The organism is Pleomorphovibrio marinus, assembly GCF_003347495.1.
Taxonomy (GTDB): domain Bacteria; phylum Bacteroidota; class Bacteroidia; order Cytophagales; family Cyclobacteriaceae; genus Pleomorphovibrio; species Pleomorphovibrio marinus.
This window is the reverse complement of record NZ_QCXY01000006.1, coordinates 115344-230686: the sequence shown is the minus strand read 5'-3', so window position 1 is coordinate 230686 and position 115343 is coordinate 115344. Positions and strand designations below refer to the sequence as shown.

General features: G+C 42.2%; 97 protein-coding genes, 1 tRNA gene and 1 riboswitch (2 of these 99 cut by a window edge). Of the genes, 53 read left to right on the top strand and 45 right to left on the bottom strand.

The window, feature by feature from the left end; translation table 11 throughout:
• On the bottom strand, positions 1–971 hold the 5' portion of the coding sequence (locus DB520_RS16235; protein WP_114750776.1) for a tetratricopeptide repeat protein. Its footprint begins 562 nt before the window's first position; only the first 971 of its 1533 coding nucleotides appear in the window; its start codon is at positions 969–971; its stop codon lies off the left edge, out of view.
• 63 nt (positions 972–1034) lie between these two features.
• Here DB520_RS16235 and DB520_RS16230 point away from each other — a divergent pair, with 63 nt between their 5' ends.
• Positions 1035–1253, top strand: coding sequence for a PspC domain-containing protein (locus DB520_RS16230; RefSeq protein ID WP_114750775.1), 219 nt, complete (start codon positions 1035–1037; stop codon positions 1251–1253).
• Here DB520_RS16230 and DB520_RS16225 read toward each other — a convergent pair.
• Both DB520_RS16225 and DB520_RS16220 read right to left on the bottom strand, forming a co-directional pair.
• The gene (locus DB520_RS16225; protein ID WP_114750774.1) at positions 1250–2254 is read right to left on the bottom strand and encodes a glycosyltransferase family 2 protein; all 1005 of its coding nucleotides are present in this window, start codon (positions 2252–2254) and stop codon (positions 1250–1252) included. The two genes, DB520_RS16230 and DB520_RS16225, sit on opposite strands and share 4 nt — an antisense overlap.
• Positions 2254–2586 (bottom strand): YbaB/EbfC family nucleoid-associated protein, encoded by a 333-nt coding sequence (locus DB520_RS16220; protein WP_114750773.1) that lies wholly within the window; start codon positions 2584–2586, stop codon positions 2254–2256. Before DB520_RS16220 ends, DB520_RS16225 begins: the two co-directional genes overlap by 1 nt.
• A 212-nt stretch (positions 2587–2798) precedes the next feature.
• On the opposite strand from DB520_RS16220, the gene DB520_RS16215 reads away from it, so the two are divergent.
• Positions 2799–3095, top strand: a complete 297-nt coding sequence (locus DB520_RS16215; RefSeq protein WP_114750772.1) for a hypothetical protein — start codon at positions 2799–2801, stop codon at positions 3093–3095.
• Positions 3096–3131: 36 nt separating this feature from the next.
• Here the strand turns inward: DB520_RS16215 and hisS are convergent, their stop codons facing one another.
• Positions 3132–4508: a histidine--tRNA ligase gene (hisS, locus tag DB520_RS16210; RefSeq protein ID WP_114750891.1), complete on the bottom strand. Its 1377-nt coding sequence runs from the start codon at positions 4506–4508 to the stop codon at positions 3132–3134.
• A gap of 175 nt (positions 4509–4683) precedes the next feature.
• Here hisS and DB520_RS27065 point away from each other — a divergent pair, with 175 nt between their 5' ends.
• Positions 4684–4839, top strand: coding sequence for a hypothetical protein (locus DB520_RS27065; protein ID WP_198675365.1), 156 nt, complete (start codon positions 4684–4686; stop codon positions 4837–4839).
• 19 nt (positions 4840–4858) lie between these two features.
• Here DB520_RS27065 and DB520_RS16205 read toward each other — a convergent pair whose 3' ends face one another.
• On the bottom strand, positions 4859–5383 hold the full coding sequence (locus DB520_RS16205; protein WP_114750771.1) for a metallophosphoesterase family protein: 525 nt from the start codon (positions 5381–5383) through the stop codon (positions 4859–4861).
• A gap of 227 nt (positions 5384–5610) precedes the next feature.
• Between DB520_RS16205 and DB520_RS16200 the strand changes: the two genes are divergently transcribed.
• Positions 5611–6591, top strand: a complete 981-nt coding sequence (locus tag DB520_RS16200; protein ID WP_114750770.1) for a pyruvate dehydrogenase complex E1 component subunit beta — start codon at positions 5611–5613, stop codon at positions 6589–6591.
• 81 nt (positions 6592–6672) lie between these two features.
• Here the strand turns inward: DB520_RS16200 and DB520_RS16195 are convergent, their stop codons facing one another.
• Entirely contained in the window at positions 6673–9168 is a 2496-nt protein-coding gene (locus DB520_RS16195) for a TonB-dependent receptor domain-containing protein (protein ID WP_114750769.1), read from the bottom strand.
• 560 nt (positions 9169–9728) lie between these two features.
• Here DB520_RS16195 and DB520_RS16190 point away from each other — a divergent pair.
• From DB520_RS16190 to DB520_RS16180, 3 genes are all read left to right on the top strand, one after another.
• Positions 9729–10805 (top strand): sensor histidine kinase, encoded by a 1077-nt coding sequence (locus DB520_RS16190; RefSeq protein WP_114750768.1) that lies wholly within the window; start codon positions 9729–9731, stop codon positions 10803–10805.
• Positions 10802–11548 (top strand): LytR/AlgR family response regulator transcription factor, encoded by a 747-nt coding sequence (locus tag DB520_RS16185; protein ID WP_114750767.1) that lies wholly within the window; start codon positions 10802–10804, stop codon positions 11546–11548. The genes DB520_RS16190 and DB520_RS16185 overlap by 4 nt, the downstream gene beginning before the upstream one ends.
• A 182-nt stretch (positions 11549–11730) precedes the next feature.
• Positions 11731–12267 carry a hypothetical protein gene (locus DB520_RS16180; protein ID WP_114750766.1) on the top strand — a complete coding sequence of 179 codons (537 nt, stop codon included), beginning with the start codon at positions 11731–11733 and terminating at the stop codon, positions 12265–12267.
• A 74-nt stretch (positions 12268–12341) separates the two neighbouring features.
• Here DB520_RS16180 and ffh read toward each other — a convergent pair whose 3' ends face one another.
• A complete protein-coding gene (ffh, locus tag DB520_RS16175) occupies positions 12342–13682 on the bottom strand; it encodes a signal recognition particle protein (RefSeq protein WP_114750765.1) in 1341 nt (446 codons plus the stop codon).
• A gap of 459 nt (positions 13683–14141) precedes the next feature.
• Here ffh and DB520_RS16170 point away from each other — a divergent pair, with 459 nt between their 5' ends.
• The 7 genes from DB520_RS16170 to DB520_RS16140 all read left to right on the top strand — a co-directional run bounded on the left by DB520_RS16170 (position 14142) and on the right by DB520_RS16140 (position 26157).
• On the top strand, positions 14142–14627 hold the full coding sequence (locus DB520_RS16170; RefSeq protein WP_114750764.1) for a DUF6508 domain-containing protein: 486 nt from the start codon (positions 14142–14144) through the stop codon (positions 14625–14627).
• 400 nt (positions 14628–15027) lie between these two features.
• A complete protein-coding gene (locus tag DB520_RS16165) occupies positions 15028–19392 on the top strand; it encodes a T9SS type B sorting domain-containing protein (RefSeq protein ID WP_114750763.1) in 4365 nt (1454 codons plus the stop codon).
• Between the two features lie 14 nt (positions 19393–19406).
• On the top strand, positions 19407–20360 hold the full coding sequence (locus DB520_RS16160) for a PorP/SprF family type IX secretion system membrane protein (RefSeq protein WP_232835015.1): 954 nt from the start codon (positions 19407–19409) through the stop codon (positions 20358–20360).
• Between the two features lie 95 nt (positions 20361–20455).
• Positions 20456–22885 (top strand): hypothetical protein, encoded by a 2430-nt coding sequence (locus DB520_RS16155; protein ID WP_114750761.1) that lies wholly within the window; start codon positions 20456–20458, stop codon positions 22883–22885.
• Positions 22882–23586, top strand: coding sequence for a class I SAM-dependent methyltransferase (locus tag DB520_RS16150; protein ID WP_114750760.1), 705 nt, complete (start codon positions 22882–22884; stop codon positions 23584–23586). The genes DB520_RS16155 and DB520_RS16150 overlap by 4 nt, the downstream gene beginning before the upstream one ends.
• 14 nt (positions 23587–23600) lie before the next feature.
• Positions 23601–24623: a glycosyltransferase family 4 protein gene (locus tag DB520_RS16145; protein ID WP_114750759.1), complete on the top strand. Its 1023-nt coding sequence runs from the start codon at positions 23601–23603 to the stop codon at positions 24621–24623.
• A 43-nt stretch (positions 24624–24666) separates the two neighbouring features.
• Positions 24667–26157 (top strand): oligosaccharide flippase family protein, encoded by a 1491-nt coding sequence (locus DB520_RS16140; protein WP_114750758.1) that lies wholly within the window; start codon positions 24667–24669, stop codon positions 26155–26157.
• 19 nt (positions 26158–26176) lie between these two features.
• On the opposite strand, the gene DB520_RS16135 is transcribed toward DB520_RS16140, so the two are convergent.
• Both DB520_RS16135 and DB520_RS16130 read right to left on the bottom strand, forming a co-directional pair.
• Positions 26177–27463, bottom strand: coding sequence for a glycosyltransferase family 4 protein (locus DB520_RS16135; protein ID WP_114750757.1), 1287 nt, complete (start codon positions 27461–27463; stop codon positions 26177–26179).
• 51 nt (positions 27464–27514) lie between these two features.
• Positions 27515–28969 (bottom strand): NADP-dependent isocitrate dehydrogenase, encoded by a 1455-nt coding sequence (locus DB520_RS16130; RefSeq protein ID WP_114750756.1) that lies wholly within the window; start codon positions 28967–28969, stop codon positions 27515–27517.
• 343 nt (positions 28970–29312) lie between these two features.
• Here DB520_RS16130 and DB520_RS16120 point away from each other — a divergent pair, with 343 nt between their 5' ends.
• Complete coding sequence (locus DB520_RS16120; protein WP_114750754.1) at positions 29313–30098, top strand: enoyl-CoA hydratase/isomerase family protein; 786 nt, start codon at positions 29313–29315, stop codon at positions 30096–30098.
• A gap of 29 nt (positions 30099–30127) precedes the next feature.
• On the opposite strand, the gene DB520_RS16115 is transcribed toward DB520_RS16120, so the two are convergent.
• Both DB520_RS16115 and DB520_RS16110 read right to left on the bottom strand, forming a co-directional pair.
• Positions 30128–31081 (bottom strand): aldo/keto reductase, encoded by a 954-nt coding sequence (locus DB520_RS16115; RefSeq protein ID WP_114750753.1) that lies wholly within the window; start codon positions 31079–31081, stop codon positions 30128–30130.
• Positions 31082–31113: 32 nt separating this feature from the next.
• Entirely contained in the window at positions 31114–31947 is an 834-nt protein-coding gene (locus tag DB520_RS16110; RefSeq protein ID WP_114750889.1) for a 1,4-dihydroxy-2-naphthoyl-CoA synthase, read from the bottom strand.
• Positions 31948–32063: 116 nt separating this feature from the next.
• Here DB520_RS16110 and DB520_RS16105 point away from each other — a divergent pair, with 116 nt between their 5' ends.
• Complete coding sequence (locus DB520_RS16105; protein ID WP_114750752.1) at positions 32064–33146, top strand: AMP-binding protein; 1083 nt, start codon at positions 32064–32066, stop codon at positions 33144–33146.
• Between the two features lie 32 nt (positions 33147–33178).
• On the top strand, positions 33179–33562 hold the full coding sequence (locus DB520_RS16100) for a DUF2141 domain-containing protein (protein ID WP_232835014.1): 384 nt from the start codon (positions 33179–33181) through the stop codon (positions 33560–33562).
• Between the two features lie 7 nt (positions 33563–33569).
• On the opposite strand, the gene DB520_RS16095 is transcribed toward DB520_RS16100, so the two are convergent.
• Entirely contained in the window at positions 33570–34187 is a 618-nt protein-coding gene (locus tag DB520_RS16095) for a 2OG-Fe(II) oxygenase (RefSeq protein WP_114750888.1), read from the bottom strand.
• A 175-nt stretch (positions 34188–34362) separates the two neighbouring features.
• On the opposite strand from DB520_RS16095, the gene DB520_RS16090 reads away from it, so the two are divergent.
• On the top strand, positions 34363–35136 hold the full coding sequence (locus DB520_RS16090) for a hypothetical protein (protein WP_114750750.1): 774 nt from the start codon (positions 34363–34365) through the stop codon (positions 35134–35136).
• Positions 35137–35267: 131 nt separating this feature from the next.
• On the opposite strand, the gene DB520_RS16085 is transcribed toward DB520_RS16090, so the two are convergent.
• Both DB520_RS16085 and DB520_RS16080 read right to left on the bottom strand, forming a co-directional pair.
• Entirely contained in the window at positions 35268–36035 is a 768-nt protein-coding gene (locus DB520_RS16085) for a LexA family transcriptional regulator (RefSeq protein ID WP_114750749.1), read from the bottom strand.
• A 13-nt stretch (positions 36036–36048) separates the two neighbouring features.
• Positions 36049–36306 carry a hypothetical protein gene (locus DB520_RS16080; protein WP_114750748.1) on the bottom strand — a complete coding sequence of 86 codons (258 nt, stop codon included), beginning with the start codon at positions 36304–36306 and terminating at the stop codon, positions 36049–36051.
• A 289-nt stretch (positions 36307–36595) separates the two neighbouring features.
• Here DB520_RS16080 and DB520_RS16075 point away from each other — a divergent pair, with 289 nt between their 5' ends.
• Together DB520_RS16075 and DB520_RS16070 are read left to right on the top strand one after the other, a co-directional pair.
• Positions 36596–37768, top strand: coding sequence for a pyridoxal phosphate-dependent aminotransferase (locus DB520_RS16075; protein WP_198675364.1), 1173 nt, complete (start codon positions 36596–36598; stop codon positions 37766–37768).
• A 69-nt stretch (positions 37769–37837) separates the two neighbouring features.
• The gene (locus DB520_RS16070; protein WP_114750747.1) at positions 37838–38950 is read left to right on the top strand and encodes an AEC family transporter; all 1113 of its coding nucleotides are present in this window, start codon (positions 37838–37840) and stop codon (positions 38948–38950) included.
• Between the two features lie 266 nt (positions 38951–39216).
• On the opposite strand, the gene DB520_RS16065 is transcribed toward DB520_RS16070, so the two are convergent.
• From DB520_RS16065 to DB520_RS16025, 9 genes are all read right to left on the bottom strand, one after another.
• Complete coding sequence (locus DB520_RS16065; RefSeq protein WP_114750746.1) at positions 39217–40365, bottom strand: pyridoxal phosphate-dependent aminotransferase; 1149 nt, start codon at positions 40363–40365, stop codon at positions 39217–39219.
• Between the two features lie 155 nt (positions 40366–40520).
• Positions 40521–40964, bottom strand: coding sequence for a hypothetical protein (locus tag DB520_RS16060; protein WP_114750745.1), 444 nt, complete (start codon positions 40962–40964; stop codon positions 40521–40523).
• 68 nt (positions 40965–41032) lie between these two features.
• Complete coding sequence (locus tag DB520_RS16055; RefSeq protein ID WP_114750744.1) at positions 41033–42493, bottom strand: SusD/RagB family nutrient-binding outer membrane lipoprotein; 1461 nt, start codon at positions 42491–42493, stop codon at positions 41033–41035.
• Between the two features lie 22 nt (positions 42494–42515).
• Positions 42516–45671: a SusC/RagA family TonB-linked outer membrane protein gene (locus DB520_RS16050; protein WP_198675363.1), complete on the bottom strand. Its 3156-nt coding sequence runs from the start codon at positions 45669–45671 to the stop codon at positions 42516–42518.
• 593 nt (positions 45672–46264) lie between these two features.
• Positions 46265–46924 (bottom strand): Crp/Fnr family transcriptional regulator, encoded by a 660-nt coding sequence (locus DB520_RS16045; protein ID WP_114750743.1) that lies wholly within the window; start codon positions 46922–46924, stop codon positions 46265–46267.
• A gap of 2 nt (positions 46925–46926) precedes the next feature.
• Positions 46927–47322 carry a DoxX family protein gene (locus tag DB520_RS16040; protein WP_114750742.1) on the bottom strand — a complete coding sequence of 132 codons (396 nt, stop codon included), beginning with the start codon at positions 47320–47322 and terminating at the stop codon, positions 46927–46929.
• 273 nt (positions 47323–47595) lie between these two features.
• Positions 47596–48558 carry an L-histidine N(alpha)-methyltransferase gene (locus DB520_RS16035; protein ID WP_114750741.1) on the bottom strand — a complete coding sequence of 321 codons (963 nt, stop codon included), beginning with the start codon at positions 48556–48558 and terminating at the stop codon, positions 47596–47598.
• A 16-nt stretch (positions 48559–48574) separates the two neighbouring features.
• Positions 48575–49714: an ergothioneine biosynthesis protein EgtB gene (gene egtB, locus DB520_RS16030; RefSeq protein ID WP_114750740.1), complete on the bottom strand. Its 1140-nt coding sequence runs from the start codon at positions 49712–49714 to the stop codon at positions 48575–48577.
• A 38-nt stretch (positions 49715–49752) separates the two neighbouring features.
• Positions 49753–50694 carry a succinylglutamate desuccinylase/aspartoacylase family protein gene (locus DB520_RS16025; protein ID WP_114750739.1) on the bottom strand — a complete coding sequence of 314 codons (942 nt, stop codon included), beginning with the start codon at positions 50692–50694 and terminating at the stop codon, positions 49753–49755.
• Positions 50695–51038: 344 nt separating this feature from the next.
• On the opposite strand from DB520_RS16025, the gene murB reads away from it, so the two are divergent.
• On the top strand, positions 51039–52052 hold the full coding sequence (gene murB / locus DB520_RS16015) for a UDP-N-acetylmuramate dehydrogenase (RefSeq protein ID WP_114750737.1): 1014 nt from the start codon (positions 51039–51041) through the stop codon (positions 52050–52052).
• On the opposite strand, the gene DB520_RS16010 is transcribed toward murB, so the two are convergent.
• A complete protein-coding gene (locus DB520_RS16010) occupies positions 52049–52531 on the bottom strand; it encodes a deoxycytidylate deaminase (RefSeq protein WP_114750736.1) in 483 nt (160 codons plus the stop codon). The two genes, murB and DB520_RS16010, sit on opposite strands and share 4 nt — an antisense overlap.
• Positions 52532–52808: 277 nt before the next feature.
• Between DB520_RS16010 and DB520_RS16005 the strand changes: the two genes are divergently transcribed.
• The 4 genes from DB520_RS16005 to DB520_RS27060 all read left to right on the top strand — a co-directional run bounded on the left by DB520_RS16005 (position 52809) and on the right by DB520_RS27060 (position 54369).
• Positions 52809–53183: a response regulator gene (locus DB520_RS16005; protein ID WP_114750735.1), complete on the top strand. Its 375-nt coding sequence runs from the start codon at positions 52809–52811 to the stop codon at positions 53181–53183.
• A gap of 43 nt (positions 53184–53226) precedes the next feature.
• Complete coding sequence (locus DB520_RS16000) at positions 53227–53751, top strand: hypothetical protein (RefSeq protein ID WP_317047765.1); 525 nt, start codon at positions 53227–53229, stop codon at positions 53749–53751.
• A gap of 62 nt (positions 53752–53813) precedes the next feature.
• Positions 53814–54017, top strand: a complete 204-nt coding sequence (locus tag DB520_RS15995) for a hypothetical protein (RefSeq protein ID WP_114750734.1) — start codon at positions 53814–53816, stop codon at positions 54015–54017.
• Positions 54018–54216: 199 nt separating this feature from the next.
• On the top strand, positions 54217–54369 hold the full coding sequence (locus DB520_RS27060; RefSeq protein ID WP_198675362.1) for a hypothetical protein: 153 nt from the start codon (positions 54217–54219) through the stop codon (positions 54367–54369).
• A 50-nt stretch (positions 54370–54419) separates the two neighbouring features.
• Here DB520_RS27060 and DB520_RS15990 read toward each other — a convergent pair whose 3' ends face one another.
• Positions 54420–55925, bottom strand: a complete 1506-nt coding sequence (locus DB520_RS15990; RefSeq protein WP_114750882.1) for a peptide MFS transporter — start codon at positions 55923–55925, stop codon at positions 54420–54422.
• Between the two features lie 300 nt (positions 55926–56225).
• Here DB520_RS15990 and DB520_RS15985 point away from each other — a divergent pair, with 300 nt between their 5' ends.
• From DB520_RS15985 to DB520_RS15975, 3 genes are read left to right on the top strand one after another with little or no spacing between them, the layout of a single operon-like run.
• Positions 56226–56660 (top strand): peptidylprolyl isomerase, encoded by a 435-nt coding sequence (locus DB520_RS15985; RefSeq protein WP_114750733.1) that lies wholly within the window; start codon positions 56226–56228, stop codon positions 56658–56660.
• Between the two features lie 48 nt (positions 56661–56708).
• Positions 56709–58973, top strand: coding sequence for a response regulator (locus DB520_RS15980; RefSeq protein WP_157972119.1), 2265 nt, complete (start codon positions 56709–56711; stop codon positions 58971–58973).
• Positions 58960–59466 carry a DUF4442 domain-containing protein gene (locus DB520_RS15975; RefSeq protein ID WP_114750731.1) on the top strand — a complete coding sequence of 169 codons (507 nt, stop codon included), beginning with the start codon at positions 58960–58962 and terminating at the stop codon, positions 59464–59466. Before DB520_RS15980 ends, DB520_RS15975 begins: the two co-directional genes overlap by 14 nt.
• Positions 59467–59478: 12 nt before the next feature.
• Here DB520_RS15975 and trxA read toward each other — a convergent pair whose 3' ends face one another.
• Together trxA and DB520_RS15965 are read right to left on the bottom strand one after the other, a co-directional pair.
• Positions 59479–59799, bottom strand: a complete 321-nt coding sequence (trxA, locus tag DB520_RS15970) for a thioredoxin (RefSeq protein WP_114750730.1) — start codon at positions 59797–59799, stop codon at positions 59479–59481.
• Between the two features lie 56 nt (positions 59800–59855).
• Positions 59856–60374 carry a DinB family protein gene (locus DB520_RS15965; protein WP_114750729.1) on the bottom strand — a complete coding sequence of 173 codons (519 nt, stop codon included), beginning with the start codon at positions 60372–60374 and terminating at the stop codon, positions 59856–59858.
• Positions 60375–60764: 390 nt separating this feature from the next.
• Between DB520_RS15965 and DB520_RS15955 the strand changes: the two genes are divergently transcribed.
• Positions 60765–62816 (top strand): M3 family metallopeptidase, encoded by a 2052-nt coding sequence (locus tag DB520_RS15955; protein WP_114750727.1) that lies wholly within the window; start codon positions 60765–60767, stop codon positions 62814–62816.
• Positions 62817–63297: 481 nt separating this feature from the next.
• Here the strand turns inward: DB520_RS15955 and DB520_RS15950 are convergent, their stop codons facing one another.
• A complete protein-coding gene (locus tag DB520_RS15950) occupies positions 63298–64350 on the bottom strand; it encodes a cation diffusion facilitator family transporter (protein WP_114750726.1) in 1053 nt (350 codons plus the stop codon).
• A 164-nt stretch (positions 64351–64514) separates the two neighbouring features.
• On the opposite strand from DB520_RS15950, the gene DB520_RS15945 reads away from it, so the two are divergent.
• Together DB520_RS15945 and DB520_RS15940 are read left to right on the top strand one after the other, a co-directional pair.
• Positions 64515–65576: an AI-2E family transporter gene (locus DB520_RS15945; protein ID WP_114750725.1), complete on the top strand. Its 1062-nt coding sequence runs from the start codon at positions 64515–64517 to the stop codon at positions 65574–65576.
• 11 nt (positions 65577–65587) lie between these two features.
• Positions 65588–66511, top strand: coding sequence for a tetratricopeptide repeat protein (locus DB520_RS15940; protein ID WP_114750724.1), 924 nt, complete (start codon positions 65588–65590; stop codon positions 66509–66511).
• A 101-nt stretch (positions 66512–66612) separates the two neighbouring features.
• Here the strand turns inward: DB520_RS15940 and DB520_RS15935 are convergent, their stop codons facing one another.
• Genes DB520_RS15935 through DB520_RS15920 form a run of 4 tightly spaced genes read right to left on the bottom strand, consistent with a single transcriptional unit; the run spans position 66613 to position 73193 of the window.
• Positions 66613–70014 carry an efflux RND transporter permease subunit gene (locus DB520_RS15935; protein ID WP_114750723.1) on the bottom strand — a complete coding sequence of 1134 codons (3402 nt, stop codon included), beginning with the start codon at positions 70012–70014 and terminating at the stop codon, positions 66613–66615.
• Between the two features lie 13 nt (positions 70015–70027).
• On the bottom strand, positions 70028–71152 hold the full coding sequence (locus tag DB520_RS15930) for an efflux RND transporter periplasmic adaptor subunit (protein WP_114750722.1): 1125 nt from the start codon (positions 71150–71152) through the stop codon (positions 70028–70030).
• A gap of 20 nt (positions 71153–71172) precedes the next feature.
• The gene (locus DB520_RS15925) at positions 71173–72579 is read right to left on the bottom strand and encodes a TolC family protein (RefSeq protein ID WP_114750721.1); all 1407 of its coding nucleotides are present in this window, start codon (positions 72577–72579) and stop codon (positions 71173–71175) included.
• Positions 72580–72581: 2 nt separating this feature from the next.
• The gene (locus tag DB520_RS15920) at positions 72582–73193 is read right to left on the bottom strand and encodes a TetR/AcrR family transcriptional regulator (protein WP_114750720.1); all 612 of its coding nucleotides are present in this window, start codon (positions 73191–73193) and stop codon (positions 72582–72584) included.
• A gap of 441 nt (positions 73194–73634) precedes the next feature.
• Between DB520_RS15920 and purL the strand changes: the two genes are divergently transcribed.
• Positions 73635–77333, top strand: a complete 3699-nt coding sequence (purL, locus tag DB520_RS15915) for a phosphoribosylformylglycinamidine synthase (protein ID WP_114750881.1) — start codon at positions 73635–73637, stop codon at positions 77331–77333.
• A 60-nt stretch (positions 77334–77393) separates the two neighbouring features.
• Here the strand turns inward: purL and DB520_RS15910 are convergent, their stop codons facing one another.
• Positions 77394–80141 carry an outer membrane beta-barrel protein gene (locus DB520_RS15910; protein WP_114750719.1) on the bottom strand — a complete coding sequence of 916 codons (2748 nt, stop codon included), beginning with the start codon at positions 80139–80141 and terminating at the stop codon, positions 77394–77396.
• A gap of 341 nt (positions 80142–80482) precedes the next feature.
• Between DB520_RS15910 and DB520_RS15905 the strand changes: the two genes are divergently transcribed.
• Positions 80483–80555 (top strand) — tRNA-Gln (locus DB520_RS15905).
• Positions 80556–80779: 224 nt separating this feature from the next.
• Here DB520_RS15905 and DB520_RS15900 read toward each other — a convergent pair.
• From DB520_RS15900 to DB520_RS15875, 6 genes are all read right to left on the bottom strand, one after another.
• Entirely contained in the window at positions 80780–82297 is a 1518-nt protein-coding gene (locus DB520_RS15900; RefSeq protein WP_114750718.1) for a RagB/SusD family nutrient uptake outer membrane protein, read from the bottom strand.
• A gap of 18 nt (positions 82298–82315) precedes the next feature.
• Positions 82316–85624 carry a SusC/RagA family TonB-linked outer membrane protein gene (locus tag DB520_RS15895; protein ID WP_232835011.1) on the bottom strand — a complete coding sequence of 1103 codons (3309 nt, stop codon included), beginning with the start codon at positions 85622–85624 and terminating at the stop codon, positions 82316–82318.
• A gap of 157 nt (positions 85625–85781) precedes the next feature.
• Positions 85782–86729 carry a FecR family protein gene (locus DB520_RS15890; protein ID WP_114750716.1) on the bottom strand — a complete coding sequence of 316 codons (948 nt, stop codon included), beginning with the start codon at positions 86727–86729 and terminating at the stop codon, positions 85782–85784.
• A gap of 79 nt (positions 86730–86808) precedes the next feature.
• Positions 86809–87375: an RNA polymerase sigma factor gene (locus tag DB520_RS15885; protein ID WP_114750715.1), complete on the bottom strand. Its 567-nt coding sequence runs from the start codon at positions 87373–87375 to the stop codon at positions 86809–86811.
• Positions 87376–87450: 75 nt separating this feature from the next.
• Complete coding sequence (locus DB520_RS15880; protein ID WP_114750714.1) at positions 87451–89172, bottom strand: hypothetical protein; 1722 nt, start codon at positions 89170–89172, stop codon at positions 87451–87453.
• A 27-nt stretch (positions 89173–89199) separates the two neighbouring features.
• Entirely contained in the window at positions 89200–90726 is a 1527-nt protein-coding gene (locus tag DB520_RS15875; protein WP_114750713.1) for a sulfatase family protein, read from the bottom strand.
• A 254-nt stretch (positions 90727–90980) separates the two neighbouring features.
• Here DB520_RS15875 and DB520_RS15870 point away from each other — a divergent pair, with 254 nt between their 5' ends.
• From DB520_RS15870 to DB520_RS15850, 6 genes are all read left to right on the top strand, one after another.
• The gene (locus DB520_RS15870) at positions 90981–92153 is read left to right on the top strand and encodes a PQQ-dependent sugar dehydrogenase (protein WP_232835010.1); all 1173 of its coding nucleotides are present in this window, start codon (positions 90981–90983) and stop codon (positions 92151–92153) included.
• Positions 92154–92222: 69 nt separating this feature from the next.
• Positions 92223–92369 (top strand): hypothetical protein, encoded by a 147-nt coding sequence (locus DB520_RS26725; RefSeq protein WP_157972118.1) that lies wholly within the window; start codon positions 92223–92225, stop codon positions 92367–92369.
• A gap of 95 nt (positions 92370–92464) precedes the next feature.
• Complete coding sequence (locus DB520_RS15865) at positions 92465–93382, top strand: NAD-dependent epimerase/dehydratase family protein (protein WP_114750712.1); 918 nt, start codon at positions 92465–92467, stop codon at positions 93380–93382.
• Between the two features lie 101 nt (positions 93383–93483).
• A complete protein-coding gene (locus tag DB520_RS15860) occupies positions 93484–94329 on the top strand; it encodes an SDR family NAD(P)-dependent oxidoreductase (RefSeq protein ID WP_157972117.1) in 846 nt (281 codons plus the stop codon).
• Complete coding sequence (locus tag DB520_RS15855; RefSeq protein ID WP_114750710.1) at positions 94326–95309, top strand: NAD-dependent epimerase/dehydratase family protein; 984 nt, start codon at positions 94326–94328, stop codon at positions 95307–95309. The genes DB520_RS15860 and DB520_RS15855 overlap by 4 nt, the downstream gene beginning before the upstream one ends.
• Before the next feature lie 73 nt (positions 95310–95382).
• Positions 95383–98064 (top strand): alpha-L-rhamnosidase-related protein, encoded by a 2682-nt coding sequence (locus DB520_RS15850; protein WP_114750709.1) that lies wholly within the window; start codon positions 95383–95385, stop codon positions 98062–98064.
• Positions 98065–98165: 101 nt separating this feature from the next.
• On the opposite strand, the gene DB520_RS15845 is transcribed toward DB520_RS15850, so the two are convergent.
• The 5 genes from DB520_RS15845 to DB520_RS15825 all read right to left on the bottom strand — a co-directional run bounded on the left by DB520_RS15845 (position 98166) and on the right by DB520_RS15825 (position 103402).
• Complete coding sequence (locus DB520_RS15845; RefSeq protein ID WP_114750708.1) at positions 98166–98399, bottom strand: DinB family protein; 234 nt, start codon at positions 98397–98399, stop codon at positions 98166–98168.
• Positions 98400–98414: 15 nt separating this feature from the next.
• The gene (locus DB520_RS15840) at positions 98415–98720 is read right to left on the bottom strand and encodes a DinB family protein (RefSeq protein ID WP_114750707.1); all 306 of its coding nucleotides are present in this window, start codon (positions 98718–98720) and stop codon (positions 98415–98417) included.
• Positions 98721–98909: 189 nt separating this feature from the next.
• Entirely contained in the window at positions 98910–100403 is a 1494-nt protein-coding gene (locus DB520_RS15835; protein ID WP_114750706.1) for a PepSY-associated TM helix domain-containing protein, read from the bottom strand.
• Between the two features lie 13 nt (positions 100404–100416).
• Positions 100417–102741: a TonB-dependent receptor domain-containing protein gene (locus DB520_RS15830; protein WP_114750705.1), complete on the bottom strand. Its 2325-nt coding sequence runs from the start codon at positions 102739–102741 to the stop codon at positions 100417–100419.
• Positions 102742–103027: 286 nt separating this feature from the next.
• The gene (locus tag DB520_RS15825; protein ID WP_114750704.1) at positions 103028–103402 is read right to left on the bottom strand and encodes a hypothetical protein; all 375 of its coding nucleotides are present in this window, start codon (positions 103400–103402) and stop codon (positions 103028–103030) included.
• Between the two features lie 142 nt (positions 103403–103544).
• Positions 103545–103739: riboswitch (cobalamin riboswitch) on the top strand.
• A 171-nt stretch (positions 103740–103910) separates the two neighbouring features.
• Here DB520_RS15825 and metE point away from each other — a divergent pair.
• The 14 genes from metE (at position 103911) to DB520_RS15755 (ending at position 114975) form a co-directional block, all read left to right on the top strand.
• Positions 103911–106208 (top strand): 5-methyltetrahydropteroyltriglutamate--homocysteine S-methyltransferase, encoded by a 2298-nt coding sequence (gene metE / locus DB520_RS15820; protein WP_114750703.1) that lies wholly within the window; start codon positions 103911–103913, stop codon positions 106206–106208.
• Positions 106209–106460: 252 nt separating this feature from the next.
• The gene (locus DB520_RS15815; protein WP_157972116.1) at positions 106461–106877 is read left to right on the top strand and encodes a PAS domain-containing protein; all 417 of its coding nucleotides are present in this window, start codon (positions 106461–106463) and stop codon (positions 106875–106877) included.
• A gap of 693 nt (positions 106878–107570) precedes the next feature.
• Positions 107571–108314, top strand: coding sequence for a dihydrofolate reductase family protein (locus DB520_RS15810; protein WP_198675361.1), 744 nt, complete (start codon positions 107571–107573; stop codon positions 108312–108314).
• 67 nt (positions 108315–108381) lie between these two features.
• The gene (locus tag DB520_RS15805; protein WP_114750701.1) at positions 108382–108813 is read left to right on the top strand and encodes a VOC family protein; all 432 of its coding nucleotides are present in this window, start codon (positions 108382–108384) and stop codon (positions 108811–108813) included.
• A gap of 212 nt (positions 108814–109025) precedes the next feature.
• Positions 109026–109703, top strand: coding sequence for a DUF899 domain-containing protein (locus DB520_RS15800; RefSeq protein WP_114750700.1), 678 nt, complete (start codon positions 109026–109028; stop codon positions 109701–109703).
• A gap of 281 nt (positions 109704–109984) precedes the next feature.
• Positions 109985–110899 carry a VOC family protein gene (locus DB520_RS15795; protein ID WP_114750878.1) on the top strand — a complete coding sequence of 305 codons (915 nt, stop codon included), beginning with the start codon at positions 109985–109987 and terminating at the stop codon, positions 110897–110899.
• 4 nt (positions 110900–110903) lie between these two features.
• Positions 110904–111368, top strand: coding sequence for an SRPBCC family protein (locus DB520_RS15790; RefSeq protein WP_114750699.1), 465 nt, complete (start codon positions 110904–110906; stop codon positions 111366–111368).
• On the top strand, positions 111365–111931 hold the full coding sequence (locus DB520_RS15785) for a dihydrofolate reductase family protein (protein WP_114750698.1): 567 nt from the start codon (positions 111365–111367) through the stop codon (positions 111929–111931). The genes DB520_RS15790 and DB520_RS15785 overlap by 4 nt, the downstream gene beginning before the upstream one ends.
• Positions 111932–112120: 189 nt before the next feature.
• A complete protein-coding gene (locus tag DB520_RS15780; RefSeq protein ID WP_114750697.1) occupies positions 112121–112357 on the top strand; it encodes a DUF433 domain-containing protein in 237 nt (78 codons plus the stop codon).
• Between the two features lie 21 nt (positions 112358–112378).
• Entirely contained in the window at positions 112379–112771 is a 393-nt protein-coding gene (locus tag DB520_RS15775) for a DUF1801 domain-containing protein (protein WP_114750696.1), read from the top strand.
• A gap of 114 nt (positions 112772–112885) precedes the next feature.
• Positions 112886–113290: a VOC family protein gene (locus DB520_RS15770; RefSeq protein WP_114750877.1), complete on the top strand. Its 405-nt coding sequence runs from the start codon at positions 112886–112888 to the stop codon at positions 113288–113290.
• Position 113291: 1 nt separating this feature from the next.
• Positions 113292–113708 (top strand): SRPBCC family protein, encoded by a 417-nt coding sequence (locus DB520_RS15765; RefSeq protein WP_114750695.1) that lies wholly within the window; start codon positions 113292–113294, stop codon positions 113706–113708.
• An 11-nt stretch (positions 113709–113719) separates the two neighbouring features.
• Entirely contained in the window at positions 113720–114013 is a 294-nt protein-coding gene (locus tag DB520_RS15760; RefSeq protein WP_114750694.1) for an RNA polymerase alpha subunit C-terminal domain-containing protein, read from the top strand.
• A gap of 419 nt (positions 114014–114432) precedes the next feature.
• On the top strand, positions 114433–114975 hold the full coding sequence (locus DB520_RS15755) for an SRPBCC family protein (protein ID WP_114750693.1): 543 nt from the start codon (positions 114433–114435) through the stop codon (positions 114973–114975).
• A 51-nt stretch (positions 114976–115026) separates the two neighbouring features.
• Here DB520_RS15755 and DB520_RS15750 read toward each other — a convergent pair whose 3' ends face one another.
• Positions 115027–115343, bottom strand: the 3' portion of a protein-coding gene (locus DB520_RS15750) for a four helix bundle protein (protein ID WP_114750875.1). 52 nt of this gene lie beyond the right edge of the window; only the last 317 of its 369 coding nucleotides appear in the window; its start codon lies beyond the right edge, outside the window — the gene reads right to left on this strand; it ends in the stop codon at positions 115027–115029.

Sequence of the window (115343 nt, the reverse complement as noted above, 5' to 3'; positions counted from 1 at the left end):
CTTTCCGCAAGGTTCAGCAGGGTTACGCCATAGTTGTTCCAGGCAAAAACACTGGGGTAAGCCTTTACCAAACCTTCAAAAAGCCTGCTCCTTTCCTGTAGCCTTGGTTCTTCCATGGCCGCAAACGCCAATTCTGCCTCCGGCAAGGTTTGGGGAGAGGCATTATTGGTAAGGATGTGGTTGGCCATGACAGAAATTTCTTGGTCAGACATGCCCCTTTGCCCCACACCTACCCGAAATGTGGACACTCTCCCAAAGACCTCCCTGGCAATCTTGTCATATTGGGGAAGGGCTTTCAGCCTTTTTTCTTTGTAATAATAGTCTCCTTTGCCTTCCAGGATTTTCAAAAAGGCAGATTTCTCTTCAAAACTCACTCCTGAATACCTCATTATTGCATTTTTCAGCTCTTGCCATCCCCCATGATACATACCAAAAAGCTGGTTCTGGTCGTGGGGAACTTCAAGCCCCCATTTGGGAATACTGCCCTCCTCATAACTCTCCCCCAACATCGCTAGAGATTGCGTATTTATTATCCCGGTAGATACGGTGGCCTTCTTGGAAGATTTTCGGAACCTGCCATTCCTGTCGGTTGCTACCCCATATACCTTTAATTCCCCTTTTTCCATACCCTCTCTATAAGGCATACTCAGTGTCAATTTATCTTGGGGAGCCACCGCAGGGTTTTCATCTTCCCCTTTGAAGGTTAGGGTTTCATCAAATATGTATATCCTGTTGTTGGCATAATGGAATTCTGGAAAAAGGGTATATACCACATCCTTGGTAATAGCTTGCCTGGGCAGTAGGACCACAAGTTCAAAGTTCACTTCCTGGCCTTGCCTTTTTAATACAGGAGGATTGACGGATATTTTTTGATTTTCGGCTTTTTTTATAAATTGCCGAACGGAACAGGAAGAAAGTAAAAACAGTAAGAAGAAAATTTTACAAGTAGTAGATATATTTAAAACAATCATAGGTTTGGCACGTTATCTTCAATATTTGGTATTTTTTTTGAGAAGACTTCTACGATTATGACTATGGAAAAGATCAAACTATTCTTCCAAGAGAGCGCCTTCGGTGTATGCTCAAAATTAGGGGAAAAATTAAATTTCCCCATTGACAGCATCAGGTTGTTTTTCATTTATGCTTCATTTATAACTTTAGGTTCCCCCATTATCGTCTATGTTTCCCTGGCTATGATGATGAAAATCAGAAAATACGTAAGAAAGATGAATAATCCCGTTCTTTTTGATTAACGGGTTCCAGAGAATGTTTTTATTCCTTCCACGTAATATTTGTAAATTATCGAATGTACCGGGTTTTTTAGCACGGTGATATTTCTTTTTTTCGTTTTTGAAGTTGTTGGCAAGTTATTTTTCCGCAACAGAAAATGCAGATATGCCTTTACAATTGCCATGCCATGAGGGAGACCCTGTGTCAATGTCACGTGAAAGGCAGCTGCTGTATCCCACACTATTCTCATCAAAAAGACCTTTAGAAAATCCCAATTTGCAAGGTTCTTCCTCAACATATAAAGGCTATTCCTGAAATTAAGGTAGGTCTTATAAGGGTTGGATTTGTGTAAGGTACCTCCTCCAAGGTGATAAACCACGACAGTTGGAAAAGAAAAAATCTTTTTCCCTTCTTTTCGTAAACGAATGCAAAGGTCTATTTCTTCCATATGAGCAAAAAAGTGAGAGTCAAATCCTCCTGCACTATGAAAGTCCTCCGTCCTGACGCAGAAACATGCCCCACTTGCCCAATCCACCTCCACAGGATCATCATATTGCCCCAGGTCTTTTTCTAGGGTATGAAGAATCCTTCCCCGACAAAAAGGGTAACCCAGCAAATCCAAATAGCCTCCTGAGGCTCCGGCATAATCAAAAAACCCATCCTCATTGAGGGATAAAATCTTAGGTTGAGCTGCTGTAGCATTCCATGTCTCCATTTGAGAGACTAAGGAATGATCCCAGTATGGGGTCACAGCAATATCCGAATTTAACAGGATATAATATTCATATTTCCCTTTAACCAGTTCTAATCCAGACGTGTAACCTCCGCTATAACCAAGATTCCTCTCGAGCCGGATAATCTGCACCTTGGTGAAATTATCGCTAATGAACCTGATCGAACCATCCGTACTGTTATTGTCTATCAGCACTATTGGGTAATTGGAAAGGGTGTGAATGGAGGGGAAAAAGCGCTTCAGAATCTTTTCCCCGTTGTAATTTAAAATGACGATTGCCGCCTTCTCCATCAAAACATGTTTCCAAAATCCATTCCGGGGATATTGGGCATCATCCCCTCTGTAGCACTTTGCATTTTTTCCTTAATCTTTACATCTATACTTTCCAGGGCTTTGTTGGTTGCCGCGACAGTCAAATCCTTAAGCATTTCTTTGTCAGAAGGCGTAAGCAAGGAGTCATCCAATTCAATATCTACTACTCTCCTTTCACCATTCACAATCACTTTCACCATACCTGCTCCTGCCTCACCTTCAGCCTGTAAGTGAACCAATTGTTCTTGGGTGGCTTTAATTTTTGCCTGGGCTTCCTTGACCTTATTCATCATGGCCATTATATCCATCATATTAATTTTTGTTTTTGTTTTACAAATATAATTTTTTTTCCGGCGACCGCCTACACATATTTAAACGTTTAACATATGGAAATATCGCCGAATACAACATTTTATTTTTAATTAACAAAGAAAACGGTTAATATGAAACATATTCATCAAGTGTCCGTTATAAAAGTATTGTTATATGGATTACTGTACCAAAAAACCTAACTTAAAATGCTATGACTAACACCTTAGAAAAAGCCATTGTTAAAATCGAGAAAGAGAAAATCAATCAATTGACTTTTTCTAAACGAGAAGTATTGTTGGATGAGGAGGCTAGAATGTTAAGGGAACACGATCTCAATAGGGCTCAAGTACTTGGCAATCTATCTCAAGGTAAGGTATGGATAACTTTTGAATCGGCAGCTGGTGATTTATACCAAGTTTACACCACCATATGGGCTGTAGGGTCGGCCTTTATTACCCTAAAACGAGGTGTGGTTATCCCCATTAATGCCATTTTGAAAGTAGAGTAAAGACCTTTCTGCCAAATGCTCCCCATCCAGGAGCATTTATTTTTTGCCTAAAGCTAGAATAGATAAAATTTCCTCAATCTTCATTTTTTCCTGTTCCCCACTAGCCAAGGATTTAAGACTAAGAATTCCAGTTTTCATCTCCTCACTGCCCACTACTATCACATAGGGGACACCTTTTTTATCTGCATAGTTGAATTGCTTTTTTATCTTAGCTGATTCGGGATAAATTTCCGCAGACACACCCCTGTCTCTTAACTGCTGCACAACCCCCAACCCAAACTTTTGTTCCTCCAATCCAAAATGTGCAATCATCACCTGCACGGGTGGCTGATCGGTTTGGCCAAAAAGTCCCAGCTCCTCCATTACATCGTAAATCCTGTCAACCCCAAAAGAAAAACCCACTCCTGATACATCAGGCAAGCCAAACACCCCAGTCAAATTGTCATATCTGCCTCCACCACTTACGGCACCAATAGCCACATTATTCACCTTCACTTCAAATATTGCGCCTGTATAATAAGTAAGCCCTCTGGCAAGGTTGGGGTCAAGTTGCACGTTTTCATAGGAGCCCCCTAAAGCTGAAAGGAAATCAAAAACCAGGCGGAGTTCTTCCACCCCATTGGTACCAGCTACACTGCCACGGAGAAACTCCTCAAGATAGCCAAATGTTTCACGGGCATCCTTGAACTCCTTTTTCACCAAAGGCGACAAATCCTGAATTGAACTGTCCGTAAAGCCCCTTTGCTTAAGCTCTTCCCCTACTTTTTCCCAGCCTATTTTGTCCAACTTGTCTATAGCCACACACAACTCCTGTTCTTTTCCTGCCGCTCCTATGGTTTCGGCTATACCAGTAAGAATTTTCCTGTTGTTTATCTTTATGGTGTAATCCGAAATGCCCAATGCCTGAAATACACGCTTGATCATCTGTACGATTTCCGCCTCACAGAGCAGGCTGTCCGTTCCCACCACATCCGCATCGCACTGGTAAAACTCCCTATATCTCCCTCTTTGGGGCCTATCCGCTCTCCATACTGGCTGGATCTGGTACCTCTTGAAAGGAAAACTGAGTTCGTTTCGGTTCATGACCACATAGCGGGCAAAGGGCACTGTAAGGTCGTAACGTAGGCCTTTTTCTGCTATTTTGGTAAGCATGGCCTGAGCGCCTTCCTCAAAGTCTACGGTATGGGTTTTCTTTAAAAAATCTCCGGAGTTAAGTATTTTGAAAAGCAACTGATCGCCCTCCTCTCCGTATTTGCCGGTTAGGGTACTCAGGTTTTCCATTGCAGGGGTTTCCAAGGCTTGAAAACCATAGAGACGGAAGGTATCTTTAATGGTTTCTAAAATAAAGTTTCTCCTTCCCATTTCCACGGGTCCGAAATCCCTTGTTCCTTTGGGCAATGACGGTTTTAGCATACGGCAATCGTTTAGGATATTTGGCGCAAAGGTATAAAAAACATCCAAAATTTCCCGAGTTTCAACCAAGCGGTCCTCTCTACTTTCGCTAAATTTACCCAAAAAATAATGGACTTTTCCCTGAAAACCTTTACATTTGCACCTCATTTGAAAATAATACTAAAGCAATATAAAAATGGCTGTTACTACATTAAAGCGAAAGCTTAAAAGAAAAAGAAGGGGTCAAAACACCCGTGCCCTTAAGTTAAAGCAACTGAATGCCAAGCCTGTGATAAAAAACGTGGACGTGGAAGGTATTAAGGAAGAATTTGAAAAAGAAAAGAAGAAATAATCCTTTTCACAGGAATATTTTAAAGGGCCTTGGTTTTTTCCAAGGCTCTTCCTCTTTTACCCAATTCTACCACCCTGAGGTTCTCTATTTTTCCTCCCACAACCTCAAAAAGTAACATTGTCCTTGTTTGATGAAACCCTTGGTGCCCAATGGCACCGGGATTCATATATAAACATCCCAATTCTTTATCGAACATTACTTTACAAATATGCGAATGTCCACAGATAAAGGAGTCAGGGTTTTGTGCTTTTATCCATTGTTTTATCCCTTTCGCATACCTCCCTGGCCTCCCTCCTATATGGGTCATTAGCACTTTCAACCCCTCCACAACAAACTCGCAGGTTTCAGGGTATTTCATCTTTACCCCATTGTCATCAATGTTTCCAGATACTACCCTTAAGATCTTTCCATTTGGTAAGGAATTAATAATATCCGGTTGGCCTATATCCCCTGCATGCCATATCTCATCCACATTTTCCAGGATTTGGAGAATAGAGCTATCAACATGTCCATGAGAATCTGAAATAAGGGCTATTTTTCTCATATTTTTTTAGAAATATAGTTCAATAAAGAAAGGTACAGTCTTATTTACCAGTATTTTAGGTACTCCCATAATAGCAAGTAAAGGATTTATCCATCCTATTTCGTGAGATACAAAATGGGCATAAAACCTGCACAAATAAAAAAGAATATGGTAGCTAAAGCAAATGGGGGTTTGTTAATTGGGAGATTCCTTTCTATTTTTACGACAATAGAAAATTTTGCAAATAAATGAAAGAAATACAATTCAGAGACGCCATACGCGATGCCATGTCAGAAGAAATGAGAAGGGACGAAAATGTCTTTCTCATGGGAGAAGAGGTTGCCGAATATAATGGCGCCTATAAAGCCAGTCAGGGAATGCTCGACGAGTTCGGTCCTGACAGGGTGATTGATACCCCAATTTCTGAACTGGGCTTTGCAGGATTGGGTGTAGGTGCTGCCATGAACGGCCTACGTCCCATTATCGAGTTCATGACCTTTAATTTTTCTTTGGTGGCCATGGATCAGATAATCAATTCTGCTGCAAAAATGCGGGCCATGTCAGGTGGGCAATATGGAGTACCCATTGTCTTTAGGGGCCCTACCGGAAATGCGGGACAGCTCGGAGCCACCCATAGTTCTAATTTCGAAAACTGGTTTGCCAACACCCCCGGTCTTAAAGTGGTCGTTCCTTCCAACCCTTATGATGCCAAGGGATTATTAAAAGCCTCTATCAGGGATGATAATCCAGTGATTTTCATGGAGTCGGAATTAATGTATGGGGACAAAATGGAGGTTCCTGACAGTGAATACCTCTTGCCACTGGGAGTGGCTGACATCAAAAGAAAGGGCAAAGATGTAACTATTGTTTCCTTTGGCAAAATAATCAAGTCTGTGTATGAAGCCGCGGATGAATTGGCAAAAGACGATATCGATGTGGAAATAATTGATTTGCGTACCGTTAAACCGATCGATTATGATACTGTGATCCAATCGGTGAAAAAGACCAACCGTTGCGTAATTGTAGAGGAAGCAAATCCTGTAGCATCCATTGCGACAGATTTGGCTTTTATGATCCAAAAGAATGCCTTTGATTATTTAGATGCCCCTGTCTTGAGAGTTAACTCCATGGATATTCCACTAAGTTATTCGCCTGCCTACATTAAGGCAACCTTGCCAAATGCCAAGCGTACTGTTGAGGCCGTGAAGAAAGTTCTTTATGTAGATTAACAAAATATTCGATTTTATTTCCCAATAAAAAAAGCGACCTGTAAATGGGTCGCTTTTTTATATTGTTAGTAGGTGTTTCTCTTAATTCTCAATCATTGTCCCTCCACTTCCTTCTTTCAAATCCTCGTTTTTGATGGTTCGCTTTTTTCTTCTACTAGGCCCATCCACACTAATTTTTCCGAGTCTGTAAGAGAAGTTGATTTTAAAATTCATGTTTCTCAATCCTGTGATGCTTTGCTGCATTATTGTAGGCGTACTAAGTTCATTCCTGATTCTAAATTCAGTAGTGAAAAAGTTTTCTGCACCAAAACCTATTGTGCCACGCTTTTCGTTAAACTGCTTGTTAATGCTCAAACTGTAAATACCAAATCCTCCGGAGCTGCCTTGAAGTTCAACCCTTCTACCCCTGTAAAAGGAGAAGGCTTGGATCTGCCAATTTTTAGGTAGGGTATAGTTTCCGAATAATCGTCCACTGAGTACCCATCCCTCATTGGATGCAGCAAACAAAGGATCTTCAATTCCATTGTCTAGCTGTGCATAATAGGTGTCTACACTCCCGTTCAGCGAAAACTTCCCGGAAATGTTCACATTAGAGAAGACGCTAAACCCATAGGCCCTTTCCTGACCGATGTTTTCGAAGGTGGTAAAGATGATGTCGTCATCTTGGATAACCCGCAGTGGCTGTATAGATCCCGAAGTATTCCTGAAATAGGAGGTTAAATTCAAGGATGATCCTTTTATGTAAGTACTGTAAGAGAGCTCATAGTTGTCGGTCAACTCTGGATCCAGCATTGGGTTTCCTTGAGTAATCTGTAGTGGGTTAGCTGCCTGTATGTTTGGATTCAGAAAGGTCAATGATGGCCTTTGAACCCTTCTATTGTAGGCTCCCTTAATCATATTTCCATTTCCCAGTTTCCTTCCTAAGTTGACACTTGGTACAAAAACCCCATAATCGGGAATATCAGCAGGTAGTTCAGAGTTCCTAAAATCAGCCTGGATGGTAGTATATTCGTATCTTAATCCAGCTTTTAAGGTATAATGTTCCAAGAAACCCTGGGTAAAGGACAGGTACCCAGCAGTAATATTTTGGTCATAGTTAAACTCATTGGACAACGTGACATCCTCCTCCTCAATAAAAGGGGCATCAAGTCCCTCCGCAGTGAAGTAGGAAAATTCACTGACTGCTTTTCGTAATATGTTCTTGGCACCGTATTCCAGGATTTGGTTTTCTCCTTTGCCCAAAGGGGTTACATAATCCAACTGTAGGGTAAATTCTTCATTTATGCCTGGGTTCACATTCCGGATTCGGTTTACCACTTCGTCAAAACTTGCATCATAAAGGTTATTTGTAAAGTTATTCGTAAGGTTATTTCTGCTGTAAAGACCTGTTATTGCGACTTCTTTTTGAGGCTTCTCATAAGTCTTTGTGTAATTGAAATTGACATCTATGGTATTAGAAAGGTTGTCTACGGTAACGTCTCTCAGCACACTATTAAACAACATGTCCTCTATGTAAGTATCAGTTAGCAAACCATCTTGACGGTTCCGCATATTCCTTACTCCCACACTTACCGAAGCAGTAAGGAAATTATACTTGTCAATTTCGTAATCCCAACCGAAATTGTACCTTCCAAAAAGCATGTTATTGCGGGTATCTGCCTGTTGCATAATCCTAGTGGATCCACCTTCCGGATCAATCAAGGTCTGGTCGTTTTCAAAAGAGCCGAGGATGTTGTATCCTGCCCGGCCAAAGCCTCCCAGTGTCCAAGACATTTTATCTTTCTTGGCACTGGCGTTTAGTCCAATGTTACTCCCCCTCAAACCGGCACTGCTATTTAGGTTCAAAGAAAGACCTTGCAGTTTATTTTTCTTGGTTACAATATTGATAACTCCCCCGGTACCTTCTGCATCATATTTTGCGGATGGGGAAGTAATTACTTCTACAGATTTGATTTCCTCCGCCGGGATCTGCTTCAAGGCCTCGGCCAGGTTGTTTGCGACAATTGCAGATTGCCTGCCATCTATTAAGACAAGGATATTTCCGCTTCCTCGCATGGACACATTTCCATCGAGATCCACTGAAAGCATGGGAACCCTCCTTAAAACATCCGATGCATCCCCGCCGGCGGTGGTTTGGTCATACTCAGCATTATAAATGGTCCTATCTACCTTTTCCTCCACAAGTTGCCGTTGGCCTTGCACCGTAACTTCCTGCAAAGCCACAGACTCTTCTTCCATCCACACATTTCCTAAATCAAAAAAGTTAGCTGAGGGAGTGACCTCAATGGTAGCAGCTTCGGCCATTTCATATCCCATAAATGAGACTTTCAGCTTGTAAGTACCATCTTTAAACCCCTTGATGAAAAACACTCCGTCTTCATCGGCTACAGCTCCGGCAATGTTTTGCTCGGTACTCTCGTCCAACAAAATCACGGAAGCATAAGAAACTGGTAACTCCGTGTCTTGATTGATCACTTTGCCCTTGATGCCGTAACTCTGCTTGTCTTCTTGAGACCAAGCCGTATTCATGGCTAAAAATGTAAGGAAAATAAAATTTACAATTAATTTAAGTTTCATGATAGTGTGCATGACAGGTTAAAATTTCGATAAGGCAAATCAACCTAAATTACCTCTCTTATAAAAACGCATTAGACGATCTGGCAGAATTCATCGACAGAAACCAATTATCGCCTGGAATAAGAAGAAATTAGAGTTTGGTAGATACTTTCTGCCCATTCAAGGGTTCATAAGCTCTATCGGTATATTTCATAGTGGTTTAATTAAACTTTCCCATAAGTTTGTAATGTAAAAAATGCATCGATACCGGACAATTTATGGCTCTTGGGAGCAATTTATCGTTGGTTGAAAGTATTTAATTTCGAACCGTCACTACGATCCTGACAGCAGTCAGGGCATGACGAAGACGACACACCGAGGGATGATTATTGAACATGCGAGATTCCATGTGGCCGCTTAAAAGAAAATATAAACACATGAAATCGAGCCTGTCCTGACGGCAGTCAGGGCATGACGCGAGCGACACACGAGGGGATGATTATCGTTGCGAGATTCCCCCGAAACGAGTTCGGGGCAGGCAGGGGCAGGCTATATGACCGCTGAAAAGAAATTATAAACATATGAAAAGACCACATCTATTTGGTAGAAATCTCTCCATCATCCTACATCTGTTGGGTTGGGTTTTGGTTGTGGTTGTTTTTTTTCTGCTCAGTCCGTTGTCATGGAGAGTGGAGCTTCCATACCAGTTTTGGGTAAGACAATTGATCATCCTTGCCATAGTGGTAAGCGTATTCTATAGCAATATCTATTACCTGGTACCCCAATATTTATTTAAAGGAAAAGTATGGCTATTCCTTACTATCGTCTTTTTCGCAGGTATAGGTTTTTGGCTAATGGTCCAACAATATGATCAACTAGTACGCCTTCCGGAACAAATGCACAACGCATTTAGACCTGGGGAGCCCTATGTACCAAAACCACGTCATATTGGAAGCGATATCTATTTCTTCATGCTTTATTCTCTTAGTGTGGGGGTAGGCACCAGTATAGCCGCTGTACAGAAATGGCAGTTTGAGGACCTGGTGCGAAGACAACTCGAAGAGCAAAAAGTAAATTCGGAATTATCTTACTTAAAAGCGCAAATCAACCCACACTTTTTTTTCAATACGTTAAATAACATATATGCATTAACGAGTTTCGACGTAGAAAAAGCAAAAGCAGCTCTTCTAAAACTCTCCAGGATGATGCGTTACGTGCTGTATGAAACAGAAAGGGATAATACACTTTTGAGCAGCGAAGTCAATTTTATCAAGGACTATTTGGACCTCATGAGAATGCGGATTTCTGAAAAAGTGAAATTACACATTGAAATCCAGGAACAGTTTGAGGATGTAGTCATAGCCCCAATGATGCTTTTGCCATTTATAGAAAATGCTTTTAAACATGGAATCAGCGGAAAACACGAGAGTTTCATTGTGGTAAAACTAAAGGTACAAAAATCCAGGTTGACACTAGAAGTGAAAAACCGTATAACGGAAAAAGTCCAATCCAGCCCTGAATCCAGTCATAAAGGAATAGGCTTGGCCAATACAATCAGGCGACTGTCCCTGATTTATAGCCAGAATCACTCCCTAGCTATAGATGACCAAAACGATGCCAACGAATATAGGGTTTACCTAAGCATTGATTTAAAATGACCGAAAAGAAAGTAAAATGCATTGCAGTTGATGATGAACCCCTGGCACTTGGGCTAGTTTGCGGATTCATTAACCAAACCAATTTCTTAGAACTCGAGGCCAAATTTGAGAATGCCATCGATGCCCTTAGCTTTATGAATCAAAATAAGATAGACCTGGTGTTTTTAGATATTCAGATGCCTGATCTCTCAGGTATGGAGTTGGCTAGGATACTAGAAGGGAAAAAGGAATCCGAAAAACCGAAAATCATATTTACTACTGCCTACGACCAATTCGCCATTGAAGGGTACAAAGTGAGTGCCTTAGATTATTTGTTAAAACCCTTTGGCTATGAGGAGTTTCTTAAGGCATGTAGTAAAATCCTTCCACTTTTAGAGAATGAAAAAACAGAAGTAAAAGCTCAAGCCGAAAGCTCTGCACAGGAATATATTTTTATAAAAGTAGAATACCAGTTGGTAAAGGTGTTATTAAAAGACATTATATGTGTGGAGGGATACAAGGACTATGTAAAAGTTCACCTGGAAAGCAAAACGCACCCCCTTCTCTCACTTACTTCCCTAAAAAACATGGAAGAGCTCCTTCCTTCAGAAACATTCATGAGGGTTCACCGTTCCTTTATTATTTCCTTAGATCATATCCAATCCGTTACAAAAAACCAGGTGGATTTGGGCACACTTCAAATTACCGTGAGTGACCTATATAAAGAGAATTTTTTGAAATTTATGAATAAATGGATGAACTGAATCCCTTTTGTCATGGTTTTTGCTTTTATAAGTACATGCTGCTGAAAAAAAGGAACGTGATTGAACCCGAAAAACTTTTCAACTATATGTTTAATGGATGAAAATTGCGTTTCAAATTCGCAGCTTGTAAAATATAATTACTAAAAAAGTTTGAATTAACCAATTATTAAATTTCAATTGCCATGAAAAGGATTTGCTTAATACTAGTTTCAGTTGGTGTCCTACTTTCTTGTTCCTCTCCGAAGGAAGATCGGTATGTTTTCGAGGAAGAACGCATTTTGGACACTGAAACCGGTGATGAATATTACCTCAATAAAATGGATACCCTAACGGTAGTCAATATCGAAGGTGAAACCAGTGAGATCGTTGTGAGTGCAGCACCCTTTGCAGAGCATGACGAAATGGGTAAAATGATTGCTAAATATAAGGATTCCATTTCTGAGAGGAAAGAGCGCATGCTTGAAGATAAAAAAGAACGCCTCCGGAAGCAAAGAATAGAGCGTTATGCGGATTATGATGATGATGAGCTGTTAAAAAGGTTCAATGAGCTTCATGCAGAGAATGCCGAATTTGAGCAGCAAATGGATGTGATGAAGGAACTCGTGAGGAGAGAAATAGTGATAGATAAAGATGCTCCTGCGATGTTGGAGATAGAAGAAGCAGACCTAGATCTTGATATTGAATATGATCCCTCAGAAGAAGAGGCAGACGAACTTTAATACCAGTGAAAAATATAAGGTGAACCTAGCAATCAAGGTTCACCTTTTTTTTAATAGCCATCGCTATGAAAACATCATCTTCTACCCATATTTTTAGGGTTCATCGCGGCCATGGCCTTTTGAGCTCCCCCCATTTTGTTCATTTGTTTCATCAATTTTCTCATATCTCCAAATTGTTTCATGAGATTGTTGACTTCTTGGATAGTTCTTCCACTACCATTGGCTATCCTTTTCCTCCTGCTGCCATCGATCAAGGATGGGTTTTCTCTTTCTTGAGGGGTCATACTGCGAATGATAGCTTCTATGGGTTTAAAGGAATCATCATCGATGTCCATTCCCTTGATTGCCTTGCCCATCCCAGGGATCATGCCTAAAAGATCCTTGATGTCACCCATCTTTTTGATTTGCTCCATCTGGGACAAGAAATCGTCAAAATTAAACTGGTTTTTCCGGATTTTGGCATTAATTCGCTTGGCCTCATCTTCGTCAAAGGTCTGTTGTGCCTTCTCCACCAAAGAAACCACATCCCCCATTCCCAGTATCCTTTGGGCCATCCGCCCTGGGTAGAACAGATCGAGATTTTCCATCTTTTCTCCCGTGGAAATAAATTTAATCGGTTTATCCACTACATGCCTAATGGAAATGGCAGCACCGCCACGGCTGTCCCCATCCAGCTTTGTGAGTACTACTCCATCAAAGTTCAGCCTTTCATCAAAAGTTTTGGCAGTGTTTACCGCATCCTGGCCGGTCATGGCATCAACCACAAACAGGGTTTCGGAGGGATTAAGTTTTTCTTTTAACGCCGCAATTTCATTCATCATTACCTCGTCCACCGCAAGTCTACCTGCAGTATCCACAATGACCGTTTTCTTTCCTGTTTTTTTGGCATAAGAAATGGCATTTTGGGCAATTTCCATTGCGTTTTTATTTTCCGGCTCAGAGTACACCTCCACACCGATTTGCTCACCGAGCGTTTTAAGCTGTTCAATAGCTGCGGGCCGATAAATATCACAGGCTACCAGCAATACCTGCCTGCCCTGTTTCTTTAAGTAAGTGGCCAGTTTTCCAGAAAAAGTAGTCTTGCCCGAACCCTGAAGTCCAGATATCAACAAAACGGAAGGATCTCCCTTAAGGTTAATCTCCTCCTTCTCCCCTCCCATTAACTTTGTTAGCTCCTCTTGCGTGATCTTTACCAGGAGCTGACCTGGTGAAACGGCTATCAATACATCCCTACCCAGTGCCTCTTCCTTGATTCGGTCGGTAACGTCTTTGGCAACTTTATAGTTAACATCGGCATCGATGAGCGCCCTTCTTATTTCCTTAACTGTGGTGGCAACATTGATTTCTGTAATTTTCCCGGTTCCCTTCAAGGTTTTGAAGGCTCGGTCTAATTTATAACTTAAATTGTCAAACATGTAGCTTTTTTTTTACGGTACACAAAAATAAAACAAAATTGATGGATTCCAGAACCATCATGTAAAATTACAAATGAAAATTGCTTTTTTTATGTAGAAAAGCGGGCTCTTCACCGATTGAAACAATTTCTAGCATATTAAAATGATACAATAAATAATTAATACTCTGTAAGAATAACAATAGATGCTTTTCATCGGCAAAAATACCCCGATCACGGTATTTTTTTACTGGAAAAATAGTCGTTACTTAGTGGCGTTAAAAGAATTAAAGAAATAAACCAACAAATTAAGGTTTCTTTAAAAGGCAAAATAATAGCTTAAAGAATAAAGTTACCAACTAGTTTAAAACAAGAATGAGTAAAATTTCGTTGAGATAACAGAAATATAAAATATTTATTCTAGGTTTTACACTAAAAAATTAAATATTGAAGCCTTCCACAATATTAAATCACCATAATCATGGCACAAGAGCAAACCCCATTATTTATCCCTTTAGTAAGTTTTACTGACCATTGCAAAATTATTAGCAGAGGAAGTTTGAGGCCCATCTTTGATCTTATTCAAGAAATGGAATTAAAGTTCTACAAAGCAGAGCTGAATTTTGGCACAATAAACCTGAAAAACCTCTCTTTAGAAACTTTAGGTTTCAGAGGCATTCATGTGAGGCTTTTGGATTCTGTTCTGAAATTAAGGCTGGTGCCTCTATTTGATTGGCATTCTTGGTTACAGGAAGCAGAAAAATACTATAACCAACCACAAAACCTTTATGGATTGGATACGGTAACACTTGGAAAAATAATGACGGTACTGCTAAGGTCCCAAACCATTTATGACAGCAAATTTTTGGAGAATAAAATCAAGGATAAGTTCGTGCTTCATTTATTGAAGGCAATTGTACAATCCCTGCAAGCTGAAAAATTTTCAAATGATCAGTTTGCATCCTAACAACTAAGAAAAGCACAATTTGTGCAGGAGTAATATCCTGTTGTATAAAGGTCTCCTGCATAGCTTTTTTTAAAAAAAGCTATGCAGGAGACCTTTATTTTTTATAATAAACATGGATCAATCTCTTAGGATTTGGTTTCAAAGTTTAATTTTTCGTAAATAATATATCATTTTTCACGTTACAACATTACTGTTCCATTAATTTGAGTTAAATTTGTGTAAACAGCAAGATTATTGATTCAGAAGTTGTATTCTTGAATTGATCATAAGATTTTTTGTAAATTGTCCACGCAATTGGACAAACCCAAAACAAGGACGGGATTTGAAATTATCTTTAGATCATTAGATGGCACGTTGAAAGTAGTCCTACTAAAATAGATTTGTTCCTTGCCTTAAAAGTATGAAGTTGGTTAACAGTTTTTGGGGAATCGTGAGGGCATTTTCCTTGCTTAACTTTTTGGTGGTATTTTGTTCGACCTCCAACGCCCTCGGACAAAATGGAGTGACGCTAGAGTTTGATGTAATTCCAGCCAAATGTTCAGGTGATGGTGGAATTTCTGCCAGAGTAGTAGGGGATGATAATTTGGAAGACCTAAATTTCAGATTATATAGGCAGGCAAACCCAAATACGGTTTTTCAAGAAAATCAAGAAGGAGAATTTACAGGTTTAAGGGAGGAAAGATACAGGCTTATAGCAAGTTTTGTTGCCAATGGTGATTCCATTGAGCTAACAGAAAACATTCAAGTAACAAGTGATTTTACTGCATTAAGATTCTCATTGCAGGCCCAAAACGAATGTGAAGATAGTGATGGATCAATTGAAGCCATAGTTTCGGGTGGTTCACCACAATCATATGAGCTGGGTGGGCCAGTAAACAAACCCCCTCAGGCTTCCCCTCTTTTTGAGGAACTACCAGCTGGAAGGTATACGGTTTGGGTAACCGATTCTTGTGAAAATCGGCTTTCTCAAGAAATTGAAATCTTGCGCACCAGTATCGAGTTTCAACCCACCAATCGGGAATTCAAGGCGGAACTTCCAGAATGTGGTAGCATAACTGTAGGTCACAGGGTTAGGAACCTTGGCGCCCCCCTCAGCTTTCCTTTGCAAGCTAACTTCTCCATAACCTTTCCAGACGGAACTCAATCCGATGTAGAAGAGATTGTGGAGGAAGAAGATATGGAAGATGGGTATTTTTATGCTGATATCCCTTTTTTTCATGGACAAGCCTATGTCTATGATCTTAGCCTTACGGATGCTTGTGGGAATACCGATTCCCATGAAAATTTAACCATAGATAGAAGTTTAACCATATCCGACGATTTCAATTGGGGAGCTGGGTTTTGTGGAAACCGAAGGATTGCGATTCAGGTAAGAAATTTCCACTCTTCTTTTACGGTTAATTTCACCGAACACCCGGATGATTTTGATCCAGAGAGTGAGCAGGCAAATTACCCCGGTCCTTTTGACGATGAACTTTTGCTATTTGGGAGTGTGGAAAATCCCATTCCTGAGGGCACCTACCGTATTGAAGTAGAAGATGCCTGCGGAAACACAGATAATTTTTCCTTTAACCATTCTATTTCTATTACCGACCCATACTTCAATGAACTAAAAAGCTGTACTGAGGGCTTGAGTACATTGGAAATGATGAATTGGGATTACCAACTTTTGGAAGTGGAATTGTTGGAAGCACCTCCAGAGTACACCACTGACTTGCCTCAGGACCTTACTGGTTTTGTAAATCAAAATGACCTTAGAAGAATGTTTTTAACTGACCTTCCAGCAGGAGAGTACAGGTTTAGGGTGTTGACCAATTGTGGGGAAGAAAGATTTGGCGAATATACCGTGGAAGGAACCGAAATAGCCAAAAGCGTAGTCGAGGTGGAACAGAATTGTGGCACTTTTAACATTTTTTTGGATCACGAAGATAATTTTGAAGATAACCAAAATGTAAGATTCGGTTTACAGAAACTGGATCTAGAATCAGGCCAGTGGGTTCATCCAGCCACAGAGGCTGTTTATGAAGAGGGACAGGAAATAACGGCCAACAATTCCCTGCTCCTCAATAATATGGCCACTAATTACAATATTTCCCACACCGGAAAGTTCAGGGTTGTAAAATCCGCAAGGGTCTGGAAGAGTGGGGACACAATTCAGCAGGGCCAGAATAGCTCTACCCATTGTATCCAAACACTGAAGACTTTTGATTTTCAGGGTAGAACCATTTTGAGATCCGCTAATTTCTATCAATGTGATGAGGACAACTTTGAGTTATCTCTCTCCGCGGATGGTTATGATCCTCTCAACTTTCAAATTCGGCAAATCAATGGGGAAGAGGTACTTATTGATAATGGAGATAATCCCTTATTCTCAAACCTGTCTTTGGGCAGGTACAAATTCCGAATTGAAGACAGGTGCGGAAACATTCAAAATGCACACATCCTCATAGGAGGGGAAAATTTACCCAAGATAACTCCCGAAAACTTATGCCCTGGGGAGGCAGGTAGATTGTTTATTCCTTTTAAGGATTTCTTAAGTGTGGAATGGTACAGAGAAGGAGATCCTGCCAACATCCTAAGTGACAGTACAAGTCTCTGGTTTGATTCTTTCGACCCTACCATTCATAATGGTACTTACATTGCCCGACTAAGCCATACAAATGAAGAAAATTGTTTAGATGCGGAAGTGACTTTTACTATTTCTGAAGAATTAATAGATCCCAACCCTGGCACTGGCCAAACAGCAACAGTGTGTGAAGGTGAAATTGTCGATCTATTCGATTATTTGGATGGGGAATATAGCGATTTTGGTATATGGGAAGAAATAACTGAGAGTGATAGGTTGATTGGCAATTTTTGGGCGGGTGTAGATTTAACTAGTGGGACATACAGGTTTAGGTACTCCGTAAATGGCATGTGCAGCGGTGATCAATCTACCATAGTAACCCTTCAACTAAACAGTATTCCTCCAGCTCCGGAGGGACCCGAAAATCAGGAATTTTGTGAAAGTAATCAACCAACCCTGGAAGAAATAGAAATTGAAGGGGAGTCTGTGGAATGGTTTGAAAGTTTGGAGAGTGAGGAGCCATTGCCATACGACACGCCATTAGAAGATGAAAGAAGGTACTTTGCTACGCAAACCATAGACGGCTGTACCTCCGAGGATCGGCTAGAAGTAAAGGTAAAAGTATTTCCAGAAATTACCGAAAACAACATAGAAGGCGAGCAACAAGTTTATCAAATGGAAACGCCAGATAAAATCGTTGGATTAGAGCCTTTAGGTGGGGAGGGGCTATTATCCATTTCATGGGAGTATTCGGAGGATGGTCAAAACTGGGTATCCATTGAGGATGCAGTGGAAGTGGAATATCAACCGGAACCGTTAATGGAAAGCACTTACTTTAGAAGGGTTGTTACAGATGAAAAGTGTGAGGAGGAAATTAGTAATGAGGTACTCATAGAGGTGATTATAGCGCCTATCCTGGCAGAAGGGGACGAATATGGTCCTTTAAAAGGATATGAAACCAATTTACTACCTATTCTTGAGAACGACACCTTCAAAGGTTCTGCTATTGACTTTACTTCAGGAGAAATCTCTGGCTCTATTTTGGAAATAGCCGATGAGGATGGTGAAATGGTAAATTTAGATTGGCAAATTACCGATGAAGGAAACCTAGTAGTTCCTGAGGGAAGCCTACCAGGGCGATATGTTGTGAGTTATCAAATCTGCCAAGCTAACATTCCCGAGAATTGTAGTGAAGCAAGTGTTGAGGTTTGGGTGGGTATATTGGATCTGGACATAGAAAAATTGGTGGATAGAACCCAGGCAGTAGAAGGGGAAATCATCACCTATACCATTGAAATTACAAACACCAGCGATTTTGACCTGGAGGCAATCCAAATCGAAGACCTACTCCCTGAAAATGTAATGGTTTTACAAGCCATGCCGGCTTTCACGCAAAATAATTCCTGGGAATCAGGGATTTTACCAATTGGAGAAACACTCCATTTCGAAATAGACGCTCTTACATTGGCAGAGGGAAACATTATGAACCAAGTTCGGGTACGGATAGGCGATTTTGACCAAACGGTGGATAGCCCAGTTACCCAAGTCAGGGCAAAATCAGTGGATTTGGTGATAGACAAATCAACCAATGCCCAAGAAATTGTGGACGGAGATGAGTTTGTTTATACTCTTACCCTTACAAACAGGGGTTTGGACGAGGCCACTGGTGTTACAATAGTTGACGAGTTACCCACCGAAGTGGACCATGTGGAAAGCACAGTTAGCAATAACCCAGATGCATTGGTAATTAACTTTACTCAAAATGAAAACAGGTTGATCTGGGAAGTGGAGGAGTTTCCTGTAGGTAGTGAATTGACTATTACTATCACGGTTGTTGCGATGGAAGTTGGACCCGCAATAAATAGGGCCAATGTGGGCAGCGAGGAAACAGACGTCGATGAGAGCAACAATAGTGATTCCGTAACAGTGGACATTGCTCCTCTTTTTATTCCAAACGTGTTTAAACCGGATAATGATGGTAAAAATGAAACCTTCATTATCAGAGCCTCCCATAAGTTCTCAAAAATCAGTTTGCTGATCTTTAACAGGTGGGGAGACCCTGTATTTGAATCTGAAGACTACCAAAACGACTGGAACGCAGAAGGAGTAAATGGCGGCACCTATTATTACCTTATAAAAGGGGTAGATGCCCGAAATCAAGAAAGGAGATATAAAGGATGGGTACAGGTGCTAAAATAAGAATTCTGAAGGCAATGAAAACACGCATCTTGCTTGTTTCCATTTGCTGGGTAGGGTATAATGCAGAAGCACAACAAATGCCTCAGTATAGCCAGTATGTTTTTAACGCCCTTCATATCAACCCCGCTTATGCGGGATATAAGATAGACCCCTTTGTACAGGCTACCTATAGAAGCCAATTTGTGGATTTTCCCGGGTCTCCTGAAACATTCAGTGTTTCTGCGGACATGGCTTCAGAAAATGAAAGGATGGGATATGGGGCAATGCTTTTGTCTGACAGAATCGGAGCCACACGGACCCAAACTGCCATGGCCACGTATTCCTATAGAATACAACTAAAAGAAAGGGCGTTTTTGGGTTTTGGGCTAAGTGCTGGGGCCACTGAATATATGTTGGACGGCTCCATGTTTCAACCCGATGACCCAAGTGACGCTGGGATACCCACGGGTAGGATAAATATGTTTACTCCCAATTTAAATGCAGGCCTATTTTTTCACTCCGACTCTTGGTTTGCCGGATTAAGCGTATTTAATCTAGTGGGAAAAAGAAACCTGGAAAATGAAGATATTGCGCTTTCTGTACACAGGAACCATTATTTCTTTCAACTGGGGACTTTGATTCACATTTCTGAAATGAGTGCATTCAAACCCTCCATCTTGATAAGGGAGGATTTTAATAGTCCTACCAGCTTTGACATAAACGCTATGATGCTCTTTCATGACCGGGTTTGGGCAGGTGGTGCATTTAGATCCAATATAGGGAGTCCGAGGGGGGAGGAAGTAATTACTCCTCAAAACAGAACCGCTTTGGTTGGGTTATTGGATGTTTTTGTAACCGAAAACCTGAGATTTGGTTATGCGTATGATTTTAACTTAAGCCAGATTCACAATTTCAGAAACAACTCCCATGAGATATCCTTGGGGTATTATTTGGGAAACCGTACCAGCCCTTCCTCCAAGTGTTTTTAACGGTAATACACCAGTAAATGGAATCAATTATTAATAATGGGTAGAAATTTTTAATTTGCGAATTAAAATGATTTTCCGCCTTCAACAAACCCCACATGTCCATTGATTTTAAAAAAGACGTATTGCCCCATTTAATTGGGATTATATCTTTTTATATCATTACAGTTGCCTATTTCAGCCCCATAGTATTCGAAGGAAAAATGATGTTTCAAACGGACATTCTCCAATGGGAGGGTTCCGCAAAAGAAGTGCTGGAGCACAGGGATCAAACCGGAGATGAAACACTATGGACCAACCGGATGTTTGGTGGCATGCCTGCCTACCTGATTCATGCCCAAACGAAAGGAGACATTACCAATGCCATGATTAAGGTATTTACCCTTGGGCTTCCCCACCCCATTGGTTCGCTGTTTTTTGGCATGCTGGGCATGTATCTTTTGATGCTCTCCTTTAAGGTGAGACCCCTAGTAGGGATCATTGTCTCTTGGGCATTTGCCCTAAACACTTTTAATTTATTAAGCCTGGAAGCAGGGCATAATGCCAAAATATGGGCTGTATGCATCATACCACTTATGTTGGCCGGTATTCATTTGGCCTTTTCCAGAAGGTGGGTGCTTGGGGCAGCTCTTACCGCATTGGCAGTAATGCTGCAGTTAAAATTTAACCACCTGCAAATTACTTACTATACATTACTAATCATTTTGGTTTATGTTTTCGGTCAACTCACCGTGTTTTTCAAAAACAAGGCAATCCCAGAGTTTGCCAAGGTTTCAGGCATATTACTTTTGGCAGCACTACTCGGGGTTGGCGGTAATGCCGCCAGGTTAGCCACAGTTTTGGAATATGGGCAGTATAGCATCAGGGGGGAAAGAACATTAGAAAACAGCCAAGAACCTGGATCAGGTTTGGACAAGGATTATGCTTTTAATTGGTCCCAAGGTAAAATGGAGTCCTTTACGCTACTGATACCTTATTTTCATGGAGGAGCAAGCACAGAACAGCTTCCCAAAAATTCAACCACTGAGCAGGCATTAAGGTCCCAGGGGGTGGATGGTGCTCAAATCAACCAATTTATAAACAACGCAAATACCTACTGGGGTGATCAACCTATGACTGGTGGGCCTATTTATGGAAGTGCAATTGTTTTTTTCCTTATGGTCATAGGAATATTCTTTGCCCCTAGCCTCTACAAAAAGATATTTCTGGGAATAGTAGTGTTGACCCTGATGCTAGCGTGGGGAAAAAACCTTTCCTGGTTCAACTTCCTGCTTTTTGACATTTTGCCGGGTTTCAATAAATTCAGGGCTGTTTCTATGGCCTTAGGTGTCACCCTTTTCGCCATCCCAGTAGTCGGTGGCTTAGGTTTAGAAGGATTGCTACAGCGAATCGACCAGAAGGAAACCAAAAAGAAATTTTTCCTTAGCTTGGGTATTACGGTAGGGTTGATAATCCTGGCAATTGTGGCAGCAGGAATAATGGGATATAGAGGGAACGTTGACAGTAATTTTCCAGATTGGCTACAAGATGCCCTACAAGAGGACAGGAAAAAAATGCTGCGCTCGGATGCTGTCAGAAGTGTGGTTTTGATTGGTCTTTCGGCTGGTTTGATATTGACCGTTTTGCTTAAAAAACTGGATTATTTTTGGGCATGTCTGGGAATTGCATGTCTACTTCTCATTGATGTATGGGGAGTAAACAGAAGATACCTGGATGAGGACAGCTTCACCAAGGATCCAAGCCAACAATATTTTGCTCCCACCCCAGCAGACCAACGAATACAGGGTGACGACAGTTATTTCAGGGTATTGAACTTACAGAATCCTTTCAATGAAGCCCGTACAAGCTATAGGTTTAACAGTGTTGGGGGCTATCACGGAGCCAAATTACGTAGGTATCAGGATGTGATAGAAAGGAGCCTAAATCCCGAAATCGAATCTTTTATTAAAAAGGCACAAGATGGCGATTTAGATTTTGCCCAAACCCAGGTGCTTAATATGCTCAACACAAAATATATGTTGGCCGGAAGGGCAGAAAACGCAGTAATCGAAAACCCAAGAGCCAATGGAGCGGCCTGGTTTCCGCAAGCCATCGAAAGAGTAAATTCCAATGAGGAAGAAATCAGTAAGCTGAATGAAATAAATACCCTTGAAAGGGCCACCTTCCAAGGCAGTAATGAACTGTCCACTGGCGCTGGTAACATCTCTTTGAAAGCGTATTCCCCCAATCAATTACTTTACGAGGCTCAGGTAGAACAAAGTGGATTGGCCGTTTTTTCAGAAATTTATTATCCTGAGGGGTGGAAAGCCTTGATCAACGGGGAGGAAGTGCCCATCCATCGAGTCAATTACTTGCTGAGGGGACTGGTGCTGCCAGTAGGAAATGTACAAGTGGAAATGCGTTTCGAGCCGGCTAGCTACAACCTATGGGCACCAGTGATGGTGGTTGTTCAATATTTGGTGGTGATTACTTTATTTGCTGGATTATTTATCTTTGTAAGGAATTTAAAAAGTACTCCAGTATCATGACCAAGGACATTGCTCAATTTTATGATGAATTTGCGGATAAGCAAGTCAAAATAGGCGTGAATTCTAGGCATTATAGCATTTTGGATAAAGTGGTAAAAGCCGGGTTTACAAATGGCCATAATGTCTTGGAAATTGGATGCGGTATTGGAACAGTAAGCCAGTTGCTTGCAAGAAAAACGCCCAAAGGGGAGGTATTGGCAGTGGACATCAGTCCTGAAAGTATCGCCAAGGCTAAACAAATTTGGTCAAAGCAAAAAAACCTATCCTTTGAAATTTCGGACATGAAGGGTTTTAATAAACCTAACTGTGCCTTCGATTTTGTGGTTTTGCCTGATGTATTGGAACATATCCCAGAAGAAGAGCATATTGCTTTGTTTAAAACCATTCTGAAACATAGCCATGACCATACGGTGGTTTTCATTCATATTCCCTCTCCTCGGTTTTTAGAATGGATGATTAGGAATGAAGCAAATAAACTTCAAGTAATTGACCAACCTATAGATACGGGCAAATTGGTTTCACATCTTGCTACCTGTGGATTTTATTTAGACAAAATGGAAACCTACAGTATCTATTATAAAGAAAAGGACTACCAGTATTTTGTTTTTAGAAGAGAATCTGAAATCAAACAAGTCACTCATTTAAACAAATGGAAAATACTAGGTGAAAGAATTAAATTCAGGATGTCACATCGCCTTTAAGACCCTATTAAAAAATGATAGTATATATTTCCTCTATCAACACTGCTTTTGTAAGTAGGGACTTGGAGATGTTGAAAGGGGTGCATAAGACAGTTCACCTTACCTTTACAGATAAACCCTTTCTACTTCCATTTTTTTTCCTTATCCAATTTGCTCAACTCCTGTTTCTTCTTCCATTTACATCAAAATACCTTTGCTTTTTTTCCGGGTATCATACCCTTATACCTGTGGTATTGGGGAAAACTTTTGGGAAAAAAGTGATCATACAGTGTGGTGGGACAGACGCCATGCACCTCCCCCATATTAATTACGGAAATTACAGGAAAAAATGGCTAAAACTGGCTACCATATTTAGCTTCAAGCATTGTTCCCTAATAGTCCCTGTTTCGGAAGCTTTGGTAAAGTCCAATTATACGTATGACCCAGTTGCTCCTTCCTCTCAAGGATTGTTAAATTTAATCCCCAATTTAAAAACCGAAATTACCGTAATTCACAATGGTTTTGACTCAGGATTTTGGAAGGATGAGACCGAAAAGAAACCATTTACCTTTGTGACAGTAGCAACAGGAATTTCGAAAGAGAATAGGGCCTTAGTAAAAGGAATTGATTTATTGATTGCTTCTGCAAAAAAGTTTGAAGACTTTACCTTCATCATCATTGGGGACGGTAAATTCAAGGTTGACTTAGCAAATGTTGAGGTTAAACCTACACTTAACCAAGTGGAAATTAAAAGAATATTTCAGTATTCGCAATTCTATCTGCAATTATCCAGCTCAGAAGGTTTTCCCAATGCATTAGCCGAGGCAATGCTGTGTGGTTGTATACCTATCGGCACCAAGGTGGGCGAAATCCCCAATATAATCGCTGATACCGGGTTTATTGTCGAAAAAAAAGAAATTAACCTTTTAATTGAAATTTTCGAGGGATTGTCTGATAAAAATCTACAGGGATTACGAAAAAAAGCATCGAAAAGGATAAAAACCCTATTTAGTTATGAACATAGGAAGGATAAACTGCTAAGAATTTTGGCAGTATAATCAGCAAGTTACCCATCAGGAAAAAGCCCAGCAACGAAAAGAAATGATGAAGGCCGCAGCAAAGCAAAGTATTTACTCCACCGTATTCGCATATATAGGTGTTGCAGTGGGGTATGTTAACTTGTTGTGGCTCTTCCCTTATATCTTGCGAGCCGATCAAATTGGCACCTTAAAAACCATACAAGATATGGGATTGCTACTGGTACCATTCGCTCAACTAGGGTTAGGACATGGCATTACCAGGTATTTCCCGAAGTCCCGACCCAATCATTATTCATTCTTTTCCTTAGCGATCGTCCTGGCAATTATTGGCTTTAGCATAGTTTGCCTTCTGTTCATTGTTTTCCAAGATGTTATCGTGGGTGCATATAAAGAAAATGCACCAGAAATCATTGACTATCTTCTCATAGTCCTTTGCATCACATTCTTTGGCGTAATCCAATCCATATTTGAGGCCTTTTCAAGGTCATTTTTTAAAACAGCATTCCCTAACTTTCTCAGGGATGTATTGTTGCGCCTGGGTTTAGGGGGACTCGTTGTACTTTATTTCTATTCCATCATTCCCTTTCAATGGGTGATTGCAGGTATCGCAATCGTTTATGGGGTTTCATTGTTTTTTTTGGTCTATTACGCTGTTTGGTTTGAACATTTTAAGCTGGAATGGAATTGGAAATCCCTAACCCCTGCTTTTAAAAAACAATTCCTCACTTATAGTCTTATCACTTTACTGGGGACTGCAGGAGCCATTTTGATCATGAAAATCGACAGCCTAATGGTCAGTTCCATGATTGGACTGGAAGCCAATGCCATCTATACCATCGCCTTTTCCATTGCTGTTGTAATCGAAATGCCAAGAAGGGCAATTTCCCAGGTGGCCATGCCCATTATCTCCGAAAAATTTGCGGCAGGTGCTTTGGAAGAAATTAATCAGCTCTACAAGAAAATTGCCACCCACCAGACTTTTATCTGCCTCTTAATTTTCCTTCTAATCTGGGTGAACATTGACATACTTTACTATTTTGTCCCCAACAATGAAGTCTACCGGACCGGAAAATGGGTGGTTTTACTTATTGGTCTAGGGAAACTATCCGATGTAGTTTTTTCGGTGAATGGGGAGATAATCGTTTTTTCCAGATTTTATGTGTTCAATATTACCGCTACACTGGCCATGTGTGTGGCGGTGGTTTTGTTTAACCTATTGCTGATTCCATTTATGGACATTGAGGGAGCGGCATTGGCCTCCTTAATCGCCATGGCCATATATAACTTTCTGAAATATGCATACGTGAAATTCCGACTTGGTTTTGACCCCTTCACCTGGCCATTGCTCTGGGTGTTATTGATTGGGGTTTTATGTTGGGCGGTTAGCGCTTATGTCTTACCCAGCCCTAATAATGTTTGGCTAAAGCTGATCCTTAATTCAGGGGTTACCCTTGGGCTGTATTTGACAGGAAATTTCTGGTTGAATACTCTACCCGATCTTCAGAAAAGCCTCGTAGATAAAAAAAAAGAGTGGGGAAGAACAAAATCATAAACCCTCCCTAATGCGGTTTCTATTGGATACCATCCAATATGCCCGCTAAATTCCCTGTTAAGGTTTTTCTGTCGAAGGTATCCAGATTCTTCGGGTTTATGTGCAAAGGTTGGTTTTCCACCTTTTTCAGGAAGGCACACATACCATCCCTGTCTTGGTGGCTGAAGACCATTCCGGCACCGGCTTGGTGAAGGATATTAGCTGAATCACCCTCAGGATCTCCTAGGGCAATGATCTGCCTTTTGGTGGCCATGTACTCAAAAATCTTTCCCGGAATATTCCCTTTGGCATTTTTGGTGGACGTTAAAATCAAGAGAAGTAGATTGGCTTTGCCATAAAAGTCAAACACCTCCTGGTGACTTACATATCCGGCAAAAACTACGTGCTCACTCATCCACGAATCGCCCCTTACCCATTGCTGGATCGACTCACTTACCCTACCCACAAAGGTTAGTTTTACCTTCCCTTTGAAATTTCCAAAAGTAAGTTGCATAGCTTCCAAAAAGGGCTTTGGATCCCGAATGGCATCTACCACCCCTGAATACACGATATGCAGAGCCCCCCCATCGGGTTGTAAATCATCGAAGTTTTTCGGCTTATCTTCCCTGTCAAACCCATTATAAAGCAGGTGTATGTCCCTTTTGGCCAGGACTTGCATTTCCTTCTGAAAGGTTGGGGAAATTGTACATACTGCATCTGCTTTCAAAAACACTTTTCGCTCCAAAGTAGCATGCTTCCTTTTCGCCCATGGCATCATGGGCAAGGTATCCAAAAATTCCCAGGTACTCCAGGGGTCCCTGAAATCTGCAAGCCAGGGGATACCGAATTTTTCTTTTATCCCCATCCCTATTAAGTGCATGCTATGCGGGGGACCGGTAGTGATGACAGCTTGAAACTTGTTGTTTTCGACTATCTGGGCCAAATAAGCTAATGAGGGCTTCACCCAATATGCCCTTGGGTCAGGAATCATCATATTTGCCCTTATCCAAATGGCTATTTTGTCCAAAAAGCTCTTCTCGGACTTTTCAAGGATTAGAGCTGGATTTTGGGATTTATTTCTCTGGAATGTTCTGAGTAACTGGTATGGCTCCCATATTGGGAACTTGAGCACTTCTAGGTTTTTTGGCACCTCTTCTTCCAGACTAGGGTCCCTTAGGTCAAAATCCGGGTTTTCTGGAGTAAATATCACCGGATCATATCCGTAAAGAGGTAAGTATTTAGAAAATTTAAGCCACCGTTGTACACCTGAACCAGCACTGGGTGGCCAGTAATAGGTAATCACCAAAATGCGTTTCCCTGCTAACATATTTAAAATATCACCCACCACCTATTCAAAAAGTGGCGGGTGTAATTGTGTTTATTCACCTTGGGCAAGGGAAAAGCCTCTTTCGCCATCAAAGGTATATAGGTTTTCAATCTTTATGAAATCAAGTTGCAACGCCATCATCTGATGCAAAATACTGATAACCTGCTCATGGCTGATTTTGGATTCGTCGGCATTAAAAAACCGGATCCTCCAATGGTCGGAACAAAAAGTTTCTTTCATTCCTTCTGGATATACCTTCACGCCCCTATTTGTGATTAGCTGCATTTTAAGGCCGTCTGCATCCACTGATCGCAGTTTTTCCCCAATCACATTGGCATCCCTACCATTTTCCTTCCAATCGATAAATACATCCACCCCAATAAGCTCTTTTTTGAGGGGCTGTCTCTCAGACAACACTACTGATCCTGTACCGCCCCTTTTTTCTTTGGCAAATATTGCCGGCTTCATGGAATTGGGTTTATGCCCTAGCCTTTCTATCACGGCTTTGGCAAATTCCTGAGTACCCACTTTCTTTTTGGAAATGGATTCTTGGTAGATATCCCCGGTATGAAACCCATCTTCCAGGGTCTTCATCCATGCGTTACTGATTTTTTCGGCTATCTCTGGCTGGCCGATATGAACCAGCATCATAATAGCTCCATTCAACAAGCCCGACGGGTTTGCGATATCCATTCCAGCTATATCCGGTGCCGATCCGTGTATGGCTTCAAACATAGCTACATCCTCACCCACATTGGAGGATCCCCCCAGGCCAACGGAACCCGTGATTTGGGCAGCCACATCAGAAATGATGTCCCCATACAGGTTTAGGGTAACGATCACGTCAAACATTTCAGGCTTATCGGCGACCAGTGCCGTGCCTATGTCAATAATCTTATGGTCAGCCTCAATGTCGGGATATTCCCTTGCCACTTCAATAAATACCTTATGAAACAAACCGTCGGCAAGTTTCATGATATTGTCTTTGGTCATGCAAGTGACTTTTTTTCTGTTATATTTTTTTGCGTATTCAAAGGCATATCTGATGATTTTTTCACTACCTGGTCTTGAAATAAGCTTTAGGCACTGGTAAACTTCCTCGGTTTGCCTATGTTCAATCCCTGCATATAGATCTTCCTCATTTTCTCGGATAATGACCATATCCGTTTTGGGGAAATGTGTCTTTACGAAAGGAGAGTAGGCCTTGCAAGGCCTTACATTGGCATATAGCCCAAGAGTTTTTCTGGTAGTGACATTCAAACTCTTGAACCCCCCGCCCTGCGGAGTGGTGATGGGGGACTTCAAAAACACCTTCGTTTCCCTTAGGGAATCCCATGCCCTCGGTTCAATGCCTGAACTTATTCCCTTAAGATAAACCTGTTCCCCTATTTCTATTACATCCTTTTCGAGTTGAGCACCTGCTGCATCTAGGATGTCAAGAGTGGCCTTCATGATTTCGGGACCAATCCCATCCCCGTATGCAACTGTAATTTTGGTCTTTGACATACAAAATAAATTAGCTAAATACATTATAATTTAAGTACAAAAATAGAAATAAAAGAAAGACCAGTACCAAAACAACAGGATAATCTACCCCTTAATTTATATGGAAAGTTGAAAAGTTTTCCTTTTAACACATATCCATCCTTACACCTTGGTGTATCCCCAGTAATAATGCCTTAAGTTGGGGATAAATCCTAATGATAAAACACTTATTATTTATTTTGAAATACATTTTAAAGTGTATATTATTTAAATCAGCTATAATACCCAATAAGCTTTTTTGAAAGATTTTTTTGTGTTTGAATGCCGACCTAGTATATTTGAGACTTAACATTCAACATATCGGATGGCAGAACAAAAAAATATTCTTTCGCAAAACAGGGACGGGGTTTTATATCTCACCATTAGCAGAGAATCTAAGCTTAACGCATTGAATTACAATACTCTTGAAGAGTTAAACAATATCTTTAATGAAGTAAATGACAACAAGTCAATCAGAGGGGTAATCCTGACAGGAGCCGGAGAGAAAGCTTTCGTTGCAGGTGCAGATATTAATGAAATTGCGGAACTTAATGAGCTGAATGCCAGAAAATTTGCTGAATTCGGTCAGGAGGTGCTTCACAATGTGGAGTCCTGCCATAAACCTGTAATCGCCGTGGTAAACGGATATGCTTTAGGAGGGGGATGCGAATTGGCTATTGCCTGTCATATGCGTATCGCGACAGCAAATGCGAAATTTGGGCAACCTGAAGTAAATCTTGGGATTATTCCAGGCTACGGTGGAACCCAACGCTTAACCCAGCTCATTGGTCGTACTAAAGCTACCGAGATTTTAATGACCGGGGATATGTTGGACGCGGATGAGGCCTTGAAACTCGGGCTTTTAAATTATGTGGAGCCTACCAAGGACACGGCAATCGCAAAAGCAGAAGGCATCCTTCAGAAAATAATGAAAAAAGCCCCTCTTTCCATCGGAATGATTATCGACTGTGTAAACGCGGTATACACAAGTGGGGAAAACGGTTACCAAATTGAGGCCAACAGTTTCGCCAGATGTGTAAAGTCGGAAGATTACCGTGAAGGCACAAAGGCCTTTCTAGAAAAAAGAGATCCGGTATTTAAAGGGGAGTAAATCCCCTTTTTTTTATCATCAGCTCTTTATTAGGGCTTACTTGCCATATCCAGGGCCTGGAGATCCTCCGGCTCTAATTTTAATGTAAGTGCCTCTTCAAAGGCCCTTAGATGGGAGTACTTTGTCGCACTGGCAATAGGAGCACTTACCATAGGTTGATGCATCAACCAGGAAAGGGCGATGGCAGAATGGCAGACTTGGTGTTTCTCTGCCAGTTTATCCATAACCCTCAAAATTGCCCAACCCTTATCATTCATGTATTTTTTGGAAATGGCTTCTCCCCTTTGACTTTTGGTTTTATCCTCTGGAGTCCTGTATTTGCCACTCAAAAACCCCATGGCCAAGGAGTAATAGCAAATCACACCAAGGCCCTCTTCCTCGCAAATTTTTAATGTGCTTTTTTCATACCCATCCCTGTCATACAGGTTGTACTCCGGTTGAAAAACTTCATATTTTGGCAAATCAAGAGATTTGTGTGCTTTCAGAGAGGCAGAAAGCCTATCTTTGGAAAGATTACACGCTCCAATGGCCCGTATCTTTCCCGCATTTAGCAATTTGTCGTAGGCCCCTAATGTTTCCTCCACAGGCGTGAGGTCATCGTCCCAATGGGTCAGGTAAATGTCTATATAGTCAGTTTGAAGACGTCTCAGGCTTTCTTCGACTGCCTTTAAAATATAGGGTTCACTGAGGTCTTTTTTTCCCTGCCCCATATCCGAACCCACCTTGGTGATCAGGTTGATTTTTTCCCTATTGGAATTCTGCTTCATCCACTTCCCAATAATACTTTCGGATTCTCCTCCCCTATTGCCCTCCACCCATCGACTGTATACATCTGCGGTGTCAAGGGTATCAAGACCCATATCCAATAGTCTGTCCAACATATCAAAAGACTCCGTTTCGTTAAGCGTCCATCCAAAAACATTGCACCCAAAAATTATCGGAGAACTTTTCAAACTGAATTTTCCTAATTTTACTTCTTTCATTCTAGTTGTTGTTTTTTTAGTTGAGCAAACAACTATGGTATCCATTTGATGTTTTTAAAATTGGGCTTTCTTTTTTCCAAAAACGCATTTCTTCCCTCTTTTGCCTCCTCTGTCATATAAGCCAACCTTGTGGCCTCCCCTGCAAAAACCTGCTGCCCTACCATGCCATCATCTGTGAGGTTGAAGGCGAATTTCAGCATTTTTATCGAGGTAGGAGATTTTTCCAAAATTTCCTGAGCCCATTCGTAGGCTGTGGACTCTAACTCCGCATGGTCAACTACGGCATTTACCATTCCCATTTCATAGGCTTCCTGGGCAGAATAATTCCTCCCAAGAAAAAATATTTCCCTGGCTCGCTTTTGTCCCACCATTTTGGCCAAATAGGCTGAGCCATAGCCACCATCAAAACTGGTAACATCTGCATCTGTCTGCTTAAAAATGGCATGCTCCTTACTTGCCAAAGTAAGATCACAAACCACATGAAGGCTATGCCCCCCACCCACTGCCCATCCTGGCACTACTGCAATCACCACTTTGGGCATAAACCGAATCAGTCGCTGAACTTCCAATATATTCAACCTGTGCATTCCGTCCTCCCCTACATAGCCTTGATGGCCACGGGCCTTTTGATCCCCTCCGCTGCAAAAAGAGTAAACCCCATCCTTGGAGGAGGGGCCTTCAGCAGACAAGAGGACTACACCTATAGAAGTGTCTTCCCGTGCATCCAAAAAAGCCTCATAAAGCTCGATTGTTGTCTTTGGCCTAAAGGCATTTCTCACTTCAGGCCTATTAAAGGCTATCCTGGCAACTCCATTACACTTTTTATACGTAATGTCCTCAAAATTCTTTACAGTATTCCAATCCATCATCTTTTTATGGTTTTAACTGCAAGATAACAGTCAAGGATGATTTTTTGATGGTTTTATGTTATGGAATACCTGTTTAGGGCTAATATTGCAAATACCGAAACGTTTTACCATAAATGACGGGAAAAATCAAAACATTGGGAAACACCTATTCTTTTGAAGAGATCAAAAGAGGGGATTGGGATACCGAAGAATCGGCCTATCTGAAGGAGGCACTTTCTTTTTGCCAAGATTGGCTTTCTGGCCAGAACCTGTTTGAACTGCATACTTCCGGTTCCACAGGAGCCCCGAAACCTATACAGGTAGAGAGAGACAAAATGGAAAAAAGTGCCCAAATGACGGGGGAGTTTCTGAAATTGGAAAACCAGCCCAAGTTGTTGTGCTGTCTAAATACAGCCATGATTGCAGGTAAAATGATGTTGGTAAGAGGGATGGTTTGGGAGTCCGAATTACATATCGTGTCCCCTTCCTCCTTATTCCCCGCCCGGTTACCCCACACAGATTATGACTTAGTAGCCATGGTGCCGATGCAAGTGGAAAAAGCCCTGCGGTTTAAGGAAAGAGGCCGGGTATTGGGCAATACAAAAAACTTCCTTATTGGGGGTGCGCCCAGTTCTGAAAGGCTAAGGGAGGAACTGAGGAGTTGGTCTGGTAACTTTTTTCAGACCTTTGGCATGACCGAGACGGTTTCACATATAGCCCTTGCGGACCTAAAATCGAAGGGCCCCTTGATTTACAAGACCCTTCCTGGCGTGGATATTGATGCAGATGCCAGTGGCAGGCTTTATGTCAAATCACCCACAGGTATTCAATCTGGCTTTTTGACCAATGACATTGTTGAATTGACTGGAAAGAATGAATTTATATGGAAAGGAAGGTTTGATTTTGTAATCAATTCCGGGGGATATAAGATTTTTGTTGAGGAGCTCGAAAGAGAAATTGAACCGGTTTGGCAACAGTACCTTCCAGTAAATCGTTTCATTATTACTAAAGCAAGCGATGAATTGTTAGGAGAAAAAGTAATATTGATTTTCGAAGGCAAGCTATCAACCCAGGATTTATCCAAGTGCATGGCAGCACTTAAATCAAAGCTTCATCCTTACAAGTATCCGAAGGAGGTGCTTCAAGTGGATGAATTTTGCACTACTCCTTCTGGAAAAATCAATCGCGTAAAAACCACAGAAAAACTGAAATTATGATATTCGTCCAATTATGCCTTTATCTTTTAGCCATGTGTGCTCCATTAAACGGGGAATTGGAAATTGTAATTACCAATACCAAGGACAACCAGGGGGTGGTGCAAATTTTACTTTTCAAGGACAAGGAGGGTTTTCCAGATTCTCCTGAAAAAGCCTTTAAAAGTTTGAGCGTACCAGTAGAAAACAACCAGGCCCAAATCACTGTATCAGATCTTCCGGATGGGACTTACGCCATTTCCACTTTTCATGACCCTGATGCGGATGGTAAAATGAGAAAAGGGTTGTTTGGTATCCCTAAGGACAGGTATGGTTTTTCCAATAATGCAAGTGGGACTATGGGTCCTCCCTCCTTTGAAGACGCAGCGTTTGAAATCACTCAAGGCAAAAAAAATCAGATAAATATAAAATTGAAATAGGCCAAGTTTAATCGATATTTCTAAACCAACCCGTAATACTGATTCGCTCCTTCTTGGTGGTCATCACCTCGTGGGGGATTTCCCCGCTCAAAAAGCAAACTAACCTCCCTCCAACTGGATAAATATCCAATCCCTTTTCTATGCCATTCTCATCTGGAAAATAAATCCGTAGAGCACCCCCATCTTCTTCCTTCCACCCATGGTTTAAATACAGGATGACAGTTACCATCCTATAGGCCACGCTTTGAAATTGATCCAGGTGCCGCAAGTAAAAGGAGCCTGGAGGGTACATGGCAAAATGGCTTTCGAAAGAGCGAAGACCTAAAAAGCACCTTTGGTTGATCTTTTCTCTCAAAGCCTCCATTTTTTTCCAAAAGCTTTCCTGCATAGGGGACAATTCCCCCTCTTCCATCCAAAACACCTTATCACTTCTGATCTCTGGCTTGATTGCGAAGGAATCCCCCTTACCGATTCCCGCATGCCTGAACTGACCATGCCGCAAAATATCCTGTTGCTCTTTCAATAGGGAATCACGAAATTCCTCATTGATATAATCGTCCATGATTATCCAGCCTTTTTCATATAGCCCTTCAGCGATAATCTGGTTTTTTTTAGAAATATGCATAGCAAGTGGCATTAAAGTTCTCCGCAAATATAACACATTAACCAAATGGCCTAGAATTTGATCAATAATGCTATATGATTTGCCCAGTTGCCCCATAACCAAACCTTTTTGTAAATTAAATGAACTATTTTTGGACGAAACACCTAATTTTAAATTCATACCATTCTAATTCAGTATGCATATTAAGTCTGAGGATATTATTAGATTAGAAATAGAATTCCATAGTGGTGAAATCCCTGCCCCTTATTCCCATCAGTTTAAAATCAAATTGGTTTTTGGTAAAAACTTCATAAATACCCAATTCGACATCAATTATTTGGACAGGGAAGAGCTTTCTGAAGAAGAAATCCTAAATGAGGGCTTTAGCCTCAATGATGATTTTAGCTTTGTAGGGGAATTACCCAAAATCTGGGAACCCGTACTCAAAAACCTTTACTCCAACTCCAAATGGTCCCACCAGAAAATGTTGGATGACCAAGGGGGAATTAAGGTGCTGGCAAAGGACAAGCATGGAAAAATTGTCAGAAGCATAGCATTAAATCCTAAGGAGTGGCATTATTACAGTCAGGAGTTAATTCAGGCCATCTACGAAATTAGTAAAAAGGAAGCTCCTCTGCAGATAAGGTACAAGCAGGTAACCCACAATAAGACAATGCTATACGAGCTAACCTTCAAATTTGCAACCCGAAAGTTTGTGTTTTGCTGTAATGGTGCCGAACAAATTTTAGAATGGCAAGAAGCCAAAGACCTCCTTGCCTGCATATTCCTTCCCGATTATGACTACGGAACGGCCACCTCCAGCGAACCCACTAAGGAAGGTAATTATATCGATTGTGGGGATGGATTTTGGCATGAATTTGGAGAGGGATTAATTAACTTAGATGAAGGCTTTGATGCAAAAAAGAAAATTCAGGAGGAATTTGAAAGACTGAGCCAACTACTGCCATAAACCCCCTGTAAATACGCAGGGAATACAAAGGGGCAAGTCAAATTCCAACAAAAAACTCATAATGTAAATTTCATGAGCATTTATTAGGTTGATCAATTAATAAAAATGGCTGTCCCTTAGGATGGCCTTTTTTATTGGCATTTCCTGATTTCGTTTTTGACTTCCTGAATCATATCGGCTAAATCTTTGAGGGTAAGTTCCACATTTGAATGTTTTGAGTCAGGAAAGGATGTGCTGATATAGGCTTTGGCCTCCCATACTTCAAGTACCTCGGAGGCAGGTACCTCAAACGGTTTATAGAACTCGTTATCGGAAACCAAATATAGCTTCCCTTTTTCTTTCAAATAATTAAATGCCCTTTTGTAAACCACCCCCTCCGATTTTGTCACCAAAATATAGGTCATACCATTTTTTATTTCCAGCAATTGATCAAGGTAGGCCCCAATTATCACCGTACCTGGGCCAAGGGGAAGCATACTGTCCCCACTTAACTCAAAGGCCCTGTAGGTTTTCCCCGTAGGGAGTTGGGGAAGTTTAAACTGGGGCAACTTCTCAAAGTACTCCGCGTCAGCATACCCATTGAGATACCCCGCCGCCGCCTTTTGGGGTACCAGAGTAATTTGTTCTTCCCCATGCACATCCACTGCTACCGTAAGCACCTCAACAGGAAACCGTCCAAAACCTGAACGGCCCTCCTTGGCCAAATCTCTCTGGACCAGGTCATCGATGGAAACCTCAAAGGTCTTCGCAATAGTGGCCACTGCTTCCATTTTGGGCTTGGACCTGCCGTCTTCATAGGCAGAAATCATGGGACGGCGAACACCGAGCTTCTCTGATAGAGCTTCCTGCGTCAATCCTGCATTGCGCCTCAGCCATTTGAGGTTGTTAGAGAATGACATATCCAATTGGTTTTTATGCGGAATACAGAAAGAAGGTATGATCGTCCTTTAACCCTCGGGTAAAATTAAACCGGTAAAAATCCGCGCGAGTGGACTCATGAAATTCCAATCGCTGTCTGATTTCCATCAGGATTTCCTGCTCGGGCATGTTTTCGCAAAGAAGCAGGTATCCATATTTTTCCTTGATCCCCCGCTTCACAAAAAACTTGACTTGCAAATTCCCGGAGGGCAACAATTTTTTGGCATAAGTAATGGTTTGAACTGGCTGCATAAATAAAGAATTGATTTTGTTAATTTTATTTACATATGCAATATAGCAATGTTATTAAAAACAACAAAATAAGAAGTTAAATTTGTGTGTTCCAAAAACACCTTTATTATTAGTTTTTTAACTAAAACCTATTTTATCAGTTGAATTTAAAACCTATATCAATCATTTTTACACATATATCAAAAAAATTGGGTTATTTTTAATCTATTGTTTTGAAATAAATTTTATTTGATCATAATTTGAGCTAAATTTATATTCTAAATATTACCACTTTACGACACAACAAATCATGAAAAACATCAACAGAAGAGATTGGATCAAAACCAGCATGTTGGGAATAGGGAGTATTTCTTTATTGCCTGGTAACCTATTCGGAAAAGGAGAAGCTAAGGCTGCTTCTCAGCTTGGATGGAGTAAAGAAAGCATGCTTTGGGAAATCAACCCTCTATACAATGAGATTAAAATGAAAGCCAGGCTTTTGGCCAATGAAAACCCTTTTGGCCCTTCCCCTAAGGTACAAAAAGCCATTTCAGAATCCATAAGCTTAGGAAATAGGTATGGGCATGGAGATGCTGCCTATCTTATCAGCCTCTTGGCAGAAAAAGAAGGTGTAAAACCAGAAAACATCATGTTGGGGCCTGGCTCTACGGACATGTTGGAGAAAACTGCCATTGTATTATGCAAAGACGGTGGCAACGTGGTTTCAGCAGACCCCACCTACATGTCTTTAGTGAATACTGCCCAAGCCATAGGAGGGAATTGGAAGGCAGTGCCTTTGAAAAAAGACTATTCCCACGACCTTGAAGGCATGCAATCTGCCATAGATGGGGACACAAAGCTTGTTTACGTCTGTAACCCCAACAACCCTATGGGTTCTATTACAGAAGCAAGTAGCCTGAAAGAATATTGCAAAAAAGCAGCCACTAAGGTGCCTATATTTGTGGATGAAGCCTACTTGGAATTTATGGACAAACCAGAGGACAACTCAATGGTAGGTCTTATCAAAGAGGGTCATGACGTAATGGTAGCTAGGACTTTCTCCAAAATACATGGGATGGCAGGATTAAGAATAGGATACCTGGTAGCTACAGAAGAGCGAATAAAATCCATTACTAGCATGGTAAGGGGGACAATGGGGTTATGCGTGACTTCCCTCAAGGGAGCGATAGCCAGTGTGCAAGACCCTTCATTTTTGACCGATTGCAGAAAATGGAACAAGGAATCCAGGGAATTTACAAGCGAACAATTACATAGCATGGGATTTCAGGAAATTCCCTCCTATACCAGTTTCATGATCTTTCCCATTGAGCAAGAAGGCAAGGCTTTTGCCAAGAAAATGATGGATCAGGGAGTAGGAATCCGGGTATATTCTATCGCTGATTCCCCATGGTGTAGAGTAAGTATGGGTACCATGGACGAGATGAAGCTTTTTGTGGACGCCCTAAAAACAGCAACGGCATAATAACTACCCCGATTAGCAATAAACCCAAATACCTCTTTCTTATTAACCACTAACAACTTCTTATACATCATGAATATAGCTGTCCAAAAGACGCTTTCATTGCTATTGCTATTGGTAATTGGGTTTTTACTGAGGGGAAAGCTTAAGGATCCTGCACAGCAAAAAGGCCTTAAAACGCTTATCCTGACTGTGGCACTGCCCGCGATTATATTTGTGGCATTACTAAAAGCAGAGATCCAATTTGACTTGTTGGCACTTCCAATTTTGGCTATTGCCTTTAATGTCATCCTTTATTTCATCTTGAAATTCACCTTGCCAGTATTCGGGGTAGAAAAGGACACCCCTAGTTACAGAACCTACTTGTTGCTGTTTCCTTCCTTGGCACCTGGGCTTTCTTGTTTTCCGTTTCTCATTGAATATTTAGGGGATGATGCCTTGGCATGGGGTGCCTTGGCGGATATAGGGAATAAGATATTTGTGCTTGTTATAGCCTATCTGATTGCAATGCGCTGGTATTTCAAGATCAACACCCAAATAAAAACAGGAAATGGAGAAAAAATTAAGTCTTTGTTGCTTAGTCTTATCAATGAGCCAATCAATATTGTAATCTTAATTGCATTGGCCCTGATAAGTTTTGATCTTCACTTGGATAGTTTGCCAGGGTTTATGTCCTCGGCTATTTCTACGCTGAGTAACTTAATGACCCCATTGGTATTAATCTTTATCGGTATAGCAGTAGTTTTCAATTGGAAGCAAATTCGAAAAATCACTGGGTTACTCGTAATCCGGTCCGGTTTAACCTTCTTGTTAAGTGGTTTGATTTTAGTGTTTGCGCCACAGCTTTCCTATACAGCCATAATGGTGTTGGTGGTTTTTCCCCAAAGTGCCATAAGCTTTTGGCCCTTCGCTCACATGGCCTCTATCACTGGCCTCGAGCAGAAGCAGGAAAAAGTAAAGCAAAAAACCTTTGACATGGAATTGGCTGTAAACATTCTTGCCGTTTCCTTACCCTTCGCTACTCTTATCATGCTTACTGTGTTTTCCTTTGGGGAGCTTTTTGCCCAATCTAGCACGCTTTTCATAGTAGGATTTGGATTAATTGGGTTAGGGGTCATAAAACCTTTACTTAACTGGATAAATGAGAAATCATCCTATGAACCAGTTTATAAAGAAGAAAATTAAAACCACAATACATATAAATTGCTCACTTAATTAACCACTAACCAATGCATTCTGATTATTAAGGATGTAAAAAAGCAGCATTGAAATTCAATGCTGCTTTTTTTGGATAGATTAATAAATAGAAGTCAATAATAACGGAATCTTCCCAGAGTAGGATTATTGCTGCGAGATTCTCCCGAAACAAGTTAGGGGCAGGCTAAGCTAACAGGCCTGCGGTGCGGGGAAGGTTATGATGACCATTAAAAGACTATTTTAAACATACTAAATCAACCCTTATTAAGAGAACTTCCTGCCACCGACTTGAAGGCATCAGCAAACATTTCTAAGTCGTCAGATTTTCCCATGGAAACCCTACAGTAGTTTTGTCCTTCAATATTCCAGGTTTTTATAGCAACCTGCTTTTCCATCATTTTTTTGCGGAAAATATCCCCGTCCATTTGAATGGGAAAGAGAATAAAGTTGGTGTGGGAAGGAAAATAATCGTATCCAAGTTTATTCAGAAGGTCATAGACATACTTTTTGCCCTCATTGTTTTTCTTAACGGAATATTGGATAAAGGATTCGTCCATAAGGCTGGCAGCTGCTCCTGCCATGGAAGGTCCTGACAGTGTATTTCTAGGTCCCTCTTTCGCCATTTTTTCAATCACCTCCGGTTGTGCCACACAATAACCTACCCTTAGGCCCGCAAAAGCGTGAACCTTAGAAAAGGTCCTTGCGACAATAACATTCTTTCCATTTTTGATACATTCCGTAACGGTGGAGTTTGCAGGATCCTCCATATAATCCAGATATGCCTCATCCACGAATACCGGAACCTTATCGGACACAAGGTCACAAAATGATTTAATCTCATCTCCAGTCAATATCTTGCCGGTTGGGTTGTTGGGGTTTACCATGTAGAGTAGCGAAAGGTCTTTACTTACCTTGGCTTCCATAGCGTCCAACTGATGATCCATATCCTTGGTAAGAGGAACCCGTACCCAATCTGCCCCTCCAGTTTGGGCCATTCGAACCAGCGAGGTATAGGTGGGGTCGGCCGAAAGTATCTTGGCCTTTTCTCCGCCATATACCCTGGCTCCTGCCTGTAGTAATTCTGTGCTTCCTGCTCCCAAGAGGATGTGGTCGGTGCTCACACCTTCTTTTTCTGCAATGGCCTCCATCAATTTTTGTCGGTGATGTCTGGGATACAAATACCCATCATCAATGGCCGCCTTAATGGCCTTTTTTGCCGACCCCGCAGGTCCAAAGGGGTTCTCATTTGAGGACAACCTGGCATAGTAATCTTCCTTTCTGTTCTTCAATAAGGAATTGGAACCATGGCCGGTTTCCATTCCATTTGCATAGCCTAGCGTGAAAAGGCCAGCAGAGGCTGTCATACTGGCCTTCAGCCAGTTTCTTCTACTAAAATTCTTCATGTTTTTTTGGTTAGTAGTGGTTAAAGATTCAATTGAATAAGCAATATAAATAAAATGCCTTCAGGTACTGGTAAAGATTTGATCTATTGCACCTTATAGCTCATCAAACCCTTTTCCACTCACCCAAAGGCATTTTGTGAAGAAATGAGGAAAACTTATCTCACCCTTACATTATGATACATCCTAAAGGCAGTGTTGTTGTGTACCCCGGCAAACTCGAGTCTAATCTGGCTGCCGGATGATGGTGCCTCTACACCCAGCCCATTCCAGGTCTGTTGGAAAAGCACACTACCTGATCCATCAGTAGTGAGACTTCCCACCTCTTGAGTGCTATTAATAAACACCCTTACATTTAGACCGGATACAGGAATGGAGTCAATACCTACATTCTGGTCCAAAATACCTGATTTGTCCAGTTCGTAAAATCTTCCTACAACGGAAACATCTGAGCTGGCCTCAAACTCGGTGCCTTGTAGCAATACCAAAACGGGGGAAGCCACATTTGGCGTTGCCAGATCATCTGTAACTACGCATGCCGTAGAAACCAGAACCAAAAGGCTAAGAACCAGGTGTTCAAATTTTATGCATATATTTTTCATTTCAATTATTTTTAAGTCGAGAAATTTGATATTCGATCCGTTTTAATCTGCGTTAGATTTGCCAAGGACTACTCAGCCCACCATAGTTTTGACCTCATATTATCCTGACCACCGAGCATTTGAATCCCTGACTCCAAGTTGCTCATATTAAGAGAATACTCTGTAGGTGGATATTCGATACGAGTGGGAAGGACTCCTTCATTGACGAAAATTGCACTGGGATGGGGAGAAGGCATCACAGGAAACCCAGTCCTCCTATATTCGGTCCAGGCTTCTACGCCCTGTCCAAAAAGTGCAATCCATTTTTGAGTCATTATTGTCTCCTTGTCAATTGTTCCCAATCTGCTCATGTAGTCGGAAGGCATGCTTACCCCATTTTGATCAAAGGAAGCCGCAATGGCTTGCTCTAAATAGGCAGTGGCATCTCCTTGAATATCTCCATCAAAAGCAGCCTCAGCAAGCACAAAGAGCAGCTCCGAATAGGTCATCAAAATACTGGGAGCCTCAGCATCCAAAAACCTCGGACCTATGGTGGATGCCACGAAGGTAGCCGCTGCCTCGTCGGTCAACCCGTTGGGAAGCCCGGCGAAGGAACCATCGGATAAGGGAAGTGCATATGCTGAGATCCTGTCGTCATCCAGCTCAAGCAACTTATCTATCAAGGTGCTGCTGATATTCCAATCAGAACGGGTAGAAAACACATCAAACATCTTGTTCCTGCTTCCTATTAGGTTCGAATGGAACAACTGGGCAAAATCCTCGTTGCTGGTAAATATGGGATAAGTGGCGGGGTCACTCAGGATTTCCTGCATGATTGCCCTGCTTTCTGCCGGCTTTTTTGCAGCCTGCCGATTCGCAAGCTTTAGGCGAAGGGAATTGGCAAACTTTTTCCATCTTAATATGTCCCCTTCAAACATAATATCCCCGTTTACTACAGGACCTGAAACAGAAAGCCGCTCATTAGCAATTTTTAGCTCCTCAAGAACCCCTGCATAGATTACTTCCATCTCATCATATTTTGGAGAGTTTATCCTATCTTCAGCGGCTCCTTTCAATGCTTCAGTGTAGGGAATGGGTCCAAATACATCCGTCAAATAAGAAAATGTGAAGGACTTCATCGTCATAGCAATACCTTCATAATTCCTGTTGGGAAATTCTCCATCCGGACTTGACAATTCAATCATCCTCTCCAAATTTATCAAGGACCCATTATAAACATTGTCCCAAGTCCCTGAGGAAATTGTAAGCGGAACTTCGTAGGTATCTCCTTCAGCATTGATATAGATGTTTCTGGCCAAATGCTGAATCCAACACATGGCAGCATCTATATTCAATCGTTGAAACCTGGTACTGTGCCCCCAGTACCTGTCTACCGAAACCTGAATAGCATTAGGTAGCAACAAGGCAGGGGAAATCGTGGTGGGATTGTTGGGATCTGTGTTGATCTCTTCAAACTCCTCTGTACATGAACTGGCAAATACCGTCCATATCATTAAGAGGAAACAGGCGTATATACTTATCTTTTTCATTAGACTCTGATTTGGTAATAAGTTAGAAGGTTACATTCACGTTGAAGCCTATGCTTCTGAGGGTTGGCTGTTGACCATAAGCAAAGCCCTGGGCATTGCCGCCTTTCATATCAGCCTCTGGGTCCATATGAGGGTGGTTCCTGTGGAAAATAAGCAAGTTTCTTCCTACTAATGACACTCTGGCTCCCTGAACAAAAATATTAGATAATAGGGCAGGTGGTATGGAATACCCTAGGGTAAGTTCCCGAAGCCTTACAAAAGAGCCGTCGAAAATTCCGGCCTCGTGGTAAGTCCTTGGGTTTTGGGCGTTCCAGAAAGTAGCAGCAGGAATGATCACATCGTTAGGTGCATATACCGGACTTTCAGCAGTACCCACATTCATAACTCCTTCCCCAATTACTCCCTCTTCTCTACCAATGGCAGTCTCTTCGTACATGCCTGTTTTCCTGGCCAATCCTGTACCTACATCAAATAGGTCACCACCCATTCTTATATCAATCAATGAACTCAAAGTAAGACCTTTGAATGTGAAGGTATTGGAAAATCCACCAATCCAATCTGGTTGGATGTTGCCCAAAGCAAAGGTTCCTGGTTCTAATTGAGGTAACCCATTGCTGTAAATAATATCTCCTTCAGGGGATCTTTGGTATCTTCTTCCATATAGGGTTCCATAGGGTTGTCCTACTCTGGCTTCGGAGGTCAAACTGTTTTGGGAACCAAGCTGGTAGTTTTCTAATCCTTCGGCAAGCTCAACTACCATGTTTCTGTTTCGGGCAAAATTAAAAGATACATCCCAGCCCAAACCTGGTCCACTAGGCAGAATGGTACCTGTAATCATCGCTTCCACCCCCTGGTTGGTGATTTCTCCTGCATTCAGAATCTGAGAATCATAACCTGAGGCCCTGGAAATTGCAACTGCCAAAATCTGATTGGTGGTGGACTGGTGGTAGTAGGTGAAGTCCATTCCAATTCTTCCGTTTAGGAACCGTAAATCCAAACCTAACTCCTGCCCGGTGGTAATTTCCGGTTTCAAATCCATATTGGCCAGTTCGTTGGATTCGGCATAAGTAGGTACGGTACCTGCCCAAAGGCCCTGGGATATAAATACCTGATTGAGCATGTAAGGATCAGCATCGTTACCCACCTGAGCTAAACTGGCTCTCACTTTAGCAAAGGAAAGCACATTGCTCTGGATATTAAAGAGATCCGTCACCACTGCGCTCAGGGCTGCGGAGGGGTAAAAGAAGGAATTTGCTGTGATAGGCAAGGTACTGGACCAGTCATTTCTACCGGTAATGTCCAAGAAAATGGAATTGTTATACCCTATTGTGGCAGCTCCAAAGACACTGTTTACCACTTGGCGTCTAATCTCACTGGAAGGGTCAACTGGACTAGCGTAGTTGCCTAGGTTATACAAACCATCTACAGTCAATTCCCTGACATTAACAACGTTTTGCTTAAAGTTATTGGTCCTATTGATTCCTCCACCCTGTACATTAAAAGACCATCCATTGTCCAGTGTTTTATTGTAAGAAAGTATAAAATCACTATTGGTCTCCTGGCTGGTCATGGAATTCTCCGTAAAAGCACCTAAAATCCTCACAAAGTTTTTAGTCCTTTCCACTGAAGTGACATCTGTCCTCATATCCGACCAAAAATCCGTACCGGACCGCACCATTAGACTAAAATCGTCGGTAAACTGATACGTAGCTGCAATGTTACCCACTAACCTGTTCTTCTCATTTGAATTAGGGTACCTGTCCTGAAGAAAGTAGGGGTTGGTGAAGTATTCGTGCTGCCAGTTGGCATAGGGATAATCATCACCGGGGCGGAAAGTCTGTCTATGTGTTTCGTAATAGTCCTCCCAGTTTCTGAGCTTTTCGTAATCGGTATGCCGATGCGCCCATATAAAGTCGGAACTTCCGGTATACCTTCTGTTTTCGGAACCGGATTTCACGTATTCAGCACTTACAGTTACGTTAAGCTTGTCTGTGAAATTATACCCAGCATTTAGTTTGAAGTTATTTCTGTAAAAATCATTGTTGTACATGATACTGGTTTGGTCCAGCCTTCCCATGGATAACCTGAAATTTCCTGATTCGTTACTTCCGGAAACAGCGACGTTGTTGGTCATTGCCCGACCAGTTTCCCAGAAATCTTCCCAGTTATTTGGTTGAGGCAACAGTGGTTCCCTGCCTGGAGCTGAATACCAAAGTGGCACCATACGTCCATCCATGGGAGCACCCCAGCTTTCGTCCACACCGGCTGTTCCCCTTATGCCGTCGGCATCAAAACCATTTCTTCCATCCACATACCAAGTCCTATAACCTGCACCGCCCCCATAAATATTTTGAAAATTAGGTTTGACCAAAGGCCTGTCAAACGTCATGTTGGAATTGATTTCCACACCAATACCCTTTGTTCCAGAACCATCTTTGGTGGTAACCATAATAACACCGTTTGCAGCTCTTGATCCATATAGTGCTGCCGCAGTGGCTCCTTTTAGCACATTTATTTCCTTGATGTTATCGGGATTAATTTCGGACAACCCTCCACCATAACGTCTGTCATCGGTTTGCTCTATGGGCACTCCGTCCACTACTATCAAAGGCTGGTTGTTTCCAGCCACAGAGGAAGAGCCCCTGATAAGGATGTGGGAACCACTTCCCGGCATAGAATTCGGTGTGATTTGCACTCCGGCTATCCTTCCCGAAAGGTTGTCAGCTATGTTTGGTTGGCGGGCTTCAGATAATTGGCTACCGTCAACCGCCTGCGTGGAGTAGCCTAACGCCTTCTTTTCGCGTTCCATTCCAAAAGCGGTAACCACAACCTCTGAAAGGGCCATTTCATCAGAGGCCAACGAGACAGTTAGGTTACTTCTGTTATCCACCTTGACTTCCTTTTTATCATATCCGATAAAGGAAACCTCCAAAACATTTTCACCATCTTCCATGGCAACTGTAAATTCTCCGTCAACGTTTGTGGCGGAACCCCTGTTAGTACCTTTGATTAGGACTGTCGCACCCGGAATTGGCTGCTTGTTTTCATCAATCACTTTTCCGGTGATTGTTCTTTCTTGAGCTGCTAATGGGTTGTGAACCATTAAAGCAAGTACACCGAGTAGAATACCCATGCAAATACCAGGCATCCTACTACAAAGAGTAGATTTTTTGTTCATGTTGTTAGTGGTTAAAGTAAATCTTAATCGTTGGGGCTTGTGAACCGGGAGTCACCCCTATTTCCAAGGCCAGGTTATTTGGGCAGGAAATTTAGAAGAGATTTATTGCTATGGCGCCATTTTCTTTTTAAGCAACTTCTAAATTCAAGGGCAATATAGAACAAGATTAGGAAAACCTAAAGTTTACAAAAAAAAATTTCTTTAAGTCATAAAAAACTAACTATATAATTGGAATTACTAAAATTCAAAATTTTCACTTTAATTTTAAAATTTATATCAAAAAATAATTTAATCACCATAAATACATGAATTAATAATATTTTAAACGTAATGAAAAATTTCAAACTAAATTACACTTTTTGTAAAACATACTCTTAGTTTTTGCTATAATTTTTACATTTTACACATTTACTTAAAAAACTGGTTAATTTATACACCATATTTTAAATTTATATCATAATTAATAATCAACTAGGTTAAAAAAAAGAGTGGCTACTTTAGTATTTTCTAATTCAGAATATTATTCTGATTGATAATTAAACTCTAATTTGTCAATTTCAATCCGTTTTGGGCATTGGAGCATAAAAAAGAGCCTAAGGTTTCCCTGCAAGCTCCTCGAAGTCCTCCCGAATAAAAATCACATTCCTTCCCAATTCTATCCACTTTCTTTTTTCCAACTGCTTCAGCAATCTGGAAACCACCTCCCGTGAAGTTCCCAACTCCAGTGCGATTTCTTGATGCGTGGTATAAAGTTCTGTGGACTTGTACTGTCTCATTTTTTTTATAATGTAGTCCATCAATCGTTCGTCCATCTTTTTGAAGGCAACGGCATCAAGGGTAGACAGCAACTCCTGGAACCTATGCTGATAAGTTAGGTTGACAAATTCCTTCCATTGTTTATACTTTTCCAACCATATCTCATGAAACTGGATAGGAATAGCTAAAACCAAGGTTTTTTCTTCAGCAACTGCCCTTACTTCACTAGGCCTGGATGCAGTGCAACAGGTTAATGAAAGGGCACAGGTTTCTCCAGGATCCAAGTAGTAGAGGAAAAGTTCCTTGCCATCCTCTCCCTGCCTAAGGACCTTTATTGCTCCTTCAAGAACTATTGGCACCATTTTCACGTATTTGCCAGGTTCCATAATGCCTTTACCTCCCTCAAAATTTATCAACTGTCCTTCCTTTAACATAGCCGCCAAAAGGTTAGGATCGGATATAGTTGGCAACTTTTCTTTTAAATACTCAAAATCCATCGTTAGCCCTTGTTTATAATGTTATCTATAGCAAAGGAATTTGCTGGTAAAAATTGAATGACGCAAACAAATAGAAGCATGTGGATCATTTGAGAGGGAATGGAACTGTAATTTTCCGCAATGCAGGTTCCGAAAATCAAAACACCCATTAAGAACCCTCCCACAATAGCAGCATTTCTGGTGAACAGTCCCAAAAGCATGGCTATTCCTATAAGAAATTCCAAAAAAGGCAAGATGTAAAAGAATGGCGTGACAAGAAACTCCGGCAATATCGACCCTTCAAAGTCCTCCATCATACCTTCTTTCCAGGAGTTCAATTGGGGTAACCTCACAAGACCATGGCCAAACATGCTCATTCCGATCCCCACTCTAATAATTAAATAGGCAATTTTTTCCATTGGTTTAAATAGTTTAGTTAGCAAAACCTTAAAATACTGGCTCAAAACCCAATATACTAAGAATTCCCCACGATTTCCTTTGAAACCTCATCGTTCCCACAAATTCACTAAACTCCCAAATTCATTGTAGGCTTCTTGGAACATGGAGAGGCTGTTCTTAAAAATGGGCAACCTAAAATCTGCAAAAGTCCAAAATCCCATCTTCCCAAGTGACCAAAATACATTGCATCTTGAAAACTTTGCTTTGTTGCCAAGGTTTCAATAGTATATTTTCTATGGCTTTTGCCAAAGGACATCCGCAAAATAATTATCTTGGTCCCTAAAGATTCCAACTTGCGAAAAGTTGGCCTCAACAGATAGCTCTTTAATTTCCGAAAGGCTAAACTTTCGTGAAATCTCCGTAAAAATAGTTTCAGCCTCCTGGAAGGTAACCTCCAAATCTAAAGCCCCAATCCGCACTATTTGGAACTCCTTACTCACCAAATAACTTTTACAAAAACCTGATTCCGGATTATAGACGGGCCAATGTGTAAATTTCCCTAGATCAAAATCTGCATCCAGCTCCCGGTTTATTCTTCTTAAAAGGTTTAGGTTAAACTCCTTGGTGACCCCTGCACTATCATTATAGGCACTCAGGATTTTATTTGGATCCTTTTTCAGGTCAAACCCTGCCAAAAGCCAATCTCCTTTTACCATTGCACTTTGCATACTCGCCAACAGCCCAAGGGTCTGTTCCTGGTTGAAATTCCCAATGTTTGAACCAAGGTAAAGCATAAATGTGGGCCTGTCCTGTTTCCAAGATGGTGCCTTGAGCAATTCAAAATAGTTGCCTTCTAGCGGTTCCACTTTCAATCCAGGGTATTTATTTTCAATTTTTTCGCCTAATCCTCTTAAGACGTTGGATGAGATGTCATTGGGGAAATAGGTGAAATTCACCCCATTTTCATACAGGTAGCTAAGTAGAAGTTCGCTTTTCTTACCATCTCCGGCACCCCACTCCACCAAATTGAACCCATTGCTAGATTTCAGTGCCGGGGTTAAAATTGCTTTTCTGTTCGCATTCAGGATTTGGTATTCCTTCCTGGATAAATAATACTCCGGCAATTCCATAATCTGCTGAAACAACTTGTCTCCATTAGCATCATAGAAATACTGAGAGGAGAGCATTTTGGGGGTATGAAGGAGTCCTTGAGACACATCTTTTGCAAACTTGAGATCAAAAGTGTTTACTGTCATGATTAACCTGATTTTTTTAATTTTTAACCAACCTGATACCCGAAAACTGCCATTGCGCTTCTGCACCAAAAAAATTCCTGTAGGACTTCCTTGAATGATTTGGTGAGGTAGCCACTGAAGCCCCTCTCAGCACCATTTGGTTTACCATAAACTTACCATTATACTCCCCAATTGCTCCAGGAGCCTTTTGAAACCTAGGATAAGGCAAGTATGCGGACTGCGTCCATTCCCACCTACTCCCCCAATCCAAGAATTCAGCTGCCGCCTCCCATTCAAATTCCGTGGGCAACCTGTGGCCCGCCCACTCCGAATAGGCTGCCGCTTCATAAAAAGAAATATGGCAAACTGGAGAATCCGGATCCACTTTTTTCTTGCCATCCAAGGTGTATACAAAATATTCGCTGTCCTCTGACTGCCAGTAAAGGGGCAGGGAAATATTGTGTTGCTGCACCCAAGCCCATCCGTCAGAATGCCAAAGGCTGTTATTGCCATACCCTCCATCCTTAATAAAAGCTATATATTCAGCATTGGTAACTGGAACATTGGAGATAGCATAGGGTTCTAGGTGTACTTCATGAACCCCTAATTCGTTGTCGTAACAAAATCCGTCTCCCCGAAAACCAATTTCATAAATTCCGCCCTTTACATTAATCCATTGTTGTGGGGCGGAAGCAGGGTACTCACCAATATCCCGGATGCAGGGCAGAAGGGGATTATAGGAAAGGTTGTGTTTCAGGTCAGTCAGGAAAAGTTCTTGGTGCTGTTGCTCATGGTGAAGACCCAAGGTCAACAGGTCGTCCAGACTGGTGTCCGTATTATCCTTTAAAAATCCAGCCATAGCACGGTCTACATGTTGCCTATAATCCATTACCTCCTTTACCGTAGGCCGACTCATCAGTCCCCTTTGATTTCTAGGCACCCTTTCCCCTATTGCGTTGTAGTAACTGTTATACAGAAAGCTGTAAGACGGATGAAACAATTTATAGTTTGGGCAGTAGGGATGAAGAACAAAGGTTTCAAAAAACCAAGTAGTATGGGCCAGATGCCATTTAGCGGGACTTACAAATTCCCCAGCTTGAAGCCCATAGTCCTCAATCTGAAGGTTTTCGCACAAGGATACGGTAAAATTTCTTACATCAAGGTAATGATTTAGCATAAGATCTAGGTTGATTTTTAAAATTCACAATAATTGTGCTAGGGAATTTTCCCAATGTGGAACAGTGCGTCTCCGGAATTCACTACTGGGGAGTTGTTAAGACCTACTACATACCCATCCGAGGTATTTTTTACAGGGACTTTTACCTGTCCGTAGGGGTCAGAAATTTTCGCCAGCATTTGGCCTTTCCTCACCTGTTCGCCGATACTTACAGTAGGAATAAAAATCCCGGAAACCTTGGCCCTAATCCAAAAACTCTCTTTAAGCTTTAATGTTTTGGCTTCCTTTATGCTGTCTTCAATTACCCCGGCGTGCTTGAGGAGCCTCCTTATCCCCAAGATTCCTTCTTCTACGGATTGATTATCCAATCTCATGGATTCACCTCCTTCGAAAACCAAAATGGATTTTTTTGACTTAAACGCTTCCTTTCTAAACGACTTGTCAATCATGGAAGAATTTAGGGTAAATGGCGCCCCAAAGGCCTCTGCGAGCTGAACCCCCTTTTTGTCCTTATAGTCCACCCTGATCTGTGGATAATTGGTAAGCATCCTGCCCCCGGTATGAAAATCAACGCCAAAATCGATCTGGGGGATAATTTCTTTGGTCAAAATATGGGCGATTTGGGAAGCAAGGGACCCCCTGCTGCTGCCCGGGAAACTTCTGTTTAAATCCCTGCCATCGGGAAAAGTCCTTGAGTTGCTCAAAAAACCATAGGTATTTACCAAGGGCACCAAAATAAGGCTTCCTCTCACGGGACTCAAAATTTCCTCTTCCAAAAGTCTCTTGACCGTCACCACTCCGTTGATTTCATCACCATGCAAGCCCCCACTTATCAGAACTGTGGGGCCTTCCTCTTTGGCCCTCAGGATGAATACCGGCAAATCGATAAGGGTATGGGTTGGGAGCCTGGCGATGGCTATATCTATATTTATCGACTGTCCTGGCCTGACCCGGACACCATTGATTACCATTTCTTTCATCTATTTATAATTTCTTTTCAGTGGTCATATAGCCTGCCCCGGACTCGCTTCGGGGGAATCTCGCTTTGATAATCATCCCTCCGTGTGAGATTCTCCTCATGCTCGATTTCATGTGTTTTTATTTTCATTTCAATGGTAACTACTTGTCCCAGCCGGGTATCGGGGTCGGGATAGCTTGTCCCAGCCGGATAGCTATGGAGGGGGGCACCTTTCTGTATGACGATCCCGACTTGCTCGATTTCATTGGGAAAAATTTGAATAAATGTAAAACAGTTTATCAAAACCAGCCAAGAATTAAGAGAGAATCTTTACTTTTGATGAATTTTTTAAATTAATTTCAAACCATGAAAATAGTAAAGAATGTTTCCTTACAGCCTCACAACACTTTTGGAATAGCACGGCTTGCAAGTAATTTTGTCGCTGTCAAAGAGGAAGAAGAACTGCTAGAAGCACTTGACTTCGCAAAGGCGAATAAACTACCCATTTTTATTCTTGGGGGAGGAAGCAATATTTTAATTACCAAGGACATAGAGGGTTTGGTGATTAAAATAGCCATCAAGGGAATTAATAAGCTGGAGGAAAACCAAGACGAGATATTTGTCGAAGTGGGTGCAGGAGAGGTATGGCATGATTTTGTCCTCTATGCCATTTCCCAAGGCTGGGGAGGAGTAGAAAACCTCTCCCTCATCCCCGGCACGGTGGGCGCATCGCCCATGCAAAACATTGGTGCTTACGGAGTGGAGTTAAAAGAGGTTTTTCACCAATTGCATGCCATAGAAATTGAAACATTGGAACGGAAAACCTTTGACGGTAAGTCCTGCCAATTTGGGTATAGGGATAGTATTTTCAAGCAATGGGCAAAGGGAAGGTACATTATCACCTCGGTTACATTCAGGCTATGGAAAAATCCATCCTTTAATATTGAGTATGGTGCAATTAAAAAAACGCTGGAAGAAGAAGGGGTCCATCAACTTAATTTGGAGGCGATAAGCAAGGCCGTTATCAAAATACGACAAAGTAAGCTTCCCGATCCCAGGGAGGTTGGCAACGCCGGCAGCTTTTTTAAGAATCCAGTGATTCCCAATGAAAAATTTGAGCTTTTAAAAAAGGACTATCCGGATATTCCTGGATTTCCCCAGTCGGACGGGATTAAAATTCCCGCAGCTTGGCTTATTGAACAAGCTGGATGGAAAGGAAAAAGGTTCGGACAGGTAGGGGTACACCCCAAGCAGCCTTTGGTTTTGGTGAATTATGGAAACGCGGATGGAAGTGCAATCGAGACCCTAGGAAGGGAGATTTCAAAAGATATTACGGAAAAATTTGGGATCAACCTCCACCCAGAGGTCAATATTCTCTAAATCAGAGGGTCTTCAATTTCTATTTCTTTAGGATATTTTATCACTTCCACTCCGAATTTTCTCAAAAACTCCAATCCCTCATCGGCATCAAGGCCCTTATATTCTGCATAGGAAAACAAAAAAACAACTTTATCTATACCCATAGAATATATTATCCTTGCACAGGGCAGACATGGGGCCAAAGTCACATAAAGTGTGGAACCCTCCACAGTAGCCTTATTCTTAACTGCGTACAATATGGCATTTTGCTCCGCGTGAAGTGCCAGGGAACAACTGCCTTTACTGTCCCTGCTACAGCCAGTTTCCGGAAATTCCTCGTCACAGTTATGTGTACCGGATGGAGGCCCATTATAGCCAATTGAAATAATTCGTGTATCTTTTACAAGGACGGCACCAACATGTTTTTTTATGCAATGGGACCTTTTGGCCAGATTCACGGCCAATTCCATAAAAATATCATCAAAATCAGGTCTTATCATCCTCTCTCGTTCAAATAAAGTAAATACTCAGCAAAACCCATAAAATACTAATCTACCGTTATCGTACAAAATTTTTCATCTTCATCCCTACAGTTTTTTTGATCAAATATGGGATGAACCCTTATACAAACATAGTGAAAATCGCATTTTCGCCACTTTTCCTGAGATTAAATCTTCAAAACAGGAAAAAAATCAAGGTCCATAGTAATGAATTAAAACTATTGGGCTACTTTTGTAGTTAATAATATGCTTTTCAAAACCTTGTTTTTGTAATTTAATGATCAAGATAGTACTTATAGATGACGATCCCATTAGCACTTTTGTGACAGAAAAGTTGATTCACAAAAATCTCGACTTTCCCTGCGAGATTTTCACCTATGATAATGCCTCAGATGCCCTGAAGGATATATATAAAATCGACCCCAACTATTTGTTTCTCGACTTGAACATGCCCAATATGACAGGATGGGATTTTCTGGAGGAGTTTGACCCAAAGAATGAAACCCCTGAAATCTACATACTCAGTAGCTCGGTGGACGAGAGGGACATCAATAAAGCGAACGAATACCAGCATGTGAAAAAATACCTTTCCAAGCCACTTGTCAAGCAATACATTAAATCCATTTTCGAGAATAAGGAGAAGTTAAATTAATTTTTTGGTATTTGCCCTCCAGCCAAACCACTTTCCCGAAAATTTGTTATTCCTTGTAGGGAACGGTAAAAATTCAGAAAAAATGGCTAGAGCTTCAATTAAAGTTATTAAAGCATTAAGAAACACAATAAAAAATCTCAAATCAGGTGCTCCTTATCAATGGGGACACATGGGTACGTGCAACTGTGGCAATCTCGCACAAGAGGTTACTCGCTTTTCGAAATCAGAGATACATGCGTTTGCTATGCAAAGACACGGGGACTGGAATGAGCAATTAAATGATTATTGTCCTTCTAGCGGGCTTTCCGTGGATCTCATGATTGGTGAACTGGTAGGCGCAGGGTTTACTTTGGAAGATTTGATGCACCTGGAAAGGTTATCTGATCCCCAGGTGCTTAAAGCAATTTCGCCTGCAAAAAGAGGGCAACTCCACAAAAACAACAGGGAAGATGTGGTACTATACCTTGAAACTTGGGTGGGCATACTCGAAGAAACCTGGGCTAATAATCAACAAAAAGTAATTCAGGCAGAAAGTGCGAAAATAAATTGCCCTGCGATATTGGCTTAATTGGGTAAATTTCATTAATTGCAAAGAAAAACACCTAAATCTGGCAATTAAACGGTACCTGCATGGCTGATTTTGAAGATGATTTCGATGACATGGAAGAGGATGAGTTTGCGGACGAATTCTCGGAAGAGATCTTTGACGATGAAGAAGATCATGGACTTGAGGATGATTTGTTCACCGACTTTGATGATGAGGGAGATTTTGAGGACGAATTCGATGATTTTGACGATGACTATGATGAAGATGAGGATGAGGATTACGACTAGTTAGAGACTGTCGATTCCTTAAATTTAGGTATAGTACTTAGATAATTTAAAATCATTAAATAGGTTTTTCTAATTTACTGAAAGCATGATACAGGCAGGAGCGAAAGTAACTCCTGCTTTTTTTTTGACCTCCTTGCTAATAATTACTTCAATGCTTAAATTGCGCTCAAATTAAGGTCAGACGTAAAATTTATCAAATATGCTGTTAGAGATTTTCAATGCTCCCATTGCTACTGGTGCTCAGGTTTTTTTATTAATTGTATGTATTCTCGTAGGACTGGGTGCCGGTATTTCGGCCATGGACGTCAGGAACACACTCTTCAAAAAAGAAGACCCTGAGGAAAACTCTTAAAATAAGATAATCCATTATGCAAACCTGGGACATTTTTGGTTCCGGGTTTTTTATTTCACCCCTCCCATCAGTTTTTTTATCCTGTTACTCAGCAATAGCAGAAGAACACCTGCCCCGCAGGTGGTATAAACAATGACCATATATTGCTGTGGCATTTGCTGTAAGCTCTCGATACTTCCTCCGCTAGTCAGTCCTGCAATCCTTCCGGCTACAAGGTTGCCAAGAGCTATGGACAAGAACCAGATACCCATCATCTGCCCCATAAATTTCTTTGGAGCAAGTTTTGTAGTCAGGCTCAAACCCACTGGGCTCAAACTTAGCTCGCCAAAGGTATGGAACAAATACGTAAACACTAGCCAAGTAGGAGCTGCTAAATCTCCGGAAGAGGCAACTTTAGCGGCGAAAACCATCACCAAAAAGCCTATGCCCAGCAATAACAACCCAAAAGCAAATTTCAAAGGGGAGGATGGTTCCAGGTTTTTTCTTCCCAGCCACACCCACATGGCTCCAAAAAGGGGGGCGAAACTAATGATAAATAGGGAATTTATGGATTGAAAATACCCTGCGGGAATTTCCCAAGACAAAAATTCCCTGTTCGTGAATCTTTCAGCAAATAAGTTTAAGGAGGAGCCTGCCTGTTCAAATCCTGCCCAAAACATAGTAGAAAACAAAAATAAAATCGCAATAACTCCAACTCTTTTCTTTTCTACCTCCGATAACCCTCCGAGAAAGAACAAGTAAAGGAAATATACGATAGCCACTGCTAAAATCACCTGATTAGATACCGCGGCAAGCTCAGGGGCATTCAGCGTAATCAAGCCAGTAAAAGTAGCAATAAGTCCCAAAAATAAAACAGCTAGCACGGCAAGGGAAATATTCACCGTTTTCTTGTACCTTTTTTTTGCAGCATTATCCTCGGGTATTGGCACCTCCCCTACTCCTGTAAGCCATTTCTTGGTGAAATTATACTGAATAAGTCCAAATACCATTCCCAACCCTGCCAGTCCAAAGCCCAGGTGCCAATTGTACACCGCCAAAGTACTGCAGGCAATTGGGGCAATAAAGGCCCCTAAATTGATGCCCATGTAAAAAATTGAAAAACCCGCATCCCGCTTGCTGCTACCTTCGGGGTACAATTGCCCTACTATGGAACTGATATTTGGTTTGAGAAGACCTGTGCCGAATACAATCAACACAAGTCCCAAGTAAAAGCTGACCGTATCCACCACCCTCAAGCTATCTAGTCCTTTACCATGTCCTTCTTCCACAAAAAGGTCGAATACTCCCGGAAAAGCCATTGTAAAATGCCCTAAGGCTATGATAATACCTCCATACCAAACGGAGCGTTTTAACCCCATCAGCCTATCTGCCACCCAACCTCCTGGCAAGGCAAGCAAATAAACTCCCATGGTGTAAAGCCCGTAAATAGCTCCAGATGAGACATCATCCAACCCCATTCCACCGGAGGCGATAGGGGCTGTCATAAAAAGAATCAAAAGAGCCCTCATCCCATAATAACTGAACCTTTCCCACATTTCGGTAAAAAACAAAGTCATCAAACCCTTGGGATGACCTAACAGTTGAGGCCCATCGTAAAGGTCGGGGGCGTTGTGCTTGCCAAGCAAATTCTCTTCTCTCAAGGATTTACAGGTTTAGTGCAAAAAAGAGTTATAACCAATTGTACAATGTTACTATATTTTTTTGCCGAAAAAAACCTACCTTTTGGTTTTAATTATGCTGGGTAGAGTATAATAAGCATATTATATCCATTAAAAAATGAACCTTACCTTGGAATTGGCACCTTATATGTAAGAAATAATACAGTTTATTTTAAAATCAATAATATGACAACAGAAATGACAACAGGGGAAATTAAGACCGGAAAAGGAATAATGAAAGTTAGTTTTTATGACGATGATGCACCTGGTACGGTTAAGAATTTCATAAAACTTGCCAAAGAAGGTTTCTACGATGGGCTTAGCTTCCATAGAGTAATCCCCAACTTCATGATCCAAGGGGGATGTCCAAAAGGAAATGGGACTGGTGGGCCAGGATATCACATCGATTGTGAGTTGGATGGGGATTTGCAGCACCATGAAAAAGGAGTGCTTAGTATGGCTCATGCAGGAAGAAATACCGGGGGTTCGCAATTTTTTATCTGTCATAACAGGGACAACACAAAGCACTTGGATAGGAACCACACCTGCTTTGGGAAAGTAACTGAAGGACTAGAGGTAATCGACCAAATCCGAGCAGGAGATGTCATTGAAAAAATAATTATTCATGATTGACATTTTACCTTTTCACCTTTGCCTGATTCCACTTTGAAAAAGTCCAGTATGGAGCCTAATAAGTTAATATTTTCTTTGATTGAAAAACATTGGCCCAAAGACTCCTGGAAAAATGACGAGTCCGTAAGACTTTTTATCAAGGATCTTCTTCAGAGTTTTGGGATGCCGGACTTTGAGGACATTCCCGAATCAAGTTGGGATACCAGAATTAAAAAGGATGGTAATTGGGAGCAGGCACTTGAAAAGCTGGAAGAATTGGCAATTTCCCTTTATAAAAGCAATCCTACTAACCCACCCACCGAGAGCGAAAAAATAGACAAGGCACTTAAAACCATCAAAGATAAACTCTTTGGGCTTCAAAAGGAGGCTACGAAGAACAAGGTGGACAAACAAAGGCTGGAGCTCTTACTGAGTTTCGTGGAAAACAGTAACGAAGCCTTTCAGGTGAGTGATGAAAACGGGCAATTGATTTATATCAATAAGGAATCATCCCAACGTTTAGGCATTGCACAGGGGGCAAGCCATTTATACCATGTAAAGGATTTTGAGGAAATCTTCAGGGAAGAAGGGACTTGGGAACGTCACGTGGATGAATTGAAATCCATGGATAGAATGGTGATTGAGGGGGTTAACAAAAACCAAAAAACTGGCAAAACCTTTCCAGTGGAGGTTACGGTAAGGTATTTTAACATCAGGGGGGAGGGTTTTGTGATTGCTTCCTCCAGGGACGTGACAGAAAGAAAGCATTTCCAGGATGAAATCATACGGCAAAAAGAAAAAGCCGAAGGTGCCAACAAGGCAAAGTCCGAGTTTTTGGCAAATATGAGCCATGAAATACGGACTCCTATGAATGGGATCATAGGTTTTACGGACCTTCTTAGAAATACACACCTAGAGCCCATCCAAAAGGAATATGTCCAGACCATTCACCAATCCGCAGATTTATTGTTGGAAATCATCAACGACATCCTCGACTTTTCCAAAATTGAAGCTGGAAAATTGGAACTGGAAAATTCAAAGTCCCCATTAAAGGCCTTGGCATTGGATACCATTGAGTTGTTTCGATACCAGGCCAAAGAAAAAAAATTGGAGATCATTCTTGATGTTGATAAAGACTGTCCACGTTGGATTTGGACAGATGAAACCCGCATGCGGCAGGTTCTGATCAACCTATTAGGGAATGCTATAAAATTCACCCAAAAAGGTCACATAAAATTATCCATAAAAAGGGTGAAAGAATATAAAGAGAATAGTTCCTGTAGGATACATTTTGCGGTAGAGGACACGGGCATAGGCATCAGCAGCTCAAACCAAAAGCGAATCCTGGAGCCATTTTCCCAAGAAGATTCTTCCACCACCAGAAAATTCGGGGGGACGGGTCTGGGGCTGACCATTACCAATAAAATCCTGTCAAAGATGGACAGTGTACTCCAGGTAAATAGCGAAGTCGGAAAAGGCAGTGTATTCCATTTTGAATTTGACACTAAATGTAAAGGAAAACTAGAAATCGGTGTTCCTAAAAAAATGAATAAAGTCCTTGTAGTAGATGATTATGGCCCCAGTCTCAATCACCTGACTCTACTCCTGGAAAATCTTGGGCACCAAGTGGTAGGCTGCGATAACGAAGTGCTTGCTCTGCAACTACTGAAAAAGGATAGGGATTGGGACTTAATTCTCCTTGACCAAGAATTAAATTCCATTCCTGGTTTGGAAGTTTACGGAAAAATCAGAAAAGAGGGCATACTCTCCCCCATCTTGTTAATGGATTTATTCGATACAGTCTGGGAGGAACATAGCAGTAAAGATTCTCAACTCCTCTTTGCAAAAAAACCCTTGAGCTATTTAAATTTACCCAAGGCACTTTTAACCATCAAAACCCAAAAGGATCAAACCAATACCCAAGAGAGTTCTGTGGTAAAATTGTCGGATGCCCCTATTTCTGTTTTACTTGTGGAAGACAATATGGTCAATTTATATCTGGTAAAAACCTTGGTAGAACAAATATTGCCTGAGGCTAAGGTTCTAGAGGCTAAAACAGGTGAAGAAGCTGTTTCCCTATTCAAAAAAGAACTTCCATTACTTACCCTGATGGATATACAATTACCTGAAATGGATGGCTACCAAGCTACCCGACTTATTAGGGAATCTCAGCCAGAGGGGGATCACTTCATTATTGCACTCACTGCAAACGCCTTTTCCGGAGAAAGGGAAAAGTGTATCGCTGCAGGTATAAATGACTATATCCCAAAACCTATTTCTAAAGCAAACCTGAGGAATATTCTCAGCAAATGGCTGGACAATGAACGAAAATAAACCCATTCCCCTTTCCCCAAAACAGGTCGCATTCCAACAAGCTATGTGCTCTCCCCTTAAATTTCGCTGGTTTCTCTTATGGAAACTGCCTTCCGTCTTGTTTTGGGGCATTCGGATAGCCAAGTTGGATGAAAAGCAATGTGTGGTATCCTTACCTTTTACCTATAGGACTAAAAACCCATTTAAGTCCATATATTTTGCCGCCCTAGCTGGAGCCGCAGAATTAGCCAGCGGTGCTTTATGTTTACTCCACCTACAGGGAGAACAGCGCTTCAGCTCCTTGGTAACTGGAGTAGAAGGAGAGTTTTTTAAAAAGGCTAACCAACCTATTTTATTCACCTGTTTAAAAGGGGATACTATCAAGGAGGTAACTTCTTCCCTGAGTTCACCGGGATTTACAGCCAGTATTACACTACCAGTGGAAGGTACAAACCCTAATGGAGAAGTGGTGGCCAGATTCAACATTCACTGGTCTTTTAAAGTAAAGGAGTAGGTGTCTTCTTCTTTAGGAGACAAGGGTGGGCAAATGCGAATTAATGGCATTTAGGATCTGCTGGGCTGATAGTACACCAGATTGTCTCCAGACTTGATTACCCTTGTGAAAAAGGATTAAAGTAGGTACACCTTTTACTTGGAACGTCTTTGCCGCCAACTGGTTTTTGTCCACATCTACCTTGATTACCTTTACTTTTTCTTTTAATGCGAGGGACACCTCCTGCAGGATAGGCTGTAGTGCTTGGCAGGGACCACACCAAGTAGCATAAAAATCGACCAGTACAGGTTGTTTTCCATTTATCAGATCCCGGAATTTTGATGAATTTGCCATGTTTTTTTTTACAAAGATAATATACCTCTTAATTCCTCCATGTAATATTAATCACATTAGGATAAGCTCTTAAAGACTCCCATATGATGCTCTGCATGACCCACCACTATACAGCAAGCTGCCCTAACGGACATGGCATGTCCATCCACAACTCCGCTGTTCAGCATACTTTCTTTTGAAAGGGTCTCCATAAACTGACGCAGGGACCACCTATGGGTTTCAAAAGAGGTCAATATATGCCTTAGGGAAAGCCTGTCAAATTCCGCTATGTCCACATAATCATCTTGGTCAAATCCGGGAAGCTCAATTCCAGGCTCTCTTATGATGCACAAGGCCCTGAAATGCATTATTTTCTCCGTGTCCAGAATATGACCCAATGCTTGCTTAAAGCTCCATTTACCTGTGGCATAAGGACGAGAAGCCCTATCTTCCCCAAGGGAGCCAAAAAAGGCCAAATAAGTTTGTATTTGCTTTTCAAACAATTCTGGCACAATTTTGTCCTGAATCTTAGAAACATATCCCTGATAAAAGGGTTTGTATTCGCCTTTTGAAGGCATCCAATCATCTTTTTCCATTTCGATCGAGAATTAGTCTTATCAAGATACCAATATGAAATTTAAGAAACCAATTTGGAATCGAGCATGTGGAGAACCTCAAACGGAGGGATGAATATCAAAGCGAGATTCCATTTGACAATTGAAAAGACAATATATAAACATATGAAATCGAGCATGAGGAGAACCTCACACGGAGGGATGATTATCAAAGCGAGATTCCCCCGAAACAAGTTCGGGGCAGGCTATATGACCGCTGAAAAGAAATTATAAACATATGAAATCGAGCCTGTCCTGACGGAAGTCAGGGCATGACGAGCACGTCACACACTGGGATGATTATCGTTGCGAGATTCCCCCGAAGCGAGTCCGGGGCAGGCTATGTGACCATTAAGAAACAATTATAAACACATGAAATTAAAAAAAACAAACTCAAACCCTCTTTTGGAACCATATGGTACTCCATATGACACCCCTCCTTTTCACAAAATAAAACCTGAACATTTTCTTCCGGCCATTAAAACAGCCATTGAGGAGGCAAAAAGGGAAATCGCCAATATAAAAACAGAGCCCCACCCTGATTTTAATAACACCATTGAGGCTTTGGAAAGAAGTGGGGAAAGACTGTCCTTGGTTTCTAGCATCTTTTTCAACCTGAATGCCGCAGAAACCAATGACACCATCCAAGCACTGGCCAAGGAGATTTCACCTCTCCTTTCTTCCTACTCCAACGACATCATGTTGGATGAAGATCTTTTTGAAAAGATCCGGTCAGTGTATCATAAAAAGGAAAACCTGGAATTAGACGAAGAAGGCCGAACATTACTGGAAAAGACCTACAAAGCATTTGTGAGAAATGGTGCAAACCTGGGGATTGAGGACAAAGAAAAGCTACGGAAAATTGACAAACAACTTTCCAGTTTAGGGCTGGAATATGGGGAACATGTGTTGAAGGAAACTAACAGGTATGAACTGGTGATAGACAATGAGGAGGACCTCAAGGGGCTGCCTTCGTCTGCTATTGAAGCTGCAGTTCAAACTGCCACTGAAAAAGGGAAAGATGGGAAATGGGTATTTACCCTTGCATTCCCTAGCTATGTGCCTTTTATGACCTATGCTAAAAACAGGGAGCTGAGGAAGAAATTGTTTATTGCTTATCATACCAAAGCCTGCAAGGGGGATGAATTGGATAACAAGGAATTGATCAAAAAAATCTTACTGCTGAAAGATAAGAGAGCAAGGCTTCTGGGATACCCAAGATTTGCTGATTTTGTTTTAGAAGAAAGGATGGCGGGTTCAGGGGAGAATGTTTTGTCCTTTTTAAAGGACCTTTTGAAGAAATCCAAACCCAAAGCAATGGAGGAAATTCAAGAACTGGAGGCATTTGCCAAAGAGCTTGATGGAATTGACCGTCTTGAAAAATGGGACTTCAGCTACTATTCCGAAAAGTTAAAGAAGGCAAAATACGAGGTAGACGACGAATTATTGAAACCGTATTTTGAGCTTAACAATACGGTAAAGGGAGTATTTCTGACTGCAGAAAAGCTGTTTGGGATCATTTTTAAACCCAATAGGGATATCCCTGTTTACAATGAGGAGGTGACAGCCTATGAAGTTTTGGATAGGAATGGAAAGCATTTGGCAGTATTCTATGTAGATTTTTTCCCAAGGGAGGGCAAGAGAAATGGTGCATGGATGACCTCCTACAGAGGTCAGCGAAGGGAAAAAGGAACGGTGAAACGGCCTTTGGTTTCCATCGTCTGCAACTTCACAAAGCCAACTAAGACTAGTCCTTCCCTACTTACTTTCAACGAGGTTACTACCCTATTTCATGAATTTGGTCACGCATTACATGGTATGTTGGCCGAAGGCAAATACGAATCTTTATCCGGGACAAACGTTTATTGGGATTTCGTGGAGTTGCCCTCTCAAATCATGGAAAATTGGTGCTACGAAAAAGAATGCTTGGATTTGTTTGCCAGGCATTACGAGACAGGTGAACCAATCCCCTCTGAATTGGTGGACAAGCTAAAGAAAGCAGCAAATTTCCACCAGGGATACCAAACAGTTAGGCAAGTGAGCCTAGGGCTTTTGGACATGGCTTATTACACTGCTGACCCTAATGACATACAGGACATCTTTGTATTTGAAAAGTCGCAAATGAGTTCCACCGAACTGCTTCCAACAGTGGAAGGTACCTTAATGAGTACCTCCTTCGGGCATATTTTTCAAGGAGGGTATGCCGCAGGATACTACAGCTACAAATGGGCAGAGGTACTTGATGCAGATGCTTTCGAACTCTTTTTGGAGAAGGGAATATTTGATCCTTCCACTTCCGAATCTTTTAAAAAGAACATACTAGCAGCCGGTGGCAAGGCCCATCCAAAAGAACTTTACAGGAGGTTTAGGGGCAGGGAACCAAAGCCTGAGGCACTTTTAAAGCGTGCAGGGCTTACAAAATAGGATGTGTTATATTACAAAAAGGGGCCTAGGATCTAAGCCCCTTTTTAAAAATCTGTTTAAAAATGGTAAATCTATCGGTTGAAAAGATCCGGAAAAACGAAACCTATCTCCTACTACTTATCAAATAATAAGAAAACCGATTATCACCAGCCAAATAAGTGCTGATATCGCAATCAAGATGGTAAACTGTTTATCTTTCATAGCCCCAGAATTTTAGTACAACATTTATGAAATAAATATACAAATAAAACCTTTTTAAAACAATTTTTTACGTTATTAGTTACCCCTAAAATCTTTCAAATAAGAATTATATTCTTATTATGATTAGAAGATATGGAAATAAATCGGATTTTATTCAAACGTGTACCCTGCTCTTCATTCCCACAACAACCGTATAAACCATTAGGATAAAATTACGCACAATTTTTATGAAAAACAAATTTTTATATTCAAAAAACATTTTTAATGGTTCGATAAAAATTTATGGTTTTATTAAAGAAGTCAATTCATGATAGTGTTTTTGGTTTTTGGACATGTTCATGGCATCCCAAATTATTTTTTTTGATTTAGGATATTTCCTGACAGGACAGTCTTTGATTTGGCAGTAATGGCAGCAGGAATCCGGGATGCAGGGATCGGCATGCACAAATACTTCTACATACCCTGGAAGGTTGGCCTCGAGTACCTCTTCTACATCGTGGACTTCATCATGCACCTGCACCAAATCAAAATAATAAGGTAAGGTCAGGTGCAAATCAATATGGCTATCTCCTCCGTACTGCTGTACCCTCATATTATGGATGTCTATCCAATTGTCCTTCCGGCTTCTATTAAGGACTTTAACCGTTGTAGATATGGCCTCTGGATTGGTTTCATCCATGAGTCCCGCAACAGATCTTCTTACCAAGCCGTAACCGTTGTAGATAATGTAAACAGAAAAAAAGAAGGAAAAAACACTGTCAAGGAAATACAGATCAGTCAAGTAAATAATCAGAATTCCAAATATCAACACGAAACTGCTCACCGCATCAGTGGTGATATGTTTACCATCTGCTTCTAAAGTCAAACTGTTGAGTTTCTTGCCTTTTTTTTGAAGCAAGTGTCCTAAGGCGCCATTAACTATCCCCGAAAAGCCCACTAAGGCCATACCAAATGGCAACATGGATAGCGGTTGGGGGAAAATCAAACTGTAAATAGACTGATAAATAATGAAAATGCCCGCTATTATGATAAGAATACCCTCAATACCTGCACTGAAAAACTCGATCTTGCCGTGCCCATAGGGATGATTGGCGTCTTTAGGTTGACTACTCAAATAAATACTATAGAGTGCAAAGCAGGAAGCCACCACATTGACTATGCTTTCCATGGCGTCTGTCAAGATGGTATTTGACCTGGTCACATAGTAGGAGTAAAATTTGACCACAAGCAATACTACACTCACTACAATGGACAGGATAATCAGCCGCCTTTTTTCTTCGTTCACAAAAATTGGTTTATGTTTTGAATTCAAAAATAGCAAATTTTTGCCCATTTTAGAAATTGAAAAAAGCGATGAGGGACTACCAAGGTGGTATCCAACCCAATTGGCTAAGCAAAGGAAGATTGGCATAGAATTTTCAGGAAAATCACAAAATAAAAAAGTGAAATTAAAATGGTTATATTTAAGCTAAGAATAACAGATAAAACCTAACTTTTATGAGCAAAATCATTTTGCCGGGATACCTTAAAACCCTGGTAATCCTACTGTTGATTATCGTCATTATTTTTGTCCTGATTGTTGGTCGAAGTTTATTGATTCCTTTAATGCTAGGGGGGTACATCGCGATTCTGATGATACCACTCTGTAATTGGATGGAAAACCGAAAAGTGCCTAGGGTGCTGAGTGCCTTTTTTTCCCTGCTACTTTCCATCATCACCATAAGCGGTATTATTACCTTAATAGTCGTACAGGTAAGCAATTTTTCAAAAGATTTGGAGGATGTGTCAGAAAGGATGAATAACTACATCAGAGATGTGGACAAGTTCGCCACAGAGAAACTAGACACAGATTTGGGAATTAGCGACGGCATCAGTAAAAACCAACTATTTGAATTTATTGAATCTAACAGTGAATCTGTTTCGGATTTTGTGCTTAACACCCTAGGGTCATTGACTGGTGTAGTTTTAGTACCCGTTTTCATCTTTTTCATGTTGATTTACAGGGATCACTTAGAGGCCTTTGTGGCCAGGTTTTTTAAAGAACACAATGAGGAAGAAGTCAAGGATCAAATCCGCTCTCTGAGAAAGGTGGTTCAATTTTACATTATAGGGGTAATTAAGGTAATGGGTATTTTGGCTATACTCAACACAGCCGCACTCTGGATCATAGGAGTTAAACATGCGTTATTCTTTGGCATTTTGGCTGCTCTCTTCAATATCATTCCCTACCTAGGGCCTTTTCTTGGGGCTATTTTGCCCTTTATTTTCGCCTTCCTCACTATGGACGGTCTCATTTACCCATTTGCAGTGGTTATTTCCTTTACCATTATTCAAATGTTTGAAAGCAACTTCCTAACCCCAAAGATCGTGGGAAGCAACGTCAACCTGAACGCACTAATTACTTTTATGGCCTTACTGGTAGGTGGTGCTATTTGGGGTGTGGCCGGAATGATATTGATAATTCCAACCCTAGCCATATTAAAACGGATATTTGACCTATCAGAGAGCACCAAACCCTTTTCTTATTTGTTAGGTGAGGACGAAGATCAGAAAAAATAACTAATAGTTACATGAAAATTTTCCGGTTATTGGCAGTTTTGCTGATTTGCCTTATAGCCTGTGACAGTAAGGAGGACAAAAAAGGCAGGTTTCTTTTAAAGGGTAATGCAAAACTGGAGGAAGGAGATATAAAAGGTGCAATCCAATTTTATGAGGAAGCCATAAAATTGGATAGGGACTATGAGGATGCTTGGCTAAACAAAGGGGTAAGCCATCAAAAGCTCCGAAACCTTGAGCAGGCAATCAAGGATTTCACCCATGCACTTAGTATCCGGCCAGATTTTGCGGAAGCATTCTACCAAAGATCCCTTGCTCATTTGGATTTTGGAGAAAATTACAAAGCATTGAGCGATGCAGAAACCTTGATAGCATTGGAACCTGACAATCCCAAAGGATATTTTCTTAAAGGTCTTTCAAATACAGAATTGAAAAAATTTGACGCTGCCTTGGAAGCTTTTGATATAGCTTCAGGACATGACCCCGGCAATGCCGAGCCTTTCATCAACCGAGCCACCGTCCACTACTACATGGGAAATTGGAATAAAGCAAAGGATGACCTTCTAAAGGCCGAAAAATTAAATCCTGATGAACCCAATATTTATAATTTAAGATCACTAATATTTTTTGAGGAAGGTGCCTATGAATTGGCACTGAAAGAGGTTGACAAGGCAATTTCCTTTCAACCCCAACAGCCATATTACCACAATAACCGAGGGCTTTACAAACTCTATTTAGGGGACTTGGAAGCAGGTTTGAAAGATATCAACTACAGCCTGAAACAAAACAGCAGAAACCTACACGCCCTTCGCAACAAGGGTATATACCATTACTTGAAAGGGGAAGAGGATATGGCTAAAAAGTATTTGTTGGAAGTGGAAGAAAAAGAACCTGAAATGCCTCTGCTCAAGGAATTTCTAAAGCAGGATAGCGAATAAAGCTGGATACTATTCAAATTTTTCGGAAACAAAAAAACCTTCGGGACAAGATCCCGAAGGTTTGAACACTTAAAAAACCACCAACCTTTAATTAAATCTGGTTAACTATTCTTTCGAATAGCCATATTTAATTTGTCTGTCAATAAGTACATGACAGGCACTATTACTAACGTCAAAAAGGTAGCAAAGGTTAACCCAAATATTACAGTCCAAGCCATTGGGCCCCAAAAATCTGCGTTGTCCCCTCCTACATAAAATTGGGGGTCATAGGAGGACAATAAAGAGCTAAAGTTTATGTTCATACCTATGGCTAAAGGAATCAACCCAAGGACGGTAGTGATAGCGGTCAGCAATACAGGCCGCAGTCTTGTCTTTCCGCCTTGTATGATACTACTTAGCAATTCCCCATAGGGTAGGTATTCGCCTTCCTGAATACCCAACTCCTCCCGTTTCCGTTCTCTCACCAAGTTAGTATAGTCAATAAGTACAATGGCGTTGTTTACCACAACTCCAGCAAGGGAGATAATGCCAATTCCAGTCATAATGATCACAAAATCCATGTTGAATACCACAAGGCCTAAAAAGACGCCAATGGTACTAAACACCACAGATGCCATGATGATAAATGGAGTGGCAAAGGAGTTGAACTGGGCAACTATGATCAGAAATATCACTGAAACAGCGATCATTAAAGCCCTAGTCAAGAATTCCGCAGATGCTTCCTGCTGCTCTTGTTCCCCCGTAAACTTAAGGGTAATACCATCTGGAATTTCCATTCCTTGCACTAGGTTCCGGATTTGCTGGTTGATCTCTGTAGGATTATATCCATCCGTCACATTGGATGAAATGGTAATTACTCTGTTGAGGTCCTTCCTTTTGACCGAACCTAAGGTGGAACCATATTCTAAATCCGCCACAGCAGAGATCGGGACTTCGCGCTTATTTCCAAACTTATCCCTAAAATTAATTTTTTTGTTGATCAGCATGGACACGTCATAACGAAACTCATCCGCCAATCTCAACTGAATGGGGTAGTCGTCCTCCCCTTCTTTAAATTTCGAAACTTCCAATCCAAACAGTGCTGTCCTTAATTCATTAGCAATTGTCTGGGTAGAAAGCCCAAACCTTCTGGCACTTTCCCGGTTGATCTTCACCACCAATTCCGGGTTTCCTGTTTCAAGGTCTGATTTCAGCTCTTCGATACCGGCAATATTTGACCCATTTATCGAAGATCTCAACTCGTTTACCCAATCGATTAACTGTTCAAAATTCTCCCCGCTGGATTCGATATTGATAGGTTTGCCTACCGGTGGCCCTGCCGCTTGTTTAGTCAGGGTGATCTGCACGCCCGGGTAACCCTCAGCCATTTGCCTTATGTCCTCCATGACCCTGTTGGTATTGACCCCCTGTCTAAACTGGTATTCCAGAAATGCCAAGGTGATTTTTGCCTTGTGCGGGGTGGCAGCCTGGCTGGGCCCTTCCATTGGATCCCCAGTACCTTCTCCTATCTGAGTGATTACTGACTCCAAAATCTCTTCATAAGGTTCAAGTATTTGGTTAAGTTCTTCTTCAAACTCCAATACTTGACGGTTTGTGGCCTCTATATCTGTACCCATTGGCTTCTCGATAAAGATATTAACAAGAGCCGGCTCATTATCCGGAAAGAAAAGCACCTGAGGGGCTCTTATCACCAACAATGTCACCGATAACACCAATAAAACTAGGGTGCCCACAAAGAATAAAATGGGGTTTATGCCCCGTAATGCAACATGTAATGTGCGCTCATAAAAATGTTCCAATTTGTCCAAAAAAATATTTTGAAACCAGGCTATGGCTCTCCGCATGAAGAAAACATTGAATATTGTAAAGACCGAGGCCAGAATAAGTAGATTCCCTAATATGGGCCACCCCAAAATCAACAATATCACCGCCAGTGCAAATACGCCTATAGCTATTCGAACAGGCCTTTTCTTGGATTTGGGCTTTCCCACATCCTGAACCTTCATATACAATGAAGTAAGTACCGGATTTATGACTAATGCCACAAATAAGGAGGACGAAAGCACAATGATCAGCGTGATGGGTAGGTATTTCATGAACTCACCTACTATATCTTGCCAAAATGCCAAAGGTAAGAAAGCAGCCAATGTAGTGGCCGTAGAGGTAATGATCGGCCAAGCCACCTCTCCTACTCCTTCCTTTGCTGCACGGATTGGGGATTTTCCTTCCTGCATCAAGCGGTAGATATTTTCGACCACCACTATCCCATTATCCACCAACATGCCCAATGCAAGGATTAAAGAAAACAAGACCATGAGATTCAGGGTAATCCCCAAGGAATTGAGCACCAAAAACGAAATGAACATGGATAATGGTATGGCAATACCCACAAACAAGGCATTTCGAAAACCCAGGAAAAACATCAGCACCAACACCACGAAAATTACTCCTAGGATGATGCTGTTCTCCAAGTCGCTAACTTGGGCACGGGTGGTTTTGGACTGGTCATTGGTGATGGAAATTTCCAAATCGTCTGGAAAACGATTCGCCTTGGCATCGTCCAGAATCTTTTTGATTTCGTCAGAGGCATCCAGAAGGTTTTCGCCACTCCGCTTCGTTACGTTTACCGTAACCACTGGAAGCCCCTTGTTTCTGGCATAACTTTCCCTCTCTTTGAAGGTGTCCCTGACAACGGCAATATCTTTTAGATAGACGATTCTGTTTTCCTCTGTCTTAACTATGATTTCCTCTAATTCCTCAGGCCGTTCAAATTCCCCCGTGATCCTGAGTGACCTTCGAAAGTCCCCTGATCGCAGGTTCCCCCCCGAAATAGTGACATTTTCCGCACTTACTGCATCAGAAATATCACTGAAACTTACACCAAGTGCTTCCATTTTATGGATATCCGCATCAATCCTGATTTCCCTGTCCACTGTCCCCCTTAACTCTGCCTTGGAGATTTGGGGCAACTTCTCTATTTCATCCTCCAAGTATTCCCCATACCTTTTAAGTTCCACTTCGGAATAATTGCCGGAGAGGTTCACGTTCATAATGGGAAAGTCGGAGGTATTGATTTCTATCACATCCGGATCCCTGTCCAAGTCCGTTGGCAATTCGCTTTTGGACTTGTCCACAGCGTCCTTTACATCCTGTAGAGCCTTCGTTATTTCCACATTAGGGTTGAACTCTATCACGATAGAGGAAAAATCCTGAACCGATGTGGATTTAATATCCTTGATGTTATTAATGGACTTAAGCTCTTTCTCTATTGGCCTGGTTATCAGGTTTTCCATATCCACTGGCGAGTTGCCGGGATAGGAGGTGCCCACATAAATTGTAGGGATGACTACCTCTGGAAAACTTTCTTTGGGCATGGTTTGATAAGCGAAAATCCCCAGAAAGGCAATAATGAGCGTCAAAATCACCACGGAGGTCCTGTTGTTGATAGACAAGGAGGAGAGCCCAAATTCCCGAATGATTGATTTATTTTTGTCTTCTTGCATACTATTAAAGTTATTATTCTGCAATTTTCACCCTGAAATTATTACCCACTTCCCGGAATCCCCTGTCCACGAGCACCTCAGTGCCATCAAGGCCCTCTAGGATCTCTGTATTATCTCGCTGGGTCATTCCTCTTTTCACATATCTTTTTACGGAATTCTCATTCTCCACTACAAAGACATAATCCCCCTGATTATCCTGGAGGATAAGGTTATTGGAGACCATTACTGCATCTTCTTGTTCATAATCCTTAATCCTAAGGGTAGAAATCATATTAGGCTTAACCTTATCCACCCGTGGGAGAAACACCTCTACCTTAAAGGTCCTGTTGTTGGGATTAATGACGGCACCTACTGCGGTAACCTTGGTTTTAAACCTCTCATTCAGGGATGGGAACACTACCTCCACGGAATCCCCCTGACTTACAACGCCCACGTATCGTTCCGAAACATCAGCCTCCACATAAAGGTCACTCTCCCCTACAAAATTGACCATGGGGGAACCCGGTTGCACCAGTTCTCCCAGTCTTATCATCACTTCTTCCACAGTCCCATCAAATGGGGCCCTGATTACAGTCCTATCGAGCTGTGTTTCCATGGAAGCCAGGTTTTTTTCCAGGTTTTCTTTCCTGTTTTTTGCTTCCAAGTATTGGATCTCTGTACCTATTTCCTGTTCCCATAGCCTTTGTTGCTTCTCGAAAACGGTGTTTGCCAAGTCAAGCTGAGACTTGATCTCGTCCATGTTGCGTTGTATGGATTCGGCATCCACTATGGCCAACTCCTGCCCCCGTTTTACCCGCATACCTTCCACGGCCTTTACCTCCTGGATCCTACCCGTAACCTCGGCACTTATATTTACATTTTTTTTCGAGAGTACTGAGCCTGTCACCTCCACATAATGCGCAAAGTTGCCTACATCTGGTTTTGTCGTTGTTATTAACACTGCTTTCCTTTGCTCCCTGGCGAATTCGGGATCCTGAATGGCTATCTCTTTCGAAAGCTCCTCAATTTTAACCCTTAGTTCAGAATATTCCTTTTGGTACTTATCCAATTGGTTCTTCTTTTCGGCTAGCTCATCATTTTGGCAGGCAAATGACACTACCATGAGCCCAATAAGTAAAAGTGTAGTATATCTCTTCATTGTCGTAAGTATATTCACGCTTATTTTAAAATTCCTAATGCTTTCTCCAAGTCCACCTTGGCAATCAAGGCATCATATAAAGCAGAGTAATAATTGGTTTCGGCTTCTTTCAAATCGGCATCCGCCTCCACCACCTCAAAATTGGAACCCACCCCTTCTTGGTACTTGATGCGGGTCATTTCAAAAACCTCCTCGGCAAGTTGACGGTTCTCGTTTTGAACCTCCAAGGCCCTAAGGCTGTTCCTTAAGTCCTCTTTCGCTTGAATCTCCTCAAATCGGATGTTCTGCTTAGTGGCAAACATGGCATTTTCTAATTGCTTAATCTGCACTCTGTTCTGTTGTATCGCATAGCTCTTTCTCAGGCCATCAAAAATGGGGATATTCAGCCTAAAGCCAACAAAGGATGTGGAAAACCAACGGTCATGCACATATACATTCCGGAGTTCATCTGCACCAGTTACCCGTTGATAAGTACCGAATGCGTTCAGGGTAGGAATGTATTGTACCTGATTGTTTTTGAGGTCAAGGGTGGCCAATTCCAGGTTCTTTTCCATTTGATACACTTCAACCCTGGGGTCGGCATCCCTGGAAATCAAGTCTGTGAATGCCAACTCGTCTCCGGCAAACTCATTCAGGCGTTGCGAAAGAAAGATGTCCACCTCAAGCGGCAATCCCATATTCATTTTGAGTAGTTCCTTGCTTACCATAATCGAGGAGTTAACCCTGTCTATTTCTGTTTTCACATTGTTGAGCTGCACCCTAATTCTGGAAACATCCAATTTCTCCGCAAACCCCGCTTCCCTCATCGCCTCTGTTTCCTTGAGCAGTTGTTCCAGCCTTCGCTGGTTACCTTCTATCAACCCTCTTCGTTCCTCATTTACCAGCACCGTGAAATAGGCCTTCTTAATTTGCTCGATCACGTCCAGCTCCGCTTTCTCCTTGTCAAATTCCGTAAGGTCCTTTAAGGTTCTGGCAGCTTTCAGCCCTATGAAATAGGAACCATTAAATATCATCTGCTCCACTGTGGTATTTAGACTGGACTGATAAGGGACCGCAAATTCTAATACAGTTATATCGGAAGGAACATCAGAAGGAGGAGGAGCTCCCCCGTTTCCGTTACCATTTCCGTTACCGTTACCTCCAAAAAACCCACCAGCTTCAGCTGGCAAAATGATTAAAGGCGGCTGTATGTTTGCTGTAAATTCCAATACACTACTGATTTGGGGAAGTCCTTCTGACCGTCTTTCCCCCACTATGCCCCTGGAGGCTAGCACTTCCAACTGGGCGTTTTTGGCATCCACGTTGTTTTCTAAGGCAAACTGTATGCTTTCTTCCAGACTCATGCTCACACTTTCCTGAGCAAACCCCAATTGGGACGTAAGCACAAACAGTAGCGCAAAAAGAGATAAACTTTGGTTAAGTTTCATAATTATTCAGACTGGTGACTTATTTTTTCTTCGTAAATTTTTTTTCCTTTATCTGTCAATACCCCATATACAAAATGTTCGAAAATTTGTAACTGGGATTCTACGATGTTGAACTTGGATGGGTTAAATCGGGTGGGGTCAAACATCATGGAAAACTCCTCTATCCTGAGCTGAGCAATTATCTCTGAATTAATCTCAGGCCTGAAATAACCCAACTCCTTGCCCTTATCGAGGAGATCCACAATGCTCTTCCAAGCATATTCTTTTTTAAAATTCTCAAATTCCACATAGCATTTTGGGTAATATCTCTTGATCTCATTCAAAAGCATGGGATGCATATTGGAAAAACGTTCCCGAATAAACCTGGATATGGCTATCAATTGCTCTATCACCCCATCTGTGTCATTTTCCAAGGTTTCCAGATGGCATGCATCGTTGGAAAGTGCCTGGGTAAAAGTTTCGAATACCAATTCATCCTTATCTTTAAAGGTCTGGTAAATGGTTTTTTTTGATACTCCCGCCTCCCTTGCTAACTCATCCATGGTGACGGATTTAACGCCGTACCCTAGAAAAAGCAACTTTGCTGTGGCAATTATTTTCTCTCGTGTTTCCAATAGCTCTTCTTCAATAAATATCAGACCAAAAAACTATAGAAACTATTACAAAGTTCAAAGTTTCCAAAGTTTCTGAAGTAGACCCTACCAGCCTGTAAAAACAGAATAACACTAATTTAATTTATTATATTTTCTTCTACTTTATATTAAACACAAATTATCATTTATTATATTTATTTTATATTAAATTACATTTTTTAAATTTCAAAAAAATTCACTTTTTCAAAGTCTAATTTTAATCAAGTATCTTTGTCGCCCGGGTAGTAATGGGTAAAAAATGTTCAGTATCGTTCACAACCTTTCTACTCTGACTCTTAATCGGACACTTGATTTCTCCTGATTTTATCAATGTGGCCAAATTGTAATTGTCAAGACCAAAATTTTGTCACCATTGTTTACCTTTGCCTTTCCTTATCACATGATTAAAATCAAAGTATGTCCATGATTGTCTTTTTCCAGGTAAATCCCGAGCAAGTTTATGCTGTATCCGCTACCAGTTCATTTTCAGAAATTGAAATAAATCAACTTTCATGGCTATTTGGTGAAGCCAGACCATTGGACTCCAACATTTTGGAAGGGCCATTTGTGGGCCCTAGAAAAGAAATGATCACCCCATGGTCCACCAATGCGGTTGAAATCACACAAAATATGGGCATAAAGGGTATCCTTCGAATAGAGGCATATCGGAAAAAAGGAAAGGACACTGAATTTGACCCCATGTTACAATCCGTTTACAAGGAACTCAACACGGAACTCTTTGACATTCATGTGACCCCGAAAGCAGTACGGGAAATTCAGGATATTGGTGCATACAGCGAAAAAGAAGGGCTGGCTTTAAGCCAAGAAGAGGTGGTTTACCTGGAAGAAGTGAGTAAAAAACTGGGTAGGCCCCTTACGGATTCGGAAGTTTTCGGATTCAGCCAGGTAAATTCCGAACACTGCAGGCATAAGATTTTTAACGGCACATTTATAATAGACGGAAAGAAAAAGGAAGCTACCTTATTCCAACTGATAAAAAAAACGAGCCAAGCTAACCCGAACAGGATAGTCTCGGCTTATAAGGATAATGTGGCTTTTGTGAAAGGTCCCATGGCCCAGCAATTTTCTCCCCAGCGCCAGGACATCCCGGATTTTTTCAGGTATGAGGACATCCCCACCGTGCTTTCCCTAAAGGCCGAAACCCATAACTTCCCCACTACCGTAGAACCCTTCAATGGGGCGGCGACAGGATCAGGTGGTGAAATACGTGACAGACTGGCCGGGGGAACAGCGTCAATACCTTTGGCAGGTACAGCCGTTTATATGACCTCCTACCCTAGAAGTGAAAAAGGGAGAACATGGGAAAAAAACCTACCTGAAAGGGGCTGGCTTTATCAAACCCCTATGGACATACTCATTAAAGCCTCCAATGGAGCCAGTGATTTTGGCAACAAGTTTGGCCAACCCCTTATCTGCGGAAGCGTACTTACCTTTGAGCACGAGGAAGAAGGCAAGTCTCATGCCTATGACAAAGTGATCATGCTAGCGGGAGGAATTGGTTTCACCCGTGCTCCCTATGCACAAAAAAAGATTCCAAAAAAAGGGGACAGTATTGTTGTGATGGGTGGAGACAATTATCGCATAGGCATGGGGGGCGGAGCTGTTTCTTCTGTAAATACTGGAGAATTTAGTAACCTGATAGAGCTGAATGCCATTCAACGCTCCAATCCCGAAATGCAGAAACGGGTAGCAAATGTGATAAGGGCCATGGCCGAACATCCTGATAACCCCATTATCTCCATACATGATCACGGGGCTGGGGGGCATTTAAACTGCCTTTCCGAATTGGTAGAAGAAACCGGTGGCCATATTGCAGTGGAAAAGCTCCCCGTGGGAGACCCTACTCTCTCTGCGAAGGAAATCATCGGCAATGAATCCCAGGAAAGGATGGGCCTGGTCATTGACAAAGCAAACCTATCTACCTTAAAGTCCATCGCAGAAAGAGAAAGAGCCCCATTTTATGAGGTAGGAAAAACTACCGGGGACATGCGTTTCACTTTTGAGAACTGCAATACCGGAGAAAAGCCTATGGATTGGGAGTTGGCCCACATGTTTGGCTCCTCTCCAAAGACCATCCTAGAGGACACCCTACAATCTCACCAATTCCCAACCTTATCCTATGACCCCTCTCTTTGGCAGGAATACCTCAGCGAAGTCCTGCAAATTGAAGCGGTTGCCTGCAAGGATTGGCTTACCAACAAAGTGGACAGATCAGTGACAGGGAGAGTAGCCACTCAGCAAACCACTGGAGCTATTCAGTTACCGCTCAATAACGTGGCCGTAATGGCACTGGACTACACGGGGAAAAAAGGAATAGCAACTTCGATTGGTCACGCACCTGTGGCAGCACTGGTGGACTCCGCCGCCGGTTCACGGTTGGCCATTGCAGAAGCCCTTACCAATTTGGTATGGACACCCATTGCAGAGGGCTTGCAGGGGGTATCCCTTAGTGCTAACTGGATGTGGCCGGCCAAAAATCCCGGAGAAAACAGCAGGCTTTACCAGGCCGTAGAAGCATGTAGTGAATTTGCCCTGGCCCTAGGTATTAACATACCTACTGGGAAAGACAGTCTTTCCATGACCCAAAAATACCCTAACGGAAAGACAGTCTACTCACCTGGTACGGTAATCATATCCACAATAGGAGAATGTGAGGACATCCGAAAAACAGTCACCACCGACTTGAAGAGTGAAAAGGAAACCCAATTGCTTTATTTGGACTTTTCAGGTCAACCTCTTGCACTAGGAGGTAGCTCATTTGCTCAAATCTTAAACCAAGTGGGTGAAAAAACGCCTGATTTAACGAACCCCGAATACTTTGCAAAGGCCTTTCAAGTTGTACAGGAATTAGTGAAAGAGGAGTTGGTATTAGCGGGTCATGATATTTCGGCAGGAGGTTTAATCACAGCACTATTGGAAATGTGTTTTCCCAATCCCCAAATCAGCCTAAACTTGACCCATAACCCAAATAGTGATGACCCAATCCCCTATCTTTTTGCAGAAAACCCAGGAGTATTGCTACAGGTTAGGGTTACTGAACCCATAGAAGAATTGCTTAAAAAGTCAAGAATCAAATACCAAATCCTTGGCGAAATACTTGTTCAACCTAATTCAGCCCAACATAATGGAAAGATATCCTGGCCTTGGCTTAAAACGGATCTGGATATAACCTCTTACCGAAAAAAATGGTTTACCTCTAGTTACCTGCTTGACCGGAAGCAGAGCGGAGTAGAACTTGCAAAAACAAGATTTGAACAGTTTGAAAACCAAACCCTAAAATTTGACTTTGGAAGGGATTGGAAAGGTACCTTTGAATCCTTGGGTATAAGGAAAGAAAATAGGGAAAAAGCGAAAGTAAACGCTGCGATTATACGTGAAAAAGGAGTAAACGGCGATAGGGAAATGGCCTATGCTTTATATATGGCCGGGTTTGAGGTGAAAGATGTTCACATGACCGATTTAATTACAGGTAGGGAATCCCTAGAAGACGTTCAAATGATTGTCTTTGTGGGTGGATTCTCCAATTCCGATGTTTTAGGGTCTGCCAAGGGATGGGCAGGTGCCTTTTTATATAATGAAAAAGCAAAGAAAGCCTTGGACAATTTTTACGCCAGGCCGGATACACTTAGTCTTGGGGTGTGTAATGGGTGTCAATTAATGGTGGAGCTGGGCTTGATATATCCCGAGCATGAAAAACAACCCAAAATGCAGCACAATGAAAGCCAAAAGTTCGAGTCTAATTTTGTTAACGTGGATATACCCCCTACCAACTCAGTGATGCTTGGGTCATTGGCTGGAAAAAGATTAGGGGTATGGGTGGCACATGGAGAGGGTAAATTTGAGCTACCTCTTGGAAAAGAAGATTATCAACTAGCCATGACCTATAGTTATAGTCAATATCCTGGCAACCCAAATGGTTCCCGTTTCAACGCCGCTGGGATCAGCTCTGCAGATGGTAGACACTTGGCCATGATGCCCCACATTGAGCGGTCCCTATTTCCTTGGAATTGGCCACATTACCCCGCTGAATGGAAAAAGGAGGACATTTCCCCTTGGGTTGAGGCCTTTGTAAATGCTCGAAAATGGGCAGAGGCCCAATAGAAAAAATAAAACCTGCCCAGAAGGCAGGTTTATTTTTTTAGTATGCTTCAATCAATTTTTTTACATAGCCATATGATAGCCCCCAAACCTCCGGAGGTTGTAGGTAAGGGTCAACATGAAATATTGGCGTAACACCTGGGTGCGAACATCCTCGACAAATACATCCGTTACATTCCTATCGATAGAGGTGTTTTGATTCAACAAGTCAAAAACCGTTAATTTAATTTCGGTTTTTTTGTTGGGGGGAATCCTGTAACCTACATCTAGGTTAAACAAGAGTATGGATTGATCAAAATCCTCTCCTAGACCTCGGTAAATTTGATGGTTGACATTACTTCCCAAGAATCCACCCCCGAGGAAGTTCCAAAACAGATCCAGTCTGGTGTTCTGGGTATAAAAGTTGTTCTCCAGTTCCCTTTGTAAACTGCTGCTCACCATGCTATACTCCCCTCTTGTGGTAAGGTTAAAATCCACCCTTTCACTGATATTACTGCTTAGCACAAAACCTTGGGAAATCCCTGTATTCCTGTTGAAGTTGCTTTGACTATTTATTATTCCGGGTCGGTTGTTCATCCTAATACCCGTATTGATATTTAAGTTACTTTTCATAAACCGGAGAGGGAAACCATAACTGCTGTAGGCCCTAAAAAACCAATAATTGTCCAAGTTGACCGGTCTACTGAATTGACCTCCCTGGGGCAGCAAAACTTCTCCCTGTATCAAAGTATCCCTGGATGCAACAAAGGTTTCATTTCCGATAAAATCGGGTCTAATATGTGTGTAAACAAAAAACATAAAGGACTTATTGGTTTCTGGGTTTATTCTTCTGTACCTGGCCATCATTCTATGGCTGTATTCCTGCACCAAATCAGGATTCCCATTGGAAATCTGCATAGGGTTAGCATTGCTGATCACATCCTGTAATTGCCTGATAGTAGGGGCTGTGGTTCTGGTGTTGTAATCCAGGCGCAAGGTGCTCAAGTCATTAACCTGGTAGTTCATCACCACCCTAGGCAACAGGTTGGTAAAGGTACGCTGGGTATTTTCAAAGCCAGGGAAAATCCGGTCACTATCAATATTCGCAGATTGCATATAGAGGTTAGAGAAAATCGATAGCTTTTTGGTCCTGTAACTATATCCCAAGCCTGCCCTTTGGGTCATATAACTGTTTTCAAATTGGTTGGACAAGGCACTGTCCAAATTCACTATGCCAGTCTCCTGTTCCTGTACCAACACTTCTTGATCGGTATCCGACAAATTGTTGGACAATTGATAGGTGACTCTTAATCGGGATTTTTCACCTATAGGTTCGAAGAAATTGACTCTTGCGTTATAATAAAAACTGCTGTATAGGTTTTCTCTGAATTGAATAAGGCTATCCAACTGCTCTGTCTGAAGGTTTTGGTTTACTGCCACCAAATCAGACGTGCTTTCGCTATCGTAAGTACTTGTATAGACATGGGTAGAAATGGCCCTTCCGGGTTTGTTAAACTTATACCGATAGGTCAAGGAATTTCCAAAGTTCATGGATTGCCTATTATGCTCAGTAACATTATCGTTTCTACTTATTGGCGTTTCCGCATCAAATAGGTTCAGGGCATTTCTGGTTCTCACCGAGGAGCGGTGATCCATACCAAATCTAGGCCTAATGATTAAGGCGTGTTTTTCATTGATGTTATAATCGATGCGGAAGTTCATCCGGTGACTTTGTGTGCTGCTCTGGTCCAATTGATCCTCATTGTACAATTGAAGACTGTCATTTGGGAGGACATATTCCCTGGAGGAACTTCTCTGCATTACATTTTCACGATCATTAAATAGGTAGCTTCCAGTTAGCTTTAGTTTTTCACCCAAGTACTCATCAGAGAAATTAACCCCAACGGCATTCGTATTGGTTATTCCCGGCAGGTTGCCCACTGTAAGCTCATTCCCTCCCCTCCTACTATCGTCTCCTTCTATGTTTCCCAGCTCATCGGAACCGAAATTCTGCTGGTTAATGTTGTTGCTCAGCGCCAAAATAGATAGACGTTGGGCTTCTTTAAAAAGATTTAGATTACCCCCGGCGATATAATTATTGTCGGTACCGTATCCCCCATAAAACTTCCCAAACTGACCCGACCTTTTATCTTCCTTGGTTATGATATTGATGGTTTTTATAGTTTCCCCATCATCATAGCCGGTTAGTTGAGCCTCGTCACTACGTCTGTCCAAAAACTCAATTCTATCCACCACTTCCGCAGGTAGGTTTTTTAAAGCAGCAGCAGGGTTGTCTCCAAAGAATGGACGACCATCGACCAATACTTCCATTACCTGTTCCCCCTGTACTTCCACTACACCGTTTTGAATGACCACTCCTGGCATTTTCCTGACCAACTCATCCGCATCCGCCTCTGGGCGTGTGCGAAAAGCGGCAGCATTAAAAGCCACTGTATCTCCCCTCACTTCTCCCCTTAAAGCATCTGCCTGAATTTCGAAAGCCTCCAATTCCTGCCCTTCACTTATCAGCAAGAAAGTCCCCAGATTATTGTCCTCTGGGCTGCTTCTTTTTTCGCTGATGGAAGAATAACCTATATAGCTGACTTCTACGATAAACGATTTTTCGGAAGGTTTTTTAATCTGAAAGGATCCATCAAAGTCCGTAAAGGTAGAACTCAATGTTTCCCCTTCTTCATTTTTCAAAAAAACATAAGCGCCGTATAGCTCTTCTTTGGTTTGTTCATCTAAAACTTTACCCTTCAAATTCTCTTGTGCCCATATGCAAAAAGTGTACAGAAATAATAATGGAAAAATGAAATAAAACTTCATCATGAAATAAATTTTAGGTATGAATCAATGAATTTTGTGCAAGATGCCAAAGCAAAAGAACACTCCATATGTGAAATTATACCAAAGTGAAATTATGGTGTTATATGGTAATTTTTTTTTATGGGCACTTTGATGAAAACTAATTTTCCCAAACTTTCGCTATTAATTAAAAAAATGATAGAATAATTAACCGTAAAGGCATAAAATCACAATAACTATCAAAATATTTTTTTGAATTGAAAATTAACCATTTGTGGAAGGATAAGTAATTAGTTCATCAAAGGATTTGCATTAAAAAAAAAGGCTTCCTACCTTTGTCCCACCTTAGAGATAAGGGGAAAAATTGACCCATGGTGTAACTGGCAACACGTCTGATTTTGGTTCAGAAGAGTCTAGGTTCGAGCCCTAGTGGGTCAACAAAAAAACCACTCCGTTAGAGTGGTTTTTCTTTTTTAAGGAAAAAGCATAAACGCCCAAAAATTTCTCGAAAAAGTTCATTTGCCATTCCTGGAAAATGTGAACTTGGGCATTTATGCGTTGATCAAGCTGTTATACAGTCATATAAGCGAAATTCCTGCCAAAATTACCATATCCCCTTTGATTATAAAAAAAGGGGCCTCTAGCCCCTTTTTTCTATTTAATTAATATCCCGGATTTTGGGGAAGTAAATTTGGATTCACATCTATCTCGATTCTGGGGATAGGCATCAAATAATCCCTAGAAGGATCAAAGCTGGAGTGTGGCTCCAAGGCATCTGGACCGTGAAATACCTGTTCTCCCAAACGTCTCCTTTTAATATCATACCATCTTTTGAATTCGAAAGCCAGCTCAAGCCTTCTTTCTTCTAATACCAAATCGATAAAATCATCCTTGCTCATCCCCCCTTGAACGTCTTCGGGGAAAGACCTCATCACCCCTCCGGCATTCCTTGCTCTGGTCCTGATTTGGTTGACATAGCCAATTGCCTCAGCTGTGGGGCCATTATTTACCTCAGCAGCCGCTTCAGCCGCCATCAACAAAACTTCAGCAAAACGCATCGCTGGATAATTGTGGTCGGAATACCTTCCGTCAGCATTTGCATTGCCCGGGAACCTTATATACTTTGCGATATGAGGTCTTTGCGTGTTGTCAAAAACGGTGTAAGGCTGCATTACTCCATCTACCAAAGTAGAGTCCGCAAAACTTACCTGTTTTCTATAATCCCTTTCATCCCAAGTGTTAAAAACTGCCAATGAAGGTACAATCACACTCCAGCCCAACTCATCTCCTCCTCGAACGCCAGTCATAGGTGCCATCAAGTCATCATTTGCACCTCCACCACCAGCCTGCTGGCCTAGAAATTCTACTGCAAAAACATGCTCGCGCATATTATTCGCCAGTTCAGCCCTAAACAAATCCTGAAAATCAGCCTCCAGAACATACCCAAACCTCCCTTGGTTATCAATCACCCATTTTGATTCCTCATAGGCTCTATTGAAGTCCTCCAAAGTGAGGAAGACAGAGGCTAAATAAGCAGCAGCAGTCCCCTTGGTAGGCCTTGAACGGACATCGGAGGGTTGCTGGTCTGGCAAATGTTGTTTGGCAAATTCCAAATCAGCTACGATGCTTTGATAAATTTGGTCAGCAGGCGTACGAGAGATTTCCTTTACCAGTTCAGGATTGGTAATGAAGAAGTCTATAAAAGGCAAATCCCCAAACATCCTTACCAAATGATAATAGCTAAATGCTCTTACAAACCTGGCTTCAGCGGTAAGCCTGTTAAATGATTCCTGTGGTAAGTCCAGGCTCTCCGCTCCGGAAATGGCAGCGTTGGCCGCACTGATGATTTGGTACCAGTAGGGCCAAAAGGAATTCACCATGCCGTTGTTGTCATCCATGTTGAAGTCATTGACTTGTTGCCTTTCCGCGGGGGTTCCCCTATCTCCTATGTCGCACATGTCGCTGCGAAGCATTAGGGCACTTACAAATTGTCTTCCATAAATCCTTTCAGAAGCCAACCATCCGTAAGCCCCAAAAATGGCAATTTCAACATCCCTTTCGGAACTAAACAAACTTTCTGGAGCAAGCAAACCAATCGGGCGCTCCTCCAAATCGGTACATCCGAATATCAGTCCCAAAGTCAGAACTGCAACTATACTGTTTTTTATTATCTGCTTCATGATCTTCTTACTTAACTGTTAAAAACCTACATTTAAGCCGAACGTATAATTCTTGGCATTGGGATAACTTCCGTAGTCTAGGCCAAGGTTTCGGTTACCATTCGTACCTCCTCCAGTGTTGTAGTTCACCTCAGGATCATATCCCGGATAGCTTGTGAAAGTCAGAATATTCTGGGCACTCACATATACTCTCAGTCTACTTACTCCTAAACGTTCGATGAGGGGCTGCGGTAAATTATAGCCCAGTGCAAGGTTTTTGAGCCTTGTAAAGGTGCCGTCGTAAATCCATCTGGTGGAAACCCTTCTGGTCCTGCCATTTGCCGCCTTAGGGACGTCGGTATTCGTGTTGGTAGGTGTCCATCTATTCAATGCATTGGTGGTGGCATTGTTGATGCCAGATAAAAGGTCCAACTCCATCAGCGTATAGCTCAGGATATCGTTTCCGTACGAACCCTGGAAGAAAATATTAAGGTCAAAGTTCTTCCACCTAAAGTCATTGTTCCATCCCCAAATAAAATCTGGATGAGGGTTCCCAATGATAGCCCTGTCATCAGCGTTCAAAACGCCATCACCATTAATATCCCTGAATTTTTCTCCACCAAGGGTTTGCTCAAAGCCACCTCCGGGAATAAAGTCATCCCCTTCTTGGTAAACTCCATCATAGGTCCAGCCAAAGAAGCTTCCCACCGGAAACCCTTCGCTTAGCAGCTGTGTGGCTCCCAAACCTACCATATGACCAGGACCGGAACCGTATTGTATATCCGTTCCTTCTGGCAAAGTAAGTATGCTGTTCACATTCCTGGAAATATTGATATCCATATCCCACTGAAACGCACCTACCAGGTTCCGGGAGCCTAGGGTAAGTTCTACCCCTTTGTTTTCTACTTGGCCGATGTTCTGCAATTGGTTAGTATATCCCGAATACCGAGGCAGGGGAACTGAAAACAACAAGTCAGAGGTCACCATCCTGTAATATTCGGCAGAAAGGGTGATCCTGTCATCATAGAATCCTATATCCGTACCTATGTTAAGTTGTGCGGTGGTTTCCCAGGTGAGGTTGTCATTCGCTACTGTAGTCGGCCTTACCGCATTTACAGGAACCCCATTCTGGATGGTGAAGACAGGTGAAAAACGCGCTAAAGTTTGAAATGGGGAAATTGCCTGATTACCGGTGATACCATAGCTACCTCTCCACTTCCAGAAACTGATCAAATCGGAAGTTTCCAAGAACCTTTCGTTTTTCATATTCCAAGCAACAGCACCGGAAGGGAAAAATGCCCACTTGTTGTTTCTACTAAAGGTAGAAGAGCCATCATAACGCGCATTGAAAGTAACCAAAAACCTATCCATAAAAGAATAATTCGCCCTACCATAAAAGGAACTAATCACCCAATCGCTTATTCCGGAATTTGGGGTTTGCCAAACTGCAGCCGATCCTAGGTTCCAATAGGAAAAGGCATCGGTAATGAAGTTTTGGCCCCTTGCTCCCCAGTTTTCGTTTACGGAGGATTGGTAGGAATATCCCCCCATGGCTGATACGGTATGGTTTTCGCCAATATTCTTAGTATAGGTCAGGTAATTTTCATTCAAAAGAAGTGTGCTTCTCGAAGCATTTATCCTAGCATCCCCTCCTACGTTTCTTCCCTCGGTTACAGTAGTAGGAGAAAACATTCCTGTTCTACCTGAATTAGTAGTAGCACCAAAGGTGGTCCTGAATTTCAAATTATCCGCTAGGTCATACTCAGCAAATAAGTTTCCTTGAAACCTGTCATTTTGACTTTGATTTTCCAAGGATGTAGCCACTGCATAGGGATTGTCATGGGGATCATTTAACCTAGCAACGGTAAACCTGCCATCGGGTCTTCGAATGGGTTGGTCAGGCTCAAATTTAAAAGCAGAAGATACCACACCAGGAGTAAGTCCTCCAGAACCTTCTTGTGTCCTTACCCCATCGCTCTCACTTCTTTGAGCAAAAATATTCAACCCGAACTTCAATTTATCCGTGGCCTGTACATCCAGGTTACTGGTAATGGAAAATCGGGTGAAGTTGGAATTGACGATAACCCCTTTTTGGTCAAAATAAGCACCGGAAACATAATAATTCACCCCATCATTCCCGCCGGAAACAGACAATTGGTAGTTTTGTATTGCACCTGGCCGGAAGATCTGATCCTGCCAATCTGTGTTGGATCCCAAGGGCTCAATATTTGGTCTTGCTTCCCTGATGTAGTCAATAAACTGGTCAGCGTCCAAAAGATCCAGTCTATTAATTTCATTTTGCATGGAATAGGAAGAATTGAATTCGATTCTTGCCTTTCCTTTGGCTCCCCTTCTGGTGGTAACCATTATAACGCCATTAGCTCCCCTGGATCCATATATGGCAGTTGCAGAGGCATCCTTCAATACTTCTATTGATTCAATGTCCTCTGGAGGAGGCATGGCGGCACCAATGAAACCATCCACTACAAAAATCGGGTCGCTGCTGGCATTGATGGAAGTCCCACCCCTAATCCTAACTTTATAATCAGCACCAGGGGCACCATTGTTGGCCTGAATTTGAACACCTGCAGCTCTTCCTTGTAATGCCTGTACTGCATTGATCGCAGGGAAAGCAGTTAATTGTTCGGATTTTACTGAGGATATGGCTCCGGTAAGGTCACTTCGCTTTTGAGTACCATACCCTATTACCACCACTTCTTCAAGGGAGGATTGGTCTTCTCTCAAAATAATACTTAATTCCGTCTGGTTACCCACTGCAACACGTTGGGATTGGTAACCAATAAAAGACACCACCAATACAGCTCCTTCCTCCACATTTAGGGTAAAATAACCGTCGATATCAGTGGCCGTTCCAGTATTGGTGCCGTCAATTACCACCGTGGCACCTGGTACCGGCTCCCCATTTTCTTCCACTACTCTTCCTCTTACCTCTATCCTGTCCTCCATGGATACATTCTCGTCTATGTTGGCATGGATGGTAGAGGCTTGAGGGGATTTTTTTGGGTTAGGAGTAACATAAATGTTGTTATTCATCCTCCTGAATGCCAAGCTTGTAGCCTCAGACAGATATTCCAAGACTTCCTTTAGGTTGCCTTCAGAAAAGGAAAATGTGAACAAACGGTCCTGCTGATACAGTTTCTGGTTATAAGTGAAACTAAAACCAGTTTCTGTTTCTATGTGGTCAAAAACCTCTTTGATGGTTTTTGACTCCACTTTAATACTTACCTTGACATCCTCCAAGTTTTGGCTATTGGATGGTAATGCGAAGATCATCTGCATCGCCACCAACTGAATAATCAAGGCGTAAAAAAGCCTCTTTGATGCCATGATCAATAGTTTTAGTAAATGAATTTTCATAATTTTAAGTGCTTTAAAATTCTTTGAGTACGTTAATTGAAATGAATTTTGAGCAGGGCTTGGTACTGTTGGAGCAGTGGCCAAGCCCCCTTTTTTCGATTATTTAATGCTTCATAGGCGTTTTGGGTTATTTACAGTCTTTTATTGTTATTTTTATGGTTTTATTATTGTTTTCCAATAAGTAGTTGAAATCCAAGATATGTTCCATCCCCTTTAGAATCGTCTCTATACGTTCTGCCTCATAGGTGCCGGTAATTAGGCAGCTTTTGCTTTTGGGGGTTGCTAAGAGTTTTATGTCAACTCCATACGCCCTCTCCAGTATATGAAAAACATTCTCAATGGGCTCATCCTCAAACACTAACTTCCTGTTCATCCAACCTAAATAAAATTCGGGATTCACTTCTTGAATGGTTAGCCCCTCCCCTGCTATGACGGCCTGCTGCCCACTTTCCAGTTCCACTCCATGGAAATGGTGAGGGGATTGGACCCTTACTTTGCCTGAGGCTACCGTCACCTCGGTTTTACCGTTACTATGAATGTTGAAACTTGTGCCCAGGACAGTAATTTCATTGTTTCCGGAATAAACCGTAAAAGGTCTTTTGGGATCTGGCTTTATGTCAAAAAATGCCTCTCCCTCCAAATAAACTTGCCTGTGATCGGGGCCGAATGACTCTGGAAACCTCAACGTGCTTTTTTCATTGATGCGGATGATACTCCCATCCGTTAGGGCTACCGTAGAGCGCATGGAAGCCGACGTGGACTTTTCCACCCAAGCAATTTCTGCTTCAGGTTGGCTCATGAATGTAAGAAGCCCAAATACCACCATACCCAGCAAGGCTAGTGAGGCCGCATACTTCATGAGCATGGTAAATGGCCTAGGCTTGGCGGAGGACACCCTGGCTTTTTGTAGTCTTTTTAGGACTTTTGCTCTAGCACTTTCAGATTCGTCCGTGCTTGGAGAGTTACCTCGAATAGCCAATTCGTCCAGTAAGGAGTCGAATTTTTCTTTTTCGGTAGCGGATAGTTTACCCGAAAAGTACTTCTTTGCTAATTGTGTTAAGTGCTTTTTAACCATTTCCTTTTTGGCCGATATAAAAGGAAGTACCCAAATAAAAGGGGGTCAGCTATTACCTTTGAAAAAAAAAGTGATTTTTTTACTTCAAAAGTAAAAATAACACCACAAATTCTATGGACTGTCTTAGGTGAAAAAGTGCCTTCTTGATGTGGTTTTCTACCGTAAACACTGAAAGGCCAGTCTTTTGCGCAATTTCTTTATTGCTCAAATATTTAAATCTACTCAGCTCAAATACTGCCCTGCACTTTGTAGGTAATTTAAGAATGGCACTTTCTAAAAGGCCCTTTGTTTCTTTCTCGTCTAGGTATTCTTCTGTAGAAGAAACGGAAAAAAAGTCCTCTACAAGTTTCAATTGTTCCCTATTCCACTTGTTTTTCCTAATTTCCTTGGCGATTTGGTTTCGTGCAGCACCAAAAAAATAGGCCGAAAGCATTTGAATCTGAACCTTATTTCTGTTTTTCCAAAGGTCGAAAAATATATTTTGAACCAGGTCTTCTGCAATTTCTTTGTCTTGCATCACCTTGTAGACAAACCTAAAAATTTGATCAAAATACCTTAGGTAAATTTCTTCAAATGCCTTGGCATCATCCCTGTCTTTTAAACTAGTTAAAAGTTGCTGGTCATTATGGGTCTTATAAATATTCAATTAGATTACTAGATTATCATATGCTATTTAGGTGGATTTTAAAACATTTCCAAACCTTTAAAAAAAATTCGAAGCTTATTTTAATTGGATTTTTTGATGGAAAGGTGTAAAACCCGTTAAAAACACAGTAGGAGCATTCATTTTTGGCAAAGCACCTCTTATGGCGACCCAGGTATGCTCCTGCCTGCCAGGCCCAAAAAGTATTTTTTCACCCTCTCTTTCATAGATTCCTTCTTCACCAGACAGGAAATAGGTTTCTGGCAAATCTTGATAAGGTTGCACCCCCTTCAATTCTCCTCCTTCCCTAAATATCAACTCCAAGGCTACCGGTACATGATCTGTACCCGCTATATCAATTTCCATTTCAAACCCACCAGTAATTTCTTTAATCCTCACATTGGTATGTAACTTCTGAACTTCCGACGTTTTGCGATCAGTTCTTGGCATTTTGGACCAATCCCCGTCACCAGAAACCTCCCCCTTCTCAAAAGGCTGGTAGTAAGGCCCCTCCAATTCGCTGCTCAGCACATATACACCATCCTTTTCTTCAAAACTATCCGCCTTAAACTGCCCCTTCCCAAAAAAGGCACTTGCCAGCCTCACCCCTTGCAACACTGTCTTCCTTTTGTGAAAGGTGAAAAATACCGGGTTGTCCAAAAGAATGCTGCCATCATAATTTCCTCTTCTGATGCGAACTAATCCAGAATGCAAAAATTTGCGCACATAGTTGGTCGGGAGGGGTTTGCTTGGCGGCAACTCCTCCCAAAGTGAGGTGTCTTCCAGGAAGTAATACAAAAACCCAGATGCCTTTTCAAAAACGGAGTTTTCAATAAGCTTACAGGCCGCAGCAAAGTGGCCATTCCTATCCCTAAGTGCCATATAACGGTATGGGTAATAGTACCGCTCCAAAGTAGCAACTATAGAATTATCCTGCCTACCGGAGGCCTCCGTGACAATCTCCCCATTCGGATGGAGGTAATAAAATGTCATTTCCAGGTTCTTTCGCACATATTCCAGAAGATTAAATTTTTCAAACCCTCTTGCAGTGGAAATAAGAACCCTGTCGCTCAAGGAACTGTAGATGTAACTGCTTTTTTCTTCATATTGCCCATCAGGATCCATGTCAATGCCTTCTGCCAGCCACTGCTCCGCTCTTTCTAAGTACCTTTGGTTTCTGTTCCATTGATACAACTCAGCCAATGCACCACATACCACCCATCTGTGGTTGGGGGTGTGAATGCCTCCAATCACTAATGCCTCGCCCGCATTATTAAAAAACCGATATAAAGGCTCCTCCAAAGACTGTTTGTCGGGTAGATCGGAATGCAAAAACACCCTGTAAATGGGCATCAACCATTTGACTATAAAAGCAGTATCAGGAGTGGAGTGGAAGTTAGTCGTAACCAGGTCAATGGTACCATCCTCGTGTTGTACTTTTACTAAAAAATTAGCACTTGCCGATAATTTTTCCAGTAATTCAGGATCCTTATAATAGTCACTGCTCTTTGCAAGCAGTGCGCACAATCCTGTTTTTAGGAAAGCAGTAACCGAATGGGCAGTAGCCATCTGGTAACTATCCTGAATCCCTCCGAATTGATGGTGGGAGGGCTCATCGATAAATTGATCCAAAAGCCTGCTTACATTGCTATCATTTACCTTTATCAGTTCCAATAACCACTCTGGCATTTCTTCCTGGTTTGGCAATGCCAAAAAATTCAACCATTCCGGTTGAACTGGAATTAAGGGGGATAACATGGCAAGCTTTCCTGTTTTTTGGAAAAATTTCCTTCTCTTCATTTGTCTCTCAATTTACCGATGACCAATTTACTCTTCAAAAGCCCACTTGACCTGTTCCCATGGCACCTCTCCATCATTACTTTGTACTGGCCCAGCATTGCTCCTACCCTCTCTTATCAATTGGACTATCTCTGTTTTTAATTCCTCCACTCTTTCAGGTTGCATTTCCAACCTGTTTTCCTTTTCTCCCGGATCAGAAGCCAAGTCGAATAGCTGGTAAGGAGGTAGCCCTTCCAGTCCCTGATTGGTCATGGGCTCACTCCATCCCCCGGATCCAGGCCACAGAATCAACTTCCATTTATCCCTTCGAATGGCAAACCTCCCCTCTATGGAATGGTGTATGATAGATTCTCTTCTCTCGTAACCCCTTCCTCCACGAATTACATCCAAAAAACTAAAGCTATCCTCTCCCACATTCACAGGCAGTGTGCTATCCATCAATTCTGCCACTGTAGCCATCAAATCCGTGGTGCAAACCAAACGGTCAGAAACCCTAGGGGTTGCTACAACTTCCGGCCAGTGTACCAGAAATGGTACTCTATGCCCACCTTCATAGATATCGGCTTTATGCCCCCTGTATATGTGACTTGGGTGATGCCCTACTCTTTCCAACTCCGGAAAACTAGCCCTGGGTGAACAGCCATTATCGCTAACAAAAATCAGTAGGGTGTTTTCCAGTTTACCAATTGCCTTCAATGCCTGGACCACTTGGCCCACCACATCATCCACCTGCAGCATGAAATCCCCATATAAATTGGTGTTACTTTGGCCCATAAATTCCGTAGTGGGCAATATTGGAGTATGAGGGGCTGGCAATGCGAAATATAAAAAGAAGGGGGAGTCACTAGCTCCATGTTCATGGATAAAATCTATGGCCTTTGTGGTGAGGTGAGGTAATACCTTAACATGATCAAAATCAGCTCCGGTCTCCCCTTCCCTCCAGAAGCCTTTTTCATCCATATTTCTCGTTATCCTGTTTGGCGCAGCAGTGACGGTGTCATTTTGAACATAGACGTAGGGGGGCATATCCAAGGAACCGCTAAACCCATAAGAAAAATCAAAACCGGCACTTCTTGGGCCATTTTTTATAGGTTGGCCATAATCAATTTCAAATACATTTCCCAGATTATCCAAACCCTGAGTTTCATCGGAAAACCCCCAATCCCACCCCAGGTGCCACTTACCCAAAAATGCAGTATGGTACCCGTGAGACTGAAGGAAATGTGCCACCGTCAACCTTTCAGGCTCAATCAAGGGTTTTGAATAGCCACTCAAAACCCCCTTTTTCAACCTAGACCTCCAATTGTACCTTCCTGTAAGAATTCCATAACGAGTAGGAGTGCACACCGAGGAACTGGTATGGGCATCGGTAAACATAATCCCATTTTGGGCCATCCAGTCTATGTATTTGGTATCGATTTTGGAGTCTGGGTTGTAGGCAGAGACATCCCCTATTCCCAGGTCATCAGCTAGGATATAAACAATGTTTGGTTTGGTCTGGGCAAAGGTAGGACTTAGGACAAGGTAAAGGGTATAGCAAAGAAGAAGTCGCATAGTTGAGTTTGGGTTTAGCCTTGAAATATACGGTTTTCAAAAGAGGATTGCCATAGAAAAAAGGTTAAAACAGGAAATAGTCTTAGAGATTAGCATATGTTTGTATGGAAAATCAGGTAGCACCAACAAAAACAGCTATTTATTAGTTTAGGCCTTAAAACGTTCCCATGAAATGCCCATGAGAAAGTATTCTCACGCAGGGGGATGATTATCTAGGGCATTCCGTCTGTCCACTGAAAAACAATTATAAACACATGAAAATTTTCTTCACTATTTTTATGCTTTGTATAGCCTTTTCCTCCATTGCTCAAGAGGAGGATACAATGGCAACCCCAATTTTAGGGGAAGTACCACAAAAAGTCCAAGATATCTATAGACCGATGGTGGATGAGGTACAGGTGGAAGTTTGGGTGGATAGCCTTACCATTCCTTGGAGCTTGAGATTTCTGCCTAATGGGGATGCCCTAGTAGCCCAGCGGCCGGGAAGTATCATGAGGATTCCGAAAGATACTAACCAGCCTAAACTTTTTCTCGATGTGCCTGGTGTGGTACATGAGGTCGATGCTGGTCTTATGGGTATGGACCTTCACCCCGATTTTGAAAACAACGGATGGATTTATATCATGCACGCCTATAGAAATGAGCAGGACGAGTTGCTTAGTAAAGTAGTGCGCCTAAGCCACAAAACCAATACGGCAGAAGTTGATAAGGTGATTTTAGACAATATTCCTGCATATGCTATTCACTTGGGGGGAAGGATTGCCTTTGGGCCGGATGGGATGCTTTACATCGGCACAGGAGATATGTCCCAGCCCTTTGTGGCGCAGGATTTGGACCACCTAGCCTCCAAAATATTGAGGATTACCCCAGAGGGGGAAATTCCAGAAGACAATCCTTTTGAGAACTCCCCTGTTTATTCCTATGGCCATAGAGTGGTTCAGGGATTTGCCTGGGATCCACAAACCGGTACTTTTTTCAACTCCGAACATGGTCCTTCCGGGGCAAAAGTGGAAGGGGATGTAAGGTACAGAGATGAAATCAACAAAGTGAAGAAGGGTGGAAATCATGGATGGCCGATAGTGGTGGGTGCCCCGGGGATACCTGAATACCAAGACCCACTAGTGATGTGGAACCAAGCCGCAGTGCCCCCTGCGGGAATGACCTTTTACAAAGGAGACCTTTTCGTGGCCTCCCTTGGGGGACAGGCCTTAATCAGGATTGTCTTGGATAGGGAGAATGAAGACTACTCGGTCAGCAGGATGGAGCGCTGGTTTTCCTATGCCCCTTCCCAAGGTATTTATGGTAGAATGAGGGATGTGGTCCAAGGCCCGGATGGACATCTCTACGTGACCACCAGTAACACAGACGGAAGGGCACCGATGAGGATCCATGACGATAAGATTCTGAGGATTAAGTTTAAGGAATGAAGCCGGTTTTTTGGAGTAGTTACGGGTTTTGATAACTCCTAACATTACCATTTTCCGTTTTTTAAACGCATGGCTCATTTATACTTCAGAAATCAAAAATTGAAGGTAAAGGAAAAGAGTATACTAAGTAATTACGGCCTTAAACCAGGGGTCAGGTCTGCCCTTCATGTTTTCGCTAAAGGCCAATATGAAGTAGGGACAGATTGGAAAAAGTAGATGAGGAGTTGTAGAAACCCCATTGCGATTCCTGAATGCGAGCAGCCATCTTCTTTTTATATATCGCAAATGTTGATTAAATTCACCCAAAAAAAATGGAGACCCACACCATCTTAGGCGCCAACGGAAATATTGGCATTCATTTGGCCAAGATTTTGCCTTCCTCATCACGGCAAATTCGTCTTTCTAGCCGTAACCCTCAAAAAATCAATTCTGAAGACAAGCTGGTTCCGGCCGATTTATTAAAGGCAGAAGAGGTAAATGACGCCATCTTAGGAACCCATGTTGCCTACTTAGTGGCGGGTCTTCCATATGCCACAAAAACCTGGAAATCCCAGTGGCCAATAGTCATGAAAAACGTGATTGACGCCTGCGCCGCCCACCATGCCAAGTTGGTATTTTTTGACAACATGTATGCCTATGATCACAACTATGTAGGGGATCTCCATGAAGATACCCCCATGGCGCCTAGTTCTGAAAAAGGCAAGGTAAGGGCGGAAATAGCCCAAATGCTAATGGAGGCAGTAGAAAAAGGGAAGATCCAGGCCATGATCGTCCGCGCGGCGGGATTCTATGGGCCCAAAGCAACACAAAGCTTCCTCAATATCTCCGTAATTGAAAGAATGAAGGTCGGTAAAAAAGCCCAATGGCTCTATGAAAAAGACAAGCGGCAGTCTTTTACCTATATTCCGGATGCTGCTAAGGCCACAGCCTTCCTCGCCCAGCAAGCCGATGCATGGGATCAAATATGGCACCTTCCCACAGACGGCACCTTCCCCACCGTGCAGGAAATCGTAAACTTTTTAAGCAAAGAACTTAATACATCAAACAAAGTACAAGTCCTTTCCCCATTGATGATCCAGCTATTGGGAGCTTTTATCCCGGTCCTGCGTGAAGTGAAGGAACTTAGCTACCAGATGGATCGCGATTTTTGTTTTCATTCTGAGAAATTGCAAAAGAAGTATGGACTTGCGCCTACGCCCATTAACTCCGGGCTACTTGAATGCCTTTAACACACTCTCCTAAAAAATAAAAAGGTGGCAGGGTAATTGTTGTTTTTAGGTCAACCTTTTTTGCTACCATTCTGGTAGATCTTTTGTCCCAAAAAATTACCATGGAGTTTAATAATGTTGCATCTAAAATTGCATTAATCACAGGAGCCAGCAAAGGGCTAGGTAGGGCATTAGCCATCCTTTGTGCCAAAAAAGGATATGACCTTTTTTTGGTGTCCTTGCCTAATTCGAACCTACCTTATTTGGCCGAACAAATAAGGCTACACTACAAGGTCAAAGCAACGGCAATTGAAATGGACCTGACCGATGAGGAGGAAGTGTATCACTTAGCCCATACTGTAAATCAGACAGGTCCCCTTCACGTCTTAATCAATAATGCAGGTGCAGGTGGTACAGTTCCTTATGACAAATCACCGTTGGACTATCTAGAAAATTTGATAAAACTAAACGTAAGGACTGCGGCAGTACTTACGCGGTTAGTGATGCCCGCACTCAAAAAAGCTAGGACAAGTTATGTGTTGAACGTCTCCAGCATGGCCGCATTCTCTCCGATCGGTTATAAGACAGTTTACCCTGCCAGCAAAGCTTTCCTACTATCGCTTACCATGGGGCTAAGGGAAGAATTCAAATCCACCAACATCCATTTTTCCACCGCCCACCCCGGGCCAATGCTAACAACATCGAGTAGTTGTAAACGTATCATTAAGCAAGGTGCCAAAGCCAGGTTTTGTTTACTTAACACTTCAGAAATTGCAAAGATTAGCCTTGAAAGCATGTTTAGGGGTAAAGCGGTGATTATCCCAGGTTTTGGAAACAAGGTGTGGTTTTGGTTTATGAAGTTATTTCCTAAAAAATTCGTAAAATCCGCTATGACCCAAAGCGTGAAAAATGAATTGAAAGAGAATCGAATACAAGAATCAGCAAAAAGTTCCACCACCACGGCATGAGGGTATTAGTAACAGGGGCCGCTGGCCTATTGGGAAGGCACATCGTAAGCGTATTATTGGAAAAAGGGCATTTTCCTGTCGCCTTAGTAAGAGAGACCACTAATTTGGAAACATTGGAGGGGTTGCCCATTACTTTCGCTTATGGCACCTTAGAGGATAAAGAAAGTTTGGCATTGGCCTTAAATGATTGCGAAGCGGTCATCCACGCAGCTTCCATCCATAGTCATCCAAGTAATGATTATGCTGTTTTTGATCAAATCAATATAATAGGAACGGAAAACCTGGTAGAATTAAGCCTAAAATACGGGATTAAAAAGTTTATCTACGTGGGTACGGCAGGTACCATCGCTCCCGGATCAAAGGATAATCCCGGGGTGGAACTGGATGATTTTGATTCCTTTCATTTAGGCTCCTCCTATGTGAACAGCAAATTTATTGCAGAGCAATATATCTTGGAACAAGTGGAATATCAGGAACTTGATGCCCTGATCATCAGCCCTACTTTTATGATAGGCCCCTACGACAGCAAACCCAGTTCTGGTAGAATGATTCATTTCTGGGCAAGGAGCAATATTGTTGCAGTACCTCCGGGAGGTAAAAACTTTGTGGATGTGAAAGATGTGGCCGAAGTGTGTGTGAAGGCATTGCATTCACCCCTTAAAGGGGAAAAGCTGTTGGTGACGGGTGAAAACCTTACCTATCAGGAATTCTTCGAAATACTGAACGACCTTACCAGCATTAAAAAACGTCTTGTCCCCATTCCTAAAATCATTTTTTATGCTGCCGCTGGCATCACCCAGTTTTTTAAGGGGAAGAAGGCAGAGTTTAACCTCACCAACGCCAAACTTTTAGGGAGAGACAATTATTATGAAGGGCAAAGGGCATTAGAGGTGTTTGATTACCAAAGAAGCCCTGTGAAAGAGGCAGCAAAGCAGGCCTTGGATTGGTTTATCGAAAATAATAAACTAAAGGTCAAGTAGATAGTACCGCTCGAGTTTGAAAAACCTGTGAATCATTGATAAAAGAGGCATTTCTCAATAAATTGCCCCTAATATGGCTAAAAATCAGACCAATAAGCTAAGCAGAAGGGGTTTTTTGGGATGGATCTCATCTGCTGGGGTAGTTTCACTGATCCCTCATGCCGCGGCCCATTCTTCCCTAATATCTACACACCCACAGAAATCAGGGAAAGCGATTTCCCCCAAGCCTTTTTCCTTTCCCAAAAGACGGGAATTAAACCTAGATCCAGCGAGATGGATCTGGTATCCTGCAGAACGGATTTTGCCCAATTCATTTTTTCACTTTCGAAGAGAAATAAAGATAAAAAAGGCCGTCAGAGCTGCCAAAGGCTGGATTTTGGGAGAAAGCAGGTACCTGTTCATGTTAAATGGGATACGTATCCAGTTTGGCCCTGCGCCATCCGACCCCAGGTTTTCTGAGGCCGATCCTTTGGACTTAAGCGCAGGGCTGCAAGAAGGGGAAAACGTTTTGGCAGCCACCGTAGTCTATTTTGGCTTTGGAGACGGGGCATGGCCCACGGGCAAAGCGGGTTTTATTTTTAAACTGGACATTGAATACCAAGATGGTGATATGGAACATGTGGTGAGCGATGGGAATTGGTCTGTACAATATGCCAGGAGTTGGCCTGCGGGAAAATACAAAAGATGGTATTTGAGATCACTGCAGGAAGTCTTTGACAACCGGCATTATCCCCATGGGTGGAACAAACCCGGTTTTAAGGAAGACAATACCTGGCAAAAGGCAGCCCTTTTTTCCAAAGAAGGAAATAGTACTGCCCTAAGTTCGTCGATCTCGGATTATCTGTATGACAGTGGCGGAGACATACAGACCCAACTGCGAAAACGAAGCGTGCCCCTTTTGCAGGAAAAAACCATGGATTCCTTTTCCATAAAAGAAGCTCATTATGTCGACTGGAAAGTCCCTGTTGAGGAGTATTTTGATTTTAAAACTGCCAATGCCTTTCAAGCAGGGGAAGTCCTCATGGAATTCAAACCAAAAAATGGTAGATGGACGTTTGCTCCTCCCAAAGGTGAGGGTCAAGGACTTGTAATCTCCTTTGAGCTCAATGAACAGGCCATTGGCTGGCCTTATTTCACCATAGAAGCCGAGGAAGGCACAAATATAGAAGTAATGGTTCAGCAAAGCCACCGATTACTTAAGGAGGGTGGGCCTCCCCTTATCAACAACAATTTCCATTCTTGGACGCGGTTTATCTGTAAAGAGGGGGAAAACAAACTAATAACCTTTGATTACGAGAGTGTAAAGTGGATTCAATTGCACATACACCATACCAATAAACCTATTAGCATAACTAGTATTGTTCTGAAAAGGAGGGTATATGATTTTCCCTACCAACCCCAAGTGGAAAGCTCTCATGAGGGGCTCAACACCTTGCTTAAAGCCTGTGTAAACACCGTTTGGAACAATAGCCACGAAACCATTGTGGATTGTGTGGGCAGGGAAAGACAGCAATACAGTGGGGATATCGGACACATGCTTCATGCCTTGCACACAGGGTTTGGTGAAAGCAGGCTGCCCTTTCGGTTTGTGGACACGTTTAGTCAGGGGCTGACCTTGGGGGATTTCTTTATGGACAGTTGGCCTGCCTATGACCGCCTCAACAGAATGGCACAAAGACAACTGGGTCTGACACCCTGGGGAGTTTTACTAGACCATAGCGTGGGATTTTGCTTTGATTGCTGGCATCATTATCTATATACGGGGAAAAAGGAGGATTTTGAGGAGATTTTTCCGAGGTTGCTGAGGTTTTATGGGTTGATCAAAAGGTCACTTGAAGGAAATTCACTCCTTCCGGTGGAAAATCTGGGAATGAACGCCGTATGGATGGATACCGATAGCTACAAATCCGATAGGGATAAACAATGCGCCTATAATCTGTATGTGGCCAGCATGCTAAAACAGGCTTTGGCACCTTTGGCAGAAGCTTTTGGAGAGACAAACCTACAAAAAGAAATGCTAGCAATTTCCGAAGATTTGGCCAAAAGAGTGGAAAGCCAGTTCTATTCTCCAGAGGAAAAACTTCTTATCATCAATTTGCCTTGGGCAACGAAAGACGGCGAAAAAAGAACCTGTGAGAGATCCTTGGCCCACTGGGTTTTGGGCGGGTTTGCTCCTGATTCCACTTTGGAAAGTATAAAAAAGGAATTGGCCAGCAAGCCTGAAAGATTGGGAAGGTGCTATCCGGCTAATGTGATTTGGCTATACTGGACATGGGCCGCTTTAGGAGACACACAGGAGATCATGGATGATTTCGGGTTTCGATGGTTGGAGATGCTCTCGGTGAAGGAAAACAACACCATTCAGGAAAGTTGGAAAGCAGAAAAGGATACCCAAAGCCAATTGAGCCACTCCGGGATAGCGCCGTTCTTTGCCAGCTATATGTGTTTTGCCGGTATCACCATGCTCAACCCCGGGGGCAGCCTGGTACAAATTAAGCCTCAGTTGGCTTCGTTGGAGAGTTTGCGATTGACCTACCACACTTCAAAAGGCACCTTGAGATTTGAGGCTTCCGGAAAACTTGGGAACAGGAGGCTAAAGTTATCCCTTCCACATGGAGTGAATGTAAACCTCGTTGTGCCAACAAATGAGCAGCTTCCGAAGGGGATAGAAAAAATCACCAAAGGTCAGAACGGTTGGGACACCTATAGATTAGAGGAAGGAAAGGATTGGGAAATTGGGTTGAAACATGTTTAGTAAGATTTGAGAAATCGGATGATGGATTTACATTGGATTTTAAAAAATTCACTGAAGGGTAAAATTTCACACAATTATCCTACTACTCAAGCCCTCTTTATTTACCAGCCCAAATACCCTTTTGGCGCCACACCATTCATCCTCATATACACCAGGCTATACCCTCTATGGTGGATACTGTGGTTTTCCACAATGTCAAATAGCCTCCAGACAGGCATCTCCTCTCCTCCAAAATCTATGGTTTCCTCCATTTCTTCATTGGACTTTGATTCCAATACCTCTTCCAGAAAATCATACATTCTGTGGACTTCATGGATGGTTCCTTCCTTATCCAACTCTATTTGTTGATCCTATCCCTTGTAAGGGCTCTCCATACCCAGCCTCCCAGCCACCTGATCACAGGAAAATATGGCGCTATGGAGATAATGCTGCGAAAAACTCATGAATTCAGGGCTTGGCCTGAACCTGTACAGGCTGTCCGGCATTTGCTCCAAGATGGCAAGCGTATATGATTTGGATTTCTCCAAGGTCTCCAGGTTGGATTGAACATGGTCAAAGGTATTGGCTGATTGCCCTTCATCTTCCCTGATAGTATTAGTCGTATCACAGGCTGTAAAAAGGAAAATCAATAGGCATAGGTTTAGGAATGATTTCATCGTTTATTTTATTTTACTTCTTTGGTTGAATTAAGGGGTGTGTTTAGCCAAGATGGAAAATACATAAAAGAATAAGCCCTCAAGTTATAAATTTTTTTATGGGTCTTCAAAAAACCATGTCGGTTAAAAGAGGATAGGCAGTGAACACACTGCCTATCCCTATCCTTAATGAAAAACTCTGATATGATCTTACTTTTTCAGGAAAAGCATAAACCCAAACAAACTCACCACTAGAACCCCAAGTGCCGAAACCATCATTACTAGATCCCTGATGGTCTTACCGGCCCAATCCATAAAGAAAAACTTATGCAGTACCGCAAATGTAAACCCCCTGGCCCTATCCGGGTTGGCAATGCTTGCGGCAAGTCTGGAGGTACCAGTTTCTATATAGTGTGCATGTTGGTCACTATCGCCAAATTCAATTTTCTGTACGGGTAATCTTTTAAAGATAAACCCGTATTCGTGATTAAATTCCCTTTGTTCCTCCACCGAATTTAAGGATGGCTCACTAAGCTTTTGTCCCATCTTTTCCGCAAAAATACCGCTTAGGTAGATGGCATACTGTTCGTCCCCATTTTTCAATTGACTTCCATCGGAGGCATTGAAATATTCCCAAGTAGGGGGCTGACCTTTACCCTTAGATATTCTAAGCTGATAATAGTGCTGACCCTCCATTTTGACGATCCCAAAGTTGAGTATGGAAGAAGATGGAAAAAGTAATTCCTCTAAGGAAGTGTTAATCGCAGAGGTCTGAAGCAAGGGCTCATACGCCATAGAGGGAAGTACATTAGGGGTGTACTTTGAGGTGGCTTGATATGCCCCGCTGAATGCAAAAGTCAGCGTTACCAAAGCTGTGGCTAAGCCAATCTGCCTATGGTATTTTCTTAAAAGTCCTTTTTTGTTTCCTGAAGATGGTTTTTTAAACCTGTTCCACATAAAACCATAAATGACCAACCCGCTAATGGAAGAGGCAGCAATGATTCCCAATAGCAAAATCATGACCGTGGTTCTCCACCAAAGGTTGGAAATCCCCTCCAGCCAGGACCAATTGTGGAATGTACTAAAAAACCACAGGAAAGCCTTTCTGGAGCTGGTATTGAAAGTGCCTAACTTGTCCGAAGCGGTGTCCACATAAATCGTCATACGATCGCTTCGTTCAACATCCAGTCTCCATACCGGCAGCAGCCTGTTCACATATTTGTAGACATTATCAAATTCCTCTTGAACCACTGCCGATAGCATGGGGCTTTCATGATCGTCCATAAATTTCCTGGCCAGGTACTCGGAATATTGCCTATCAGCGTCGGGAAGGGCTTCTCCTGTCTCGGTGTTCACATATACCCAATTATCGTCCCTCGTTTTAATCTGATAAAAGGTCTGATCCTCCCAATTGACTGCCCTTATGGATTTAAATTCACTTGCCCCTATCGATTCTAGTGCCTCCTTGGGCTGAACCATCAGACTTTCCGGCACTATGGGATTGGGAATAAGAAAGGTGTTGGCAATCTCTGGTTTAAAGAAATGCGCCATAAAGGGGTGCATAAGCCCTGAAAGTGTCCAGGATATTACCGGCAGAATGGTAATGAGGCCGATGATGCTATGCCAATTATAAAGGCCTTTGATTTTACGATTTCTTTTTCCCCTTGTTTTGTGTTGGGGGGAGTTTACAGTTGTTGTTTCCATGATAATTTCTAGGTTACAGGTGGTATTTTAAGTGCAGTCCGGCATAATAATTCCTTCCCCAGTTCAGGTTTAGATAGGGAATTTGGCCTGCCAATGGGCCGCTGGCAATAGGGTTGGGGTTTAATGCGGGACTGTCGGAGTACAGTTGATCCAGCAAATTATTCACACCCACAAACACATTTGCCTCAAACTTGGCATTCAGGTATCCTCTCCAACCTGCCTTGGAAGACACAAAGGTGAAAGCATCATTAAATACAGTGTTGGCATTGTCTATGGGCAGGCGATCCACCCATTCCAAATTGGCAAAAAGATACAGCCCGTTTCTGGCACCGACTTCAAGGTTGCTGAAAATCCTGGAAGGGGCGTTGCCCGGTACCCTATTTCCGGCAAGGTCAGTTTCTACCACTTCTCCACCTTGGGCTATGCTTTCCCTAAAATCCACAAAGACGGTTTCTTGCAGCGTAACCCCAAGTGTAGGCATAATGGTGGCAATAAACCGGTTAGGATTCTTTATCAAGTCTGATTTGAAATAAGCCTCCACACCGGTGTAGCTGGTTTCCCCTGCATTTTCCCGAATGGCGAATCCTATCTCAGGAGTCCTTGTGAGAATTTCATCGGTGAGGTTCATCCTGTAGATATTGACATCATATTCCAGCCAACCCTTTAAGGCCTTTCCCCTACTACCGATTTCAAAATTAATTGCCGTTTCTTCCCTTAAGTCCAAATTGACAGTGCCATCCGGGCGGTTGATGTCCCCGATGGCCGGAGGGGTAAACCCTGCTGATATATTACCATGTATGGCAATGTTTTTCTGAGGGCGATAATTAAAGGCCAGCCTGGGAGCCACGAAGGGGTCAAAACTCCTGAGTTGGCGCTCTGCACCGGGTAAGGTAAGTTCCAAATTCCCGAACTCATAAAAATTCACGCTCATGCCACCTGTAAGGAGTAGCTTTTCGGACATTTCTATTTCAGCTTGGCCGAAAATGATGCCATTATTCACCACGGCTTCCCTGTCCCCGGTGACGGCCGCAGTAGGCCTGCCTTCCTCTATTCCATAAAAATTGGTCTTAACCACACCTGTGAGGTATTCTCCTCCCAGGGTAAGAAAAGCCTTTATATCTAAGAGGTTGGTTTCATGGATAAAGCGTGTTCTCCCTCCCACATTCTGGTTCCATTGATAGATATATAGAAAATTGATCGGATGGTCGAGATCAGAGAAGGACATGGTCAAGGAGCTGATATTTTTCCACTTGTTGTTGATTTCCCACTCATTGCTAATTCCCATCCGGGTGAAAGTGGCAATCCTTCCCGTATTTTGAAGCACCGACACAGGCAATGCCTGCCTGGGATCCTCCTCGACCTGCTCTCTGGTGAGGGTACCTGCTGCCCTGGAATCATACTTGTTGCGGTTGAAAAAGAAAGTCGTGGTGTTGTTGTCCCCATTGGTAAAAGTGCCAAGAAATGTGGCAAAGTCCCGCTGCTCCTGGGAGTGCTCCCTAAACCCGTCAGTGGACTGCGTACCGACGGCGGCCATAATATTTACCTTGTCATCACTCAAACGGTAGGTACTTCCGTATCGCAAGGAATTAAAGGAGCCTAACAGTGAGAAGCCTTCCACACTATGTTCCCCATAGGGAGCTGATTGGGTTTTGATGTTCAATACCCCTCCCACAGAGGCCCCATAAATACTGCTGCCTGGCCCTTTGATGACTTCCACTGTTCCTATAGAAAAGGGGTCTATGTCTTCCCAAGCATTGGTGCCATCTGCATTGGTGAGCATAAGGTCGTTCAGGTAGATTTTGATCCTCCCAGTCTGGCCAGGCCCTCGCGCTCCCTGCCCTCTTATAGAGATGGTGGAAGGTCTTAAGACATTGGCACCCCGTACCTGAACCCCCGGAATGTGGTTCAGCATTTGGGCCAAATCCGTTTTATCCGCCCGGTCAAAGTCCCTGGGGCCTGCGATGGCGATAGCTCCTGTGGATTCCAGTAGGGATCTATTTTGCTCAAAGCCCACCACAGTCACCTCCGCCAAATCCACTGAGGTAGGATTCAGTATTACCTGTCCCGAGCTAGGGAAATTGGCAATAGAAACCAATCGTGTTTGAAAACCCACAAAGCTGAATTCAAGGTTTCTATCCTCCTCATCCGTATGAAGGCTGAAATTTCCATCCCTATCGGAAACGGTACCCGCTTTACCCCCTTTCACAAGGATACTTACCCCTGGAATTGGTTCTTGAAGTTCCGCATCTATTACTTTTCCTTTTATAAGATTTTGTGCATGCAAAGAGCCCAACATGGCGAGGGACGCAATGAGAGTCACTATTATTTTGATTTTCATTTTTATCTGAGTTAGTAATTGAGTATTTATGCTTTTACAGCGATGAACCTATGATTCTTCGCCTAAATTGAATAAACTCAGATTTTAGGAGGCTTGTCAATGACCGAATAGACCATGCTGTTCATGATGATCATCCATGCCATACAAACCGTACATAGTGCACGTAGCATACTCATAGCACCCATCGTATTGATGGGGTTTGATAAGTTGAAAATTTAGGTAAACCGTGAAAACTTCCAGCACAGGAAGCCCTATGGCAAAACAAAAAGAAGGTCTGTAAGGGTTTTTAAACCTGGGGAGGCTTTTCCAAAGTGTCAGAAAAGTAGTTGGGGGCAAACTCTTTGTATCCGGTTACTGCATTTACTTGGAATGTGAATGAAGTTTGGAAAGAGATCAAAGTAGAAGCATTAGCGATATACTGCCCAAAATCAGCAGAGAAAAAATGCTTATCGGCTTGGTTTCGCTTTTCTCTTTCAGCTTTCAGTTGCTGGGCAAGGTAACATTTGCCGTCACAATTCAGCTCGGGTTGTGCTTGGTTCACACAAAATTTCTGGATGATTTCCGCCTTGTTCCACTCGTAAGCCCCCTGAATGACAGAATAAACCATCCCGTTCATCAGCAGCAACATTCCCAGAGATATGTGAATAAGGCTTTTCAACATTGATGCAAATGTAAGGGGTATTTTCTAAAATAGTAAACTACTCAATCCATTTAATTCCCCTTTAACCCTAACTACCCTTTGCCCTAACTCTTTTTATTTTAAAAATAAATGACCTTCTTTGCGGCTGTTCTTTGATTTAGTATTTCATCAACGCAAATCAGGTTCGGCAGAGATGCCGATTAATAAGGAATCATGTGCAAATCATGAGCTGTCCCGCAACTGTAAGTAACGCATAAATTTCCACCCAAGTGAGTGCCATTGTCCTAATGGAAATAGGATGAGAAGGCCGGTGTGAAATGTTACAAGCCAGGAGACTTGCCTTTTTTGTATTGACAAATGCCCTCGTGGATTGGGGTAAGGGTCAGGATTGATGACACATTTAACACTACAGCTACTCCCCTAGTAATATGGGATCGGTATATCTAATTGTGTCCATTCTTTTTTTATCCCCACGAGTGCCTTGCGAAATGTTAGATCATAATTTCTAATATTTTAATCATTAAACGCAATGCTAACACACAACTTAGGCTACCCGAGGATTGGTAGCCAACGTGAGCTCAAAAAAGCCTGTGAGCAATTTTGGGCAGGAAAGATTCCCACCGAAGAATTGGAAAAGGTCTCTAACTCCCTTAAGGCCAATAACTGGGAAGTGCAAAAGGCCGCTGGCCTTGACTTGATCCCCGTTAATGATTTCTCATACTACGACCAAGTTTTGGACCTTTCCATGCTGGTAGGAGCCATTCCGGAGAGATTCCAAAAACTCGCTTCGGAAAAATCACCCCTTGACCTATATTTTGCCATGGCACGGGGCTACCAAAAAGAAGGGTTTGATCTTAAACCCCTGGAAATGACCAAGTGGTTTGAAACCAACTACCACTATTTGGTACCTGAATTTAAAGAGGATCAGACTTTCACTCTTCAAGGCCATAAACCATTTGAAGAGTTTACTGCGGCGAAAAAATCAGGGGTTAGTCCCAAGCCCGTACTGCTTGGCCCCATCTCTTACCTTTTACTTGGTAAGGAGAAAGAAGCTGGTTTCTCAAGGATCGATTTATTGGATCAATTGCTGCCCACCTACACCGCAATTCTCAAAAAATTTCGGGAGCTGGGAGCAGAATGGGTGCAAATCGACGAGCCTTGCCTGTCGCTGGATTTGAGCGATCAGGTGGAGGAAAAATACCAGCAGGTATATGATCATTTCAATGCTGAACTACCTGAGTTAAAGGTTATCCTTGCCAATTACTTTGATTGCTTTGGGGACAACTTGGACAGAGCCTTGAGGCTTCCGGTGGAAGTGCTTCACCTTGATTTAGTCAGATGTCCTTCCCAACTTGATGATATACTTTCACACCAATCACTGGCCAATCAGACATTGTCCTTAGGCTTGGTGGATGGAAGAAACATCTGGAAGAACCGCTATAGGAAGTCTCTGTCCATGATCGAAACGACTATTCAGCAAATCGGTAAAGAAAGGGTTTGGCTGGCCCCTTCCTGTTCATTGCTGCACTGCCCGTATGACCTGGACGATGAGCAACGCCTTGACCCGGAAATCAAAGGTTGGTTAGCTTTCGCCAAACAAAAAATTGGAGAGCTGAAAGATCTGAAAATGATAGCATTAACTCCATACGCAACCAATTCACGGCAAAAACTGCAAGAAAATGACGAATACATTAATAGCAGAGCGAGTTCCACCAAAATCCACAACCAAAAAGTAAAAGCCGCCATATGGGCTTTAAAGGAGGAGGATTACAAGCGGAGTTCGGCTTTCTCCACCCGACAAAAAATCCAAAAAGAAAGATTTATCCTTCCCTTATACCCTACTACCACAATAGGCTCATTCCCCCAAACCAAGGAGCTGAGATTACTAAGGTCTAGATTTAAAAAGGGGGAAATTAGCCAGGCTGCATACACAGGGAAAATAGAAAAAGCCATTGCAGAGGCATTGAAATGGCAGGAAGAAATCGGCCTGGATGTGTTGGTTCACGGAGAATTCGAAAGAAACGACATGGTGGAATATTTTGGGGAATTGCTGAACGGTTTCGCCTTTACTCAAAACGGCTGGGTGCAGAGCTATGGCAGCCGGTGCGTAAAACCCCCCATCATTTATGGTGACGTGAGCCGCCCCAATGACATGACAGTTAAATGGTCGAAATTCGCCCAAGACCACTCTGCGAAACCGGTAAAGGGCATGCTAACTGGCCCTATCACGATATTGCAATGGTCGTTTATACGGGATGACCAGCCAAGGTCTCAAACGGCAAATCAGATCGCTTTGTCCATCAGAGAAGAGGTGAAATCACTGGAAAAGGCAGGAATCCGCATCATCCAAATCGATGAGCCCGCCTTCCGGGAAGGCCTTCCCTTAAGGCAAAAAGATTGGGCAAATTATCTGGATTGGGCAGTGAAGGCATTCAGGCTGTCCTCCAGTGGCATCCAGGATCAGACGCAAATCCACACACACATGTGTTATTCCGAATTCAATGATATCATCACTCACATTGCAAATATGGATGCCGATGTGATTACCATAGAAACTTCGCGTTCGGAAATGGAATTGCTGGCTGCATTCCAGGACTTTAAATACCCTAATGAAATCGGGCCTGGGGTGTACGACATCCATTCGCCAAGAATTCCAAAGCAAAAGGAAATCATCGATCTAATTGCCAAGGCCAAATCCTTTATCCCTAAAGAAAACATCTGGATCAACCCGGACTGTGGGCTTAAAACCAGGCAATGGGAGGAGACGAAGGCAGCACTGTCAAACATGGTAGAGGCCGCCAGGTTACTAAGAAAATTGGACTCATAGGCAACCGTCTAATTACAATAAATCCCCGGACGATTTTACTGTACCGGGGATATTTCTCTTCCATTTTTTTTACCTGATAAATTAACCTGGAAAAATCAAAAAAAATAGAAGCTCAGCATCATGGATTCATCCTCTCGCCCATCAAAAACAACCATTGCATTATTAAAGCCTAAGGCATGTTGTGAAGTTCAAAAACACCGGGGGTATCCAAATGTAAAAATCTCCCCCTTGCACTGTTTTGATGTGCTAGCCATGAGCAGGGCTATTGATAAATTGAAGTACGAGGATAAGTTGACCTTAGAAAAATTTTCTAAAAAGTTTTCCTGGTGGGCTGACATTCCTTCAATTTTGTCAAATCCGTACGAAGCATTGGTTTTAACGGACATTTATAGAAACATCATTTGGGTAGGATCCGGTTTTGAGGCCATGACAGGGTACACCGCGAATGAGGCCCTTGGCTTGAAGCCAACTTTCCTTCAGGGGCATAAAACAACAAAGGATTCCATTGATCTGTTTCGGGAAAACCTTCAAAAAAAGGAAGAATTTGAAATCCAACTTACCAACCACAGGAAAGAGGGTAGGGATTATGAATGCTTAGTGCATATTTTCCCACTCAAAAATAAATCAAACAAGTATACCCATTTCTTGGCTTTGGAGCGTACTTGCTGACACGATTATAGAATTGGTAGGGAAAGTAGTACGGGTAAGCCGTACCAGCCGTGTTGATGAGTTAGAGATTTTTGTTGTGGAAATGTACATTGATGAAGGGAAAATGACCATAAAGGGTGTTTAATATTGGTGGCCCTTGTTGAAAACAGTTTTAAAATCACTATACATTAATGCTATTTTTTGCCCTTTTCACTCATGGTAATTAGGCTTCAGGAGCTGTAAAGTTATTATTTTGGTATAGGCTCGAAAATATAAGCCACTATTTCATATGATTATAATTTGTTTTTTAAAGTCCATATAGCCTGCCCCGAACTCGTTTCGGGGGAATCTCGCAACGATAATCATCCCTCCGTTTGTCGCTTGCGTCATGCCCTGACTGCCGTCAGGACAGGCTCGATTTCATGTGTTTATATTTTCTTTTCAACGGTCACATAGCCTGCCCCTGCCTGCCCCGAACTTGTTTCGGGGAACTTGTTTCGGGGGAATCTCGCAATCTATAATCATCCCAGTGTGTGACGTGCTCGTCATGCCTGACTGCCGTCCAGGCAGGCTCGATTTCAGTCTAACCAAAAGAATAAATTAACAAAATTCTATATCCAGCAAGTGCTTCATTGTCGCAATTACCCCTTGATATTGTCGCTATTGGACAAGTAACGAGGAGCAACAAGTGGCTATTTTTGTGTAACCTCTAAAATGACCGGTAACGCTGAGGATTCGCTGACCCAAACGGCCATAAATGGAATGTGTTCAAAAATGGAAAATAACCTTCAAAGAAAACTTATCGCTAGTACTTTTGTATCATTAGACGGGGTAATGCAGGCACCAGGTGGGCAGGAGGAAGATCCCACTGGTGGTTTTGGCCATGGCGGCTGGATGTTCAAATATGCCGACGCCGGCATGGACCTATCTTCATCCGGATTTGACGGGAAGGACCGGGAATTGGTGCTGGGCCGAAGGACCTACGAAATTTTTGAAGCATACTGGCCATTCCAGCCGGATGACCACCCTATTGCGAATACCCTCAATGCGGCAAAAAAGTATGTCGCATCACAGACCAGGTCAAAGCTCCATTGGAATAATTCGATCCTTCTTCAAGGAGATGTGGTATCTGCAATCCTAGAGCTAAAGTCACAGCCGGGTCCAGATCTTCAAATTATTGGAAGCAGTAATCTGATTCAAACACTCCAAGCTGCCTCGCTCATCAGCGAGTACAACATCTGGACCTATCCGGTCATACTGGGGCGGGGAAAGCGCCTTTTCAGTGAAACTGCAAAGCCTTCAGCACTTAAGTTAGTACACAGTCAGGTATCTCCCACCGGTGTGGTAATAAGTACCTATGTGCCAGATGGTGATATTAATTGTGGCACCTTTTCCAGTACCGGGCCGAGCGATATGGAATTACTCCGACGCCAAAAGATGGCCAGCCTAAGATGGTAGTTTTATTTATATATATAAAGTTAAAATTTTCAATAAATCAGCCAAACCCAGAAAAAAACAATCCACCATGAAAAGAGCAGAACCCTATCTATACTTTAATGGAAATGCAGAAGAAGCTTTTAATTTCTATAAAACTATTCTGAATACCGAAATAACAGAAACCCTCCGATTTGGAGAGATTGAAGGTAATCCGATGGGAATTTCTGAAACAGATCTCAATAAAATTGCTCATATCTGCATTTCTCTGGGAGATACCACCCTGATGGGAACGGATCATATAGCCTCAATGGGGCCACCTCTTACTATTGGCAACAACTTTTATATCACCCTAATACCTGAAAATGGAGAAGAAGCGGTAAAGGTTTTTGAAGGGCTTTCGGAAGGGGGCAAGGTGGAGATCCCATTGAAAAAAGAGTTCTGGGCTGAAAAATACGGTTTGTGTATCGACAAATTCGGCGTACAGTGGATGATTAATTATGAAGGAAACGCAGCATCATGAAATTGTGCCTGCCTACTATACGAGGCAGGCTCAACGCAAACGTCACAGTGGGATGTGCCGATAACCCCAGTTGCTAATTGGTGGAAACATGCGAGATTCCTTCGAAACGAGTTTCCCAAAACGGGGTAGAAACAGGCTAAGGCAGGAAGTATTAGCCTACCCCGACTTGGAGTGCGGGGTAAGTGATGACCATTAAAAAGCAATTATAAAAGATGAACACATCAGATAAAACCAGTTCTTTACCACCTATCGCCTCACATGAGGAGTGGTTATTAGCCTATGAGGAACTCCTCATTAAAGAAAAAGAGATGACAAGAAAACTAGATGCCCTCGCCGCAGAACGTCGGAGGCTACCTATGGTTCTGGTAGAGGATCAATATAATTTTACCGGAAAGGATGGGGATATAACTTTGCTTGACCTGTTTCAGGGAAGTCGGCAATTGATCGTCTACTGTGCGATGCTGGAACCGGGAGCAAAACCCTGTTCAGGATGTTCAATGGTGATGGACAACATCGGCCACAACCTGACCCACATAAACGAACGTGATACTACATTTGTGTTTACCTCACCGGCGCCACAGGAGGAAATTGTGGCCCTCCAAAAGCGGATGGGTTGGAATGCCCCCTGGTATACTGATAAAAATAGACGATTTGCCGACGCATTCGGTGCGGGCAGGGGTTTTGCAGTGAATGTTTTCATTCGTGATGATAAAAAAAGGGTGTATCGCACGTATTACACTACAGGGCGGGGAGGGGAATTGTTCGATACCCACTTCAGGCTGCTAGACATTACGCCCTATGGACGGCAAGAGACTTGGGAAGATTCCCCTGAAGGGTGGCCCCAGACCCCACCCTACCAGTGGTGGCGTATGCATGATGAATACAAATAAAAAGAAACCCTACTAGTACTAAAAGGGACAAGTTGATCCTACCCTATTCGCAATCGTTCCAATTAAGATTATGTGGTCGTAATCCACCGCACATATTGTCGTTTTTGCACCCTTTATCTTTATTATGAATCTGTTAATTTTGTTTTGCCACCTTCTTAATAAGCTGATAGATACATTGTTGAAGCAGATTAATGGACAACATCATTTAACTGACAAAATAGACCCAATATTGCTAATCCTTGGTGGTGAGTATATATGATTTAATAAAAAATTCAAATGACATGCAAAAAATTGTCCCGCACCTATGGTTCGATACCCAGGCAAAGGAGGCCGCTGAATTTTACGTTTCCGCATTCGGTGGCAGTTCAAAAATTTCGGGTATCCATACCATCCACGATACCCCATCGGGTGATGTGGAATCCGTTTCTTTTGAATTATCCGGATTTTCGTTCATGGCGATTTCTGCCGGGCCGGCATTTACCCTAAACCCTTCCATTTCTTTTTTTGTAAACTTTGACCCTCTAAGCGATGATAACGCAGGTGAACACCTTGATGAGCTATGGAACAAACTTTCCAATGGGGGTGCTGTGCTGATGCCGTTGCAAGCCTACCCTTTCAGTAAACGATACGGCTGGATAAAAGATAAATTTGGGGTATCCTGGCAGCTCATTCTAACAGACCCAGCCGGAGAACCACGGCCTAAAATCATTCCTTCCCTACTTTTCACCGGGGATAAGTGTGGCAAGGCAGAAGAGGCTACTGATTTTTACCTGTCAATATTTAATGATACCAGCCGTGGCCTTATTGCGCGATATCCTGAAGGCATGGAGCCGGATAAAGAAGGAACGATAATGTTCACCGATTTTAAGCTTGAGGGAGTATGGTTTGCAGCCATGGACAGTGCGCAGGAGCATGCATTCACCTTCAATGAGGCTATTTCATTGATTGTTTATTGTGAAACACAGGAAGAGATCGATAATTACTGGGAGAAGCTTAGAGCTGGAGGGGATCCAAATGCACAGCAATGCGGTTGGCTCCAGGATCGGTATGGGGTCTCCTGGCAAGTGGTCCCAAGATTATTGGAGGAGATGATAAGCAAAGGTAGCAAAGCGCAGGTAGAACGGGTGACAAAGGCTTTCCTACCAATGAAAAAAATGATCATTCAGGAACTGGAAAAGGCCTACCCTAACACATAAAATCATGAATACGGTTAAAGAAAGACTTGAGTTTTCCATCTCCATCAAAGCTCCAAGAAGTATAGTCTGGGAAAAAATGCTAGCTGATCAAAGCTATAGGAAATGGGCCTCAGTTTTCATGCAAGGGTCCCATTTTATAGGCGACTGGAGTACAGAAAGCAAAATACTATTCCTAGCACCGGATAAAAAAGGTATTAATATGGGCATGGTCAGCCGAATCAGGAAAAACCGATCCCATGAATTAATTTCCATAGAACACCTTGGATTGGTAAGTGAGGGTAATGAAGACACTGAAAGTGAGGAAGCTATAAACTGGGCAGGGGCTATGGAAAACTATTTATTCCAAGAAAAAGACGGTCATACGGTATTGAATGTGGAGCTAGACACCACAGAAGAGTACAAAAGAATGTTCCAAGACACCTGGCCCAAGGCGTTAGAAAGAATCAAAGAACTATGTGAAAAGTCATGAGAAAGCTAATCTATGTACAAATGGTATCACTGGATGGCTATATGGAGGGCCCCGGAGGGAGCTTGGATTGGTCAGCACCAAGCCAAGAACTGCACCAGCATTTCAACGACTTATACCTGAATGGAGAGATTGACCTCTCCCTTTATGGACGTCGACTTTATGAAAACATGGCAGGTTATTGGCCAGAGGTGAAAGAGGATTCCAATGCCCCGTACGTGGAAAAAGAGTTTGCGCGTGTGTGGAAGCAGGTACCCAAGATCGTGTTCTCAAAAACCTTGAATACCACAGAATGGAACTCAAGATTGGCCAGGGAAGTGATACCAGAGGAAATCCAAAGTATTAAACAACAACCTGGGGGCATGATCGAGGTGGCCGGGGCTGATCTAGCAGCCACATTTCTCAAACTGGGCCTTGTTGATCAAGTCTGGCTTTACCTGCACCCTGTGGTGTTGGGTGGTGGAAAACGGATGTTTCCAGATGAAATCGAGCATGACGAGCACGTCACACACTGGGATGATTATAGACTGCGAGATTCCATATGGCCTTTAAATAACAAATTATAATCATATGAAATAAACCTAAAATTAGACCATTTAGATACTAAAACCTTTCCCTGCAAAGTGATAAGGTTGAGGTATGGTATCCAATAAAGGCACCAGTCCCACAACTTAACCATAATGGTACTGACTACATGGTTGATAAGGAGACAACTGTTAAAGGGAAAAATATAGAGCAATATTCGTTTTTAAGGTATGAAATGGAAAGAATATTTTGTGTTTGACAAAAAGGTATTATTTAGCAAGCCGACAATTAAAGGCATCAGGGTTTCAGTAGAGCAAATCATAAAACTTTTAGCCAAGGGATGGAAAGAAGAAGAAATTTTGGAAAACTATCCAAGGTTAACCAAAAAGTCCCTACAAGCGGTTTTTTCGTATCTCTTATGCAGGACGGTGTATGTATTATCAAAGTCCGGAAAACACATGAATTAATGAACCTGAAAATAACCAGCCATGAACCAAGAAATCCAAGCCTATAATGACAAACAAAATGATGATTTTAAAGCCATTTGCAACCGTTTGGCTCATTTGATAGACCAAAATTTGCCCGAAGCCGAAAACAAAATATGGCATAGGCACCCGGTTTGGTTCCTGGAGGGCAATCCTACGGTGGGGTATAGCATTCAAAAACCAGGGGTACGGCTGATGTTTTGGAGTGGTGCTGATTTTGGGGAAGCAGGGCTGAATGTGTTGGGAAAAAAATTTAAAGATGCCTCTGTTTTCTTCAATGACCTTTCGGAAATCAATGAAAATGACCTCAAACGATGGCTGAACAAAACAAGGCAGATCCAGTGGGATTATAAGAACCTGGTGAAGCGTAAGGGGGAGTTGGTGAGGAGGAGTTGAAAATGAAAAATGGAGAATGAACATATAAGCATTAAGACTTAGGTTCCAAAATTTTGCCTTACCCCTATGACTATTACTTATTTTAAACCAATCAAACAATCAACCCAATACACTATGATAAACGCAATTTATGTAAACCTACCCGTAGAAGATCTGGACAAAAGCCGTGGTTTTTGGACCAAACTTGGCTTTTCGTTCAACGAAGATTTTTGCGACGACAAGGCCCTTTGCCTCATGCTTAATGAAGGCAGCATCAGTGCCATGCTCCTAAAAAAAGACTTTTTCTCCACTTTCACCAACAGACCCATCGCAGATCAGAGCTGTACGCAGGTATTGATTGCCATAGAAGTAGAAAGCCGGGAAAAAGTGGATGAAATCGTAAGAAATGCCCTGGAAAACGGAGCCAGTCGCTACCGGGAGGCTGCTGACCATGGCTGGATGTATTATGACACCTTTTCTGACCCCGACGGACATCAGTGGGAGGTAATGTATAGCGACCCCAACCAAATTCCTACTTGAGATGAAAATTGAGAAAATTTCCATTGCATCTGCAATAGACGCAAGAATCGATAAAGTATGGAAGTATTACAACGAGGCTCAACATATTGTCAACTGGAATTTTGCCAGCGATTCCTGGTGTTGCCCAAGAGTGGAAAGCGATTTTAAAGACGGGGGGAGATACCTAGCCCGTATGGAAGCAAGGGATGGAAGTATGGGGTTCGATTTCGAGGCCATATTTGACGAAATAAGGGCAAAGGAAAAAGTGGCCTATACCATGGGGGATGGACGTAAAGCCGATATTTATTTCGAGGAACATAACGGGGGAACCCATGTAAATATCCACTTCGATCCTGACCCAACCCATCCTGTGGGTATGCAGAGGGATGGCTGGCAAGCCATTTTGAACAATTTCAAAAAATATGTGGAAACTAACTAACACCCAATTCTGTGGCGAATAAAAAAACACTAAGAATATGTGAAAAGGGGCATCGGTACTATAAAAGCACGGATTGCCCCACTTGCCCACAATGTGCGAAAGAAAACAAACCCCAAGAGGGCTTCCTTTCCCTGCTTTCTTCCCCTGCCCGAAGTGCCTTGGTGGAATACTTGGGTATAGATACCCTCGAAAAACTTTCCCAATATTCCGAAAAAGAAATATTAAGCCTTCATGGTATGGGAAAAGCCAGTATGCCCATTTTGAGAAAAGCTTTGGAGGAAAAGGGGTTAAGTTTTAAGAAGTGAATTGAAAATGGAGAATTGAAAATGGAAAGTTGAGAATTGACAATTTCAACGAAAAGGGATTGGCGATAGGATCATTGAATTTATCAAGGAGAATTTCCATCAAAGAGGTTGTTGTACAGGCAGATGAGGTGGATAATTATGCGCTTGACTTCTACCCATCCCACAGGAGATGAAAAGGTTAGGCATTTTTATTACAGGTTTAGTTAGTGAAGAAATAGTGCTAAATTAAACTCCTGAGTTAATATGGCTCAGGTTTTTTTTAAGAAAATAATCGTCAAATATAGATATGTGATCTTACATGGCCATTCGCTGGTTTGTATAATAATCCTTCTAAAATGGCTACAGTGGAAATTCAAATTTTAACCTAAATTAGCTAAAAATCTAAAAATCAAGATCCTGCACTCTAAATTAAACGCACAATGAAAATTTTAAAAGTGATTCTTGTGGTAGTGGTTATACTTGTAGCCATCCCCCTTTTGCTTGCCATTTTTGTGGAAAGAGATTATTCGGTAGAGCGCGAAGTTACCATCGAAAGACCTGTGGAAGAGGTCTTTGACTATATCAAATTCCTGAAAAACCAAAACAACTACAGTAAATGGTCAGGAATGGACCCAGAAATGAAGACAAGCTTCAGCGGCACGGATGGCCAACCGGGATTCGTATCTGCTTGGGAAAGTGATGATCCCGAGGTGGGCAGAGGGGAACAGGAGATCCTTTCCGTCACCGAAAATGAAAGGGTGGATTACGAACTTAGGTTCGAGGAGCCTTTTGCCTCCACCAGCCAATCATGGATGACAACCTCCCCCATCGATGGGAACAGCACCAGGGTTACCTGGGGGTTTTCTGGGCACATGCCCTACCCCACCAATATTTTTCTCCTTGTATTGGACCTGGAAGAAATGCTAGGTGAGGATTTTCAAATAGGCCTGGCCAATTTGAAGGCGATTTTGGAGCAGCAATAAAATGAGTGAAATGGAAAATTGAAAGTTGAAAGTTGAAAATTTGGAAAAACCTTATTCAAGTCGCTTCAAATTGATCTTAGTGGTTTTGACGATAGATGCTAGTATTTTGATAATTTCTTCAGTTTCAGAAAAAATTGGCTCAAATTCTTCAGTACAAATATATCCGGTTTCTTTCAGTAGAATTAACCAATAGCTAGTTTCATTCGCTTCTTTCAAGGCAATATTCATTTTATGGAGAAAATCTGCTTTAGACTCAGCATGTTCAGCCTCCCTTATCAAGGCACCGATAGCGGTACCCGAACGGAGTAATTGCTTTGATAACACATATTCTCTTTTATCCACTGATAAACGCTGATATAGTCTTACAA

Bases quoted from the DNA above. Each gene is read 5' to 3' on its own strand.
- DB520_RS15765 (WP_114750695.1), top strand. From the start codon at position 113,292: ATGAAAATTGAGAAAATTTCCATTGCATCTGCAATAGACGCAAGAATC.
- DB520_RS16050 (WP_198675363.1), bottom strand. From the start codon at position 45,671: ATGAACAAAAAATCTACTCTTTGTAGTAGGATGCCTGGTATTTGCATG.
- DB520_RS16080 (WP_114750748.1), bottom strand. From the start codon at position 36,306: ATGCAGCCAGTTCAAACCATTACTTATGCCAAAAAATTGTTGCCCTCC.
- DB520_RS15955 (WP_114750727.1), top strand. From the start codon at position 60,765: ATGAAATTAAAAAAAACAAACTCAAACCCTCTTTTGGAACCATATGGT.
- DB520_RS15940 (WP_114750724.1), top strand. From the start codon at position 65,588: ATGAAAATTTTCCGGTTATTGGCAGTTTTGCTGATTTGCCTTATAGCC.
- DB520_RS16185 (WP_114750767.1), top strand. From the start codon at position 10,802: ATGACCGAAAAGAAAGTAAAATGCATTGCAGTTGATGATGAACCCCTG.
- DB520_RS16105 (WP_114750752.1), top strand. From the start codon at position 32,064: ATGACGGGAAAAATCAAAACATTGGGAAACACCTATTCTTTTGAAGAG.
- DB520_RS15965 (WP_114750729.1), bottom strand. From the start codon at position 60,374: ATGGAAAAAGATGATTGGATGCCTTCAAAAGGCGAATACAAACCCTTT.
- DB520_RS15865 (WP_114750712.1), top strand. From the start codon at position 92,465: ATGGAGACCCACACCATCTTAGGCGCCAACGGAAATATTGGCATTCAT.
- DB520_RS27065 (WP_198675365.1), top strand. From the start codon at position 4,684: ATGGCTGTTACTACATTAAAGCGAAAGCTTAAAAGAAAAAGAAGGGGT.
- DB520_RS15895 (WP_232835011.1), bottom strand. From the start codon at position 85,624: ATGGCATCAAAGAGGCTTTTTTACGCCTTGATTATTCAGTTGGTGGCG.
- DB520_RS16130 (WP_114750756.1), bottom strand. From the start codon at position 28,969: ATGTCAAAGACCAAAATTACAGTTGCATACGGGGATGGGATTGGTCCC.
- DB520_RS16170 (WP_114750764.1), top strand. From the start codon at position 14,142: ATGGCACAAGAGCAAACCCCATTATTTATCCCTTTAGTAAGTTTTACT.
- DB520_RS16085 (WP_114750749.1), bottom strand. From the start codon at position 36,035: ATGTCATTCTCTAACAACCTCAAATGGCTGAGGCGCAATGCAGGATTG.
- DB520_RS16005 (WP_114750735.1), top strand. From the start codon at position 52,809: ATGATCAAGATAGTACTTATAGATGACGATCCCATTAGCACTTTTGTG.
- murB (WP_114750737.1), top strand. From the start codon at position 51,039: ATGAAAATAGTAAAGAATGTTTCCTTACAGCCTCACAACACTTTTGGA.
- DB520_RS16025 (WP_114750739.1), bottom strand. From the start codon at position 50,694: ATGAAAGAAATGGTAATCAATGGTGTCCGGGTCAGGCCAGGACAGTCG.
- DB520_RS27060 (WP_198675362.1), top strand. From the start codon at position 54,217: ATGCTGTTAGAGATTTTCAATGCTCCCATTGCTACTGGTGCTCAGGTT.
- DB520_RS16035 (WP_114750741.1), bottom strand. From the start codon at position 48,558: ATGACAGTAAACACTTTTGATCTCAAGTTTGCAAAAGATGTGTCTCAA.
- DB520_RS16190 (WP_114750768.1), top strand. From the start codon at position 9,729: ATGAAAAGACCACATCTATTTGGTAGAAATCTCTCCATCATCCTACAT.
- DB520_RS15815 (WP_157972116.1), top strand. From the start codon at position 106,461: ATGAGCAGGGCTATTGATAAATTGAAGTACGAGGATAAGTTGACCTTA.
- DB520_RS16090 (WP_114750750.1), top strand. From the start codon at position 34,363: ATGCATATTAAGTCTGAGGATATTATTAGATTAGAAATAGAATTCCAT.
- DB520_RS15830 (WP_114750705.1), bottom strand. From the start codon at position 102,741: ATGAAAATCAAAATAATAGTGACTCTCATTGCGTCCCTCGCCATGTTG.
- DB520_RS16195 (WP_114750769.1), bottom strand. From the start codon at position 9,168: ATGAAACTTAAATTAATTGTAAATTTTATTTTCCTTACATTTTTAGCC.
- DB520_RS15945 (WP_114750725.1), top strand. From the start codon at position 64,515: ATGAGCAAAATCATTTTGCCGGGATACCTTAAAACCCTGGTAATCCTA.
- DB520_RS15860 (WP_157972117.1), top strand. From the start codon at position 93,484: ATGGAGTTTAATAATGTTGCATCTAAAATTGCATTAATCACAGGAGCC.
- DB520_RS15850 (WP_114750709.1), top strand. From the start codon at position 95,383: ATGGCTAAAAATCAGACCAATAAGCTAAGCAGAAGGGGTTTTTTGGGA.
- DB520_RS16200 (WP_114750770.1), top strand. From the start codon at position 5,611: ATGAAAGAAATACAATTCAGAGACGCCATACGCGATGCCATGTCAGAA.
- DB520_RS16135 (WP_114750757.1), bottom strand. From the start codon at position 27,463: ATGTTAGCAGGGAAACGCATTTTGGTGATTACCTATTACTGGCCACCC.
- DB520_RS16225 (WP_114750774.1), bottom strand. From the start codon at position 2,254: ATGGAGAAGGCGGCAATCGTCATTTTAAATTACAACGGGGAAAAGATT.
- DB520_RS15990 (WP_114750882.1), bottom strand. From the start codon at position 55,925: ATGACTTTGTTTTTTACCGAAATGTGGGAAAGGTTCAGTTATTATGGG.
- DB520_RS16115 (WP_114750753.1), bottom strand. From the start codon at position 31,081: ATGAAAGAAGTAAAATTAGGAAAATTCAGTTTGAAAAGTTCTCCGATA.
- DB520_RS16060 (WP_114750745.1), bottom strand. From the start codon at position 40,964: ATGAAAAATATATGCATAAAATTTGAACACCTGGTTCTTAGCCTTTTG.
- hisS (WP_114750891.1), bottom strand. From the start codon at position 4,508: ATGCTAAAACCGTCATTGCCCAAAGGAACAAGGGATTTCGGACCCGTG.
- DB520_RS16205 (WP_114750771.1), bottom strand. From the start codon at position 5,383: ATGAGAAAAATAGCCCTTATTTCAGATTCTCATGGACATGTTGATAGC.
- DB520_RS16120 (WP_114750754.1), top strand. From the start codon at position 29,313: ATGGCAGAACAAAAAAATATTCTTTCGCAAAACAGGGACGGGGTTTTA.
- DB520_RS15835 (WP_114750706.1), bottom strand. From the start codon at position 100,403: ATGGAAACAACAACTGTAAACTCCCCCCAACACAAAACAAGGGGAAAA.
- metE (WP_114750703.1), top strand. From the start codon at position 103,911: ATGCTAACACACAACTTAGGCTACCCGAGGATTGGTAGCCAACGTGAG.
- DB520_RS16110 (WP_114750889.1), bottom strand. From the start codon at position 31,947: ATGGATTGGAATACTGTAAAGAATTTTGAGGACATTACGTATAAAAAG.
- DB520_RS16070 (WP_114750747.1), top strand. From the start codon at position 37,838: ATGAATATAGCTGTCCAAAAGACGCTTTCATTGCTATTGCTATTGGTA.
- DB520_RS15775 (WP_114750696.1), top strand. From the start codon at position 112,379: ATGAACCAAGAAATCCAAGCCTATAATGACAAACAAAATGATGATTTT.
- DB520_RS16075 (WP_198675364.1), top strand. From the start codon at position 36,596: ATGAAAAACATCAACAGAAGAGATTGGATCAAAACCAGCATGTTGGGA.
- DB520_RS16145 (WP_114750759.1), top strand. From the start codon at position 23,601: ATGATAGTATATATTTCCTCTATCAACACTGCTTTTGTAAGTAGGGAC.
- DB520_RS15855 (WP_114750710.1), top strand. From the start codon at position 94,326: ATGAGGGTATTAGTAACAGGGGCCGCTGGCCTATTGGGAAGGCACATC.
- DB520_RS16150 (WP_114750760.1), top strand. From the start codon at position 22,882: ATGACCAAGGACATTGCTCAATTTTATGATGAATTTGCGGATAAGCAA.
- DB520_RS15790 (WP_114750699.1), top strand. From the start codon at position 110,904: ATGAATACGGTTAAAGAAAGACTTGAGTTTTCCATCTCCATCAAAGCT.
- DB520_RS15880 (WP_114750714.1), bottom strand. From the start codon at position 89,172: ATGAAGAGAAGGAAATTTTTCCAAAAAACAGGAAAGCTTGCCATGTTA.
- DB520_RS15825 (WP_114750704.1), bottom strand. From the start codon at position 103,402: ATGTTGAAAAGCCTTATTCACATATCTCTGGGAATGTTGCTGCTGATG.
- DB520_RS16055 (WP_114750744.1), bottom strand. From the start codon at position 42,493: ATGAAAAAGATAAGTATATACGCCTGTTTCCTCTTAATGATATGGACG.
- DB520_RS16215 (WP_114750772.1), top strand. From the start codon at position 2,799: ATGACTAACACCTTAGAAAAAGCCATTGTTAAAATCGAGAAAGAGAAA.
- DB520_RS15925 (WP_114750721.1), bottom strand. From the start codon at position 72,579: ATGAAACTTAACCAAAGTTTATCTCTTTTTGCGCTACTGTTTGTGCTT.
- DB520_RS15890 (WP_114750716.1), bottom strand. From the start codon at position 86,729: ATGGTTAAAAAGCACTTAACACAATTAGCAAAGAAGTACTTTTCGGGT.
- purL (WP_114750881.1), top strand. From the start codon at position 73,635: ATGATTGTCTTTTTCCAGGTAAATCCCGAGCAAGTTTATGCTGTATCC.
- DB520_RS15930 (WP_114750722.1), bottom strand. From the start codon at position 71,152: ATGAAGAGATATACTACACTTTTACTTATTGGGCTCATGGTAGTGTCA.
- DB520_RS15785 (WP_114750698.1), top strand. From the start codon at position 111,365: ATGAGAAAGCTAATCTATGTACAAATGGTATCACTGGATGGCTATATG.
- DB520_RS15870 (WP_232835010.1), top strand. From the start codon at position 90,981: ATGAAAATTTTCTTCACTATTTTTATGCTTTGTATAGCCTTTTCCTCC.
- DB520_RS15910 (WP_114750719.1), bottom strand. From the start codon at position 80,141: ATGATGAAGTTTTATTTCATTTTTCCATTATTATTTCTGTACACTTTT.
- DB520_RS15995 (WP_114750734.1), top strand. From the start codon at position 53,814: ATGGCTGATTTTGAAGATGATTTCGATGACATGGAAGAGGATGAGTTT.
- DB520_RS15985 (WP_114750733.1), top strand. From the start codon at position 56,226: ATGACAACAGGGGAAATTAAGACCGGAAAAGGAATAATGAAAGTTAGT.
- DB520_RS15810 (WP_198675361.1), top strand. From the start codon at position 107,571: ATGACCGGTAACGCTGAGGATTCGCTGACCCAAACGGCCATAAATGGA.
- ffh (WP_114750765.1), bottom strand. From the start codon at position 13,682: ATGTTTGACAATTTAAGTTATAAATTAGACCGAGCCTTCAAAACCTTG.
- DB520_RS16155 (WP_114750761.1), top strand. From the start codon at position 20,456: ATGTCCATTGATTTTAAAAAAGACGTATTGCCCCATTTAATTGGGATT.
- DB520_RS15900 (WP_114750718.1), bottom strand. From the start codon at position 82,297: ATGAAGCAGATAATAAAAAACAGTATAGTTGCAGTTCTGACTTTGGGA.
- DB520_RS16095 (WP_114750888.1), bottom strand. From the start codon at position 34,187: ATGCATATTTCTAAAAAAAACCAGATTATCGCTGAAGGGCTATATGAA.
- DB520_RS16140 (WP_114750758.1), top strand. From the start codon at position 24,667: ATGATGAAGGCCGCAGCAAAGCAAAGTATTTACTCCACCGTATTCGCA.
- DB520_RS15980 (WP_157972119.1), top strand. From the start codon at position 56,709: ATGGAGCCTAATAAGTTAATATTTTCTTTGATTGAAAAACATTGGCCC.
- DB520_RS16040 (WP_114750742.1), bottom strand. From the start codon at position 47,322: ATGGAAAAAATTGCCTATTTAATTATTAGAGTGGGGATCGGAATGAGC.
- DB520_RS15975 (WP_114750731.1), top strand. From the start codon at position 58,960: ATGAACGAAAATAAACCCATTCCCCTTTCCCCAAAACAGGTCGCATTC.
- DB520_RS15780 (WP_114750697.1), top strand. From the start codon at position 112,121: ATGAAATGGAAAGAATATTTTGTGTTTGACAAAAAGGTATTATTTAGC.
- DB520_RS16100 (WP_232835014.1), top strand. From the start codon at position 33,179: ATGTGTGCTCCATTAAACGGGGAATTGGAAATTGTAATTACCAATACC.
- DB520_RS15795 (WP_114750878.1), top strand. From the start codon at position 109,985: ATGCAAAAAATTGTCCCGCACCTATGGTTCGATACCCAGGCAAAGGAG.
- DB520_RS15935 (WP_114750723.1), bottom strand. From the start codon at position 70,014: ATGCAAGAAGACAAAAATAAATCAATCATTCGGGAATTTGGGCTCTCC.
- DB520_RS15950 (WP_114750726.1), bottom strand. From the start codon at position 64,350: ATGGGCAAAAATTTGCTATTTTTGAATTCAAAACATAAACCAATTTTT.
- DB520_RS15875 (WP_114750713.1), bottom strand. From the start codon at position 90,726: ATGCGACTTCTTCTTTGCTATACCCTTTACCTTGTCCTAAGTCCTACC.
- DB520_RS16230 (WP_114750775.1), top strand. From the start codon at position 1,035: ATGGAAAAGATCAAACTATTCTTCCAAGAGAGCGCCTTCGGTGTATGC.
- DB520_RS16010 (WP_114750736.1), bottom strand. From the start codon at position 52,531: ATGATAAGACCTGATTTTGATGATATTTTTATGGAATTGGCCGTGAAT.
- DB520_RS15755 (WP_114750693.1), top strand. From the start codon at position 114,433: ATGAAAATTTTAAAAGTGATTCTTGTGGTAGTGGTTATACTTGTAGCC.
- egtB (WP_114750740.1), bottom strand. From the start codon at position 49,714: ATGCTAAATCATTACCTTGATGTAAGAAATTTTACCGTATCCTTGTGC.
- DB520_RS26725 (WP_157972118.1), top strand. From the start codon at position 92,223: ATGGCTCATTTATACTTCAGAAATCAAAAATTGAAGGTAAAGGAAAAG.
- DB520_RS16180 (WP_114750766.1), top strand. From the start codon at position 11,731: ATGAAAAGGATTTGCTTAATACTAGTTTCAGTTGGTGTCCTACTTTCT.
- DB520_RS16220 (WP_114750773.1), bottom strand. From the start codon at position 2,586: ATGATGGATATAATGGCCATGATGAATAAGGTCAAGGAAGCCCAGGCA.
- DB520_RS16045 (WP_114750743.1), bottom strand. From the start codon at position 46,924: ATGGATTTTGAGTATTTAAAAGAAAAGTTGCCAACTATATCCGATCCT.
- trxA (WP_114750730.1), bottom strand. From the start codon at position 59,799: ATGGCAAATTCATCAAAATTCCGGGATCTGATAAATGGAAAACAACCT.
- DB520_RS15840 (WP_114750707.1), bottom strand. From the start codon at position 98,720: ATGAAATCATTCCTAAACCTATGCCTATTGATTTTCCTTTTTACAGCC.
- DB520_RS15770 (WP_114750877.1), top strand. From the start codon at position 112,886: ATGATAAACGCAATTTATGTAAACCTACCCGTAGAAGATCTGGACAAA.
- DB520_RS15800 (WP_114750700.1), top strand. From the start codon at position 109,026: ATGAACACATCAGATAAAACCAGTTCTTTACCACCTATCGCCTCACAT.
- DB520_RS16160 (WP_232835015.1), top strand. From the start codon at position 19,407: ATGAAAACACGCATCTTGCTTGTTTCCATTTGCTGGGTAGGGTATAAT.
- DB520_RS16165 (WP_114750763.1), top strand. From the start codon at position 15,028: ATGAAGTTGGTTAACAGTTTTTGGGGAATCGTGAGGGCATTTTCCTTG.
- DB520_RS15805 (WP_114750701.1), top strand. From the start codon at position 108,382: ATGAAAAGAGCAGAACCCTATCTATACTTTAATGGAAATGCAGAAGAA.
- DB520_RS16065 (WP_114750746.1), bottom strand. From the start codon at position 40,365: ATGAAGAATTTTAGTAGAAGAAACTGGCTGAAGGCCAGTATGACAGCC.